104 protein-coding genes, 2 tRNA genes and 3 pseudogenes (2 of these 109 running past the window's edge) are annotated in these 115,343 nt (G+C 38.2%); 70 read left to right on the top strand and 39 right to left on the bottom strand.

Annotated elements, in window-relative coordinates:
* A protein-coding gene (prfB, locus tag HEQ36_RS03570; RefSeq protein ID WP_168637243.1) for a peptide chain release factor 2 occupies positions 1–1,040 on the bottom strand; the annotation gives its coding sequence in 2 pieces (ribosomal slippage) (positions 1–967 and positions 969–1,040; 1,113 coding nt in all); it reaches 74 nt to the left of the window's first position.
* A gap of 126 nt (positions 1,041–1,166) precedes the next feature.
* On the bottom strand, positions 1,167–3,236 hold the full coding sequence (locus tag HEQ36_RS03575) for a serine/threonine-protein kinase (RefSeq protein WP_168637244.1): 2,070 nt from the start codon (positions 3,234–3,236) through the stop codon (positions 1,167–1,169).
* Between the two features lie 119 nt (positions 3,237–3,355).
* Between HEQ36_RS03575 and HEQ36_RS03580 the strand changes: the two genes are divergently transcribed.
* From HEQ36_RS03580 to HEQ36_RS03605, 6 genes are all read left to right on the top strand, one after another.
* A complete protein-coding gene (locus HEQ36_RS03580) occupies positions 3,356–4,057 on the top strand; it encodes a rhomboid family intramembrane serine protease (protein WP_168637245.1) in 702 nt (233 codons plus the stop codon).
* A 180-nt stretch (positions 4,058–4,237) separates the two neighbouring features.
* Positions 4,238–5,152 carry a homoserine kinase gene (gene thrB, locus HEQ36_RS03585; RefSeq protein WP_168637246.1) on the top strand — a complete coding sequence of 305 codons (915 nt, stop codon included), beginning with the start codon at positions 4,238–4,240 and terminating at the stop codon, positions 5,150–5,152.
* A 225-nt stretch (positions 5,153–5,377) separates the two neighbouring features.
* Positions 5,378–5,827 (top strand): DUF29 domain-containing protein, encoded by a 450-nt coding sequence (locus HEQ36_RS03590; protein ID WP_053538169.1) that lies wholly within the window; start codon positions 5,378–5,380, stop codon positions 5,825–5,827.
* Positions 5,828–6,161: 334 nt separating this feature from the next.
* Positions 6,162–6,470 carry a DUF4357 domain-containing protein gene (locus HEQ36_RS03595; RefSeq protein ID WP_205748405.1) on the top strand — a complete coding sequence of 103 codons (309 nt, stop codon included), beginning with the start codon at positions 6,162–6,164 and terminating at the stop codon, positions 6,468–6,470.
* 125 nt (positions 6,471–6,595) lie between these two features.
* Positions 6,596–7,108, top strand: a complete 513-nt coding sequence (locus HEQ36_RS03600; protein ID WP_168466946.1) for a hypothetical protein — start codon at positions 6,596–6,598, stop codon at positions 7,106–7,108.
* Between the two features lie 258 nt (positions 7,109–7,366).
* Positions 7,367–8,971 (top strand): NAD(P)H-quinone oxidoreductase subunit 4, encoded by a 1,605-nt coding sequence (locus tag HEQ36_RS03605; RefSeq protein ID WP_053538167.1) that lies wholly within the window; start codon positions 7,367–7,369, stop codon positions 8,969–8,971.
* Between the two features lie 86 nt (positions 8,972–9,057).
* On the opposite strand, the gene HEQ36_RS03610 is transcribed toward HEQ36_RS03605, so the two are convergent.
* Positions 9,058–9,426: a 2TM domain-containing protein gene (locus HEQ36_RS03610; RefSeq protein ID WP_168635143.1), complete on the bottom strand. Its 369-nt coding sequence runs from the start codon at positions 9,424–9,426 to the stop codon at positions 9,058–9,060.
* A gap of 1,280 nt (positions 9,427–10,706) precedes the next feature.
* Here HEQ36_RS03610 and HEQ36_RS03615 point away from each other — a divergent pair.
* Both HEQ36_RS03615 and HEQ36_RS03620 read left to right on the top strand, forming a co-directional pair.
* The gene (locus HEQ36_RS03615) at positions 10,707–11,243 is read left to right on the top strand and encodes a phycobiliprotein lyase (protein ID WP_168635142.1); all 537 of its coding nucleotides are present in this window, start codon (positions 10,707–10,709) and stop codon (positions 11,241–11,243) included.
* 269 nt (positions 11,244–11,512) lie between these two features.
* Positions 11,513–11,842, top strand: coding sequence for an RNA-binding protein (locus tag HEQ36_RS03620; protein WP_168635141.1), 330 nt, complete (start codon positions 11,513–11,515; stop codon positions 11,840–11,842).
* A gap of 179 nt (positions 11,843–12,021) precedes the next feature.
* Here HEQ36_RS03620 and HEQ36_RS03625 read toward each other — a convergent pair whose 3' ends face one another.
* Positions 12,022–13,422, bottom strand: coding sequence for a DUF2079 domain-containing protein (locus tag HEQ36_RS03625; RefSeq protein ID WP_081424143.1), 1,401 nt, complete (start codon positions 13,420–13,422; stop codon positions 12,022–12,024).
* Between the two features lie 11 nt (positions 13,423–13,433).
* Positions 13,434–14,615 carry a hypothetical protein gene (locus tag HEQ36_RS03630; RefSeq protein ID WP_168635140.1) on the bottom strand — a complete coding sequence of 394 codons (1,182 nt, stop codon included), beginning with the start codon at positions 14,613–14,615 and terminating at the stop codon, positions 13,434–13,436.
* Positions 14,616–15,217: 602 nt separating this feature from the next.
* Between HEQ36_RS03630 and HEQ36_RS03635 the strand changes: the two are divergent.
* The 5 genes and pseudogenes from HEQ36_RS03635 to HEQ36_RS03655 all read left to right on the top strand — a co-directional run bounded on the left by HEQ36_RS03635 (position 15,218) and on the right by HEQ36_RS03655 (position 20,063).
* Positions 15,218–16,178, top strand: a pseudogene (locus tag HEQ36_RS03635) (IS110 family transposase).
* Positions 16,179–16,222: 44 nt separating this feature from the next.
* Positions 16,223–16,381 carry a hypothetical protein gene (locus HEQ36_RS03640; RefSeq protein ID WP_205748404.1) on the top strand — a complete coding sequence of 53 codons (159 nt, stop codon included), beginning with the start codon at positions 16,223–16,225 and terminating at the stop codon, positions 16,379–16,381.
* Positions 16,382–16,548: 167 nt separating this feature from the next.
* Positions 16,549–17,154 (top strand): Uma2 family endonuclease, encoded by a 606-nt coding sequence (locus HEQ36_RS03645; RefSeq protein WP_168635139.1) that lies wholly within the window; start codon positions 16,549–16,551, stop codon positions 17,152–17,154.
* Positions 17,155–17,324: 170 nt separating this feature from the next.
* On the top strand, positions 17,325–18,818 hold the full coding sequence (locus HEQ36_RS03650) for a mannosyltransferase (RefSeq protein WP_053538160.1): 1,494 nt from the start codon (positions 17,325–17,327) through the stop codon (positions 18,816–18,818).
* Between the two features lie 48 nt (positions 18,819–18,866).
* Positions 18,867–20,063 (top strand): 1-deoxy-D-xylulose-5-phosphate reductoisomerase, encoded by a 1,197-nt coding sequence (locus HEQ36_RS03655; RefSeq protein WP_168635138.1) that lies wholly within the window; start codon positions 18,867–18,869, stop codon positions 20,061–20,063.
* A 65-nt stretch (positions 20,064–20,128) separates the two neighbouring features.
* Here HEQ36_RS03655 and HEQ36_RS03660 read toward each other — a convergent pair whose 3' ends face one another.
* The 13 genes from HEQ36_RS03660 to pstS form a co-directional block, all read right to left on the bottom strand.
* Positions 20,129–20,743, bottom strand: coding sequence for a 2OG-Fe(II) oxygenase (locus HEQ36_RS03660; RefSeq protein ID WP_168635137.1), 615 nt, complete (start codon positions 20,741–20,743; stop codon positions 20,129–20,131).
* Between the two features lie 256 nt (positions 20,744–20,999).
* Positions 21,000–21,506, bottom strand: a complete 507-nt coding sequence (locus HEQ36_RS03665) for a hypothetical protein (RefSeq protein WP_168635136.1) — start codon at positions 21,504–21,506, stop codon at positions 21,000–21,002.
* 256 nt (positions 21,507–21,762) lie between these two features.
* A complete protein-coding gene (locus HEQ36_RS03670) occupies positions 21,763–22,059 on the bottom strand; it encodes a DUF2887 domain-containing protein (RefSeq protein ID WP_325064575.1) in 297 nt (98 codons plus the stop codon).
* A 298-nt stretch (positions 22,060–22,357) separates the two neighbouring features.
* Entirely contained in the window at positions 22,358–22,498 is a 141-nt protein-coding gene (locus HEQ36_RS03675) for a hypothetical protein (protein ID WP_290706817.1), read from the bottom strand.
* A 178-nt stretch (positions 22,499–22,676) separates the two neighbouring features.
* Positions 22,677–22,931, bottom strand: a complete 255-nt coding sequence (locus tag HEQ36_RS25975) for a CU044_2847 family protein (protein ID WP_168635515.1) — start codon at positions 22,929–22,931, stop codon at positions 22,677–22,679.
* Positions 22,858–23,445 (bottom strand): FkbM family methyltransferase, encoded by a 588-nt coding sequence (locus HEQ36_RS03685; protein ID WP_168635135.1) that lies wholly within the window; start codon positions 23,443–23,445, stop codon positions 22,858–22,860. The genes HEQ36_RS25975 and HEQ36_RS03685 overlap by 74 nt, the downstream gene beginning before the upstream one ends.
* Positions 23,446–23,530: 85 nt before the next feature.
* Positions 23,531–23,601: transfer RNA gene (locus HEQ36_RS03690), tRNA-Cys, on the bottom strand.
* Positions 23,602–23,734: 133 nt separating this feature from the next.
* Positions 23,735–24,331 carry a chromophore lyase CpcT/CpeT gene (locus HEQ36_RS03695; RefSeq protein WP_168635134.1) on the bottom strand — a complete coding sequence of 199 codons (597 nt, stop codon included), beginning with the start codon at positions 24,329–24,331 and terminating at the stop codon, positions 23,735–23,737.
* A gap of 79 nt (positions 24,332–24,410) precedes the next feature.
* Positions 24,411–25,190 (bottom strand): phosphate ABC transporter ATP-binding protein PstB, encoded by a 780-nt coding sequence (gene pstB / locus HEQ36_RS03700; protein ID WP_168635133.1) that lies wholly within the window; start codon positions 25,188–25,190, stop codon positions 24,411–24,413.
* 38 nt (positions 25,191–25,228) lie between these two features.
* On the bottom strand, positions 25,229–26,101 hold the full coding sequence (gene pstA, locus HEQ36_RS03705; RefSeq protein WP_039201098.1) for a phosphate ABC transporter permease PstA: 873 nt from the start codon (positions 26,099–26,101) through the stop codon (positions 25,229–25,231).
* A gap of 137 nt (positions 26,102–26,238) precedes the next feature.
* Positions 26,239–27,486: an RNA-guided endonuclease IscB gene (gene iscB / locus HEQ36_RS03710; RefSeq protein WP_168635132.1), complete on the bottom strand. Its 1,248-nt coding sequence runs from the start codon at positions 27,484–27,486 to the stop codon at positions 26,239–26,241.
* A 244-nt stretch (positions 27,487–27,730) separates the two neighbouring features.
* Entirely contained in the window at positions 27,731–28,720 is a 990-nt protein-coding gene (gene pstC / locus HEQ36_RS03715; RefSeq protein WP_168635131.1) for a phosphate ABC transporter permease subunit PstC, read from the bottom strand.
* A gap of 162 nt (positions 28,721–28,882) precedes the next feature.
* Complete coding sequence (pstS, locus tag HEQ36_RS03720) at positions 28,883–29,923, bottom strand: phosphate ABC transporter substrate-binding protein PstS (RefSeq protein ID WP_168635130.1); 1,041 nt, start codon at positions 29,921–29,923, stop codon at positions 28,883–28,885.
* A 734-nt stretch (positions 29,924–30,657) separates the two neighbouring features.
* Here pstS and HEQ36_RS03725 point away from each other — a divergent pair.
* A complete protein-coding gene (locus HEQ36_RS03725; protein ID WP_168635129.1) occupies positions 30,658–32,457 on the top strand; it encodes an aspartate kinase in 1,800 nt (599 codons plus the stop codon).
* Entirely contained in the window at positions 32,454–32,783 is a 330-nt protein-coding gene (locus HEQ36_RS03730; protein WP_234413306.1) for a YnfA family protein, read from the top strand. Before HEQ36_RS03725 ends, HEQ36_RS03730 begins: the two co-directional genes overlap by 4 nt.
* 373 nt (positions 32,784–33,156) lie before the next feature.
* Here HEQ36_RS03730 and HEQ36_RS03735 read toward each other — a convergent pair whose 3' ends face one another.
* From HEQ36_RS03735 to HEQ36_RS03745, 3 genes are all read right to left on the bottom strand, one after another.
* Complete coding sequence (locus HEQ36_RS03735; RefSeq protein WP_053538146.1) at positions 33,157–33,555, bottom strand: nuclear transport factor 2 family protein; 399 nt, start codon at positions 33,553–33,555, stop codon at positions 33,157–33,159.
* Between the two features lie 72 nt (positions 33,556–33,627).
* Complete coding sequence (gene hisS, locus HEQ36_RS03740; protein ID WP_053538145.1) at positions 33,628–35,016, bottom strand: histidine--tRNA ligase; 1,389 nt, start codon at positions 35,014–35,016, stop codon at positions 33,628–33,630.
* A 687-nt stretch (positions 35,017–35,703) separates the two neighbouring features.
* Complete coding sequence (locus HEQ36_RS03745; protein WP_168635128.1) at positions 35,704–37,125, bottom strand: aldehyde dehydrogenase family protein; 1,422 nt, start codon at positions 37,123–37,125, stop codon at positions 35,704–35,706.
* A gap of 128 nt (positions 37,126–37,253) precedes the next feature.
* Here HEQ36_RS03745 and HEQ36_RS03750 point away from each other — a divergent pair, with 128 nt between their 5' ends.
* The gene (locus HEQ36_RS03750) at positions 37,254–38,117 is read left to right on the top strand and encodes an oxaloacetate decarboxylase (RefSeq protein ID WP_053538143.1); all 864 of its coding nucleotides are present in this window, start codon (positions 37,254–37,256) and stop codon (positions 38,115–38,117) included.
* 36 nt (positions 38,118–38,153) lie between these two features.
* A complete protein-coding gene (locus HEQ36_RS03755) occupies positions 38,154–38,855 on the top strand; it encodes a hypothetical protein (RefSeq protein ID WP_053538142.1) in 702 nt (233 codons plus the stop codon).
* Between the two features lie 21 nt (positions 38,856–38,876).
* Here the strand turns inward: HEQ36_RS03755 and HEQ36_RS03760 are convergent, their stop codons facing one another.
* The 7 genes from HEQ36_RS03760 to HEQ36_RS03790 form a co-directional block, all read right to left on the bottom strand.
* Positions 38,877–39,245 carry an AAA family ATPase gene (locus HEQ36_RS03760; RefSeq protein WP_168635127.1) on the bottom strand — a complete coding sequence of 123 codons (369 nt, stop codon included), beginning with the start codon at positions 39,243–39,245 and terminating at the stop codon, positions 38,877–38,879.
* Positions 39,242–40,363, bottom strand: coding sequence for a DUF262 domain-containing protein (locus HEQ36_RS03765; RefSeq protein ID WP_053538140.1), 1,122 nt, complete (start codon positions 40,361–40,363; stop codon positions 39,242–39,244). The genes HEQ36_RS03760 and HEQ36_RS03765 overlap by 4 nt, the downstream gene beginning before the upstream one ends.
* Before the next feature lie 107 nt (positions 40,364–40,470).
* Positions 40,471–41,193, bottom strand: a complete 723-nt coding sequence (locus tag HEQ36_RS03770) for a Uma2 family endonuclease (RefSeq protein WP_039203791.1) — start codon at positions 41,191–41,193, stop codon at positions 40,471–40,473.
* 154 nt (positions 41,194–41,347) lie between these two features.
* The gene (locus tag HEQ36_RS03775) at positions 41,348–42,262 is read right to left on the bottom strand and encodes a methylenetetrahydrofolate reductase (RefSeq protein WP_168635126.1); all 915 of its coding nucleotides are present in this window, start codon (positions 42,260–42,262) and stop codon (positions 41,348–41,350) included.
* 719 nt (positions 42,263–42,981) lie between these two features.
* Positions 42,982–43,989 carry a tryptophan--tRNA ligase gene (gene trpS / locus HEQ36_RS03780; RefSeq protein WP_053538137.1) on the bottom strand — a complete coding sequence of 336 codons (1,008 nt, stop codon included), beginning with the start codon at positions 43,987–43,989 and terminating at the stop codon, positions 42,982–42,984.
* A gap of 176 nt (positions 43,990–44,165) precedes the next feature.
* On the bottom strand, positions 44,166–44,573 hold the full coding sequence (locus HEQ36_RS03785; protein WP_053538136.1) for a type II toxin-antitoxin system HigA family antitoxin: 408 nt from the start codon (positions 44,571–44,573) through the stop codon (positions 44,166–44,168).
* Positions 44,548–44,856 (bottom strand): type II toxin-antitoxin system HigB family toxin, encoded by a 309-nt coding sequence (locus HEQ36_RS03790; protein ID WP_053538135.1) that lies wholly within the window; start codon positions 44,854–44,856, stop codon positions 44,548–44,550. Before HEQ36_RS03790 ends, HEQ36_RS03785 begins: the two co-directional genes overlap by 26 nt.
* A gap of 243 nt (positions 44,857–45,099) precedes the next feature.
* Between HEQ36_RS03790 and HEQ36_RS03795 the strand changes: the two genes are divergently transcribed.
* Both HEQ36_RS03795 and HEQ36_RS03800 read left to right on the top strand, forming a co-directional pair.
* On the top strand, positions 45,100–46,680 hold the full coding sequence (locus HEQ36_RS03795) for a B12-binding domain-containing radical SAM protein (RefSeq protein WP_053538134.1): 1,581 nt from the start codon (positions 45,100–45,102) through the stop codon (positions 46,678–46,680).
* 148 nt (positions 46,681–46,828) lie between these two features.
* On the top strand, positions 46,829–47,011 hold the full coding sequence (locus HEQ36_RS03800) for a hypothetical protein (RefSeq protein ID WP_039201592.1): 183 nt from the start codon (positions 46,829–46,831) through the stop codon (positions 47,009–47,011).
* Between the two features lie 444 nt (positions 47,012–47,455).
* Here HEQ36_RS03800 and HEQ36_RS03805 read toward each other — a convergent pair whose 3' ends face one another.
* Positions 47,456–48,706, bottom strand: coding sequence for a competence/damage-inducible protein A (locus tag HEQ36_RS03805; RefSeq protein WP_053538133.1), 1,251 nt, complete (start codon positions 48,704–48,706; stop codon positions 47,456–47,458).
* 158 nt (positions 48,707–48,864) lie between these two features.
* Here HEQ36_RS03805 and HEQ36_RS03810 point away from each other — a divergent pair, with 158 nt between their 5' ends.
* The 6 genes from HEQ36_RS03810 to HEQ36_RS03835 all read left to right on the top strand — a co-directional run bounded on the left by HEQ36_RS03810 (position 48,865) and on the right by HEQ36_RS03835 (position 56,316).
* The gene (locus HEQ36_RS03810) at positions 48,865–49,071 is read left to right on the top strand and encodes a hypothetical protein (RefSeq protein ID WP_053538132.1); all 207 of its coding nucleotides are present in this window, start codon (positions 48,865–48,867) and stop codon (positions 49,069–49,071) included.
* A 255-nt stretch (positions 49,072–49,326) separates the two neighbouring features.
* Positions 49,327–50,007 carry a uracil-DNA glycosylase gene (locus tag HEQ36_RS03815; protein ID WP_053538130.1) on the top strand — a complete coding sequence of 227 codons (681 nt, stop codon included), beginning with the start codon at positions 49,327–49,329 and terminating at the stop codon, positions 50,005–50,007.
* A gap of 383 nt (positions 50,008–50,390) precedes the next feature.
* Entirely contained in the window at positions 50,391–50,609 is a 219-nt protein-coding gene (locus HEQ36_RS03820) for a hypothetical protein (RefSeq protein WP_168635125.1), read from the top strand.
* A 156-nt stretch (positions 50,610–50,765) separates the two neighbouring features.
* The gene (locus HEQ36_RS03825; protein WP_053538129.1) at positions 50,766–51,641 is read left to right on the top strand and encodes a Tab2/Atab2 family RNA-binding protein; all 876 of its coding nucleotides are present in this window, start codon (positions 50,766–50,768) and stop codon (positions 51,639–51,641) included.
* A gap of 169 nt (positions 51,642–51,810) precedes the next feature.
* Positions 51,811–53,124 carry a TldD/PmbA family protein gene (locus HEQ36_RS03830; RefSeq protein WP_053538128.1) on the top strand — a complete coding sequence of 438 codons (1,314 nt, stop codon included), beginning with the start codon at positions 51,811–51,813 and terminating at the stop codon, positions 53,122–53,124.
* A 582-nt stretch (positions 53,125–53,706) separates the two neighbouring features.
* The gene (locus tag HEQ36_RS03835) at positions 53,707–56,316 is read left to right on the top strand and encodes a chloride channel protein (RefSeq protein WP_168635124.1); all 2,610 of its coding nucleotides are present in this window, start codon (positions 53,707–53,709) and stop codon (positions 56,314–56,316) included.
* Positions 56,317–56,430: 114 nt separating this feature from the next.
* On the opposite strand, the gene HEQ36_RS03840 is transcribed toward HEQ36_RS03835, so the two are convergent.
* On the bottom strand, positions 56,431–57,681 hold the full coding sequence (locus HEQ36_RS03840) for a hypothetical protein (RefSeq protein WP_168635123.1): 1,251 nt from the start codon (positions 57,679–57,681) through the stop codon (positions 56,431–56,433).
* Between the two features lie 1,356 nt (positions 57,682–59,037).
* On the opposite strand from HEQ36_RS03840, the gene fmt reads away from it, so the two are divergent.
* Positions 59,038–60,039 carry a methionyl-tRNA formyltransferase gene (gene fmt, locus HEQ36_RS03845; RefSeq protein WP_168635122.1) on the top strand — a complete coding sequence of 334 codons (1,002 nt, stop codon included), beginning with the start codon at positions 59,038–59,040 and terminating at the stop codon, positions 60,037–60,039.
* A 106-nt stretch (positions 60,040–60,145) separates the two neighbouring features.
* Here fmt and HEQ36_RS03850 read toward each other — a convergent pair whose 3' ends face one another.
* Entirely contained in the window at positions 60,146–60,496 is a 351-nt protein-coding gene (locus HEQ36_RS03850) for a DUF6464 family protein (protein WP_053538122.1), read from the bottom strand.
* A gap of 464 nt (positions 60,497–60,960) precedes the next feature.
* On the opposite strand from HEQ36_RS03850, the gene psaC reads away from it, so the two are divergent.
* Complete coding sequence (gene psaC / locus HEQ36_RS03855) at positions 60,961–61,206, top strand: photosystem I iron-sulfur center protein PsaC (protein WP_015080270.1); 246 nt, start codon at positions 60,961–60,963, stop codon at positions 61,204–61,206.
* A gap of 72 nt (positions 61,207–61,278) precedes the next feature.
* Here psaC and HEQ36_RS03860 read toward each other — a convergent pair whose 3' ends face one another.
* A complete protein-coding gene (locus HEQ36_RS03860; protein ID WP_205748403.1) occupies positions 61,279–61,425 on the bottom strand; it encodes a hypothetical protein in 147 nt (48 codons plus the stop codon).
* 89 nt (positions 61,426–61,514) lie between these two features.
* Here HEQ36_RS03860 and glmS point away from each other — a divergent pair, with 89 nt between their 5' ends.
* From glmS to HEQ36_RS04005, 30 genes are all read left to right on the top strand, one after another.
* A complete protein-coding gene (glmS, locus tag HEQ36_RS03865) occupies positions 61,515–63,410 on the top strand; it encodes a glutamine--fructose-6-phosphate transaminase (isomerizing) (RefSeq protein ID WP_168635121.1) in 1,896 nt (631 codons plus the stop codon).
* Between the two features lie 1,346 nt (positions 63,411–64,756).
* Positions 64,757–66,064 carry a glycosyltransferase family 4 protein gene (locus HEQ36_RS03870; protein ID WP_053538120.1) on the top strand — a complete coding sequence of 436 codons (1,308 nt, stop codon included), beginning with the start codon at positions 64,757–64,759 and terminating at the stop codon, positions 66,062–66,064.
* 423 nt (positions 66,065–66,487) lie between these two features.
* A complete protein-coding gene (locus HEQ36_RS03875; RefSeq protein WP_053538119.1) occupies positions 66,488–66,913 on the top strand; it encodes a hypothetical protein in 426 nt (141 codons plus the stop codon).
* A gap of 1 nt (position 66,914) precedes the next feature.
* Complete coding sequence (locus HEQ36_RS03880) at positions 66,915–67,880, top strand: GDP-mannose 4,6-dehydratase (RefSeq protein WP_053538118.1); 966 nt, start codon at positions 66,915–66,917, stop codon at positions 67,878–67,880.
* Between the two features lie 1,567 nt (positions 67,881–69,447).
* Positions 69,448–69,618 carry a type II toxin-antitoxin system VapC family toxin gene (locus HEQ36_RS25980; RefSeq protein WP_367142428.1) on the top strand — a complete coding sequence of 57 codons (171 nt, stop codon included), beginning with the start codon at positions 69,448–69,450 and terminating at the stop codon, positions 69,616–69,618.
* A gap of 115 nt (positions 69,619–69,733) precedes the next feature.
* Positions 69,734–70,519 (top strand): NAD-dependent epimerase/dehydratase family protein, encoded by a 786-nt coding sequence (locus HEQ36_RS03885; RefSeq protein WP_168635514.1) that lies wholly within the window; start codon positions 69,734–69,736, stop codon positions 70,517–70,519.
* A gap of 2 nt (positions 70,520–70,521) precedes the next feature.
* Positions 70,522–70,716: a hypothetical protein gene (locus HEQ36_RS03890; protein ID WP_053538116.1), complete on the top strand. Its 195-nt coding sequence runs from the start codon at positions 70,522–70,524 to the stop codon at positions 70,714–70,716.
* A gap of 53 nt (positions 70,717–70,769) precedes the next feature.
* Complete coding sequence (locus HEQ36_RS03895; RefSeq protein WP_053541184.1) at positions 70,770–71,234, top strand: DUF29 domain-containing protein; 465 nt, start codon at positions 70,770–70,772, stop codon at positions 71,232–71,234.
* A gap of 105 nt (positions 71,235–71,339) precedes the next feature.
* Complete coding sequence (locus tag HEQ36_RS03900) at positions 71,340–71,552, top strand: hypothetical protein (RefSeq protein WP_053538115.1); 213 nt, start codon at positions 71,340–71,342, stop codon at positions 71,550–71,552.
* A 1,094-nt stretch (positions 71,553–72,646) separates the two neighbouring features.
* On the top strand, positions 72,647–73,432 hold the full coding sequence (locus HEQ36_RS03905) for a Uma2 family endonuclease (RefSeq protein WP_168635120.1): 786 nt from the start codon (positions 72,647–72,649) through the stop codon (positions 73,430–73,432).
* Positions 73,433–74,401: 969 nt separating this feature from the next.
* Entirely contained in the window at positions 74,402–75,412 is a 1,011-nt protein-coding gene (pseB, locus tag HEQ36_RS03910; protein ID WP_168635119.1) for a UDP-N-acetylglucosamine 4,6-dehydratase (inverting), read from the top strand.
* Positions 75,413–75,808: 396 nt separating this feature from the next.
* Entirely contained in the window at positions 75,809–77,668 is a 1,860-nt protein-coding gene (locus HEQ36_RS03915; protein WP_168635118.1) for an ABC transporter ATP-binding protein, read from the top strand.
* A 223-nt stretch (positions 77,669–77,891) separates the two neighbouring features.
* A complete protein-coding gene (gene pseC / locus HEQ36_RS03920; protein ID WP_168635117.1) occupies positions 77,892–79,100 on the top strand; it encodes a UDP-4-amino-4,6-dideoxy-N-acetyl-beta-L-altrosamine transaminase in 1,209 nt (402 codons plus the stop codon).
* A gap of 522 nt (positions 79,101–79,622) precedes the next feature.
* Positions 79,623–80,060 carry a DUF29 domain-containing protein gene (locus tag HEQ36_RS03925; RefSeq protein ID WP_168635116.1) on the top strand — a complete coding sequence of 146 codons (438 nt, stop codon included), beginning with the start codon at positions 79,623–79,625 and terminating at the stop codon, positions 80,058–80,060.
* A 58-nt stretch (positions 80,061–80,118) separates the two neighbouring features.
* Positions 80,119–81,003: an aldo/keto reductase gene (locus HEQ36_RS03930; RefSeq protein ID WP_168635115.1), complete on the top strand. Its 885-nt coding sequence runs from the start codon at positions 80,119–80,121 to the stop codon at positions 81,001–81,003.
* On the top strand, positions 81,000–81,692 hold the full coding sequence (locus tag HEQ36_RS03935) for a class I SAM-dependent methyltransferase (protein ID WP_168635114.1): 693 nt from the start codon (positions 81,000–81,002) through the stop codon (positions 81,690–81,692). Before HEQ36_RS03930 ends, HEQ36_RS03935 begins: the two co-directional genes overlap by 4 nt.
* An 18-nt stretch (positions 81,693–81,710) precedes the next feature.
* A complete protein-coding gene (locus HEQ36_RS03940) occupies positions 81,711–82,481 on the top strand; it encodes a glycosyltransferase family protein (RefSeq protein ID WP_168635113.1) in 771 nt (256 codons plus the stop codon).
* Between the two features lie 6 nt (positions 82,482–82,487).
* Positions 82,488–83,789 (top strand): aminotransferase class III-fold pyridoxal phosphate-dependent enzyme, encoded by a 1,302-nt coding sequence (locus tag HEQ36_RS03945; RefSeq protein ID WP_205748402.1) that lies wholly within the window; start codon positions 82,488–82,490, stop codon positions 83,787–83,789.
* The gene (gene pseG, locus HEQ36_RS03950; RefSeq protein ID WP_168635112.1) at positions 83,786–84,853 is read left to right on the top strand and encodes a UDP-2,4-diacetamido-2,4,6-trideoxy-beta-L-altropyranose hydrolase; all 1,068 of its coding nucleotides are present in this window, start codon (positions 83,786–83,788) and stop codon (positions 84,851–84,853) included. The genes HEQ36_RS03945 and pseG overlap by 4 nt, the downstream gene beginning before the upstream one ends.
* Positions 84,854–84,944: 91 nt before the next feature.
* A complete protein-coding gene (locus tag HEQ36_RS03955; protein ID WP_168635111.1) occupies positions 84,945–85,892 on the top strand; it encodes a DUF2887 domain-containing protein in 948 nt (315 codons plus the stop codon).
* A gap of 508 nt (positions 85,893–86,400) precedes the next feature.
* Complete coding sequence (gene pseH, locus HEQ36_RS03960; RefSeq protein WP_168635110.1) at positions 86,401–86,955, top strand: UDP-4-amino-4,6-dideoxy-N-acetyl-beta-L-altrosamine N-acetyltransferase; 555 nt, start codon at positions 86,401–86,403, stop codon at positions 86,953–86,955.
* A 120-nt stretch (positions 86,956–87,075) separates the two neighbouring features.
* On the top strand, positions 87,076–87,921 hold the full coding sequence (locus tag HEQ36_RS03965; protein ID WP_168635109.1) for a GNAT family N-acetyltransferase: 846 nt from the start codon (positions 87,076–87,078) through the stop codon (positions 87,919–87,921).
* Positions 87,911–88,630 (top strand): PIG-L deacetylase family protein, encoded by a 720-nt coding sequence (locus HEQ36_RS03970; protein ID WP_168635512.1) that lies wholly within the window; start codon positions 87,911–87,913, stop codon positions 88,628–88,630. The genes HEQ36_RS03965 and HEQ36_RS03970 overlap by 11 nt, the downstream gene beginning before the upstream one ends.
* Positions 88,631–88,756: 126 nt before the next feature.
* Entirely contained in the window at positions 88,757–89,812 is a 1,056-nt protein-coding gene (gene pseI / locus HEQ36_RS03975; protein WP_168635108.1) for a pseudaminic acid synthase, read from the top strand.
* A gap of 450 nt (positions 89,813–90,262) precedes the next feature.
* Positions 90,263–91,801, top strand: a complete 1,539-nt coding sequence (locus HEQ36_RS03980; protein WP_168635107.1) for a hypothetical protein — start codon at positions 90,263–90,265, stop codon at positions 91,799–91,801.
* A 210-nt stretch (positions 91,802–92,011) separates the two neighbouring features.
* Entirely contained in the window at positions 92,012–92,917 is a 906-nt protein-coding gene (locus tag HEQ36_RS03985) for a glycosyltransferase family 2 protein (RefSeq protein WP_168635106.1), read from the top strand.
* A 150-nt stretch (positions 92,918–93,067) separates the two neighbouring features.
* Entirely contained in the window at positions 93,068–93,832 is a 765-nt protein-coding gene (locus HEQ36_RS03990; RefSeq protein ID WP_168635105.1) for an FkbM family methyltransferase, read from the top strand.
* A gap of 255 nt (positions 93,833–94,087) precedes the next feature.
* Positions 94,088–95,461, top strand: coding sequence for an EpsG family protein (locus HEQ36_RS03995; RefSeq protein WP_205748401.1), 1,374 nt, complete (start codon positions 94,088–94,090; stop codon positions 95,459–95,461).
* A 337-nt stretch (positions 95,462–95,798) separates the two neighbouring features.
* Positions 95,799–96,668 (top strand): glycosyltransferase family 2 protein, encoded by an 870-nt coding sequence (locus HEQ36_RS04000; RefSeq protein ID WP_053538098.1) that lies wholly within the window; start codon positions 95,799–95,801, stop codon positions 96,666–96,668.
* Positions 96,669–97,166: 498 nt separating this feature from the next.
* Positions 97,167–98,393 carry a glycosyltransferase gene (locus HEQ36_RS04005; RefSeq protein ID WP_168635511.1) on the top strand — a complete coding sequence of 409 codons (1,227 nt, stop codon included), beginning with the start codon at positions 97,167–97,169 and terminating at the stop codon, positions 98,391–98,393.
* 344 nt (positions 98,394–98,737) lie between these two features.
* On the opposite strand, the gene HEQ36_RS04010 is transcribed toward HEQ36_RS04005, so the two are convergent.
* Positions 98,738–98,869, bottom strand: coding sequence for a hypothetical protein (locus tag HEQ36_RS04010; RefSeq protein ID WP_267902161.1), 132 nt, complete (start codon positions 98,867–98,869; stop codon positions 98,738–98,740).
* Positions 98,870–99,158: 289 nt separating this feature from the next.
* Here HEQ36_RS04010 and HEQ36_RS04015 point away from each other — a divergent pair, with 289 nt between their 5' ends.
* The 12 genes and pseudogenes from HEQ36_RS04015 to HEQ36_RS04070 all read left to right on the top strand — a co-directional run bounded on the left by HEQ36_RS04015 (position 99,159) and on the right by HEQ36_RS04070 (position 109,833).
* Positions 99,159–99,848 carry a Uma2 family endonuclease gene (locus HEQ36_RS04015; protein ID WP_053538097.1) on the top strand — a complete coding sequence of 230 codons (690 nt, stop codon included), beginning with the start codon at positions 99,159–99,161 and terminating at the stop codon, positions 99,846–99,848.
* A 518-nt stretch (positions 99,849–100,366) separates the two neighbouring features.
* Positions 100,367–101,179, top strand: a complete 813-nt coding sequence (locus tag HEQ36_RS04020) for a Uma2 family endonuclease (RefSeq protein ID WP_053538096.1) — start codon at positions 100,367–100,369, stop codon at positions 101,177–101,179.
* Between the two features lie 476 nt (positions 101,180–101,655).
* A complete protein-coding gene (locus tag HEQ36_RS04025) occupies positions 101,656–101,994 on the top strand; it encodes a hypothetical protein (RefSeq protein ID WP_367272393.1) in 339 nt (112 codons plus the stop codon).
* A gap of 501 nt (positions 101,995–102,495) precedes the next feature.
* Complete coding sequence (locus HEQ36_RS04030) at positions 102,496–103,263, top strand: Uma2 family endonuclease (RefSeq protein ID WP_053538094.1); 768 nt, start codon at positions 102,496–102,498, stop codon at positions 103,261–103,263.
* Between the two features lie 90 nt (positions 103,264–103,353).
* Positions 103,354–104,004 carry a bifunctional 2-polyprenyl-6-hydroxyphenol methylase/3-demethylubiquinol 3-O-methyltransferase UbiG gene (locus HEQ36_RS04035; RefSeq protein WP_168635103.1) on the top strand — a complete coding sequence of 217 codons (651 nt, stop codon included), beginning with the start codon at positions 103,354–103,356 and terminating at the stop codon, positions 104,002–104,004.
* Between the two features lie 23 nt (positions 104,005–104,027).
* Positions 104,028–104,795, top strand: coding sequence for a glycosyltransferase family 2 protein (locus HEQ36_RS04040; RefSeq protein WP_168635102.1), 768 nt, complete (start codon positions 104,028–104,030; stop codon positions 104,793–104,795).
* A gap of 311 nt (positions 104,796–105,106) precedes the next feature.
* Positions 105,107–105,673, top strand: coding sequence for a 2OG-Fe(II) oxygenase (locus HEQ36_RS04045; RefSeq protein WP_233455421.1), 567 nt, complete (start codon positions 105,107–105,109; stop codon positions 105,671–105,673).
* Positions 105,669–105,845, top strand: a pseudogene (locus HEQ36_RS04050) (glycosyltransferase family 2 protein); the annotation flags it as partial. The gene HEQ36_RS04045 and the pseudogene HEQ36_RS04050, both read left to right, overlap by 5 nt.
* 42 nt (positions 105,846–105,887) lie before the next feature.
* The gene (locus HEQ36_RS04055; protein WP_053538091.1) at positions 105,888–106,112 is read left to right on the top strand and encodes a type II toxin-antitoxin system HicB family antitoxin; all 225 of its coding nucleotides are present in this window, start codon (positions 105,888–105,890) and stop codon (positions 106,110–106,112) included.
* 497 nt (positions 106,113–106,609) lie between these two features.
* Positions 106,610–106,780, top strand: a pseudogene (locus HEQ36_RS04060) (glycosyltransferase family 2 protein); the annotation flags it as partial.
* Between the two features lie 11 nt (positions 106,781–106,791).
* Complete coding sequence (locus tag HEQ36_RS04065; RefSeq protein ID WP_053538090.1) at positions 106,792–107,364, top strand: WcaF family extracellular polysaccharide biosynthesis acetyltransferase; 573 nt, start codon at positions 106,792–106,794, stop codon at positions 107,362–107,364.
* A 246-nt stretch (positions 107,365–107,610) separates the two neighbouring features.
* Positions 107,611–109,833, top strand: coding sequence for a polysaccharide biosynthesis tyrosine autokinase (locus HEQ36_RS04070; protein ID WP_168635100.1), 2,223 nt, complete (start codon positions 107,611–107,613; stop codon positions 109,831–109,833).
* 610 nt (positions 109,834–110,443) lie between these two features.
* On the opposite strand, the gene HEQ36_RS04075 is transcribed toward HEQ36_RS04070, so the two are convergent.
* The 4 genes from HEQ36_RS04075 to lipB all read right to left on the bottom strand — a co-directional run bounded on the left by HEQ36_RS04075 (position 110,444) and on the right by lipB (position 113,273).
* Positions 110,444–110,527: transfer RNA gene (locus HEQ36_RS04075), tRNA-Leu, on the bottom strand.
* Positions 110,528–110,635: 108 nt separating this feature from the next.
* Positions 110,636–111,511, bottom strand: a complete 876-nt coding sequence (locus tag HEQ36_RS04080) for a M48 family metallopeptidase (RefSeq protein ID WP_053538088.1) — start codon at positions 111,509–111,511, stop codon at positions 110,636–110,638.
* A gap of 149 nt (positions 111,512–111,660) precedes the next feature.
* Positions 111,661–112,326, bottom strand: coding sequence for a peptide-methionine (S)-S-oxide reductase MsrA (gene msrA / locus HEQ36_RS04085; protein ID WP_168635099.1), 666 nt, complete (start codon positions 112,324–112,326; stop codon positions 111,661–111,663).
* A 272-nt stretch (positions 112,327–112,598) separates the two neighbouring features.
* Positions 112,599–113,273: a lipoyl(octanoyl) transferase LipB gene (gene lipB, locus HEQ36_RS04090; protein ID WP_168635098.1), complete on the bottom strand. Its 675-nt coding sequence runs from the start codon at positions 113,271–113,273 to the stop codon at positions 112,599–112,601.
* A gap of 608 nt (positions 113,274–113,881) precedes the next feature.
* On the opposite strand from lipB, the gene raiA reads away from it, so the two are divergent.
* Complete coding sequence (gene raiA, locus HEQ36_RS04095) at positions 113,882–114,526, top strand: ribosome-associated translation inhibitor RaiA (RefSeq protein ID WP_053538084.1); 645 nt, start codon at positions 113,882–113,884, stop codon at positions 114,524–114,526.
* Between the two features lie 319 nt (positions 114,527–114,845).
* On the opposite strand, the gene HEQ36_RS04100 is transcribed toward raiA, so the two are convergent.
* Positions 114,846–115,304, bottom strand: a complete 459-nt coding sequence (locus HEQ36_RS04100) for a peroxiredoxin (RefSeq protein WP_053538083.1) — start codon at positions 115,302–115,304, stop codon at positions 114,846–114,848.
* 24 nt (positions 115,305–115,328) lie between these two features.
* A protein-coding gene (locus HEQ36_RS04105; RefSeq protein WP_168635097.1) for a PEP-CTERM sorting domain-containing protein crosses the window boundary here: on the bottom strand, positions 115,329–115,343 show its 3' portion. It continues 549 nt past the right edge of the window; only the last 15 of its 564 coding nucleotides appear in the window; its start codon lies off the right edge, out of view; its stop codon occupies positions 115,329–115,331.

Genomic DNA, 115,343 nt, shown 5'->3' on the forward strand with positions numbered 1-115,343 from the left:
CTGTAATGGCTGTGGTTTCGATGTTGGTGCGGAGGTCTTTCACCATTTGATAAGGATGAAATACATAGTTGCGGATTTGATTACCCCAGGAAGCTTCGACCATATCGCCGCGAATTTCGGCAATTTCTTGGGCGCGTTGTTCTTTGGCAATAACTAACAACTTGGCTTTGAGACGGGCGAGCGCTTTTTCTTTGTTTTGCAGTTGGGAACGTTCTTCTGTACACCGGACTGCTAGACCGGTGGGGAGGTGAACTATGCGGACTGCGGTTTCTACTTTGTTGACGTTTTGCCCACCTTTCCCGCCAGAACGGGTGGTGCTAATGTCTAAATCTTTCTCTGGTATGTCTAATTTGACGGTGTTATCTATTTGCGGCATAACTTCGATGCCGGCAAAGCTGGTTTGCCGTTTGCCGTTAGCGTTGAAGGGGGAAATTCTCACGAGACGGTGAGTCCCCATTTCGGAACGCAAGTAACCATAGGCATAACGTCCGGTAATTTCTAGGGTGGCGGATTTAATGCCGGCTTCGTCACCTTCTGATTCTTCCGCTAGGGTGACTTTATAACCATGATCTTCTGCCCACCGGGTATACATCCGCATGAGCATAAATGCCCAGTCTTGTGCGTCTGTGCCACCAGCACCGGCGTTAATTGTCAGGACTGCACCTTTGTCGTCGTAAGTGCCGGAAAGGAGTTGTTGTAGTTCCCATTGGTCTAGTTCATGATTGAGTTTGGTAATGGTAGATTCCGCTTCTTGCAATAATGCTGTATCGGTTTCTAGTTCCAATAACTCAACAACTGCCCTGGTATCGTCTAAGTTGGTGTGCCACTTGTAATATTGATCTAAATGGGATTTTAGATCATTAAGTTCTTGTAGGGTATTTTGTGCCTGGTTTTGGTCTTCCCAAAATTCTGTTTGGGCGGAAATTTGCTCTAAGTCGTGAATTTTGGCTTTGAGTGCGGGTACGTCAAAGATAGTCCTGGGTTTTACCCAGGCGGCTAGACAATGTTTCGATTTCGCGTTTTAGTTCTAATACGTCCATAAGTGGTGTTGCTGATTAATTAAGATAATTTTTTCAGGCTTCGCCCCGCTTCGCTAACACGCAGAGGCGCAGAGGGGCAAAGAGAAGGAGTTTTCGGAATGGAATCATTTTATCCGAAATCAGGGATCAGAAGTTGATGGGGAATTTTGGGGTGTTTTGGGCTTTGGTGCGAGCTTCTATGGCTTGTTGGTAGTCTGGTTTATATTCTATGGCTTTGTCGTAGGAGGCGATCGCTTGTTGGTATTGTTGCAAATTTAACCAAGCGTTGCCTTTACTGTACCAACTTTCATAATGATTGGGTTTATAGCGAATAGCTTTATTATAGGAGGCGATCGCTTCTTGATATTTTTGTAAATTATATTGTGTATTTCCTAGATTATACCATACTAAATAATCATTTCCTTTTAAACTAATAGCTTTTTTATAAGATTCTATTGCTTCTGGATAGCGTTTAACTTGATGTAATGCCCAACCTCGATTATACCATGCTTGATATTGTTGAGGATTGATTTTAATCACTTGGCTAAAGGAATCAATTGCTTCTGGATACCTACGTAATGTCATTAATATATTACTTCTGGATAACCAAGCTGCGGAGTTATTTGGATTATACTGGACTGCTTGATCATAAGCCTGGAAAGCAAATTCATAACGATTTAAATTAACTAAGCAATTACCCAAATTGTACCAAGCTAATTCATGATCAGATTTTAATTCCACAGTTTTTTTATAGGAGGTAATTGCCTCTTCATATTGTTTAAGGTTTTGGAATGCTAATCCTTTTTTGTACCATAATTCAGGATTATCAGCTTGGAAATTAATCGCTTGTTCATAAGCTTTAATTGCATCATTATATTGGCTAATCTTTATAAAGATATCACCTTTGAGTTGCCACACTCTGGGGTCATCATTCTTTAGTTGTAAAACTTTATCAACAGTGGCAATTGCTTCTGGATAACGTTTGAGTCTGACTAAAACAAAACCTCGATTAGTCCAAGCTTCTAAATAATTTGGTTGAATTTGAATAGCTTGATCATAAGCTATTAAAGATTCTTGGTATTTCTTTAATTGAAATAATGCTTTACCTTTACCATATAAAGCTTGAGGATAATCAGATTTGATATCTATGGCTTTTTCATAAGTTGCTAAGGCTTCTTCATAGCGTTGTAATTGAATGAGAGTATTACCCTGATTATATAATTCTATAGCGTTTTTACTATTCAGGCGATTGAGCATAAATATTGCCCCGAAACTACCAATACCTAAAATAAATATTCCTAATAGCAATTTCCAGAATATCCCTGGGGTATTTTGGGGATTTTTTACTCGGTTTGGTAAGGTAGCAGGGGAAATAATTATTGTTGCCGATGAGTTTTTATTTAATTCTTGTAAAGCTTGTAATGCTATTGTTGCTGAAGCATAACGTTGGCGAAAATCATAACAGATCATTTGATTTAGAAATTGGGCAAATTCTGGAGATACAGTGGCGAAATTTTGCCAAATAATTTCATTAGTTTCAACATCTTTCTCTAATTGATCTGGTGATAATCCTGTTAAAGCTTGAATAGCAATAATTCCCAAAGCATAGATATCACTGCTAAATTTTGGTGTTCCTTGTGCTTGTTCTCCAGGAGTATAACCGGGTGTACCAATAGCAACAGTAGATTTGGTAATGTCTGGAGAATTTACTAATTTGGTCGTAATTTGTTTGACTGCACCAAAATCAATTAAAATTAATTTATTATCTTGTTCTCGTCTGAGAATATTCCGAGGATTGACATCACGATGAATTACCTTTTGTTGATGGACAAAGTCCAAAATTTCTAAAATTTCTTGTAATAAAGACATTACCTGATTTTGAGTAAAGATGACACCAGATTTTAATTCTTGACTGAGATCATTACCAATAATTAGTTCCTGAACCAGATAAAATTCGGCATTTTCTTCAAAGTAGGCTAAAAGTTGGGGAATGCGATCATGATTTCCTAATTTATATAAAACTTGGGCTTCTGTGTCAAATAACCTCCGAGCTATTTCTAAAGTGGTAATATCAGTAGATTGAGGTTTGAGTTTCTTGACTACACACTGGGGTGAGCCTGGTAATTGAGTATCATTAGCAACATAAGTTTCACCAAATCCGCCACCTCCCAGGTAATTGGTGATTTGGTATCTGCCTACAAGGGTGTTTCCTAGCATTTCCTGAGCCTATTTGAATATTGTGTTACATTATGATAATCTTGCCACACAAAAATGAGGAGATGGGAAAAAATATTAATTAGTAGTTAAAAATTAGTAATTCAAATGTTAAAATCAAGATGATTCCTATAGATGATAATATTCGCAGTTGGCAAAAGCCTATTATTAATTATTGGTTAATTGGGATTAATATAGTCATATTTTTCTGGGAAATCAAATTAGAATGGAGTAATGAATTAGGAGATTTAATTAATAATTGGGGAATTATTCCATCTCAAATAAATATTGCAATTGCTAACGCTTTTTTTTACAATTCTGCGGCGTGGGTAATTGTATTTTGGCGGTTACTTTCTTTACCTGTATCGCTGTTTCTGCATGGTAGTTTTAGCCAACTCTTAGGAAATATGCTGTTTTTATGGGTATTTGGGAAAACGGTAGAAAGTATTTTAGGACATAAACAATATTTACTACTTTATTTAACTTCTGGCTTTTTTTCTGGTATAGTCCAAATTATTTTATCCTCCGATTTAACAATGCCAATTATTGGCGCGAATGGAGCGATCGCATCTATTTTGGGTGCATATCTGATCAAATTTCCCCAGGCAAAAATATATTCAGTTTTGACTTTATTAGTTTTATATATTCCTGTTGAAGTACCAGTTATTTTGTATTTATTTTGGTGGTTTATACAGCAATCATTTTATGGCATAGGGAGTTTAAATATGGCGGGTAGTAGTTCCTTCTCTAGCGTCAGTTATTGGGGACAATTTGCGGCTTTAGTGACGGGTGCGGCTTTTATGAAAATTAGACAAAGACTTTAGGTTATTGTGATTTTTATGTGAAGCTGCACAGAATCATCAAATCCATCAATTCATCCGAATTTATCTGCGTTTATTTGCGTTCATCTGCGTTTAATAATTCTTGATATCTTATTCCATATCTTAATTTGGTATAAGGAAGTAAAATGGGGTAGTTCATATTGGAATTTTAAATTAACTTCAATGTCTGTAGTTTCTAGCATTACTGTTAAAGTTCCCGCGACGACGGCGAATTTGGGTCCGGGGTTTGATTGTATAGGTGCAGCTTTAAAGCTGTATAACGAATTTAAGTTTACTATTCTTGATGCAGGTGAGTTAATTATTCAAGTCTCTGGTTCGGAAGCCGCAAAGGTACAAACTGATGAGAGTAATCTTTTATACCAGGCGTTTGTCAAGTTATACCAATATATAGAAAAAACACCACCAGCGGTGAAAATAGAAATTAAGTTGGGTGTACCTTTAGCACGAGGTTTGGGTAGTTCTGCGACTGCTATTGTCGGGGGGTTAGTTGCTGCCAATGAGTTGGCTGGTTCACCGTTGTCTGAGTTACAGGTAATGGAATTAGCGATCGCCATGGAAGGACATCCTGATAATGTAGTACCAGCGTTATTAGGTGGTTGTCGTCTGGCTGCTACCAGCAAAAAAGGTTGGGAAATTTGTGATATTCTCTGGCATCGAGATATAGTTCCAGTCGTAGCAATTCCTAATTTTGAATTATCAACCGCCGAAGCACGAAAGGTTGTACCCACAGAAGTCAGTCGTGCTGATGCAATTTTCAATATTTCTCATTTAGGTTTATTATTACGCGGTTTAGCAACTAATCGGCAGGAATGGTTAACAGCAGCTTTGCAAGATAAATTACATCAACCTTATCGCCAATCCTTGATTCCTGGTTATGATGCTGTGAATGCGGCGGCTGTTGCTGCTGGTGCTTATGGCATGGTAATTAGTGGCGCAGGTCCCACACTTTTAGCTTTAGTTAATACAAGTCATACCAAATTCGTAGAAACGGCGATGGCAAATACCTGGACGGCAATGGGTATGGACTCAATTGTGCGATCGCTTCCCCTCGATATGCAAGGGGCGGTTATTTTGTAATAGATAATTACAAATGCAGCAACACCAAACATCTATAGCAATCCTATTTGAGTTGAGAACGTATCGGTGATAACGTAGTGTGACTTAAGTCATGGGAAGGGAACAGAAGTGTTCCCCTACTTTAAACATTTCATTTTGTTGATTAACATTAAATTATCGAGTCCGATACACCTTACAATATATATTGATTGTATGTGTAATTTGTAAATAACAAAAGGTAAAGTTATGACAGTTATTACTAATTTGCAGCAGATCTATGAAACAGATGACCATTTATGGTTATTAGAAACTATTAAATTATTAAAACAAAGTCGTTTTGATGAGTTAGATTTAGAAAATTTAATTGAGGAGTTGGAATCATTGGCAAAAAGAGATAAGCATCAAGTTAAAAGCCTACTAGAACAAGTAATTAGACATCTTTTATTATTGCAGTTTTGGACACAAGAATATGACAGAAATAAAAATCATTGGCGTTCAGAAATTAGAAGTTTTCGAGTACAGTTAAAAGATAGATTAACATCTAATTTGTATAATTATTTGAATTCTATTTTTACAACTATTTATGAGGACGCTTTGGGTTATGTTCAAGAAAAAACAGGTTTTACTGTAAATTTTCCCGCAGAATGTCCTTATTCTTTGGAGGAAGTTCTTGATATTCATTATTTACCTAATTGATTAAGTCATTGTTTGTGTGATGTCTATGAGGATGTTTGAAAAGTATCAGAATTAATCGAGATCCCCCCAACCCCCCTTACAAAGGGGGGCTAAATTCCTCAAAGTCCCCCTTTTTAAGGGGGATTTAGGGGGATCTGCGGGTGTCAGATCCCACACGAAAAAGTTTTCAAACAACCTCTATGGAGTGTGAAGCGATTGTCACACACAACTAATTGACAAGTAATTAATGTATAAAATATCATGAGAGCGGATAAAACCGTGATATTATTAGATGCAATAGTGCCAGCACTTCGTAAGAATCGCTTATCGCTTAATTTAACTAAGTAGGTTGGTGTTGAAAATTGTCGTTATGGCAAGGCAAAAGGCTAAAGTATACATTGGTGAGGCTGAAAATGCTTATTCTAGACTTGTTGACCATGTATCAAAAAAAGAATTTTGGAATGAAATTATTGTTCAAGTAGATGACAAACTTGTTTTTAAATCCGATTGGTTGTTTAGTAGCCCATCAGCAGCAGCAAATGTAATAATGGGGCGTAGTGCAAACGGATTGAAGGAATGGAAAGATTCTTCCGGCAAAAAGTTACATGAAATTGAGAAGCAAGAAATATCAAAAGCTAACAAACAAATTCAGCCAACAACTTAATGCGATCGCGTAGCACTGCTGCAAGCAGAGTGCTGTTCTTGCCGTGACTATTTTGATTGTCAAGCGATCGCCCAGAAGAAGTAACAGCTTTTTCACTTACCCCCAATCATCATATATATATGGATATGGAAAAAATCCAGTCAGAAATAGCAGCACTGAAATCTCAAATTCAAGCACTCCAACAAGAACGCGCTGCACTGACTAATCATCATGTAGAATCGGGCGAAAACGACTCACCCCTAGCGATAGTTGAAGCTTACCGTCGTCAAGCCAGAGAAAACGTCCAACTGTCCGCCGAACTTAAAGGCATAGACGATGCCCTATATTACCTAGAAAAGCAAATACAACAAAGGAAAGCTCATCTCAATCGGTATTTGCCCATGTCTATCCGCATCTCCCAACAACAAGAACAGCTAGAAGAAGCCAAAAAAATTGCTCAAGTTCATGCCGAACGAGTTAATGAACTAGCTGGAGAACTGGCAAAAGAAATTAAACTCCTCAAAACCTGCGCCGATGAACTTAGTCCCATGTATTGGCAAGTTTACTACAAACCTTTCATCACAGGCTTTAAGACAATTTCTGTCCCTTTCGTAAGATCAGATGGAGAAGTGTGGATGATTGTCAACCGTATTGTCTAAGAAACAGAGATAACTTTGATAAAAATTCAATTTATCCTCAAGCTGTTCATTATAACTAAAGACAGCGATATTAGTCGCTGTTTTTTTGTTGACGTTGCAAAAATTTACATTTAGAATGGACTCGCGGCATAATTTAGTAAGTATTTATTACTATCTGTCCTCCAAATTGGAAATCTTCATAAGAAATCGTTTACAGACGTAACGATTCCTTAATATAATGTAAACAAAAGCAAAACCAAAAACATATTGTCAACAGTGATGAATGCCATAGAAATTCCTTGGTTATCAGCCATAATTTTCCTGCCTTTAGTGGCAGCCCTCGCAATTCCCCTTATTCCCGATAAAGAGGGTAAAACCGTCCGCTGGTACGGCTTGGGAGTGGCATTATTAGACTTTGTACTCATGATTTTTGCCCTTTGGCAGAATTACGACTTTCAAAGTTCCGCCCTGCAAATGACAGAAAGCTATCCTTGGATACCCCAAATTGGCTTTAACTGGTCTCTAGGCATTGATGGTTTATCAATGCCCCTGATACTTCTCACAGGCTTCATTAACACACTCGCAGTATTCGCGGCTTGGAAAGTAACCAACAAGCCGCGTTTATTTTATGCGTTGATGTTGATTATGTACAGCGCTCAATTAGGAGTATTTCTCGCCCAAGACTTATTAATGTTCTTCTTGATGTGGGAAATTGAGCTAGTACCTGTTTACCTACTAATTTCCATCTGGGGAGGCACAAACCGCCGTTACGCAGCTACCAAGTTTATTATCTATACCGCCGCAGCATCCATATTTATACTGGTAGCTGGTTTTGCAATGGCTTTCTATGGTGATAACTTCACCTTCAACATGACCGAATTGGGAATGAAAGAATATCCCAAAACCTTAGAATTAGCCCTCTATGCAGGTTTCTTAATCGCTTATGGTGTCAAATTACCCATTTTTCCCTTACATACATGGTTGCCTGATGCTCATGGTGAAGCATCCGCACCCGGTTCAATGATCTTGGCAGGTGTATTGTTAAAAATGGGTGGTTATGCCTTAATTCGCTTTAACGTAGAAATGTTAACTGATGCTCATGTTACCTTTGCTCCAGTTTTAGCGATTTTAGGTGTAGTTAATATTGTTTATGGTGCTTGTTGCGCCTTTGCTCAAACCAATCTCAAACGCCGTCTGGCTTACTCTTCAATTGCCCACATGGGGTTTGTGTTAATTGGCATTGCATCTTATACAGAAATCGGTATCAGCGGTGCTGTATTACAAATGGTTTCTCACGGTTTAATTGCTGCTAGTTTATTCTTCCTTTCCGGTGTAACTTACGAACGTACTCACACCTTAGTGATGGATAAAATGGGCGGTATGGGTAAAGTAATGCCCAAAACTTTCGCTCTCTTTACTATCGGTTCAATGGCTTCTCTGGCTTTACCCGGAATGAGTGGTTTCGTCGGTGAATTGATGGTATTCTTAGGTCTTGCTACCAGTGATGTTTACAGTTCCAGCTTCAAAATTGTAGTCATCTTTCTATCAGCAGTTAGCGTGATTTTGACACCCATTTATTTACTGTCCATGCTACGTCAAGTTTTCTACGGCAACCAACATCAAGACTTACATTTAGATGCTGTAGTTCTTGATATTAAGCCCCGTGAATTATTTATCACCGCTTGCTTATTAGTTCCCATCATCGGTATTGGTTTTTATCCTAAGATGATTACACAAACCTATGATGTAAAAACAGTGGCAGTTACGGCTCATGCTCGTCAAGTTCTACCAGTTGTTGCTAGTCAACAACCTACAAACTTATACTCGCAAATTTTCACCACACCAACATTAGCTAGTTCCCAAATAGTGAATATAGTTGAGTAATTATCAAACCCAAAAGAGCGCTCTAGTAAATCTTAAATTAAAAGGGGATAAGATCCCCGACTTCTCCAAGAAGTCGGGGATCTATTTTAGACATTACTAATATAAACCTTCATTCCATGCAGTAATAAACCTAATCCCCATCCTAGTATGGGATAAATTGCCCAGAAATATCCAGGGCTTACCACTAGATTTAACAGCACCAAAAAACCATTAATTGCCAAAAAAGCAAATAGATGAGATTTGAAATCTTTCCGTTGTTGACTATTAGACATTTGCTCTTTTTTTACTTCTACGTTATTTTTTAACCATTCTTGTTCCGCAGCTTGTAGCGACTCTGAAGAAACACCTAATTCTGAGGCTATTTCTATAATTTGTTCTCTTGTATATTCTCCCTTTTGTTTTTGTCTAAAAGCTACTTCAAGAATCTGCTGCATTTCCTCTGCGTTGTAAGTCATTATCAATACCTAAAATGGCAAAAAATACTTTTGAGAGTTATTTTTGAAACGGTAGCTACACAATCATTTAAAATATATGTACCTACGAATTGCTTAGAAACACATTTTATAGTTGAAAAATAATTGATGTCGTAATTAACAGCACAAATTTATTAATAGATTTCAATTCCCCAATTATTAATCACAGCTACATTTCCCTAGCTTTGTCTTTGCCAATTTATATGGATGAGCTTTTATATAAGTAGGTTAGCATTGAAAATCGTCGTTATGGCAAGGCAAGAGTGAAGAGGGTTTAGGCGATTTTACTTTTCGTTACATAGATTGGTTTTATTGTGTTCACCTACTTAGTCAGCAAATCCTTAAGTCTGTAGGGGCGTAGGGTCTACGCCCTATATTGTATTGCATCCTAGCAATAAACCCTGTATTAGCCCTTGTACATTAATCCGTTCTATCTGTACTAGTAGTACAGGTATCTCATCTACTCGTTGGTTTGTAATTATGGATTTTGTTGCCGTAACGTCGAACATATCCTTACTTAGCTTATTTTATGCAAATAGCTCCAAGTACAGGCTATCGTGTACACACAAGTTATCGAATCACCATTATTCCTCAAATTACCCCACCCTAACCCTCCCCTTGTGAAGGGGAGGGAACTGGATTTTCTTGTTACCCCCTTTCCCCTTAGAAAAGGGGATAACAATGTGATGAAAATTACGGGATGCCACTTTTAAAACATCCTCTAAGCAAAAGCTCAATTTATTCCCTTGCGGAGTATAAATGCCCAAAAAATGGATGAACCGGGAGTTATTAAGTAATTGGACAAAAATATTTACAGTCATTGCGAGGGAAGGGAAGCAATCACAACCCTGGCGAACTGCTTGCAGCAGCGCTTCGCTATCGCTTGATTTCACTTCGTTCCATATGGCTAACGCCATGCAACGCTTACGCAATGACATTGTGTAATTAATTCTGTCTCACTACTTATCTGAATTTCCCCCTGGCATTTTCTATGATTCACTTCTATATTAAGAATAGTAAATAATAATTGCCTTTTATACCTATATCCGGTAAAGCCAGATGTATTACCATAGCCTAGCAGTTCGTCAAATTTATTTTGACGGGTAATGCTTCTGTTCTTCCCTCCCCTGCCCCCCTGCCTCTCTTCTCCCCCTGCTTGCCTTCACCCGTCATTTTCGGCTTGACAGACTACTAGTAGCAGATGGCACAGAAAGATATAGAAAATCAAGCAAGAATTTATGGATAAATGAGGAAAGTAAACAGTGAAAGCATCCCTCAAACTGGTTAAAACCGCTGATGACAGGCAGATTGCCGCATTCTTTGAGGAATCGGTAGGTGAATGGCACTCAGAACGACGTTACTACACCCTACCCCAGGGAGAAACCAAGGAAATGGAGAGTATAATCACCATCCGATTTTTAGAACAGGGGTGTGAGGAATTGGAAAAACTAGCCCAACTCCATGATTTAGTAGATTTGCAAAGTTTGACCTGTGGCGCTGAAGTATCTTGGCAAAGCACTGATATAATTAAGGTCAGACGAGAATCTCAGGGTTTAACCCTGTTTGGGGCTTTGGGAAACATTTTGTACAGAGATCGTGGTTTTGCCACATCTAAACCAGTTACAGCAGATTATTATTTATCAAATCCTCAAACTCTGTGTTTGCGAACTGAATATAATAATTCAGTATTTGAGGAAGAGATTAAACTCATTGGTAGTAAATATCGTACCCGACAAAGCATCATTTCCCGTGCCAGTGAACAATTAATGATTGGTCAATACCTGGAGAAGCGAATATAATCGAGCGGTTCATGGCTGAAATGCAGGGGATAGGGTTAATTAACGGGCATAACTTACAGGTGGGACTGATCATAAGCAACAAATATGACTTTTTACAACATTTTTTAAACTTCTTCCCACAATTATGATTTTTTGTGTAATCATTAGAAGGTGGGAATTAATTCGGCGGTAATGTTTGTGGTTAGTATTGACAGGCTTTCCCTTTTGGTATTTACAGACTTTTCTCCGAAATCTAAATCTCTACACTCTTATGATTTTGGAAATATTCTATGTCAATTTACGTGGGTAACCTCTCTTATGAAGTTACACAAGATGCGCTGAGTCAAGTTTTTGCGGAATATGGTGCTGTGAAACGTGTTCAGCTTCCCACTGACCGTGAGACAGGTCGCTTGCGCGGCTTCGGTTTTGTGGAAATGGGTACTGATGCTGAAGAACAGGCTGCTATTGATGCCCTTGATGGTGCTGAATGGATGGGTCGTGATTTGAAAGTAAACAAAGCAAAACCCAAAGAAGACAGAGGTCCTTCAGGTGGTGGACGTGGTGGCTACGGCGGTGGCGGTGGCAACCGTGGCGGCGGCGGCGGCGGCGGTCGCTATTAAGTCTAAGCCAAATATAACTAAAGTTTTTTAGTTATTAAATTCTTGAAAATTGCCTATTCCGTCAGCGGGGTGGGTAATTTTTTTGGCGTTGCTGAAACCAAGTATGAATTTAGCTGTAGAGACGTTCCATGGAACGTCTCTACAAGGGTTGTAAAATCATCAAAAATTATCTTCATACCTCAAATCGGCAATGCCATTTTTTTATATACAAAGAGATATACATCATCACGTTGATATTTTAAATTAAAATCAGAACGCTTTTTTAATTCCTTAGTCAAATTATTATAATCTTCTACTGTTGCGCCCCAGCCAGGATGGCGGGTATTAAGTAATATATAATGAAAATTATTCAACTCATGGAGTTTATATTTAAAACTAATCTGTTGCCTATGGGTTAAATGTGGAGTAATTACATCTGTAGTCAACACACTGTCTTGAGTTTTCACTAAAGATATTGCTTCTTTAGTAGCTTGCCAATTATCTACAGAATTAAGATATTTGGAAATAAAGAAACCCCATTTACCTAAAATCAAAAACCAAATTAAAGACCATAAAAAAATTACTCTTTTTTGTTTTAGCCATGCTTTATCTGCCGCAATACTAGCAATTAATGCTAACATTATGAAGGGAATTGCTGGTAAAGAATAATGTAAAATTACGTTTTTTTGTGAAGGATGATCAGCAAGTATATTTAATGCTAAACAAGGAATCGCACCTATTAATGGTGTCATGTATTTAGGTATTAAACCCCAGATTACAGGTGCTAATAGAAAAGACAAATATTCTAAATTTATAGACGATAAAATGTTGCTAATAATAATTTTTGGTTGAAATAAGATAATTTGTAATGTTTCCGAAAATGAATTTCCTAAATAGCTATAACGATAAAAATGCCGACTGACTAATGCTGCTTCGCTACCGAAAAAAGGAATAATGATTTTGTTAGCAATTACAAACCATGCTAAACCACTAATAATAGCTATGAAACCGTACAAACGCCGTTTTTCAAATAGTAGTAACCAAACACCCATAGCTGCTACTGTCAAGGAAAGTACAGCTTTACATCCCAATACTACTAAAACATTTATACAAAACCAAAATACTTTTTTGCTTCTTGCATTTAAAACTGCTGTCAAAAGTGCAGGAACAGCAAGAGTATCTGGATGAAAATCACACAAATTACTGTTATATAGGACTGGATATAGTAGGTAAACAACTACCATTGCTATTGCTTGATTGTCTTTCAACCCTGCTTGTAATGCGAGTAAATATGTAGGAAAAGCACCTAAAGACAAAGCAACAGACTGAACTACAAACAACCAATAGACATGAGGATATATTTTATATAGTAAGGCGATAGGATACAAAATCCAAGCAGCATGATCAGCTAAAACATGAAAACCAAGTACAGAGGAAGTTGGCAATTTTCCCTGACTAATTAAGTAAACTGTTTGATCAAAAAATGCTAAATCTCCAGATGAATTAAATAACTCATGCCGAATAATACTAGCTGCTAATAAAATTAAGGCACTAATACTAATAATTACAGAAATATTATTTTTAGGTATTAATTTTTCCACATTAGAATTTATTATTTATTGATGTTTAAGGAAAAATCAGGCTTTGATTTCTGGTAGATCATATCACAATTTCGCACAATAAACCAAAGAGTAAAACCTAAAGGAATAGAAAACAATTGAATATATATAGGAGTTCCCAAGTAACTAATAAATGATGCCAGTTGCACCGATATTGCTACCCAACGATATTGAGGAAAGTAAAAAGCAAAGATAATAGACAAAATATCTGTAGGATAAAAATATCTTTCGTGCATTTTTGGCAAAAGATATGGCATAAAAAATACTGACATTGTAGCTAAATATATCAGTCTATCTTGAGTAATTTCTAATTTATTTCTATAAACAAGATATACTAATAAAAGTATGGCAGTTACAGTTAACATTAACCCTATAGGCACAACAATGTTATAAAACTCATTAGGAATCCATTGATAAAGATTAGGGACATTTTTAGCTAGTTCTTTATATTTATTAGACTGTTCAAAATATACCAATAGTAATTCTGTAATTGATCTACCAGCAATCCAAGCTGGCAACATTGCTACTAAATATGCTAAAGGAATTATTGGTAAATAGAACCAAGATATTCTTTTTTTAACCAATAAAGTTAATAACAAAGGTACTAAAAACATTGCTTGTAATTTAAATGAAAGTGCCACACCAAAACTGATTAATGCAGGAACTTGTTTGTAAATAGATAAAAAGTAAACACAAGCAATTAATCCCGTGGTATAGATAACATCACATTGTCCCCAAAGAGAACTATTGTAAATTACAGTGGGACTTAAGATAACGGCTAAAAAAGCCCAATTTGCCATTTTACCCACAGGATATTTAAGCTTAACAATTTTATAAGTAAAAAATGCACAAATAAAGTCAACACTCATGGCAAAAAGTTTAATTGCCAGAATTTTTGGTAATCCAGAAAGCAGAGTAGAGGCAATCAAAAGCCAGTAAAGATAGGAAGGTGTATAATCAGCGAAGCCATATTTTAAGGCACTAAAACCACCATGAGATGCGATAAAATCGTACCAAGGATCTAGAAAATATTTGTAATCTACTGATTGATTGGGAACACAAACTAATCTGATTGTTACAGCAAATATAATACCAATTGCCAAATATCTGGGAATTAATATATGATCAAACTTATCTTTTATTGACTTCAATAATGTTTTGTGTGAATTATTCATGATTATTAATTATGATACTTTTATCTTTGTAAATTTTACTTTAAGAAAAATAGGAAATACCGTACTAAGTAGTGAGACAGAATTAGTTGCACAATGTCATTGCAAATGGAACGAAGTGAAATGAAGCAATCGCAAGGGTTGTGATTGCTTCCCTTCGCTCGCAATGACTGTAAATATTTTTGTCCAATTACTTATTATTGACAATACCTTGTCCATTTTTTGTAGGTCGGGTTAAGCGACAGCGCAACCCGACGTATTTGTTGGGTTATGGCTATGGCTCCTACGTCGCCACGCAAGCTATCGCCACACTTCGTGAACGTGCCATTGCTCCGCGAACGTTCACGTTCCACAACCCAACCTTGTATCTTAGAGGTATGTTAGAAGAAGTGGTAGACCGTCCCAACCTGGGTCAGAAAAGACCGCTTTGTAGCAAGGATCACCACAACAATCTCCATGACAGAACTCGAACAGTCGCCTGGGGTAAAAACTATGAACAAAGACATAGATAATATAGCCCGTATCGTGCAAGGATGAGTGAAATCAAGGGGATGAATAAAAACAAAACAAATTAAAAAGAAGTAATTGAAATTGGAGAGTTAAAAATGGATTATATCTCCCAATGGGTAGGCATTGACGTAAGTAAAGCAACACTTGATGTTTATATCCGTCCAATGGGTAAAGCATTTCAATTTGCTAATACTGAAACAGAAATAGCTAATCTAGTTAAGCAACTTCAATCTAACGATTTAAACCTAATCGTACTGGAAGCAACAGGAGGACTAGAAACAGAATTAATCATTCAATTGCAAGCGGCTCTTTTACCAGTAGCATTAATCAATCCTCGTCAGGGAAGAGACTTTGCTAAAGCTACAGGTAAGTTAGCCAAAACCGATGCCATTGATGCACAGATTTTGGCGCATTTCGGTGAAGCAATGAAACCGGAGGTGTTAGCATTTTGATTGTGAAATGTCACGTCAATTAGGCGAATTAATTAGTCGCCGAAGACAATTAGTAGAAATGTCTACAGCGGAAAAGAATCGCCGTGACCGCGCTCGTGGTAAAGCTTTGACAGATATTGAATCCCATATTGATTATCTTGAGCAACATCTTCAACAACTCAATCAAGAAATTGAGACGTTGACCCAAAATAATCAACAATGGATTGATAAAGTCAATCTACTCAAAACTACTCCTGGCATTGGTCAAGTAATTTCTACCACTTTAGTTTCTGACTTACCAGAATTAGGTCAATTAACTGCCAAACAAATCTCTCGCTTAGTTGGTGTTGCACCAATTAATCATGATAGTGGTCAGCACAAAGGTAAGCGCATGATTAATGGTGGTCGCGCCCATGTTCGTGCCATTCTTTATATGGGTGCTGTTGTTGCCATGCGTCATAATCCTGTTATCAAAACTTTTTATGAGCGCTTGGTTGAACGTGGTAAACCCAAAAAATTGGCCATTACTGCTTGCGTTCATAAAATGTTAGTTATTTTAAATGCGATGATTCGAGATCATCTTCCTTGGTCTATTTCTCAAGACTCACAACCAATTTCTGCATAAAGTTCTACTGTCGTTTTTATACCTCCAATCTAGTTTGGTAATTTATGGCAATCTATAATTTACCTGTTTTGTTCTGTTCTGTTTTTCTCCTCTATTTTCTGACTTTTTTCCTAGACTTTAAATTTTTCCTTAACGATCGCTTGACAATCAAGACAGTCGCTACAAATCAAGACTTTTTTCAATTTGGACAAGGTATTGATTGATCTACTTAGTAAAAAGTTTACTATTACTAACGTATTACAATTTACCATACTTTGGTTGAATCTCTAATGCAACAGATGAAAAGTATTAGAAACTTAATAGATAAAAACTTAATCAATAATTATTACTGATATGTTAAACTAACGAACATCGCTTTCTGATCAAAAATATGCAATTAATAGCAAAGCAATATTACACCCCAGAAGAATATCTGGAATTAGAAGCCACTGCTGAGTATAAAAGCGAATACATTGACGGACAAATAATTCCTATGGCTGGTGCATCTATAAATCATAACCGGATTACAGGTAATTTTTACGCTACGCTGAATTTTGCCTTTAGACAACAAGGCAAATATGAGGTTTTTAACAGTGATATGCGTCTATGGATACCTCAAAAACTAATATACACTTATCCAGATGTGATCATTATTGCAGATGAGCCGGAATTTTTCAATAATCGGACAGATACAATCACAAATCCCCAGGTAATTATTGAAGTTTTATCCAAATCTACCAAAAGTTATGATAGAGAAGATAAATTTGCAGCTTACAGAACAATTCCCACTTTTCAAGAATATCTATTAATTGATCAAAACCGCATTCATGTAGAACAATTTTTCAAAACTGGGAAAAAAAGATGGACTTTGTGTGAGTATGATGCAGAAGATGGAAACATATCTCTGGAAACCATACCTTTTGAAATTTCTTTACAAGATTTATACAATAAAGTAAAGTTTGAACTTGTGCAAGCAGAAACAGAAAAAAATGGGTAAATGTTGTCTGTTTATAATATTCTGGAAATATTACCAAATTAAGATGAAACTGCATGGAATAGGATTTTAATAATTATTGACCGCAGATAAATTCGGATGAATTCATGGATTTCATGATTCTGTGCAGCCTCTGATAAAATTGGTATAACTTCTTTTAGTTAGAATAACAGATGAATCGCAAATTTAACTTAGATAATCTATTATTAAGCCTCCTAATTCTCCTAGCATTAATATTGCGCGTTGGTGTTGCTTTAAGATTTCCTAATATATTTTGGCCAGATGAAATTTTCCAAACCCTAGAACCTGCACACCGACTTGCTTTTGGTAATGGTATTGTTACCTGGGAATTTCGAGACGGGATTCGCTCTTGGGTATTACCAGTCATTCTGGCAGGTATTATGCGTCTAACCGCGTGCTTGGGAGAAGGTTCTACTGGATATTTAATGGGAATTAATATATTTTTGTCTCTACTTTCCTTGAGTAATATCTTGGTAGCATATCTATGGGGAAAAAAAGTAGGCGGAACAATTACAGCTTTGACTTGTGCTGGTATTTGTGCTATCTGGTTTGAATTTATTTACTTTTCTCCTAAAGCTTTCACCGAAGTGATAGCTACACATTTTCTGTTACCAGGAATATATTTAGGACTGCACAAAAATTCATTCCAACTCAGAAATCGGCTATTTTTATCAGGATGTTTGCTAGGAATATCTTTGGCATTAAGAATACATTTATTACCTTGCATTGCTTTTGTTTTAATTTACATTTGTAGAAAAGATTGGCAGCAAAAATGGTTGCCCATGATAGCAGGAATTTTTGCTCCTATACTTGTATTTGGAACTGTTGATGCTTTTACTTGGTCTTATCCTTTTCAATCTTTTTGGTTAAATATTTGGGTGAACCTTGTGGAAGGTAAAAGTAAGCTATATGGGGTTTCTCCTTGGTATGAATATTTAATTTTATTGCTAAAAAGTTGGTCTTGGCTATTTCTGCCGATTATGATTCTTGTGCTGATAGGTTCACGTCGTCTGCCTATTTTGGCATGGTCGGCGTTAATTATTATCTTGTCTCATAGTTTCTTAGCTCATAAAGAATATCGGTTTATTTATCCAGCATTATCAATGCTCATGATATTAGCAGGAATAGGCACAGCAGAATTAGTTTTAAATTTGTCCCGCAAATGGAATTCATTTCCAAAAATAGTTATAGCAATATTACTTTGTTTTGCTCTTTGGACTGCAACTTCTGTTGCTTTGGTAAGCAGATTTAATATTTATAATAATTTGACTTTTTCTACTTTTGGTACTGATTTAGAAAATACACATTTATATGCTACAACTAATAATTTATTGGCTTTACAAAGCTTAAGTAAAGAAAATACTGTTTGCGGACTTGGTCTTTGGGGTATTAATTGGGCTTTATCAGGAGGGTATACATATTTTCATCATCATGTTCCTATATTTCCAGTGGAGAAGATAGCAGATTTTGCAGCACTAAAAGCAGGTTTTAATTACGTTGTTGGTGATATATCTATACCATCTCAATATAAGAATTATACTTTACAAAAATGTTGGCAAGGAACTTGTGTTTATAAGCGTCCAGGTTCCTGTACTCAGATTATAGATCGTGAGATCAATTCTGTTCTCAAAAAATCGGGAAATTAGTAGCCTAAGCAATTTATATTTAAAATTAGCGTTAATTATTAAATAATTGTGAAAGCTATTACTCTGCTTGGTTCTACTGGTTCGATTGGTACGCAAACCTTAGATATCGTCTCTGAACACCCGGATAAATTCCGCATTGTGGGATTGGCTGCTGGACGGAATGTGGAGCTATTCGCGGCGCAAATTCGCCAGTTTCGTCCCCAAATCGCGGCTATTTCTGCTGCTGAGAAATTACCGGAACTTAAAGAAGCCATTAAAGACTTAAATCCTCAACCCATTTTACTGGCTGGGGAGGCGGGAGTGATAGAAGTTGCTCGTTATGGCGATTCTCAGACGGTTGTTACTGGTATTGTTGGTTGTGCGGGGTTACTTCCAACCATTGCAGCTATTGAAGCGGGCAAAGATATTGCTTTAGCAAATAAAGAAACTATCATTGCTGGCGCTCCTGTGGTGCTACCTTTGGTGGAAAAACACGGAGTGAAACTATTACCAGCCGATTCCGAACATTCCGCTATTTTTCAATGTTTGCAAGGTGTTCCTAAAGATGGTTTAAAAAAGATATTGCTGACTGCTTCTGGGGGTGCTTTTCGAGATTGGCCTGTGGAAAAATTACCAGAGGTAAAGGTTGCTGATGCTATTAAACATCCTAACTGGTCAATGGGGCGAAAAATTACGGTAGATTCGGCAACTTTGATGAATAAGGGTTTGGAGGTAATTGAGGCTCATTATTTATTTGGGGTAGATTATGACAATATCGAAATTGTTATTCATCCTCAAAGTATTATTCACTCGTTAATAGAATTACAAGATACTTCTGTTTTGGCTCAACTTGGTTGGCCGGATATGCGTTTACCTTTACTTTATGCTTTATCTTGGCCGGAGCGAGTTTACACTAATTGGGAAAGATTGAATTTAGTGAAATCTGGTGATTTAACTTTCCGTGAACCAGATCATCAAAAATATCCTTGTATGGGTTTAGCTTATGCTGCGGGTAGGGCTGGTGGTTCTATGCCGGCGGTGTTGAATGCGGCAAATGAACAAGCTGTGGCGTTATTTTTAGATGAGAAAATTCACTATTTGGATATTGCTCGGTGTATTGAATTTGTGTGCGATCGCCATCAAAATGATAACAAACAAAATCCCTCTTTAGATGACATTTTAGCAGCAGATAAATGGGCTAGACAAGAAGTTTTCACAGCTATGGAAAAGGTAGCAACTCAACCACAGATAATTTCTGTAGGGTAACAATAAATAGAATAAATAGATCCCCGACTTCTTGAAGAAGTCGGGGATCTTGTGGACATTTTAGCTTACTTTCTTTGTTTTTTCCCATTCCCTTGATTAGCCCTGGACTCTAATGTAAACTGGGGTATTTCCTCAAGTTCATCTTCACTCAAACTATACTGTTCACACACAAGACTTAAGCGATTTCCCACAGTTGTCACTGCATTCACAGAATGAGTTAAATCACCCTGAAAGTAAATTAAAGAGTTGGTTTGGGGTTTAATTTGTCCAACTTGGCGTTTTTGCGATTTTAGCACCAATTCCCCCCCCTCCATATCCTCTGGTACGCGCACATAAAGCACGCTGACAAATGCAGGAGGTTCAACGGTTTTACAATAGGAACGCAAAGACCGATCAATATGGGGGTCAACGCGAGAACCTGCTTTGAGTAGTAAAGGATTCAGATAAAAAGCATTACAACTAGGTAAAAGCGCCAAATCTAAATAAGGCTTAAAATAGGGGAATTTTTGGACAACTTCTGCTAAACCCTGACGCTGAAATACCACAGAAAAGCCTTTAGTATTAATAAAATCTCGGTTGAGGTTATTAATAGCGAAATAGGGACAAGCTTGGATTTCTCCCCACAAGTCCTGGAGATATTGAACAGGAAAGGCGTTAGGATGTTGTTGATAGTATTTCACGGTCTTAAATTAATGGATCTTGAGTTTAATTTTTGTCTGAATCAGGATATCCAGGATTAGAGGATTAACAGGATACTTGATTTAACATTTCTATAGTATTTCATAGTCTTAAACTTCAATCCTGGACATCCTGATTCAGACAATGATATTTCCAGAGAATACCTTAATAAAACAACCAATAAAAATCATGATCAAAAAACCCATCAACAAAACCATCAAACCATCCTGTACATCCCTAAATCCTGGACATCCTGATTCAGACAATGATATTTCCAGGGAATACCGGGAATACCTTAATAAAACAATCAATAAAAATCATGATTAAAAAACCCATCAACAAAACCATCAAACTATCCTGGACATCCTGATTCAGACAAAAAAATCGTCTGCGGTTGATTTGCGTTTTTTTAGAAACTTGATTTTTATATTTAATAAAAATGACGATAATTAATTCTTTTTGTATTATATTTTCATTAAATACTGTGCGATCGCATAAATGTGGTAAAAGTGAAGGAATTGGTTTTTTAGTAAAATCTCTATTAGTATTGGTAGAGGGAGTAGAGGATTTTAATATTTCTACTTCTTGATCAATCTTTTCCAGTTCTTCATAAAGGCGGTTTATTTGTCGCTCTAATTGATTTTTATTTTCCGCATTTTGCGTTTCATTTAGTTGGTTAGAAACAGATTCAATATCCTTTTTCTTCTCCTGGTATCTCTTTGCTAATTGCTTAAGTTTGATATCGTCAGGTTTTTCCTTTTCCATATTATAAAAAATTCCCAGAATTTATACTCAAATCGTTTAATCATTTGATTCCATAGATAGGGGTAAAGCAAGAGCTTCATTGGTGTCAACTTAACGTAAAACCTCTATCCCGCAAAGAACTTAAGTCATCTCATTCCCAGTCTCTGACTGGGAATAAATTCTAGAAGGCTCTGTCTTCAATGATATTTAGAGGCAGAGCCTCATCAACTGCATTCCTAGTCAGAGACTAGGAACGAGATGTGGTAGGGATTTGAGTTTAAGTTGACACCAATGATTTTTCAGGTTTATACTGGTTTAAATAAACAAACGCTTCTGTAATTAATCTCCAGTATAAATTATCATCGCTCTGAAATTGCACTTCTACAAAATAAATCGGGTCTTGTGGGTACTCTGATTTGGGCAAAAACAAGCCATCTATCCGCCGGGCTAACTCTTTGATTTCTACAGAAGAAAATTCGTAGTGTAAAGCCAGTGTAGGTGACTTTTCTAGAACTTCAAATAAAACGCTGGGAAGATTTTGGAGAAGGGTGTAAAATATCGTATCTGTCTTCATTTTATAAAGTTGAAAATGGCTTAATTAAAGGGGGCGGTTAGAAACCGCGTCTACACAGGCAAAACCCACCTGCGTGGGTTTCCGAATTTTATTCGCTAAACCCCTAAGAGGGTGTTTGAAAAGTCATGGTTGCTGTATCAAATGTTTTACCCCTCCCTAACCCTCCCCTTATAAAGGGGAGGGAACTGGATTTTCTTGTTTCCTCCCTTGATAAGGGGACACTAAGGGGGGTAACAATGTGATGAAAATTACGGGATACCACTTTTAAAACATCCTCTAAACTCGAAAGTGGTTATTACTAGATCATTTTTAGTTGTTCCTCAACATCATTCATATCCTGTTCAATCCTGTTTAATTGTCGTTGCAAGTTATTACGACTTTCGGCATTTTCTGTGTAATTCAATTGGTTATAAACTGCTTCATAATCACATTCTAAAATTACTGTGTATTAGTGACAATACCCAAAGCTGCTGTAATTACATGAGCGCAGGTAAGAAGATGATACTGACGCACTAAAAAACCAGCACCAACAACTTTACCCTGTTTATTATAAATGCGAGCGATCGCTCATTTAAAGACCTGAAAATAATTTTCAGTTGACATAAAACCTAGAAATCCTAGTCCTTACTCCACTTCACCGTAATCTCAAAATTAACTTCCCCACCCACCGAAGTTATAATAGCTCCAGCATCAGCACTGAGTTTGATGCCAAACTTAACTTCCATTTCCTTGGGTCCCAAGTCTTTAAATTTGTTAGTAATGCTGGCAACTACGGGCTTAATATTATCTATAGCTTCTTCAAAAGTCTTTTGTGCTTTTGCAATTTCTCGGCCAGATGGTAAAGCGATTAACTTCTTTTCCTTGAAAAGCAGCGGTTAATTTCCAATTGATAAGACGTGAAAATAAAGACTCTGGCAAATATCGTAACCAGGAAAGAGGAGCAGGAAAATGTTTAAAATTAGCTATAGATATTGATTGAAGTTTATCTATTTCCGCTTGTTGTGTAATGGGATAGGCTGTAGAACCTAATGTCATATTTGGATAATAAGTAAATTTTACATTTCCAGCTTTTTGAGAAAGTCCACAAGCATAGGATTTAACATTTTTTAACCTAAAACGTTGAATGTTTTTATTTAAAACTTCAAAAATATCAGGGATAGGTTCAAAAGCATAAATATTTATTTTCTGATTAAATTTATGTGATAAATAAAGTGCAAATAATCCAATATTTGCACCAACATCAAAAACTGTATCTCCTTGATTTAACCCAATACCATATTTTAAATAATTCTGAACTTCCTGATACATTAATTGTGCTTCATCTTTTCGTAAACACAATATTTTCATCCCATTAGAAAGACGAGTTTCTCGAATTACACTTGACATAAAACTTCTAAACTTAAATAATGCCTGCAAAAACACTATAACACTATCTATACCGGGCATTAATTATTTTCTTATTTTTTTCCAAAGGCGACACCCGGATTTGAACCGGGGGTGAAGGTTTTGCAGACCCTTGCCTTACCACTTGGCTATGTCGCCGCGCCTACGATTACTCATGATAGCACCATTTTTTTCAATTTGCACTATTTAGGAGAAATTTTTTTAATTATGCTTTTGATTATTAATTTTTTTCACAGACTGGACAGACTGAAAGCCTGTCCTGTATTGGATTTTAGGGACTTAATTTGACTTCTTGGGCAAAATTCCCCCAACGCAGGAAGTAAAAAGGACCAGCGACAGAACCCCAAATATGCTCATCTGTTTCAGGATTTCGCCCTCTGTCGCGGCTGATGAACTTTTCACCATCAATTTCAAAATCACTATCCAAATAGGTTCTTTGCCCGTCACGGATGACAATGCAGCCCTTTCCAGGTTCGACTGTGCCTTTAAACTTGGTGCCAGTCCACTCTACAATCATGTTACAACCAGAAAGCCTTTCCAAGCGATCGCTTGTCAAAGTCTGCAACCTTGGTAAATCGCGGGAAGCGCCGTAAAAATCCTTTTCTTCTTTGACAGTATAGTTTTCAATATGGATTTTATCCCCCACAGTTGTCAGATGTAATACCCGCACCCGATAAGGCTTATTCAGCATATAGTCATAAGCTTGTTCCACAAACAAACTTACACCTGATAACACCCCCCAATGGAGGGGACGCATACATACACGAATATGGGCAAAAAAAGCCGGATTCTCAAAAACTTGGGCTTGATTACTGAAATCAGCCGCCATCCACCTTGCTAAAGTGGCAATATCTGGAGAATGAGTCATATCAATTTGGGATTTAGGAATAGGAATGCTATTGATTTTAAATCCTGATGACGCTCAAACTACGCATTCGGTGTTGTAGTTAACCAAATCGTCCAGATACATAGTCATGAGTCCGAGTATCTAGAGGACTACGAAAGATTTGACTAGTCTCCCCGAATTCCACCATTTGACCAATGCGACTTTCATCGGTACTAAAAAAGGCAGTAAAATCAGAAACACGAGTTGCTTGCTGCATATTATGGGTAACAATCACAATTGTGAATTCTGTTCGCAATTGGTGAATTAATTCTTCCACTTTTATTGTAGCAATTGGATCAAGGGCTGAACAGGGTTCATCCATTAGCAATACCTTGGGTTTAACAGCCAAAGCCCTAGCAATACAGAGACGTTGTTGTTGTCCACCGGAAAGACCTGTGGCAGACTGATGAAGTTTATCTTTGACTTCATCCCACAAAGCCGCACCTTTAAGGGCAGATTCGACAATTTCATCTAATACTACTTTTGGAGATTTACCAGCAATTCTCACACCATAAGCCACATTTTCATAAATGCTCATGGGAAAAGGATTGGGTTTTTGGAATACCATGCCAATTTCTCGACGCAGACGATTGATATTAATGCGAGGATCATGGATATTTTGACCAAAAAACTCTATCCGACCTTCAACTTTGACTTTTCCTTCTAATTCACTAATCCGATTAATGGTTTTAATGAATGTGGATTTACCGCAACCGCTAGGACCAATTAATGCAGTAACTTGATTTTTATAGATATCTAATGATATCCCTTCAATAGCTTTATAGTTTCCGTAGTAAAAGCTAAGATTCTTGACTTGGATGGCAGTAGTTAAGTTACTCATGATTGACTAAAGTAGGAAAGAAAATTTTTTAGTTGACCTTATCTTTTCTTAGCAATTACGCGAGACAGCAAGCTGAAAAACAAAACTAAAGTCAGGAGAATGATGGAGGTTGTCCATACTAGTTGATTTACGGCTGGATCAGGATTGTTATAAAGGTTAAAAATCAATACTGGTAAGGAAGCAGTAGGACTTAATAAACCATCTGACCAATTTTGACTAAATAAAGCGGTAAAAAGTAGTGGTGCTGTTTCACCAGATGCACGAGCTATAGCTAGGGAAATCCCCGTAGTAATCCCTGGGATAGCCGAACTAACAATAACACGAAAAGTAGTTTGAAAGCGAGTTCCTCCTAATGCTGCGGATGCAAGACGTTGGGGGACGGGAATTAGCTTTAAAGCCTCTTCTGTTGTTAATACTATCACTGGTAGCATAATTACAGCTAGAGCAAAACCACCAGCAATGGCACTAAATCCCTTAGTTAATAAAACAATCACACCATAAGCAAATATGCCGACAACAATGGAGGGAACACCTGTAAGAATGCTAGTAATAAACCGCACATACCGCGTAAGTGGGTTGGTTTGACTAAATTCTGCTAAGAAAATTCCTGTAATTACCCCGACAGGAATACTGAGTAATGCACCGATACCTACCATAAGTATAGTACCAAGAATAGCATTAGCAAACCCATTTTCAATTAATGGATGAAATAACATCTCTAGTCTGAAGCCAGAAAGCCCCCGTGACATGATTTCCCACAATATGGATAACAATGGCAACAGTGCTAAACCACTCAGACCAAAAGCAATCCCGGTCATTGAGTATGTAAATAATTGTCTATCTGTGGATAGGGGCTGACATAATGAAGCCGCAGCGGCTTGATCTGTTTCTGAATTTGTATAAGCACTCATGTTAATTTTGGATTTTGGATTTTGAATGAGTAATATGTAACCAAAAGTAAAATTTCCCTGTTCCCTCTTGCCTCTTGCCTCTTGCCTCTTGCCTCTTGCCTTACGTCCTAATCCCAGAATAATGTAGTGTTTCGTAGTCAAAAGTAGGAATAAGCATCTTTGCTGTGGAGTTTTTTGAAATCAGTAAGTTTACCGCCAATTCTTTTCCCGTCTACCCTTATCTCTAGCCTAGTCGCAGATTGCACTACAACTCGACCTGAGACACCTTGACAACAGGCGATATCACCTGTGTTCCATTTGTGTTCATACTTTTGTCGGGGGTTAGAGCAAGGGAAACCGAACTTGTTTATACGGCACAATCTTCTTGTTCCCTGTCCAGTAGATTTCACTTTTAATATATTTGTTGTTAATATATTTAAGTTTTCTACTACTCCAACACAAGCCGCATCTATCCAGTGTTCCTTGGGGAGATTTAATTTTCTCCTATTAAATTTTGTCCTTCCACCAGAAGCTGTCGTAATTGGTAATCCAGTTTCTTTTAAAGTGTGGAATAAATCCCATCTTGTAGAGTTAACAGCAGCCGCATCCTTTAAAGGTCTTTTTGACTGAAACTTAATTTTTGTTAAGAGTTCTGGTTTTTTAGCCAAAAACTTTTCAATGTCCTGTGTTCCTTTTTTTTGATTGCATTTTTCACAGGATAAGCATAAATTACTTATTCTGTTACTTCCTTCTTTCGCTTTAGGTTGAATATGTTCTATTTGAAGCGGGATATCTTTTGCATCACAGTAGCTACATTTTCTCTCCCATTTCTCTAGTAAATACTCTCTAACTTCGTAACCTTGTAACTCCCCTTGCTGATACTCTATTCCCGATATCTCAGGGTTCTCTAATTGTTGTAAATCAAATCTAACTAACTCTTGAGTAATAGCTGCAATTGGGGCATATTTTATTAATCTTTTGACCCAAGTGTTAGTAGTCAATACCCGATGTTTTAAACTTGGAGCTAACCAACTTCTTGTGCGGGTTCTATTCAAAAACCGTGGCTTTCTATAGCGAGTATGGCGGTTTCTTCTACTACGCCTAATTCCTCTGCGTGTTTCCAACTCACCTTTGATTACAGCACCACGATGCTGTAATTCCATTCCCCAAATAACCTCATCTCGGTTATTTACCAAGGAAATACCTGTAAATTTAGAGCCGGGATCTATCTTTAAATCAATGGGACAAGTAACGATATTTTCGACTACACGATTCATGATTAAGACAAACGGGAAGCGGCGAAATACTGCTGCTTTACCGCTATTCAAAAGCTTTTTAGCTTGTGCTGGATGAATAGGATTCATCGGCGTTTTGTTAGCATCAATTAGAAAAACGAAATTTGACATTGTTAAATTTGGTCTGTTTGACCAATCCTTATTTCTAAGTAAAGTTTGCTTCAACCTGGTTATCTAAGCTTGTTAAAGTAAAGACACTTTCCTTTCGGAATGTTTAATCAGTACCGACAGAGCATGGAACTAGCGAATCCCAAGGTGTCTTGACTTAAATAACAGTTACCCTTTGATTACGCTCAGGGTGGTCTGGTTCACATCTAATCCGTATTACTACGTTTTAGAATGATCCCTCTCCTACTTATCTATTTTTTTTGCCAACCCATTCGACTATTAATACAGCCGCAATATTTATAGCTAGTGTTAAGGCAAATAAAATTAGACCTAAATAGCTTAATGCCCCAATATGTAAGCCCGGTTCAGCTTCGGCAAATTCATTGGCTAAGACTGCGGGAATATTATATGCTGGATCTAGAAGGGATATACTGATTTGGGCGGAGTTACCAATTAGCATTGTGACAGCCATTGTTTCTCCTAATGCCCTGCCCAGGGATAGCATTGTTGCGCTGACCATCCCAGAAAATCCTGCTGGTAATAAAACTCGAAAAATTGTTTCCCAACGAGTTCCGCCTAGAGCCATAGATGAGCTACGTAACTCTTTAGGAATAACCATTAAAACATCACGAGAAATAGCTGCCATTGCGGGTAAGGTCATAATGGCGAGAACAATGCCGGCTGTTAACATATTGTTGCCGGCGGGGTCTTGTGTGTTAAATAGGGGGATAAACCCGAAGGTGCTACCTAACCATTTCTCTATGGGTGTGATGACGGGAATAAATACGAAAATGCCCCATAAACCAATAATTACGCTGGGGATAGCGGCAATTAATTCAATGACGAAAGCTATAGTGGTTTTGACTGGATTCGGTAAAAAATCTTCACTGGTGACTAGGGCTATGGATATGCCTACCGGTATAGTTAATAAAACAGCGATCGCACTACTGACCAAAGTTCCATAGATGTAAGGTAATGCCCCGAAAATCTGATTCCCTGTATCCCAATCTTGACCCCATAAAAAGCCCAGTCCAAATTTACCAATAGCTGGTTCTGCTTGCTTGAAAATCACCCAGGTCATGACAAAGAGGATGGCTATAGTAATCCCAGCGAAAAGATACACTAGCCATGTAAATCCTTTATCAAACCAGAAATTAACGCCACCTGTGGATGTTAAATCAATATTGCCATCACTTAAACTTAGTGAATTATTCTGAGATTCAGATGAATTAGCCATGTTCAATAAAAAGTTTATGAAATCAGGTAAATTAGATGTAAGCGCACAGCCGTCATAAACCAGCTAAAACAATGAAATGGTCAAGTAAATAAAAGTAGGTTTCAATTACCTACATTTCAACATTGAAAGCTGATACATAACGGCTGAATGCTTATGTAAAAATTACTTAACGTTGCTATTTACTGTTTGTAAAACACGGTTCACAACATCACCAGGAATTTTGGTGTAGTTGAGGTCATCATTATACTGTTGACCGTCTTTAAGTACCCAGTTAATCCATTTTTTCATGGCTTCAGCTTTAGCAGGAGTGGGATACTTTTTGTAAACCATCATCCAAGTTAAACCAACAATGGGATAACCTTGTCCTGGATCGCCAATAAATACGCGGTAGTTATCAGGGAATTTCACTGTTGATAAAGCTGAGTTCGCAGCTGCTAAAGAAGGAGCGACAAATTCTCCTTTCTTATTTTGTATTTCTGCTGAATTTAGTTTGTTTTTAGTAGCGTAGTCATATTCAACATAACCAATAGATCCAGGGGTGCTTCTCACTAAAGCAGCTACACCAGGATTACCTTTACCTTTGAGAACGTTTGGTAAAGTCCATTTGGGAGCAGTATTAGCGCCAATTCTACCTTTGAAATAACCATTAATAGCACTTAAATGGTTGGTGAAAATAAATGTTGTGCCACTACCATCAGCGCGAACTACAAATTTAATTGGACTGTTTGGTAGGTTTACACCGGGGTTATCCGCTTTAATTTTCGCGTCATCCCATTTAGTAATTTTTCCAGAAAAAATATCTGGTAATGTGGTACGAGATAATCTCAGTTTGTTGACACCAGGTAAATTATAAACAACGGAAACAGCACCACCAGCAGTGGGTACTAAGATCACACCATTCTTAACTTTAGCGATTTCATCATCTTTCATCGCTGCGTCACTACCACCAAAGTCAACTGTTCCTGCAATAGTTTGACGAATACCACCACCACTACCAATTGCTTGGTAGTTAACTTTTAAGTCTGGGTACTTTTTCTTAACTTCACGAGCATATTTTTCATACAGAGGAGCAGGAAATGTTGCTCCAGCACCGTTTAAAGTTTCAGCTTGAGCGATCGCACTCAACATTGGACTCAATGCAACAGCCCCAGTTATGACTGAAGTGGCAACAACACGATTCAAAATGGTGGATAAAAAAGTCATACTGCCTCTTAAGTTTTCAGAAATACTTACTTAGGGAATTACATCCTGGTATTAATTTGATATTAAATGGTTAAGAAAAAATTAAGAACACGGCAAAAGCTGTTTAAGTTTAATTTAAACATTTAATTTTAAGTAGTGGGGGGAGTGGGGGAGTGGGGGAGTGGGGGGAGTTGGGGGAGTTGGGGGAGTTGGGGAGTTGGGGGAGTGGGGGGAGTTGGGGAGTTGGGGGAGTGGGGGGAGTTGGGGGAGTAGGGGAGTAGGGGGAGTTGGGGGAGTGGGGGGGGTTGGGGAGAAATTTCTTCTTTCTGAACTCCTGATAGCGAAGCGTGGCGTTAGCCATACTTTTGAATGGGCGCAGGCCCTGCGCCCCTACCTCCTGATAGCGTAGCGTGGCGTTAGCTATACTCCTGTTCAATACTCCTGTTCAATAAAATATCCTAGCAGTGTGTTATGTAAATAAACAGTCTGCTAGGAATAAGTAATATTGCTTGCCATGTTTGAGCGGATTAGTATTTATTTGCATAAAAATACTGTCCTACGGCTAACTACAATAAACAAAAAAGGTGTATAAATTGGTTAAGATAATTCATGGAAATGGTTAATTTGTGATTAAAATCAAAGTCCGAGATTGCTAACGGGTGTATTTTTTTTGGTAATCTAAACTGGCACTTTTAGGGTTTTTCATAGTCGTGACAACCCTGACTGTGGCAAAACAAGTGATTAAAGAGAATTTTATGGCGCTTATAGTTCAAAAATACGGTGGTACATCTGTTGGTTCAGTCGAACGGATTCAAGCTGTAGCAATGCGGGTTGAAAAAACTGTCAAAGCTGGAAATTCTGTTGTAGTAGTGGTTTCTGCAATGGGTAAAACCACTGACGGGTTAGTTAAACTAGCTAATGACATCTCTAAAACTCCTAGTCGTCGGGAAATGGATATGCTGCTTTCCACAGGGGAGCAAGTTACCATTGCTTTACTAAGTATGGCATTGCAGGAAATTGGCCAACCAGCAATTTCGATGACTGGCGCTCAGGTGGGCATTGTTACCGAAGCAGAACACTCTCGCGCTCGGATTTTACATATTGAAACTGAACGCTTAATGCGGCAAATTAATGGCGGCAAAGTGGTTGTGGTTGCCGGATTTCAAGGAATTAGCAGTACAGAACAATTAGAAATTACTACTTTGGGACGTGGTGGTTCTGACACTTCCGCAGTGGCGATCGCCGCCGCTATCGGGGCAGATTTTTGTGAAATTTATACAGATGTTCCGGGAATTTTAACTACAGATCCGCGTCTTGTTCCTGAAGCCCAATTATTGACAGAAATCACGAGTGATGAAATGCTGGAATTGGCTAGTTTAGGGGCGAAGGTATTACATCCCAGGGCTGTGGAAATTGCCCGCAATTATGGCGTTCCCCTGGTGGTACGGTCAAGTTGGACAGATCAGCCCGGAACTTGGGTAACAACGCCTCCAAGGCAAGATCGGGCGTTAGTGAATTTAGAATTAGCTCGACCTGTGGATGCTGTGGAGTTTGATATTCAACAGGCTAAGGTGGCTTTATTGCGTGTTCCTGATAGACCAGGGATAGCAGCCCAGTTATTTGGGCAAATTTCCCAGGAAAATGTTGATGTGGATTTAATTATTCAGTCTATTCATGAAGGTAATACTAATGACATTGCTTTTACAGTAAATACTTCAATATTAAAACGGGCGGAAGCAGTATCATCGGCTATAGCACCGATATTTAAAAATCAGCATAGTTCAGATGAAGCGGAAGTAATAGTAGAAAAAGATACTGCTAAAGTGAGTATTGTCGGGGCGGGAATGATTGGTCGTCCGGGGGTAGCAGCGCAGATGTTTACAACTTTGGCGGAAGCTGGTGTGAATATTCAGATGATTTCTACCAGTGAAGTTAAGGTGAGTTGTGTTGTTGATGCGGTAGATTGCGATCGCGCTATAGCTGCTTTGTGTCATACTTTTGAAATCAACTCTTCTTCTGCTTCTCTCTCCTGTGCTGCGACTAAATCCCCTGCTGTGCGTGGTGTCGCTTTAGACATGAACCAAGCCCGAATTGCGATTCGGCAAGTACCAAATCATCCGGGTATGGCTGCCAAATTGTTTGGATTTTTAGCGCAACATAACATCAGTGTGGATATGATTATTCAATCCCAACGTTGTCGAATAGTAAATGGTGTTCCCGGAAGGGATATTGCCTTTACTGTGGCGAGAATGGATGCAGAAAACGCTCAACAGAGATTAAAAGCAGTTGCCAAAGAGTTTGATTGGGGTGAGGTAGTATTAGATCAGGCGATCGCTAAAGTTAGTATCGTTGGTTCTGGGATGGTAGGACAACCGGGCATAGCCGCTAAAATGTTTACAGCCTTAGCTAAAAATCACATCAACATTCAAATGATAGCCACTTCAGAAATTAAAATTAGTTGTGTTGTCGGACAGGATGAAGGTGTCAAAGCATTACAAGTTATTCACTCAGCTTTTGATTTAGCTGGAAGTGAAAAATTTGTAGTTCCAGCGTGAAAATACCCAACCTGATTTTTCTCCTAATTGCAGCATTTGCAGAAATCTCCGGTTGCTACAGTTTTTGGGCATGGTTAAGATTAGGAAAAAGCGTCCTTTGGGTTATTCCTGGAATTTTTGCTTTGATCATCTTTGCTGTGTCCCTAACTAAAGTAGATGCCGATAATGCTGGCAGAGTTTATGCTGCCTATGGAGGAATTTATATCCTTTCATCCTTGCTGTGGTTATGGCTATTTGAAGGAGTAAAACCGAATAGATGGGATTTATCAGGTGTGATAATTTCCGTTTTGGGAACGGTAATTATTTTATTCGGTTCACATAGATAATTAAAATCTCACGCAAAGGAAGACAAAAACATTTTCTTAATTATACTAAACACGGGTGAGATTTAAACTTTTGCCAAATGACAAATAACCTAACTCGTCTCGTTCCCAGTCTCTGACTGGGAATGAATTCTAGAAGGCTCTGCCTTCAATGATATTAGAGCATCAACTGCATTCCTAGTCAGAGACTAGGAACGAGATGTGGTAGGGATTTGAGCTTAAGTTGACACATATCAGCTTTTGCTTTACCCCTAGGTTTAGAATCAAACAATCAAGCCGTTTTGAGTATATATCGAGTATATTATAGCCTCCTCCTCGCCTGCGAGGGTGCTGGGGTTCTTATAGCTGACTGAATAAAAAAACGCTGTATCTCTCATTAATAAGATTTACCATCACTACCAAAGTATTCTCGATAGGCACAAACTTGATTATCTCGAATATCAAAAGCAATTGCAACCCGATTTTTATAAGCATTACCAAATGAGTTACCTTCATCCCGAAATTCAAAAATCACTGTTTTTTCATTGCTAGTAATACTGTCTAAAGAGGTAATCTTAATTCCTAGTTGGAAGGACTCAGAAACATATTCAAAAAACTCCTTTGCTCGTTTTTTACCTACATTTAAACCGTGAAATTTTCCCATAGGAAACCAAAAGGTAAAATCATCTGTCAGCATATCTAAAAATGCTTGCCAATTACCAGTTTCTAAACCTTGTACAAAATACCCAAATGCCTGATTAGCGACATTTAAGGTGCGTTCTGATTGTGTAGTCATCTATCTATTCCTAATTTTTGATTTTTTGATAAATTACCAAGCTGTTGGCGTGGTAATTAAAATGATGCCAAATTATGCAAGTCTGCGTTTAACTTCCTCTACCAAATCTGCCAAATTCACTTCTATTTGTTCACCACTTTGTAAATCCTTCAATGATGATTTTTGCGCTGCTGCTTCTTCCCCACCAATAATTACACAAAACCTAATTCCTTGCTTATCTGCCGCTTGAAATTGTTTACCTAAAGGGCGTTTTTCAAAGTTAGTCACAACATTAATTCCCCCTTGACGTAACTGTTGCGATACTTGTAAATAAACAGGCATTAAATCCTCTTGCATATTTACTACTACAACTTGGGCAGGTGTGGCGGATAAAGTAGTCAGAATACCCGCTTTTAATAACCGGCTAATTAACCGAGTTAAACCAATAGAAATACCCACACCAGGCATTTTTTCACCAATGAATGTTCCCACTAATTCTTCGTACCTACCACCAGAACAAATACTCCCCAAAGCCCCATGACCTAATAAGGTAGTTTCATAAACAGTGCCAGTATAATAATTTAAACCACGAGCAATAGATAAATCAATACAGAAACGTTTATCAGCAACTCCTAAATTTCTCACTCCATTAATTACAGTTTCTAATTCCGTAACTCCTAAATTAAATCGTTCTGCATCTGGCAAACTTTCAGCCAGGTGTTTGAGTTTATCTAAAATATCATCAATACTGCCATCAATTTTCACAAACTCAATAATTTTTTCCGTTTGTTCTGAGGAAATACCTTCTGTCTCTAATTCTTGTTTAACTTTAGCTTCGCCAATTTTTTCCAAATTATCAATAATACTAATACAGGTTTTAATTTGGTTTTCAGCAACTCCTACTGATTGAAAAAAACCTGTGAGGATTTTGCGGTTATTAATACGAATGACAAAATCACCAATATTAATTTTTTCAAATATTTCCGTGATAATTGCCGGCATTTGGGCATCATAAAGTAAACTCAGTTTACCACGAGCAACCACATCAATATCACATTGTCGAAACTGCCGAAACCGTCCATCTTTTGCCCGTTCACCCCGAAATACCATATCCATTTGATAACGAGCAAAAGGAAAAGTTAATTCATTTAAGTGACGGGCAATATACGCAGCAAGAGGAACAGTTTGATCAAATTTTAAAGCCCTGGCTTCTGAACCAGTTTCTCCAGATTTATCCTTTTCTGCTTGGCGATTTGGTGGTAAAATTGGCTCAATACCATAAATAATATTGTCACCTTGATTACCTTTAGCTTGCAGGACTTCTAACCTTTCCACTGCTGGAGTTTCAATAGGTGTAAAACCATAACTTTCAAAAACCTGACGAATAATATCTAGTAAATATACTTCTAGACGCTTTTCGCTAGGTAAAAATTCGGGAAAACCGCTAGGAGTAGAAAAGTTAATTTTGTCACTTTTAGTCATTTTTTTACCTTAATAAATGGGAAATTAATTACAAAAAAAGGGAACAGGGAACAGATAAGAAACTAAAGTTTCACCAGTTTAGAGCTTCAGTCAAGAAAAAGATGTTTTTAAAAGATGCGTAGCACGAAAAAAAACAGTGTCATTATTTCAATCTCATGTTTTTAAACATGAGTTTTTTCTGTTCCCTGTTGCTTCTTCCTCTGAAAGACTATTATCCAATAAGTAAGTGGGCGTTAAAAAGTATAATATAAACCTAAACCCCCAACCCCCTTCCCTGGTAGGAAAGGGGGAGTCAAAGCCTCTCCCCTGGTAGGGGAGAGGTTTGGAGAGAGGTTTTATATTTAATTGTGCCAAGCTACTTAGGGTTTGCTGAAAAAGTTGTCTGTGAGGGCTAGAAGTATGGCTAACGCCACGCTACGCTATCAGGAGGTAGGGGCGCAGGCCCTGCGCCCATTCGGGAGTATGGCTAACGCCACGCTACGTTATCAAGAGGTAGGGGCGCATGGCCTGCGCCCATTCGGGAGTATGTCCCTGCGCCACGCTGCGTTATCAAGAGGATTTAGAAGAAGTTAGAAGTAATATCAAGTCTGGAAAATTGAGCGATCTTTTCTTTGATAATAAACAGAATTGACTTTTTGTCTGTATTCGATTTTATTTTGTTCACTTACTTACCCAGTTTCTATATCCCTACTCTTCATTATTAAACCACCAAGGGTCTTTATCAAAGTTAGTTTTAATCAAAAAGGCTTTTTTTCGCATAAAGCGTTTAAAGGCAGCTTTACCCATGCGTGAACCTCCCAAACCAGAAAATTTAAAGGAATTTTTCTCTCCTTCGTGCATCATAGCTGTTAAACCTGCATCATTAATACTAATAGCACCTACATCTATTTGCATACCAATTTCTAATGCTAACTCTTCTGATTCAGAAAATATAGCAGCACTTAATCCATAAATAGAATCATTAGCTAAATTTATCGCTGCTTCTATATTAGCAAAAGGCATAATCGGCATAATTGGACCAAATGTTTCTTCAGTCATGACTTTCATAGAATGATCAACTTCAGTCATAACCGTAGGACGACACCACCAACCTCCACCTAATTCTTCTACTTTACCACCAGAGTGAATTACTGCACCTTTGGCAACAGCATCTAACAGATGATCATTAATAATAGCCGCTTGTTTTTCACAAATAATTGGACCAATTTCACCGCTTTCAATAGTTGGATATGCCAATTTCAATTCATGAGCTTTAGTGACTAATTGATGATAAAATTCTTCAAAGATAGATTCAGCAACATAAATTCTTTCAATTGATAAACAGGACTGTCCAGAGTTCACAACAGAACCCCATAAAATTGCTGAGGTTGCTAAATCTAAATCTGCTGATTCTAAAACAATAGCTGGGTCTTTTCCACCTAATTCTAAGAAAGCAGGAATAAATTTTTGGGCTGCCGATTCTGCCACTAACCGCCCAGTTTCTACACTACCTGTAAAACAAATTAAATCTACATCTTCTATTAAATCTGCTCCTGTTTGTCCTGCTCCTTCAACAAAGTTTAAGATATCACGCAATTGAGGAATTGTATTGATTGTAGTCATCAAGGGAGCAACAAATCGGGGAGTAATTTCACTAGGTTTAACTATTACGGCACAACCCGCTAGTAAAGCCGGAATCGTATCAATTGTAGATAACAATAGGGGGAAATTCCAAGGACTAATTACGCCAACTAGAGGATAAGGAACAGCCATTTGTTGTAAAGCAATAAAAGGAATAGATGTATTTTTTGCTGTCCCTTGTATTAATTGTGGAGCTAAATTACACCATTTATCAATACTAGAAATAAATGAATCCACCTCTGTCACTGATGTTGATAATCTTCCAGTATCACTGACTAAAGCTTCTATTAATTGTGTTCGGTCTGATAATATAGCTTGTTTCCATGCTTTTAAAGCGGCAATTCTGCCTTCAATTCCTAATTTTTGCCAGATAATTTGTCCTCTTCGCAAACGGTGACATTGCTGAGAAAGTAATTTTGGTGGCGGAGGAACAATGACATAATCAAATTTACCTGTGCGGGGGTTGCGGACTTCTATTGGTTTACTCATTTGTGATTAATTTAAATTTTATCTCTCGCAAAGGCGCAAAGGCGCAAAGGAAGAAATACCGTAAGCTTCCGAAAACGTTTTTACAGTATTTATTGTATTCTCAAAATAGTCCATTTAGAGTTATTTGTATGTCTGCTGCTCAAAAACTGCGCGAATTACTGGCACGTCCTGAAATTATCGTTATTCCTGGTGTTTATGACTGTTTGAGTGCAAAATTGGTAGAAAAGGCGGGTTTTGATGTCGCTGCTACCAGTGGTTTTGGGATTGCTGCTTCTACCTTGGGTTTACCTGACTATGGTTTTCTCACTGCTACGGAAAATTTATCCACTGTCGGGAGAATAGCTCAGTCAATTAATATACCCTTGATTGCTGATTGTGATACGGGTTACGGTAATGCTTTAAATGTGATGCGAACTGTAAAAGATGCGGTGCAGTTGGGTTTAGCTGGGATTATTTTAGAAGACCAAGAATGGCCGAAGAAATGCGGACATTTTGCAGGTAAACGGGTGATTTCGATGACGGAACACGCGGGGAAAATCCGGGCTGCGGTGGAAGCACGTGGTGATAGCGGTTTGGTCATTATAGCCCGAACTGATGCCCGTGCGCCTTTGGGGTTGGAGGAAGCCATTGCTCGTGGTCAATCATACATCAATGCTGGTGCAGATGTCTTGTTTGTGGAAGCTCCCCAATCTGTGACAGAGTTGGAAATTATAGGTGCTGCTTTTCCTAATGTGCCATTGGTAGCAAATATTGTTGAAGGTGGGAAAACTCCCGCTATTTCCCCCGCAGAATTGCAAAATTTGGGGTTTAAAATTGTCTTTTTCCCTCTGACTGCATTGATGGCTGTAACTGAGGTAATGAGTGGTTGTTTTCGTCATTTAAAGGAACAGGGAAGGACTGATAATTTATCTGGTTTGATGAATTTTCAGGATTTTCAAGAATTGATGAATGTGCCGCAATATTTATCTGTGGAGAAGGAGTATAAGGAATGAATAATATCCAAAGATAATTATGATGCGGATATTTTAATGAAGGTTTTATTTGAGATACTTAGCGAAATAGAACCTGTTAGAAATCAAAAACCTATTTTTACTCACAGTAGCTTTTCTGAGCGTCCTATATCACCAGCATTTACAATTCGTGACTGGTTATACCTAAAATCTAAATCCTCTCAAGGAGAAGATCAAGAAATTAGTCGAATTTTGTTAATTAAGTTAATGAATAACGGACTTCATATAGATGAAATATTAGATGCTGAGGTAGCTTACCATGAATGCCATTTTAATCATCAAGATGTTTCTGGTAGTTCTTTAGCAGGATCAGTTTATTTAAAAGGGATTTTAATTAGCTTAGAGAATGCACCAGATTTTATATGTGAATATATTCACTTAAAATGCAGTGAGGATGGCAAACTTTATAAAGAAGTAGATATTCTTAATTTAACTAATTCAATTCATGCTAAAAAATTACGTCCGCGTTATGTGGCTAGTGATAAACATACACCTGAAGGTAAAGGTATTTATCGTGGTAGAAGGGGATCTCATATGGATTTAAGTGATGAAGAAGCTCAATCAGTTCTAGATCAAGCTATTCCCAATGGTAGACAATACTATGGTTATTATCAGGGCAAATTTTATGAATTTCAGTCAGATAATGTTGGTGGGTTTCATGGTTATCTTGTAGAAGAAAAAGAAGTACCTTATAAAATAATTGAACATTTTAGACAATGATGAAAATCGCCACTGGTAATCCTATATAATTGATATTATTGATTCTATATTATTTAATTTTATAATTTTTGCTTCTTTTTTTTGTATATCATATTCAAAATTCCATAGACCTTTACTACCATTTTCCCAACCTATTTCAAACCCAATATAGTTAGCTTTTGCTCTTTCACAAAAAGCATCTTTAGCAGTACCAATATCAACCAAGATATCTTTAAGCGTTAAACCTCTATCTAATATCTTGTTTAAATAAGATTTGCGTAGAAGTAGTAATGATTGTAAAACTGAAGATTTACCTGTACTGTTTAAACCAGAAAGTAGAGTTAGAGGCCTGAATTCTAATAACTGATTTTCAAAAGCCTTGAAATTTATTAAGCGCAGAGAACTAATCATAACAATACTTCCTGAATAATTTTACCGATAGTTTCAAATCTATACTCTACTTTTTTAGCAGTTTGGGATATGGATGCAAGAAACTCTTTATCATTGTCTGTATATTCAATAAACTTGTCAATTAGTTTTTGCTTGTATTTTTTTAATTTTTCTATATCTTCATCACTCAGTTGGCTAAGATGAAATGACCAAGCTTCAAAGAGGGGCTTATTAGGTGGAAAAGTTTTATTATCTTTATGAGAAATCTTGCGAAAAGCATTCTTTCCAAGAATATCATAAGCCGCCAACATTGACTTTTTAAATTTTTCCTTAATATTTGTTAATTCTGAATTAGTGAGATTATTTATTTTAGATAAAGCTTCACTTAAAAATAAATCTCTGGAATTGTCTTTATAATCTTTATAAGATGTTAGAATAAAAGCCAGATAACCAAGTATAAATTCTCGATCATCCATACGCTTTTTTCTTTCTTCACGAAGATTAAGAACCTGCGTAAATTCATCTGAATTTGCAAGTTCTCGTAATAATTCATTGGCTTTTCCTGGGTTTAGTGCATGACGTAGTTCTTGGTTTGAAAGAGGTACACCCCCTGTTTTAATTCTTTTAAAGATATTATATTTTACTTCTGTAGGAGTACCTTTTTCAAGTAAATAAACTACGGGCTGAGTTTCCAGAATTCGTCGTTGATATCTTGGTTCTAATTCATCATAAGTTTTACCATTAAGATTTGTAAGGTATTCTAGTCCACTTAGGGTGAGTTTTTTTTCACTTTTATCACTAACAAAGTGACTCAAAGCATATAATCTTTGTAACCCATCTATAACTACCCATTTATCATCATTAGTAGCATCTATATAAAAAGCTGGTAGGGGAATGCGAATCAGAATAGACTCAATTAGTCGGCTTTGAGCATCTAGCTTCCATATATTTGCCTGACGCTGAAAATCAGGTGCTAAATCAAGTGCTTCTTTCCCAATTCGTCTTAATAATTGTTCAATTGTTGGTTGTCTCGTGGCAATATTAATTTTATCAGGATCATATTCAAAAGTAACTTTTTCATATTCTTCATCATCACTATCTTCTAAATCTAAATCTTCATTATCATTTAAATCTGTCACGGCATTGACTCCTTAATAATTCTATTCATATCCCCTCCCATCCCCATCAAATCCAAAATTTATCTTATCGCATTTTTAACCCAAAATCCCAATAATATTACATAATATTACGCTTCCGGTTCAACTCCCAAAGCCCGTAATTGTGCAGTCAAACGATTCGCTCTTTCTTCACCGGTTAATAATAAATTACCTTGCAAATCCCACCACCGCAACCAAGGTAAATCCATAGCCAGATATTCACTTTGCCATAAACCCAACTCAACACCCATAGATGTAATCGGATAATGTCCCCGTTCATTTGCTGCTAATAACTGATATTGTCCACCAATTAATTCATAAACTTCTATACTGGCTTTATTTACTTCATAAATGCCGTAAAAAGGAGTACGAATTACCTGCTCATAAATCCAAAATTTACCTTTCCAAGGAGTTTTATCTCGTTCTTCTGCACCATTCCCCGAAACAAATTCTAAAACAATTGATGGAGCAATAAATTCTTGCCAAAGGACATAGGAGCGTCGGGTTTTACCATTTAAAGAAGGTGGTACATTGGGAACATAAAACCAGTCTGGTGCTTCTGCACCTTTTTCCGGTGGTTCAGTAATACGCCAATAAATACCCAAATCCTGTCCAATAAAATATTGACCATCAGGATGAAGTTTCTTTAATACTGGTTGAATGGAGTCCGTGAGGAGAATGCTTTGTGGATGTTCTTGCCAATTTTTCACAAAAGTACCGTCCGACTCTGGTAGTTGGGTATGATCTGGAAGAGAGGTTTCTGGGTAAGGGCGTAAGTCTGAATCTTCCTGGACATCAGTTGTAAAAGTCATATATCCTCCTGCTGGTGTGAGGTTTGTTCTAGTTTAGCAAAATTAGCAATATTTAGAGACAACGACTGAATTTAAATATACGTGATCTCAAAACCCTTGTAGAGACGTTCCATGGAACGTCTCTACTAAATTCATAATTTAAGCTGTTTTCTTCCTAATTAACTTTCTCCACCCCCGCTAAATCCAAAATTGGTGCAATCAAATCTTCCCGTTTCACCGCCATAATATGCACACCCTGACATAATCCCCGCGCAGTTTGCACTTGTTCGGCGGCAATTTTCATGCCTTCTTCGAGGGGATGTTTCGCTTTTGCTAATCTCTCAATAATGTGTTCAGGAATATTCACACCGGGAACAGCCTTATTAATAAACTGGGCATTTTTTGCCGATTTCAAGAGAAAAATTCCTGCCAAAATTGGTTTATTGTAACCACAGGCAATTTTATTCATGAACTTTTCTAGTATTTCAAAATCAGTAATTAATTGACTTTGAAAAAATTGCGCCCCGGCTGCTATCTTCTTTTCAAACCGACTTTGTAAACCTGACCAACTTTTCGATTGAGGATCTACTGCTGCACCTGCAAATAAATCTAATGCACCATCAGTGAGGGGTTTTTCATTAAAATCAAAACCCTGATTCATGTTTCTAATTAACTGCAATAGTCGCACAGCTTCCAAATCAAAAACGGCTTTTGCTTGAGGATGATCACCGGCTTTTACAGGGTCGCCAGTTAAAGCTAAGATGTTGCGGATACCCAAAGCATGAGCGCCCATTAAATCTGCTTGTAATCCAATTCTATTGCGATCGCGGCAAGCAAACTGACAAATCGGTTCAATGCCATTTTGCAATAAAATCACCGAGGCTACCAAGGAAGACATCCGCATTACGGCACGGCTACCATCAGTAATATTGACAGCATGAACCCTTCCCTTAAGAGTCGCCGCCATTTCGATGGTATGGATAGGATCTCCGCCCTTGGGAGGTGCAACTTCGGCGGTAATTAAAAAGTCACCCTTTTGGGCGGCTGTGCGGAAGTTGTTAAAAGCACTAAAGCTATAAGTATCCGGCATAGTTCAAATTTATCTTGAGGTTTTCTTAAAGAGTAAAACGAATTACACATTAAAGACTAAACCTTAGTTATAGAAATATCCGGTAAACGTAAAACTCAGCGGTTTTAGCCCTGAGATAAGTAGTGAGACAGAATTAATTACACAATGTCATTGCGTAAGCGTTGCGTGGCGTTAGCCATATGGAACGAAGTGAAATGAAGCAATCGCCAGGGTTGTGATTGCTTCCCTTCGCTCGCAATGACTGTAAATATTTTTGTCCAATTACTTATAAGTGACACGGGCGGTTTTAACAGCAGTGGTATTTTATGCTAAAATGAGATTGTGAGTAAGAATAACTATCTACGTGTTGAAACATCCTAGTATCGGAGAAATCCCGGCTCCCGTGAAACAACGGTTAGGTTTAAGTCCTAACGGCAGTATTGACAAGAAAGAGCGATTAATGGCAGGTTGTGGAGCGTACCGGATCTTGGCCCAGTGATGGACTCTGAAAGCACCAAAATGATCAAAGTAGCTAGAAACCTAAGCTGGACTTAGAGTAACTAAGTAGGCGTTGTTTGACGAACGCAGCGAGAATTAGACTTTGGGTACTCCCTAATCTAAATCTGTCAGCAGAATCTCAGCGGCTTTAGCCAGTGAGAGTGTCAAATATTACTCACTCAGATATCTTTTTCAGATCCCCGACTTCTCAAAGAAGTCGGGGATCTGAACCCTGTAAAAAATTACAACGGAACAGTGAAACCCAAAGCCGCTTTCACATCTGCTAGAGTAGAGTTAGCGATCGCTCTGGCTTTCTCCCCACCATCCCGCAACACTGACTCTAAATAACCCTTATCCGCCATTACCTCCTGATATTTGTCCTGAATCGGCTTTAAAGCATGAATCGCCGTTTCTGTCAATAAAGGTTTGAACTGTCCCCAACCCATATCTGCACATTCAATCGCTACCTCTTCCTTAGTTTTTCCAGCCAGCAGCGTATACAGTGTCAATAAATTATGGCATTCTGGGCGTTCTGAATCATCAAAGGTTAAACCCTTCACCAAATCAGTTTTACAGCGTTTAATCTTCTTAGTAATCTCCTCTGGAGAGTCTAAAATATTAATTCGGCTCAATTCTGAAGGATCTGATTTTGACATTTTCCTTGTCCCATCTGTCAAACTCATCACCCTTGCACCTTCCTTTCTAATCAAAGGATCTGGTAATTTTAATACAGGTGCTTTTTTGGCAAATTGGTGATTAAACCTATTAACAATATCCCTTGTTAGTTCTAAATGTTGCTTTTGGTCTTCACCCACTGGCACTTTATCAGCTTGATAAAGGAGAATATCTGCCGCCATGAGTACAGGATAATCTAATAAACCAACACCGACATTTTCCCCTTGTTTAACAGCTTTTTCCTTAAACTGAATCATATCTTGCAACCAGTTCAGGGGGGTAATGCAATTTAGCAACCAAGTGAGTTCACTGTGTGCGGAAACGTGGGACTGAACAAAGATATGAGAGTGTTGTAAATCAATACCACAAGCTAAATATAAAGCAGCAATCTTGTAAGTATCAGCCGCTAAAGTGGCGGGATTATGCGGTACAGTGATAGCGTGTAAATCTACCACACAAAAGAAATTTTCATACTGGTCTTGAATTTCTACCCAGTTGCGAATCGCACCTAAATAGTTACCTAAGTGTAAGTTACCAGTTGGTTGAACTCCCGACAAAACGCGCTGTTTACCCATAATTATCCGTTATTTATCTCCTCTTCCCCGCTTTGTAAATGGGGCGGTTACAAGACTCATTTTAGTAGTCATTGGGAGTGATTGGGGATTAGTGATGAGGTTATTAAGAGCATCTTTCCTCTTTTTCTGACTTTTGCCAGAAGTTTCTGGAGTTACCAGGTAAGGGGAAAACTCAGTTATGCAACTAAATAAGTAGGATCAATCTGAAAAAACACAGCTAAATCTTGAATTTGTTTTTCTGTTAATTGGCGTTTACCATTAAGAATATCTAAAACTATTAACTCACTTTCTAAGATAGAAACTAAATCTTTTGGTTGCAGATTAGATTCTTCTAACAAAGCTTGAAGGAGTGCTATACCTGTTAAGGTAGGTATTATTTCATGTTGTTGTTCATAATCATAAACAAGAGTAGCAAGAACCTTCAGATAGTCTCGATCATCTTGTGTAATATTTCCTTGATCCAAAATAGAATTAATTTGATTTTGAGTAGCAATTAATTCATCTTCATTGGTAATTGGTCGAGGAGGAAATGTGGTAATTAGTTTTATATAGTAGTTACTAGGAATTTTTAAACCACTCGTCATTTTTCCAATTCTCCTTATCGTATTCAGCATGAGTGAGTACAGCACGTATAAATAAGAGTTGATACTCATAATCTATATAGGTTATCAAACGATAATGATTACCTTTGATATTAAAAACAGTAAAGTTACCAACTAAATCTGCTGATGGAAAAATTTGTCTGACATCATTAAACTTTTCCAATTGAGAATCAGATATACGTTGATACCATAGTAAAAGTCCTGATTCTGCTAGGGAGTGCTTTTCCCAAAAGTCCCTAAGTATTTTTTTGCTAATAACACGCATCAATTTAAGAAAATAATATTATAACCATTTTTAAGTAAATTTACCAAATATTTTATCTCAGATTTGAGACGTAAATAAATTTTGTTTGCTGAACTGTAATTTATCTTTACCTTATCTATTTCTTTTCTTAAATATAAAACTAAAAGAATCTGTACCTCCAGAGAGATAAAAACTAACTCATCTAACTTTTATAGTTCAAATTAAATAGGTTTTGATCAAAAACAACTCAGGGAAATATACTTAATGAAAGCTTTATTAATCTGGCCGATAATGCCTAATTCTTTTTGGTCTTATCAGGAAACCATTGATTTAGCTGGGTTACGATCTACCAATCCCCCATTAGGGTTAATCACGGTGGCAGCAATGTTACCGAGTGATTGGGAATTCAGATTAAGCGATCGCAATGTCCGTCTAGAAACAGATGCAGATTGGGAATGGTGCGATATAGTCATAATTTCTGCAATGATCATTCAGCAACAGGATTTTGGTGAATTAATTAGAAAAGGTAAGGCGTTAGGTAAAAAAGTGGCAGTGGGTGGACCATTTGCCACATCTGTACCAGAATTTGTTCTTGAAGCCGGCGCAGATTATTTAATTTTAGATGAAGGGGAAATTACTATTCCCATGTTTGTAGAGGCTTTAGAAAAGGGAGAAGAAAAAGGGATTTTTCGCGCTACAGAAAAACCCGATGTCACCACAACCCCCTTACCTCGATTTGATTTATTAGACTTAAATGCTTATATAGCCATGACGGTGCAATTTTCCCGGGGTTGTCCATTCCAATGTGAATTTTGCGATATTATTACCCTTTTCGGTCGCAAACCCCGGACAAAAACCCCAGAACAAATCCTCGCCGAATTAGATGCTTTGTATCAGATGGGTTGGTGGCGTTATGTATTTATAGTTGATGATAACTTTATTGGCAATAAACGCAATGCTAAGGTCTTTCTAAGAGCATTAATTCCCTGGATGGAAGAACGTAATTATCCTTTTGCATTATTAACAGAAGCTTCTTTAAATTTAGCAGAAGATGACGAATTACTAGAACTAATGGTAAAAGCTGGTTTTGTGCAGGTGTTTATGGGAATTGAAACCCCTGATGTAGATAGTTTAGTCGGAATTAATAAACCACAAAATACCCGCAATTCCTTAGTTGAATCCTGCCATAAAATTACTAAAGCCGGATTACAAATTATGTCTGGTTTTATCTTAGGATTTGATGGTGAAAAACCAGGTGCAGGTAAACGGATTCAAGAGTTTGTAGAAGCAACTTGTATTCCCCAAGCCCATCTTAACTTATTGCAAGCATTACCCAATACAGCCATGTGGACTCGCTTGCAAAAAGAAGGACGGTTAAGGGATGGTTTAGGTGAATTTGTGGGTTCTCAAAAAGCCTTAATGAATTTTGTTCCCACTCGGCCAATGTCGGAAATTGCCGAGGAGTTTGTTGATGCTTTTTGGAATTTATATGAACCCATGCCCTACCTAAAACGGACTTTTCGGCATTTTATGATGATGGAAGGTTGGCGGGCTAAATATGAAAGAAATTTAACAAAACCAGAGTTCCAATTTTTAATGTCTATTTGTTGGCGACAGGGATTTTTGCGTTCTACACGGTTTGTTTTTTGGCAGCAATTAATAACAATGGCACGGCAAAAACCTCATCTATTATATGATTATTTAATTGCTTTGGGTACAGGTGAACATTTTTTCAAGTTCCGTCATGAAGTCAAGGCAGAAATAGAATCAGAATTGACAGAATTTCAGCAACAAGAACAAGAACAAAAAGTAATAAGTCTACAATTAGAACCTGTAAGTAAGTAATCAATACCTTGTCCATTTTTGCTAGGTTGGGTTGCGCTGTCGCTTAACCCAACCTCGTTCAACTCGTTCCCAGTCTCTGACTGGGAATGAGTTCTAGAACCCACATTCCGCAGGTGTTTTTTGAATTTTCGGAATTATCCATAACCCAATGATAACAAGGCTTTCAGACAATGACACGCAATTCTATATTAGAGCGATCGCCGATATATTTAAAGCTCGAATCAAGTTTATTGAGAATAATGTCAATAAATTAGTTGGTTTGAGATTAAATTCATTGAATACCGACCTAGATAGCAAAAAGCATGAACTGGTTATTATGATTGGGTTTTAGCTGTTTTATGAAATTCTTTTTTTGACAAAATAACCTGCTGGGAAAAATATTTTGAGTATATTTACTCATGCTGAATGTGGGCTAGAAGGCTCTGACTTCAATGATATTAGAGGCAGAGCCTCATTAACTGCATTCCTAGTCAGAGACTAGGAACGAGATGTGGTAAAGAACTCAAGTCATCTCATTCCCAGTCTCTGACTGGGAATGAGTTTTAGAAGGCTCTGACTTCAATGATATTAGAGGCAGAGCCTCATTAACTGCATTCCTAGTCAGAGACTAGGAAATGATCGGAAAAAACCTCTGTTCTTCCCTCCCCTACTCCCCCTACATCCCCTACTCCCTCTACATCCCCTACATCCCCTACTCCCCCTACATCCCCTACATCTCCTACCCCCCTAACCCCCCCTACTTGCCTTCACCCGTCATTTTCGGGTTAACAGACCACTAGCTTGTGAGCAGATGTCGCCGCAGATGATCTAAGGCTGTATTTGCACTTACATAACGAATTAAAGACCGTCCCCGAATTGTTCCGAAGCGATGTTCAAAACTGATTACTTCATTACCAGGACCAGCTAAACCAATATAGACTAAACCCACTGGTTTGGTTTGGGTTCCCCCAGTTGGTCCAGCAATGCCTGTAATACTTAATCCCCAAGTGGTTGAGAGCCGATTTTTAACGCCAATAGCCATTTGTTCAGCTACTGTCGCACTTACCGCCCCAAATTCCTCTAAATCCTCTGGGTTGACTCCTAATAGTCCAACTTTGACAGAATTATCGTAGGCAATTACCCCACCCCAAAAGTAATCAGAACTACCGGAAATTTCCGTTAACATTTGCCCCAGTCCCCCACCGGTGCAAGATTCGGCTACAGATAGGGTTGCTCCCGCAGACTTTAAGAAATTACCAACGACAGCAGCAAGGGTGTCATTGTCAATGCCATAATAATCTAAGCCAGCGATTTCTCTTAGTTGTTTTTCAATGGGTGCAATTAAAGCTTCTGCGGTTGTTGCGTCTGTGGCTTTAGCAGAGATTCGCAGTCTGACCTCTCCCTTGCCTGCATAGGGGGCTACTGTGGGATTAGTTAAATTAAAGTAGGGGGCTACTTTTTCGGCTAAAGCAGATTCTCCAATTCCCCAAAATCTTAAACTGCGACTATAAATAATTTCCTTTCCCCAACCTTGACTTTTCAGAAAAGGTACGGCGGTTTCGGTCCACATTCGATACATTTCGCTGGGAACACCAGGGAAAGTAAAAATAGTTAATCCTGGACGGGGTTGCCAAATAATACCCGGTGCTGTTCCTGTGGGGTTGGGTAAAATTTCTGCACCTTGGGGAATTAAGGCTTGTTTGCGATTATTAGCGGACATTATTCGTCCCCGTTGGGCAAATTTTTCGGCTATATCTTCGACAATATCGGCTCGTTCTATTAAGGGAACGCCAAAAAAATCAGCGATAGTTTCGCAGGTGAGATCATCGGGTGTGGGTCCTAAACCACCTGTGAAAATGAGAATTTGTACTCTGGAAGCAGCAATTTCTATAACTTCTTTGAGTCGGTCTGGATTATCGCCGACGACGGTTTGATAGTAGTGAGGAATGCCTAACTGTGCTAATTGTTGAGCAAGATATTGGGCATTGCTGTTAAGGATATCTCCTAGCAGCATTTCTGTACCAACGCAAATAATTTCTGCACTCATGGGGGTTAAAAAGGAATTAGGAATAGGAATCTGGGAAGAACTGGTGATATTAAATACTCGCTTGAATTTTGCTTATTTCTGTACATAAATTTAATAAGTATTATAAAATTAAAGATGACGGTTTTAATCCGACTATTTGCAAAATATAAACATAAACTATGAATATTTGGGTAAATGAACAAATTGATCCTTCTGGACTGATTCACGCCTGTATTGCCTCTTGTGATGAATCTCAGGCTAGAGATTGTCATGAGTCGTTTAAGACTAATCTCACGAACTCTCAAAAGGCAGAGGGCTGGATTGCAAAATTACGAACAGTCAAATCTTGGGATGATGTGCCAGTTAATGCTTTAAAACTTGATTAATTAGAGTGTGCTGTCTGGAAAAAAGGGCGATACTTGTGATGAGGTAGACAAAGCCCCAATCTCATTCTGTCTATTAATTGATAGGATGGGTGGTAATAAGTAGGTGAACGGAAAAAACCGAAATATGTAACGAAAAGTAAAATCGCCCAAATCCTCTTCACTCTTGCCTCTTGCCTTGCCATAACGACGATTTTCAATGCTAACCTACTTATTTGCGTTAATATTCTGAAGTTTCCAGTTACCATTCTAAATTCCATGCAGCATGAGACTCAACTTAGTTTATTTGATAACTCCAGCTTAAACCAAAGAGAGCTAATTACTACAAGTAATAAAATTCCCATTCCGCCGGGAACTTATGAGAATGTAGAGGAATTGACAAAACATTGCAATGGCTGTCAGCGTTGTGCGTTAGCCCAAAACCGTACTCATGCTGTGGTTGGGCGTGGTAATCTCCAAGCCGATATTATGATTATTGGAGAAGCACCGGGGAAAAATGAGGATGAAACAGGTTTACCATTTGTGGGTAGATCAGGACAATTACTAGAAAGTATCTTAGCTTCAGTAAATTTAAGTACAGAAAGAGATATATATATTGCCAATATTTGTAAGTGTAGACCACCGGAAAACCGTGTACCGACTAATGAAGAGGCTGCTGCTTGTAAACCATATTTATTTGAGCAGATTCGCCTGGTTGACCCAAAAATTATCTTATTAACAGGTGCAACTTCTGTGAAGGGTGTGATTGGTGATAACCGTCCGATTACTAAAATTCGTGGTCAATGGTTGGAGTGGGAAGGGCGCTTATGTATGCCTATTTTTCATCCCTCTTACTTGTTGCGTAATCCTTCACGGGAAAAAGGAAAGCCTAAATGGCTCATGTGGCAAGATATACAGGTGGTTCGTGCCAAGTTTGATGAGTTGACAAACTCTATTTAGGGTTTGCTGGAAAAGTTATCTGTGAGGGCAGGGAACTCTTAACTGGGAACTCTTAACTGGGAACAGTTTTAATTTGTGTGTACACGATAGCTCCTAAAAGGCTACTCTGTACACATAAGTTATCGAATCACCATTATTCCTCAAATTACCCCACCCTAACCCTCCCCGATGCTTTGGGGAGGGAACTAATTTTTCCGGTTTCCCCCCTCGCTCACTTACATATTAGAGACTTCCAATTAAAAAAATATCCTAAAATTTCTTGTGGTGCGGGCATCTTGCCCGCTAATAATACAAGGACGGGCAAGATGCCCATCCCACATCCCACAAGATTGGATCATCTTTTTTGTGGATTTCTCTTAGAGTAAACAAATCCAAATCACCAAATGGTGATAACAAATATACAGTTAGATCCAAAAATGCGATCGCTCTTTACAAATATACGCCTTATGCGAGTTAAAAATATTGTGGTTCTATCAGGGTTTCCAGAGTTCTCTAGAACGATAATTCCAGAATCATCAACGGTATTACAAGGGTTTCAGCATTTAATTCACATAAGCCGTAATATATATCAAGCTCAAGCCCAACGCTACTGTCAAGGATAGAGACTGGATCTTCCTTTTTGGTACATTATATTGCATCTATTTTTTGTAAAAGCGTATATTGTTATTCTCCAAAATTAGTAAATATCAATGCTCCTGTAAATTGGTAAAGTTAGGAAATCACAAATATTTAAGTCATCAGATTTTTACCGCTAAAACATGGGCAGCCAGAGAAAAATGTACTGGGAACTCGATTTTTACTCCCGTCCGATTTTGGACGAAAATCAGAAAAAAGTGTGGGAAATGTTGGTGTGCGAAAGTCCTGTAGATATTGGTACACCAACGGATTCTCTGTTTCGCTATGCTAAATATTGCCCAAGTACCCAGGTAAATTCGGGTTGGCTACGGACAGCAATCCAGGAAGCGATAGAAGAAGCTGGTACAGCACCTACCAAAATCCGCTTTTTCCGCCGCCAAATGAATAACATGATCACCAAATCCTGTGAAGACGTGGGAGTACCCGCCGTACCAAGTCGGCGGACGTTGGTTCTCAACCAGTGGATACAGCAGCGAATGAAGGAAGTTTATCCCCAAGAACCAGGATATCAGGGGGTAGTTAATCCTTCGGTGCGTTTAGATAGACCCTTGCCCCAGCGATTACCAGATGCGTTGGAAGGAAAACAATGGGCTTTTGTGACTTTAGAGGCTAGTGATTTGGCGGAAATGCCGGATTGGGAAATTGGCTTTGGTGAAGCTTTTCCCCTAGAGTTGGCGCAATTATCTCCAGAAACTCGGATTCCAGGAATTTTGATTTTCTCCCCCAGGGCTTTACCCATAGCGGGTTGGATGTCTGGTTTAGAAATGGCTTATTTGCACTTTGACACCAAGCAAGGCAACAGGTTGATTTTAGAAACGGGGGCTACGGAAAGTTGGGTGGTGGCTAATATCCGCACTCCTGAACTTTTGGCAGAAGCACAGGGCTTTGCGGTAGCTAAGGAACAAGCCAATGGCGTACATTTTATTGGTGTCCAGTCCGATTCTCAATCCCAAGATTTTGCGGGCTTTTGGCTGTTACAAGAAATCAATTTGCCATGAGGGTACAAGCAGGGATAAGCTCTAAACTGGTGCAAATGAGTGTTTCTTATCTGTTCCCTGTTCCCTGTTCCCTGTTCCCTTTTTTGTAACTGTTGATGACACGCTAATGGGATAATGATGTACGTCTATTAAGCGATTTATATCCAAAATCCATAATTCATAAAGGGACATGGGTTCTGCAAATTTGTTACAAGATACACTGGCGGAACAACTGCTAGAACTTGCCCTCAAATCTGGTGCTGAGGCTGCGGAAGTATATCAGTCACGATCGCTTTCTCGACCAGTTTTTTTTGAGGCTAACCGTCTCAAACAACTAGAAACCAGTCAATCTGAGGGTACAGCCCTACGGCTATGGCGGAATGGTTGTCCCGGTTTGACGGTGGCTTATGGCGATGTTGATCCCCAAGCTATGGTGGAGAAATCTTTGGCACTGAGTCAATTAAATCCACCGGAAACAGTAGAATTAGGGACTTATGGCGAGGATTCTTACTCAGATTTAGGCACATCTGTATCCGTAGAGATGTTGATTAACTGGGGCAAAGAAGCGATCGCCTTAATTCGTGATGTCTATCCAGATATTCTTTGCCATAGTGACTGGGAATGCGATATAGAAAACACTAGACTGATCAACAGCAAAGGTTTAGATTCTCACTACACCGACACCACACTTAGCTGCTATATGTCAGCGGAATGGGTGAGAGGTGATGATTTTCTCAGTGTTGCTGATGGTCAAACTCAACGCGATAAACTCAACCCAGAGAAAGTAGCCAGCCAAATTTTACAGCGATTAAATTGGGCTAAAGAAAACATTCCTAGTCCCAGTGGTCGTAGTCCTGTATTGTTCACTTCCAAAGCAGCAGATATGCTGTGGGGAACTGTGCAATCAGCTTTGAATGGTAAACACATCTTGGAAAAAGCTTCCCCCTGGGCAGATAGATTGGGTAAACCAGTTATTGCCCCCACCCTGACCCTTTACCAAAACCCAAAAGCTGGTCCCTATAGTTGTCCCTTTGATGATGAAGGTCAACCTACCCAGTCATTGATATTTATCGAAAATGGGATTTTACGGAATTTTTATAGCGATCGCACTACTGGACAACAATTAAACAGCGGTAGCACTGGTAATGGTTTTCGCCCTGGCTTAGGTAGTTATCCCACTCCTGGATTATTTAACTTCCTGATTCAACCTGGTGATCTTTCCCTATTAGACTTGATTAAAAAGATGGATGATGGCTTAATTATCGATCAAATGTTAGGTAGTTGTAGCGGACTATCAGGTGATTTTTCCATCAATGTTGATTTGGGATATCGGGTCAAAAACGGGCAAATAATTGGCAGAGTCAAAGATACAATGGTAGCAGGTAACGTCTACACAGCCCTAAAACAAGTGGTGCAACTAGGTGGAGATGCGGATTGGAATGGTTCTTGTTATACACCATCGCTGATAGTAGAAGGACTATCCATTACTGGGAAAAATAGTTAATATTATACATCTCAGATCCCCGACTTCTTCAAGAAGTCGGGGATCTAACACAACGCAATGATATAGACGTTTGGGAAGGGTGGGGTATGAGGGGTATTGGGGGGATGGGACGAACAGGGGAAGTTGTCTCTTCTCTCGCGTCGAGACTTGTAAGTTTTAACATTTAAGAGTTACAGAAAAATATTCTGAATCAGGATAACCAGGATTAAAGGATTTACAGGATGGTAATTTATAGATGGTTTAAATGGTTTAAATTATTCAAAAACAATCATTCAAAAACATCCTAAAAAAACCAACTCCTTACCAAAAATCATCCAACAACATCCTGAAAATCCTCAAATCCTGGACATCCTGATTTAGACAGTCTAATATATATGGGCGCACAGATTTCCACTATATTTAAACGATAACTGAAACTCAAAAACTTGTCAAGAGTATTTTCAATAATTTTACCGTCTTTTCTCATCCAATCTCCTCAGTAAAAATATTTAATATTACTAAATAAGATACCCATCTAAAAAACTCAAGAAAGAGTTAGTTTTAAATTAAAATTTAAAGATTAAAAATTTAAACTTAAAATTTATGATTTCCCTGACAATGCTAACCCAGCAGTTTCGGAACTTTTGGCAACCTAGAAAGGGACTAGCCATAGCAGAAGCTTCTATAATTGGGATAGTAGCCGCTTTATCTGCGGTATTACTCAAACAAGGTTCAGGGTGGTTGGGAACATGGCGAGTGCATACAACTCACATTTTCCCAGCCTGGATATCTCTACCATTTATTGGCCTAAGTTTGGGGTTTCTTTCCGGTTGGTTAGTCCAACGATTAGCACCAGAAGCCTCTGGTAGTGGGATTCCCCAAGTCAAAGCCGCTCTGGCGAATGTGCCAATCAAGTTATCATGGAGAGTAGCTTTTGTCAAGTTAATCTCAGCAATTATCGCCTTGGGTTCAGGATTAACCTTGGGTAGACAGGGACCGACAGTCCAAGTGGGTGCGGGTTTAGCTGCGGGAATGAGTCGCTTAGTTCCCACTTCTCCAGATCATCGCCGCCAAATGATTGCCGCGGGGGCGGGGGCTGGTTTAGCAGCGGCTTTTAATGCGCCTCTAGCCGGGGTCTTATTTATTATTGAAGAATTATTACAAGATTTATCAGGTTTAACTTTAGGAACGGCAATTATCGCTTCTTTTATTGGTGGCGTGATTTCCCGTTGGTTAGGTGGTGGGAGTTTTCAACTAGACTTAAAACTGATTAATCACTCTAGCAGTTTTTCCCTATTAGAAATTCCGACTTTATTAATTTTAGGAATTTTAGCGGGTTTATTAGCAGCTTTATTTAATCAGGGATTAATTTTTAGTATTCAAGCTTATCGCCGTTTACATATTAGTTTACCTTTGCGGGTAGCAATAGCTGGTTTGGCTTCGGGTTTAATTATGTCTTTGCTACCAGAAACTTTTCGGGATAATACAGGTTTGCGGGAGTTTATGATTGCCAGTGAACCAAATATTCCTTTAGCGGGAATTGCCTTTATTGCCCAATTTATCTTAACATTAATTGCTTTTGGTTCGGGCGCACCTGGGGGATTATTTGCACCCAGTTTAATTTTAGGTTCTTGTTTAGGACATATTATTGGCGTATGTGAATTGCAAGTATTTGGATTTGGTTCACCGACTACCTACGCATTAGCCGGAATGGGGGGATTTTTTAGCGCGGTTTCTAAAGTTCCCATTACTGCAATTGTGATTGTTTTTGAAATGACGACAGACTTTAATTTAGTCTTACCTTTAATGGTGGTATCTGTGGTATCTTATCTGGTAGCGGAGAAGGTTGTTCCTGGTTCACTCTATGACAAACTTTTAAAATTAAATGGAGTTGTTATTCAAAAAAATAGTCCGACCCAAGGGATATTAACTCAGTTAACTGCTAAGGATGTGATGCAGTGCTTGGTGGAAACTTTGGAAGCAGAAATGACGGGAGATGAAGTGATTAAGGCTTTTTCTCGTTCCCATCATCGCGGTTTTCCTGTAGTAGAAAATAATAAATTAGTCGGCTTAGTTTCCCAAACTGATTTACAGAAGATTCGGAATCATCTTTTGCCCCATGAAACTCTTTTAAAAGAAATTATGACACCTAAGCCGGTGACGGTGACACCAGCAGATAGATTAAGTCATGTTCTCTATTTATTAGATAGATATCAAATTAGTCGTTTACCTGTGGTAGATGGTAAAAAATTAATTGGGATTATTACTCGCGCTGATATTATTCGTGCTGAAGCAGATCATTTGAATGGCGAAAATGGGGTGACAGGTCCCCAAGCAGAACCTTCTTATTTAGTTTACCAAACTCGATCGCCTAGTATTGGGAGAGGGAGATTATTAGTTACCATTGCTAACCCGGAAACCGCCCCCGTATTACTAGAAATGGCTGCCGCTATTGCCCGCGATCGCCATTATGAAATAGAATGTTTACAAATCATCTTAGTATCCCGTCACATTTCCCCAGCGGAAACCCCAGTCAACACCGCAAAAAGTCGCCGCTTACTCCGACAAGCCGAAAGTTTAGCCAAAAAACTGCACATTCCCATTCATACCCAAATTCGGGTCGCCCATGATGTTGCCCAAGCAATTTTAGAAACAACTAAGGAACGATACATAGATCTAATTTTCATGGGTTGGAAGGGAAATACATCTACCCCCGGCAGGATTTTTGGCAATGTTGTAGATACGGTAATTCGTCAAGCAAATTGTGATGTTGTTTTAGTAAAATTAGGCAATAATTGCCATTCATATCAACAATTTAAACGATGGTTAGTCCCTATGGCTGGGGGACCAAATGCACCCATAGCCATCAAATTATTACCAGCTTTAGTCACTTTGAAAAATGAGATAGAAATTCGCTTAACCCAAGTAGTTAAACCTGGGGAAACAGCACCTGATATGACAGTTTTAGAAGCATCTACCCGGCAATTAATGCGTCACCGTAATTTACAAGGCAATGTTGTTGCTGCATCTTTACAAGCTGAATCTGTCACCACTGGAGTAATTGAGTTGGTGAAAACTGAAGGTTTCGATGTTGTAGTCTTGGGTGCTTCCCGTGAGGGACTATTACAACAAGCCATTCAAGGAAACATCCCCGAAGCGATCGCCTCTGGTGTTGATATTACGGTAATTTTAGTCAGCAGCGCAATGTCTTAACTATGATTTATGTGATTTTAATGAGTTATTGACCATCTTTGTTCTGACAAAAAATATGCATCAAATTACATCATAAAAATCATAAAAACCATAAAAATCATAGTTTAGACACCATTATCGAGAAGCAAGCTGTGGATCTGCCCAAATGCTACCTCTTTCACCGAAAGTTACTGCCTGATCCCCTTCTGCTGAAATATCTACAGTTCTACCATCATTAGTCACTTGCAATAAAGGCCAATTTTCCTCCCCTAATTCACCAGCACGGAATAACACATTATTAGGTTGCTTTTTACTCCAACCTAACAAAATAGCTATTTTTTCGTGATCATCTTCGGATTGCACAGGACTAACTACATTGAGATGATTTTGTTGACGATTCCAAATTACAGCCTGATCTGTGGCATCTGCGGTATTAAAAATAGCCACAAATTTACGGGCTAAAAAGCGATCGCCTTTTTCAGACCAACTCACAGGCACTAATACACCCATATTTCCATCACGATCCGTTTCTACTGACAAACTAGCCTGTCTCTTTAACAGCGGATCAATTACCAAGCTAGTTGATGTCATCACCCGTAACCGCTTGGTTTGTCTATCTTCCACAAACAACACACTATTAACTCGGCTATTGTGCATTTCCGGTTTTACTTGCATTTGCACCCGACTATAAATCGCATACCTGCCATCAGGAGAAACTACAGGAATACTCCGATAGTAGCGGACACCAGAACCACCTTTCCCCCCAACCGCTTCTTGAGTAGCCAAAATCCATTGCCAAGGGATGGGGTGGGGACTACCTATAGGATCAGTTTGTGCCGTCTCTGACTCATTTTGCTGTTCACTAACAGGGATTTCTCCAGTTTTAGGTATAACTGTTGATGTTGCCAATTCCTTAGATACAGCATTCTCACTGACTGGAGAATTTAAATCAGCTTCTGCTTTTGCGTCTTGTGATTTTTGAATTAAATTAACTTGATTAACCGATGTTGGGTTTGGAAATTGTGCCACATTAACTGATGTTACAGTTTCACTAACAACATTATTCCCCACTTGATAACTTTCTCTTTCTACCCCTGAAGTCACGCCATCTTTCGGTAATGAATGTATCCCTTCACCAACGGATATTTTTCCTGTTTGAGAGTTAACTTGAGCAAATTGTAAATTTAACTGCTTAGTAGCAGAATTTTCTGTCAATTTTGGATGAGATTTGCTAATTCCCGAACTCACAATTGCTGCTTCTAATTGTTTCGCTAAGGTAGCATTAATAGATATTCCCACGAAAGGTGAAATTATAATAACTATGGCAATGTACTTGAGAAATGGTTGAACACGGAACCATCCTGACACCAAAAGGGGTTTAAGCATGATGAGACTCTCTAGGGGGCAGTTGCTAAGTGCGGGCAGTATTTATACGGAAATGGAAAAAAGCTATGACTATATGTATATCAACAAACCAAAAGCTTTTACGAGATAATTTAGAGACTTCCAAGAAATAAATTATCCCAAGAAACGAACCACAGAGGCACAGAGTACACAGAGAGAGAATTTTTGCATCAGTTTTGGGACATTTTTTTATTTGGAAGTCTCTTATTCAAATGTTGCATTGCTTTACAAAAGTTTTATTATCACCATTTACCCCCTCATAATCTTTACATAATATACAATCATGACGGGATAGAAGTTAACAGTAAATTACATCTGTTAATAAATACCATCATTATTGTCAGTTCAAGCAACATCCATATTTAATACCAGTAGAATACAGGTATGTTTATCAGGAGTGTAAATTCAAGCATTCAGCCGTCAGCACTTGATTAAGAATCGAATTGATCAGCATTCTGAATGTTAATTTACTGATGTCAGTCTCCCCCATTCAAAACCCCTAAAATCCGGTTTTGGCTGAACACCTACGTAGCCAAAATCTAGAGATGATATTAAAACTTGTCTTAGAGGTTGTTTTAAGTAGTGAGACAGAATTAATTACACAATTTTATTGCGTAAGCGTTGCGTGGCGTTAGCCATATGGAACGAAGTGAAATCAAGCAATTCCAAGGGTTGTGATTGCTTCCCTTCGCTCGCAATGACTGTAAATATTTTTTCCAATTACTTAAAAGTCTAAATTCATACTAACTGAGGCGAATATAATTCGTCAAAAAGTTTTCAAACATCCTTTTAAATCAAGTAATTTCCCAATAATATGCTTTGTTTCTGGCTGGATATAATAGCGCAGGACTTACCCGATCAGAACCTATATATTGGCAAATTCAGATTAACTGATGCACGATCAATAGTAAACAAAAACATTAAATTCATACACCAGAACAACAAACTGTAATTTACACTCGTAACCGCTGCGATTAAGCAAACACAGTCTACTTTGAACTTGGGCAATTATCGAATAATTTTGATTTAGTAGAGAAATGACCAACTCTAAAACACAGCCAGACGCACAAAATCCGTCAACAGTAGATGCAAATAATGATAGGCTTCCGAACCGAAAGCATCGCCGAACTAACTACCTGGACTATTGATAGTTTATCGAAGCTGTTTTTACTCAACTAATAGTAAACACTATACCATCAAACCATGAAAATTTATTTCCCATAATCAAAAATGCTCAACATAATTTTACTAATATTCAGATGTCGCAGTTGTCAGTGATGAGGAACACACTTACCATTAATTAATGACTCATGACTCGTAATTAATGATTAATAACTAATGAAAATAGTATTTTTTGGCACTCCAGATTTTGCGATTCCCACCTTTAAAAAACTCTTGGAAAACAGTGATTTTCAGGTACTTGCTGTAATTACCCAACCAGATAAACGCCGAGAACGTGGGAATAAACTGACACCTTCCCCCGTGAAAACCTTAGCTACAGATCATCATATTCCAGTATGGCAACCGGAAAGACTCAAAAAAGATGTTGAAACCTTAACACGACTCAAGCAAATGGAAGCTGATGTGTTTGTAGTCATTGCCTATGGACAAATATTGTCTAAAAAGATATTAGATATGCCAAAGCTGGGTTGTGTCAACGTACATGGATCAATTCTCCCTCAATATCGGGGGGCTGCGCCAATTCAGTGGAGTATCTACAATGGCGAGAAAGAAACCGGGATCACAACTATGCTGATGGATAAAGGCATGGATACAGGTGATATGCTCCTAAAAGCAAATACACCGATTGATTTACTAGATAATGCTCAGATTGTAGCAGAAAAGTTAGCGATCGCTGGTGCAGATTTACTCATAGAAACCCTATATAAACTAGAACGTCAGGAAATTACACCAACTCCTCAAGATCATGCCACAGCCACTTACGCATCTTTGATTCAAAAACCAGACTATGACTTAGACTGGGCAAAAAGTGCCATCCAATTACACAATCAAATTCGCGGCTTTTATCCTAACTGTATTGCCAGCTTCCGCAATCAACCATTGAAAATCATTGCTACTGTTCCCATAGAGTCAGCGTACATTCAAGAATTACCAGAGCAGTTACAGGAAAAAATTAACAAAATACCTAACTTATCAACTATATCAGGTCAACCTGGAGAAGTAGTAAATATTACTAAAGGACTAGGAGCAATTGTCCAAACAGGGGCAGGTTTATTACTGCTGCGGGAAGTGCAATTAACAGGTAAACGTCCCCAATCAGGATGGGATTTTGTCAATGGGACTCGATTAACTGTTGGTGAGGTAATTGGTAATGGGTAATTGGTAATGGGTAATTGGTAATGGGTAATTGGTAATTGGTGATTGGTGATTGGGTAACATCGTCTCTCCATCTGTTTCCTGTTCCCTGTTCCCTGTTCCCTGTTCCCTAATTTTCATAGAACCGACAGGATTTACATGGTCCTTCTGGGTTAACAGCACAACGGATAATTTCTGAAAGAGCATTATAATGACAAGTAGCATCACCGATAACCCAACGTCCCTCTACTAAACTTTTTTCTTCCGGTCTTTGGGCTTTTTGGACATAAATAGCGATATTGTGTAAACTATAGCGTCCTCCTCTAAGCTGATATCTATGGCAACGCTCTAAAACTGCGTAGGTTTTACCTTCAAAATCAAGATAGTTTCCCGGTTGGGGTGTCCAATCAAGTTGTAACTTACCAAGAGACTGACGCGGATGTGTCAAAATTACCTCAGTGGGTAAAGAATTTAGCTCCATGATCAGTTTATGTGATGTGATTTACATACATATAGAGTATCGCAATATTTTGGCGATATTTTTGCTTCGTTCCCCATTTTTGTAGCAACGTTTGATGAAACGTCTTTACAGGATTATAAAGTCATTTAAAAGTTAATATTCCATTACAACTTAACCAGGGCTGATCAATCTATAGAGTATAGATCACAGGTATGATAGATGACCTCCAGAAAACGACTGTTAATTTACACATCTTTACAAATTGCCATGTTTGACAGGGAGTAAGTTGGGTAAACACTAAATGGCGATGTTGCTGATTACAGCTATATAACAGCAATTTTGGGGGATAAATTAGTTAAGGTGTCTATTACATTGTTTAAAGTTATGTAGCCTTTTGCTTACAAGCTATCAAGCCCTGGGGTAAACTATGCCTTGATTATGATTATTTCACCTCAGAAGAACACCCGAAAGGAGCAGTTTTTTCAATGTCTCATACCGTAAAAATCTACGACACCTGCATTGGCTGTACACAATGCGTCCGCGCTTGTCCTACTGACGTACTAGAAATGGTTCCTTGGGATGGCTGTAAGGCTGCTCAAGTGGCTGCTTCTCCCCGCACTGAAGACTGTGTAGGTTGTAAGCGTTGTGAAACTGCTTGCCCCACCGACTTTTTGAGTATTCGCGTTTATTTAGGCGCTGAAACAACTCGCAGCATGGGCTTGGCTTACTAAGAATTTCATTTCTAAATTCTTGGTCTTTTAGCGCTGAGGAGTGAGAGCGGGAGAAACATTTAGATTCTTTCCTCATTCCTCAGCATTTTTGTTGTCAGTTGTCCGTTGTCCGTTGTTCGTTGTCAGTTGTCCGTTGTCCATTGTCCGTTGTCCATTGTCCGTTGTTATATCTATTTGTTTCCTGTTTCCTATTCCTAATAACCAATGACCAATGACCAATGACCAATAACCAATTTGCTAAAGTGGCTTATTCATTCCAGCAACTATACTTAAAATTTAATTATCCTAAAACCGGAGTGGTTTAAGCAATGTGTGGAATAGTTGGATATATAGGCACTCAGGCAGCGACAGATATTTTACTGGCTGGATTAGAGAAATTAGAATATAGAGGTTACGATTCGGCAGGAATTGCCACTATTTTGGAAGGTGACGTGCATTGTGTGCGGGCTAAGGGTAAATTACTCAATTTGCGTTCTAAACTGGAACAAATCGAAAATCCTGCCCAAATAGGGATTGGTCACACGCGCTGGGCAACTCATGGTAAACCGGAAGAGTACAATGCCCATCCTCATTTAGATACGGCACTGCGGATAGCTGTGGTACAAAATGGGATTATTGAGAATTATCGAGAGTTGCGGGAACACCTGAAGGCACTAGGACATGAATTTCGCTCAGAAACAGATACAGAGGTAATTCCTCATTTGATTGCTGAGTGTTTAAAGCATACTCCTGAAAATCCTAATTCCCCTTCGGTGTTTTTAGACGCGGTGCGAGAAGCTGTAAGTAAATTAGAGGGGGCTTATGCTGTTGCGGCTATTTCTGCTGATTACCCTGATGAGTTGATTGTAGTTCGTCAACAAGCGCCTTTAGTGATTGGGTTTGGACAGGGTGAGTTTTTCTGTGCTTCCGATACGCCGGCGATTGTTCCTTATACCCGCGCTGTGTTGTCCCTAGAGAACGGCGAAATTGCCCGGTTGACTCCTTTAGGAGTGGAAGTCTATAACTTTGCGGGAAATCGTTTGAAAAAGCATCCTCGGACTCTGAACTGGAATCCCATTATGGTGGAAAAACAGGGATTCAAACATTTTATGCTCAAGGAAATCTATGAGCAACCGGGGGTGGTGCGGGATTGTTTAGAGGCTTATTTCTCAACAGTGGAGAATGGAGAAATTACTGCGGAATCACCGGTGAAATTGGATTTACCAGCGGAATTCTACGCAGATTTAGAACAAATTCAAATTGTTGCCTGTGGTACAAGTTGGCACGCGGCATTGGTGGGTAAATATTTATTAGAACAGTTGGCAGGAATTCCAACTCAGGTACAATATGCTTCAGAGTTTCGATACGCGCCTTCACCTTTAACTGCTAATACTCTGACTGTTGGGGTGACACAATCTGGGGAAACTGCTGATACATTGGCGGCTTTGGCGATGGAAAAAGAACGCCGACAGGGGAAAGAATCTAAGTATCAAGCGCGACTTTTGGGGATTACTAATCGCCCAGAAAGTAGTTTAGGGAATATGGTGGCGAATATTATCAATACTCATGGGGGAATTGAAATTGGTGTAGCGGCGACGAAAACTTTCATAGCGCAATTGATGGCGTTTTATGCTTTGGCGCTAGATTTGGCTTATCGTCGTCAGGAGATTAGTGATTCGAGATTTGAGGAAATTCTCACGGGTTTACGGCAGTTACCAGGGGAAATTGAAGCGATTTTGGAAACTCAAGAACGTTATATTGAACATTTGGTACATGATTTTTCAGAAACAAAAGATTTTATCTTTATTGGGAGAGGAATTAATTTTCCGATTGCGTTAGAAGGGGCTTTAAAATTAAAGGAAATTAGCTATATTCACGCCGAAGGTTATCCAGCGGGAGAAATGAAACATGGACCAATTGCGTTGTTAGATGCAAAAGTTCCAGTGGTGGCGATCGCTGTTCCTGGTAATGTATATGAAAAGGTAATTTCTAATGCCCAAGAAGCAAAAGCCAGAGATTCCCGTTTAATTGGTGTAACTTCTGTAAAAGATGGAGAAGCGGCGGAAATCTTTAATGATTTAATTCCGGTTTCGGAGGTTGAGGAAATTCTTTCGCCAATTCTCACAGTAATTCCATTACAGTTGTTAGCTTATCACATTGCGGCGCGGCGTGGTTTGGATGTGGATCAGCCGAGAAATTTGGCGAAGTCGGTGACTGTGGAATAAATTTTAACATCTGGTATCCTTTAGGCAAACCACGTTGTAGAGACATTTCCTGAAAAATCTCTACATCAGCATTAAACCATCCTGTAATTGATGAGATATGTAAGGGTAAAGCAAGAGCTTCATTGGTGTCAAATTAAGCTCAAATCCCTACCACATCTCGTTCCTAGTCTCTGACTAGGAATGCAGTTGATGAGGCTCTGCCTCTAATATTATTGAAGGCAGAGCCTTCTAGAATTCATTCCCAGTCAGAGACTGGGAATGAGATGACTTGAGTTCTTTGCGGGATAGAGGTTTTACGTTAAGTTGACACCAATGTTACCCCTACGATATATCGAAGTCAAGGTAATTCATGTTGATTTAATATCAAGACTTACGCAAAATATTCCTCAAACCCTCATTTCTCCGTGTTCTCTGTGTTCTCTGTGGTTCGTTATTCCGTGACTCGTGCATAAGTCCTAAATATCACTAAAATTAATAACATTGACAGGTTGGCTACCACTTTTTTGTTAATTTGTCAATAGGGAATTTTTGCGATCGCTCAAATTAGATCATTTCTGAGCAAATTCATGGCTAAAATTGTTGAGGGAATAGTTATTAATTTTGTAAAGTTTTGTATTAGCCTGGGAAATTAATTTCTGAACCTACTGTCAATAAAGAGTTTGAGACTAACATCTTCTGAAAGATCTAAAATTGACAATAATAACCCAATTATGAAATTCTCTGAAATTATAGCAAATCGCTGAAAGTATAGCAACCTCGTTGATAAATAGAAAAGATTCTCAATTAATTATTAAGGAAATATAAAGGCAAATTGCTAAAAGTTATAAATATCAAAAGTATTATTGATTTTCTATAATTTAAACTTATCATATGATTCTGACTCCTGGCTACTGACTCCTTCTTCAATGTGTTCACCTACTTATAGGAATCCGGTTTGATTCCTGATAGCGTTCACGTAGTGTGCCGTTCGCGGTAGCGTGCCGGAGGCATCAGGCATAGCGTGGCGTTAGCCATATTTTCCGTTGATTTAGGGAACAGGGAAGAAGGATTTCAGTATGTACTGAGTTCTGTATGGCTACGCCACGCAAGCTATCAAAAATCAAATAGGAGTCCTATAGGATAAATCTAATGATATAATTCTGCCATACTTGACGATAAGTGTGGAAGATGCTTGAATATCATTTAAGGAAAAAATTTTGACTACGTGAGTCACTTTTATCTAGTTTGGTTGTCTCTAAATTTCCTTAACGGTTTTATATAAGCAATAAAACTAAATAAAAGGCGGAAAAATTCAAATTTTTATACTCATAATAAGTCAAGATTAATATTTAACAAAAATTGACACCATGTCCAATCAGAAGGGTTACATCATACCTAGTTTGCATTCCATAGAGGCTGAACAGCCTTCTAAAATTAGTGATATTTTGTGTCGTAAACTAACTACTTTGTCTGTGATCACTGAGTTTTTTCCTCCAGACTATGCGGCGACAGGACAGTTGATTGAAGAGCTAGTCAAACAGTTGGAGAAACAAGGAATTAAGATTAGAGTATTCACTGGACAACCAGGATATGCTTTTACTACCGCTCAAGCCCCAGCCTTAGAACAATTAGGCAATGTTCGCGTTCAAAGATCCCGATCTACTCAGGTATGGTCTAATAGGATTCGCGGAAAAGCTGTTAATGGTGTTTTATTTACATTGCGGGTTTTTTTGCATATTATCAGAAATGCTGGTAAAAATGATGTATTTTTATTAACTTCAGCACCTCCTTTTTTATCAATAGCCGGATACTTAACTCATTTATTTTTAAAATTCCCCTATGTATGTTTAATATATGATTTGTATCCAGATATTGCGATCGCTTTAGGAGTAGTTTCTCATAAGCACTGGTTAGCCAAGTTTTGGTGGGCAATCAATCGCCAGATTTGGCAAAAATCAACAGGAATTATTGTCCTGAGTCCTGCTATGAAGGAGAGAGTCCTAGCAATCTGTCCAGAAGTGGCTGATAAGGTCTCTGTAATTCATAGTTGGGGAGATCCTGAGTTAATTGTCCCGATTGCCAAAGAAAAAAATTGGTTTGCTAAACAACATAACTTGGATAGCATATTTACAATTCTTTATTCTGGTAATATGGGTAGGTGTCATGATACAGACACCATTTTGGCAACTGCTAAACAATTGCAAAATGAAGAAATTCAGTTTGTTTGTATTGGTGGTGGACCCAAACGGGAAAGTTTTATTCAAGATGTCAAGCGGTTAGGATTAAAAAACTTTCTTTTTCTCCCCTATCAAGAAAAAAGTGTGCTACCGTATTCCCTGACAGCTTGTGATTTATCATTAGTTAGCGTAGAATTAGGTCTCGAAAGTTTAGTTGCACCTAGCAAACTCTATCCAGCCTTAGCTGCGGGAAGACCCATAGCAGCTATTTGCCCAAAAGATTCCTACCTGCGACAGCTAATAACAGATGGTCAGTTTGGTATCAGCATTGACAATGGAGATAGTGATAGTTTATCTAAATTTATTCTTAACTTAAAGAGCGATCGCCAACTTGCAGAAAAAATGGGTAATGCCTCCCGCGAATATTTGCAGTCAAACTTTACGCCAGAAATCATCGCTAAACAATACATCAATGTCCTAGAAAAATCTATAACTTGAAACGTCACTCCAGCCTAATCAGCATCAGTGTGTGAACAAATTCATTCAGAGGAAGAAGCAACAGGGAACAGAAAAAACTCATGTTTAAAAACATGAGATTGAAATAATGACACTGTTTTTTTCGGGCTACGCATCTTTTAAAAACATCTTTTTCTTGACTGAGCTTTAAACTGGTGCAAATGAGTGTTTCTTATCTGTTCCCTGTTCCCAGTTAAGAGTTCCCTTTTTTTGTAACTTTTGTTTCTTATCTGTTACTTGTTAAGAGTTCCCTTTTTTTGTAAATTTCAGACAACTCAGTTAACAAAATTTAATACCTCAGACAACGTTGAATCAGGAGTTGGGCTTTGATGGTCTTTTTGATCTAAGTCCCTCCCTTACAACCTTCTTACGATCTATTGTTTAGTTGGTGATCAGGAGGCCTAAGTGCAGAAAAGGTGTGAGCGAAATCGGAAACGTTCCCAACGGAGAGCCATTTATTGTCCCATACATAGTTGTTACATAGATAGTGTTAGCCAAAAACACAGACTATTTACCGAACAAGCCGGACAACTACAAGAACGCGGTATAGCCCGACGAGAAGCAATGATGTTAGTAGCAGCTAAAACTACAGTTTCTTTACAGGGTGAGTGGTTAGAGGCTTTTTGGTGCGAAGAGTGCCAAGAAACAAAATGGTATCATGTGCGTAAGCATGAATCCAAGTATGAGATATCTCTTGCCCCAGCCGAACTTTGGCAACAAGCAACAGGTGTCATTCATCCCCATCGCAATCCTTCTGTGGGAGAATTTACCTATAGGCAATCCCGAATGCTTGGGGGTAACAGTGTTAAAGACTTTTGGATAATGAACTGACATGAAAAAAGCTCTCATTTGTGGAGTATCTGGACAAGACGGATCTTATTTAGCACAATTGCTGCTCAATCGAGGCTATACAGTTTGTGGAACATCCAGAGATGCCCAAATATCACCTTTCCAGAACTTAGTTCACTTGGGTATTAAAGATCAAGTAAAGCTGGAGTCAATGTCCTTAACTGACTTCCGCAGCGTCTTACAGGTACTCACAAAAATCCAACCAGATGAAGTCTATAATTTAGCAGGACAAACTTCCGTAGGTTTATCTTTTGGACAACCTGTAGAAACTTTAGAAAGTATCGCTACAGGGACACTAAATTTATTAGAAGCCATTCGCTTTTTAGGCGCAACCATTAAAGTTTACAATGCAGGTTCGAGTGAATGCTTTGGTGATACTGGCAATGTAGCAGCAGAAGAAAATACTGCATTTCGCCCCAGAAGTCCTTATGCTGTAGCTAAATCTGCTGCTTTTTGGGAAGTAGCTAACTACCGAGAAGCTTACGGTTTATTTGCCTGTTCAGGAATATTATTTAATCATGAATCTCCCCTGCGTCCAGAAAGATTTGTCACTCAAAAAATTATTGCTACTGCCTGTCGGATTGCCCAAGGTAGTCAAGAAAAATTATATTTAGGTAATATGTCAATTCAGCGGGACTGGGGTTGGGCGCAGGAATATGTGGAAGCCATGTATTTAATGTTGCAGCAAGATCAACCTGATGATTATGTAATTGCAACGGGAGAAAGCACTTCCTTAGAAGATTTTGTCGCAGCAGCATTTACATCTGTAAATTTAGAGTGGCGTGATCATGTGGTGGTTGATAGTAGCCTATTCAGACCTACAGATTTGGCGATCGGTAAAGGTAATCCCCGCAAAGCCAAAATCCAATTAGGATGGGAAGCTAAATATAAGATGGCAGATGTGGTGCAAATGATGGTAAATACAAAGCCAACCAAGCAATTCAAATAGCAAAACAAGAATCCCAAAGGGCTGAACAAGAATCTCAAAGGGCTGAACAAGCTAATAGGGAGTTGTATGAATTAAAGCAAAAAATGCGATCGCTTGGTATTTCTCTTGACTAAGCCTTGATCAATAGACATCGCCAAAAAAGAAGCCTTCACTCTATAAAATAAAATAAGAAAATCAGATCCCCGACTTCTCTCAGAAGTCGGGGATCTGAAACTCTAGTAGTTCGTCAAATTTATTTTGACGGGTAATGATCGGAAAAAACTTCTGTTTTTCCCTCCACTACCTCCCCTACCTCCCCTACCCCCTACCTCCCCTACCCCCCCTACCTCCCCTACCCCCCCTACCTCCCCTACCCCCCTGCTTCCCTTCACCCGTCATTTTCGGGTTGACAGACTACTAGGGTGGCGGTAATTGAGATATGCTTTGTTGATCTTGAAAGCGATCGCTAATTTATGAAATCTCAAATTAGTCCTTGGGGAAATTCTTTAGCCTTCACTCTATAAATAAAATAAGAAAATCAGATCCCCGACTTCTTTAAGAAGTCGGGGATCTGAAACTGTTGATCTTGAAGGCGATAGCGAAGCGCTGCTGCAAGCAGTTCGCTTGGTTACATGAAACTCTTTAGCAGGTATCAATTATTCAGATGAGTCAACCAAAATATACTGATAATAAAGATGACATTTGAATCAGAATCTCTGAACTTAACGAACTACTAATTAAATCTGTGTTATTCTATTATCCATCCATTAGGGACTTCCAATTAAAAAAATACCCAAAAATTTCTTGTGGTGCGGGACGAATTGCCCGCTAATAATCAAGGACGGGCAGGATGCCCATCCCACAAAATTGGGTAATTTATTTTTTGGTGTTCCCTTAGAGAACGGCGATCGCAAACCTGTATAAAATCAGAGTTACAAAAGATAGATTCGATTATTGTTGTCCGAGAGTGACAGAACCGGGATAGTATTGAACAGTGAGTTGGGCTTTGATGGTCTTTTTGATCTCAGTCCCTCCATGCAACCTTTTGAGGATCTCTATTAAGATCTTGATCAAGAGGCCAAAGTACAGAAAAGATCTGACCAAAATTTGGAACTTTTTCTACAAGACATCTAATATTGTCAGCAATTAGGCGATTAAAGAAATAAATATAATCACTGAGCGGATCTACGAGAACGAATTTGTTGAGCCAGTGAACTTCTTGCCAGTGCGTTTTAGAACAGTCAAAAAACAAGTAAATAAAATAATTAGATATTAAAATTATGACTAGTACCGCAAGGCGGAAGTCAAAAGTCAAAAGTCAAAAGTCAAAATGAAGACAGTATAGGCTTTTGGAGGATTTAGAATGGTTGGTTTATTTACGCCGTTTTGTACTAGCACAGCTTGACGTAAATAAGATGACTATTAAAAGCTCCGAAAATTTGATTGCTTAGAAGGCTTGAAAATGATTCATTCACTTACGCCGCACGGTACTAGTGTGTGGGAAATGCAAATCAAAATTTCAATGGGTAAATTAACACTTAATTTACCTTTACCTGAGTGAATAGACAGCCAAATCACAATTAATAATATCCAAATTTTACCCATTGAACTAGCTCATATTTGGGCTTTAGAGCAACTCCCTTATCATCATAAAGATCCTTTTGATAGGTTGATCATTGGTCAGTCTATAACTGAAAATATTACTATTCTCAGCATTGATACTATTTTTGATGCTTATTCAGTTAAGAGAGTATGGTAATGTTACAATGTAATACTTGAAATATATTTAAACACTAATGTCTGATACAGTTATTCGCACGATTTTCAATGCTAACCTACTTATACTATTCAAAGACTTTAACCAAGAAAATTTGATGAAAAGATTACTTGTAACAGGCTCATCAGGTCTAATCGGTTCGGAAGTATGTTTATACTTTGCTTCTATTGGGTGGGAAATTCATGGTGTTGACAATAACCAAAGAGCAGTTTTCTTTGGATCTCAAGGAGATACGCGCTGGAATCAACAACGACTGCAAAACTCCATTAAAGGGTTTGTTCATCATGAAGTAGATATCCGCGATCGCCAAGGGGTACTCAATTTAATTGAAAGTCTCCAACCAGATGCTATCGTGCATACAGCAGCCCAACCTAGTCATGATCGGGCAGCAGCCATTCTTTTTGATGATTTTGATACAAATGCAGTAGGAACTCTGAATTTATTAGAGGCTGTGAGGCAATTTTGCCCAAAATCGCCCTTTGTGCATATGTCCACAAATAAAGTTTATGGCGATCGCCCGAACACAATTAAACTCAAAGAATTAGATACCAGATGGGATTATGATGATCCTATTTATGAGCATGGTATTCCAGAAACTTTTATTAAAAATCCTCGCATAGCAGAAGTATATAATCTTGGAGGAGGTAAGCAAAATAGCTGCTCAATTCTAGAAGCATTTAATTTAACTGAAAAATATAGTAATAAAGCCATGCTTTCTACTTACGTACTAGAAAATCGTATTGGTGATCACATTTGCTATTATTCCGATTTAACAAAAATGCGTGAACATTATCCTCACTGGGATATTACAATTTCCTTAGAAGAGACAATTAAACAGATAGTTGAATCTTGGCAACAGCAATTAAATACAGGAGATAATTAACAATGTATCAAAGTGATGTGTATAGCAAACCTAGCTATGAGCCATTACCTCCTCAACAAACACTGCCAACGATGTATGATTTACCTAGCGAAGATCCAGAGGAGCCAGGTTTGCCAGACGAATTTCACCTGTTACAACCAGAATTATTGCGTAGCACCTTTCGTCCACCTTCTTATGCAAGGTATCAGCTTACCTAATGATCAATAGGGTTGAGAAATTGTCCAGTCTGAAAGTCATTATTACTAATTTTATGTCTAAATCACCTCTCTACGAAACAGATTTCATGGATTGGTTAACTCAACAAAAATTAGCCTTAGCTAGTCGAGATATCACAGCTTTGGATTGGGAGAATTTGGCAGAAGAGTTAGATGCTATGGGTATTAGTGAAAAAAATGAGTTAAAAAATCGGTTAATAATTTTATTAACTCATTTGCTAAAATGGCAATACCAATCTTCTAAACGTTCTATTAGTTGGTTTACCACCATTGCTAACCAAAGAGATGATTTACAAGATCTACTCAATGAAAAACCAAGTTTAAAACAATATATTCCTGATATTTTACCCAAAGCTTATCGAAATGCGAGAAGAGAAGCATCAGCAGAAACAGGTTTAGCATTAAGTACGTTTTCAGAAATTTGTCCTTATGATATACAAGAAATATTAAGTCCTGAATTCTTGTGTAACACGACAGATGATTTTGAAAAAGCTATGTAGTGAGCTAATCAATCATGTATCAGATAAATCCACCATTATCTTTCCCTGAAACTTGTCCTTATTCTTTAAGAGAAATTCTCAATTGATAGTTTTTTTATCAAATATTTGCAAAATAACATTCCCCTGGCAGTGGAATTAATTGCTTTATCTGAAATCATAGATCAAGATATATTGTATGGTGCTGTGACTACTGGGAATTTGTGGCAATTTGGTAAATTAGATAAAATTGAAAAAACTATCTATCAAGATTTAAACCTTTTTAAGATTCCTGATGATTTGCTATATTTAGGTAAAATTTTATTAGGTATTTTAGCGTAATATTGGGAAGCAAGTATTCAGAAACTTTCTTGAAACTTATGAAGTATGAGTTAAAGAAAAGCAAAAATTGCACCATTGATTATAATGAAATTATGTTACTATTAGAGGATGTTTTAAAAGTTTTTAATGTATAAATAAACCCCTCTCCAAACCTCTCCCCGACGCGGGGAGAGGCTTTGAAACCCATCCTCGAATATTCATTTAGTCTATCAAATACCCTTTTGTCGTCTAGGGTGGCGGTAATTGAGATATGCTTTGTTGATCTTGAAAGCGATCGCTAATTGATGAAATCTCAAATTAGTCACTTGGGAAATTCTTTAACCTTCACTCTATAAATAAAATAAGAAAATAAGATCCCCGACTTCTCTAAGAAGTCGGGGATCTGAAACTGTTGATTTTGAAAGCGATAGCGAAGCGCTGCTGCAAGCAGTTCGCTTGGTTAAATGAAACTCTTTAGCAGGTATCAATTGTTAAGATGAGTTAAGCAAAATATACTGACAACAAAGATGACATTTGAATCAAACACTAATCAACTCTGTGTTATTCTATTATCCATCCATTAGAGAATGGCGATCGCAAACCTGTATAAAATCAGAGTTACAAAAAATAGATTCGATTATTGTGGTGCGAGAGTGACAGAACCGTGATAGTATTGAACAGCGAGTTGGGCTTTGATGGTCTTTTTGATCTCAGTCTCTCCATGCAACCTTTTGAGGATCTCTATTAAGATATTGATCAAGAGGCAAAAGTACAGAAAAGATCTGACCAAAATCTGGAACTAAGAAAATCAGATCTCCGACTTCTCTAAGAAGTCGGAGATCTGAAACTGTTGATCTTGAAGGCGATCGCTAATTTATGAAATCTCAAATTGGTCGTTGTTTATGATAAAATAAATAATTCAGGGGAAAAAATGAGTGAAAATTGTCGAGCGAACTGCTTGCAGCAGCGTTTGGCTATCGCCCTTAAAGAATATAGACTATTAATTTTTATTTAGTCCACGTAAGTAGACTTAATTTGTGTATTAGCGATTTATAATCGCCGATAGCGTAGCTAAACTCATAGATAATCATCCAAAGCATCAGGAGAACAAATCCATGGCAGCAATTACAGCCCGCGAACTAGAGTTGCAAATGCCCGATGCCAGTAAACTTTTAAGTGATGAACCAGAGATAGAAAGCTCCCTGCACTATATGCAACTGTTATTGCTAGTCACCTGCCTCGAATGGGCATGGCAAGAGCAGGATGATTTTTTCATTGGTGCAAACCTGAGCATTTACTTCAGTCGCCAACAACTCAAAAATCGTGACTTTCGAGGTCCAGATTTTTTCCTAGTCAAAAACACCACCAGAGAACCACGCAACTCATGGGTGGTCTGGGAAGAAGACGGACGTTATCCCGACCTGATTATTGAATTACTGTCCGACTCCACCGCCAATGTAGATCGCACCACCAAACTAGACTTATACGCAGAGAGATTTCATACCCCTGAATACTTTTATTTTTCACCAGAAACCTTAGAATTTGCAGGCTTTAGACTAGAGTTTAATAAATATCGCCCCATCACGCCCAACGCCCAAGGATGGCTATGGAGTGAAGCCCTGGGCTTTTTCCTGGGTATTCACAATGGCCAGTTGCGTTACTTCTCCTTAGAAGGCACTATCATCCCTACCCCCCAAGAAGCCGCCAAAGATGAAATACTCAAAGCCAACCAAGCAATTCAAATAGCAAAACAAGAATCCCAAAGGGCTGAACGGGAATCTCAAAGGGCTGAACAAGAATCTCAAAGGGCTGAACAAGAATCTCAAAGGGCTGAACAAGCTAACACGGAATTGTATGAATTAAAGCAAAAAATGCGATCGCTTGGTATTTCTCTTGACTAAGCCTTGATCAATAGACATCGCCAAAAAAAAGCCTTCACTCTATAAATAAAATAAGAAAATCAGATCCCCGACTTCTTAGAGAAGTCGGGGATCTGAATCTCTAGAGTGGCGGTAATTGAGATATGCTTTGTTGATCTTGAAAGCGATCGCTAATTTATGAAATCTCAAATTGGTCCTTGGGGAAATTCTTTAACCTTCACTCTATAAATAAAATAAGAAGATCAGATCCCCGACTTCTCTAAGAAGTCGGGGATCTGAAACTGTTGATCTTGAAGGAGATAGCGAAGCGCTGCTGCAAGCAGTTCGCTTGGTTACATGAAACTCTTTAGTAGGTATCAATTATTCAGAGGAGTCAACCAAAATATACTGATAATAAAGATGACATTTAAATCAGAATCTCTGAACTTAACGAACTATACTAAACACGGTGAGATTTAAACTTTTGCCAAATGACAAAGAACCCAGATGTGTAGGGGTTTAGCTCATGCTTTACCCCTACGTTTAGAATCAAACAATCAAGCCGTTTTGAGTATACTAATTAAATCTGTGTTATTCTATTGTTCATCCATGAGAGAACGGCGATCGCAAACCTGTATAAAATAAGAGTTACAAAAAATAGATTCGATTATTGTTGTCCGAGAGTGACAGAACCGGGATAGTATTGAACAGTGAGTTGGGCTTTGATGGTCTTTTTGATCTCAGTCCCTCCATACAACCTTTTGAGGATCTCTATTAAGATATTGATCAAGAGGCCAAAGTACAGAAAAGATCTGACCAAAATCTGGAACTTTTTCCACAAGACATCTAATATTGTCAGCAATTAGGCGATTAAAGAAATAAATATAATTGGAAGATTTTCAGGTGAGAAAACCAAGTACATTGTCTAAGAAAGTTTTGTTCACCTACTTAGTGAAGACTCCTTCAGTCAAGAATTTAAAAAATTTAGTTGAGATAGATCATTAAAATTTTATGCTAGAAAATAAAACAATTTTAATTACGGGTGGAACAGGGTCTTTTGGCAAAGCATTTGTCAGAAATATCCTAGAACGTTATCCCAATATCCCTCGTTTGGTTATTTTTAGTCGGGATGAACTCAAGCAGTTTGAAATGGCTCAAGAATTTCGAGATCAAGACTTTCCAGGGCTGCGCTATTTTTTGGGTGATGTCCGGGATCAAAATCGCCTAAGAAGGGCTTTAGAAGGAATTGATATTGTCGTTCATGCAGCCGCATTGAAGCAAGTTCCAGCAGCGGAATACAACCCCATGGAATTTATTCATACAAATGTCCTTGGTGCAGAGAATGTAATTCAGGCTTGCTTGGATACTGATGTCAAGCGAGTGGTGGCTTTGTCTACCGATAAAGCAGCAGCGCCAATTAATTTGTACGGGGCAACTAAACTATGTTCAGATAAATTATTTATTGCAGCAAATAATATTAAGGGTAAACGAGAACTGAGTTTAAGTGCGGTGCGATATGGCAACGTTATGGGTTCTCGTGGTTCAGTAATTCCTTTTTTCCTCAACAAGCGCCATGAAGGGGTGATTCCAATTACTGATCCAAACATGACACGGTTTAATATCATGCTGCAAGAGGGAGTGGAAATGGTGCTGTGGACGATTGAGAATGGTGTGGGAGGGGAGATATTTGTGCCAAAGATTCCTTCCTACCGAATTACTGATGTAGCCAAGGCTATTGCCCCAAATTGTGAACATCGGATTGTTGGTATCCGTCCTGGGGAGAAAGTCCATGAAGAAATGATTACCAGTGCTGATTCCTTGACAACGGTAGATTTGGGTAAGTATTATGCAATTTTGCCCATAACTAACAGTTATAACGTGGAATCATATTGCGATCGCATGAACGCCACCCCAGTAAAACCAGGATTTAATTATAATTCCGGTGAAAACAGTCAGTTTCTGACCGTAGAAGAGATTCGGGAGTTAATTCAAACTCATGTAGATCCAAATTTTCGGGTTTGAGTAATATTAAGTAGTGAGACAGAATTAATTACACAATACCAGTGCGTAAGCGTTGCGTGGCGTTAGCCATATGGAACGAAGTGAAATGAAGCAATTCCAAGGGTTGTGATTGCTTCCCTTCCCTCGCAATGACTGTAAATATTTTTGTCCAATTACTTATCAACACCGGGCTTGTTTAAAAAATTTAATTTTATTAGCTAAGTAGTGAAACAAAATTAATTACACAATATCATTGCGTAAGCGTTGCGTGGCGTTAGCCATATGGAACGAAGTGAAATGAGGCAATTCCAAGGGTTGTGATTGCTTCCCTTCCCTCGCAATGACTGTAAATATTTTTGTCCAATTACTTATCAACACCGGGCTTGTTTAAAAAATTTAATTTTATTGTGGTTTATTGTGGCATTTATCAATCTCCTGAGAAAAACTCAAACAAAATGGTTAACCCCATTTAAAATCTTCAGTACCCCGTCCTATCAGCAAATTGGGTTAACAATAAACCGGAACAAAAAGTTACTACTTTTGTCCTTTACCAGTAACCTACTAGCTGCTTCTTTAGAAACCGCCACCTTGGGGGTAATTTTTTTAGCGCTAGGGGTTCTAGAGTCTCATAAACTCCCTCACTTACCCAACCAAATAGCGTCCACATTTCCCTGGTTAGCTCAAAAATGGACTGGGGACAGCCAAACAATTTTTTTAGTCCTCATTGCCTTAGCAGTAGGGTTGCAATTAACACGCAGCCTCATGGACTATGTGAGTAAAGTAGCTACTGGAGATTTGACAGCCCGGATTCAAGCCCAGATGACAGAAACAATCTTTGCCCGGATTATTAGTCTCAGCTTTCCCTGTGCTAGTCGCTATAAAGTGGGAGACTTAAGTACCCATGTTAGTGAAGGAGGTAGCACAATTGACCTACAAATGAGAAATTGGAATCTGCTGCTGACTGGAGTGTTTTTAGTCCTAGCCTACTCAGTCACAGTCCTAGCAATTTCCGTGCCTCTGTCCGCAGTTGCAGTGTTATTGTTTATAGTTTTGATGTTTGTTCAACGCTGGTTACTGCCCCGCATTCGTGCCACTTCAGTTAAACTTTCCCATGCCCAGGTAGATGTTTCTAAAGACATGGTGGAAAATATCCAAGCCCTGCGAGTGGTGCATACCTTTGGTCGTCAAGCCCAGACAATTGAACGAGTAAGATCCCTACAGCAAGAAGTTCTAGGCTTTTTACAGCGCCAAGTGCGGTTAATGTCCATTACCAGCCCCCTGAATAATAGCTTAACGATTTTAGTGGTTGCTGTTTTATTAACAGCCGGTTCACTGCTCCTGCGGCGAGAGCAGTCGGCAGTGTTGCCATCTCTAGCTACCTTTATTTTGGCACTAAATCGTCTGTCCATGCAGATGCAGGGAATAGCTGGAACAATGCAGCAGTTGGCGGAATACTCAGGACGGATGTTACGCATAGATGAAATTTTATATACAAAAGATAAAGAGTTTACTCGTTCGGGCGGCACAGAATTCACCGGACTTAAATCCGCTATCAGCTTTACTGAAGTATCCCTCCACTATGATGGAACTACCACCCCATCTCTGGTCAATGTGTCATTTAAATTACCAAGAAATTCAGTCACAGCCTTAGTGGGGGAGTCTGGGGCTGGTAAGTCCTCCATCGCAGATTTGCTGATTGGCCTATATGAACCCACATCAGGGCAAGTCTTAGTAGACGGATTGGCTTTACAATCCTATAGCTTAGAAAGCTGGCGCAAGGGGCTGGGAGTGGTTAGTCAGGACACCTTTATTTTTAACCAGAGTATCTTAGAAAATATCCGCTACGGATTGCCCCAAGCAACGGCAGATGAAGTGCGAGATGCTGCTCATTTAGCTCAAGCTGATGGGTTTATCTCCTCTCTCCCCCAGGGTTATGATACGGTAGTAGGGGAGCGAGGTTATCGGCTTTCGGGTGGACAAAGACAACGGGTGGCACTGGCACGGGCAATATTAATGCAGCCGGAGATATTGATTTTAGATGAGGCTACCAGTGCTTTAGATAGTCAGTCAGAGCGCTTGGTACAGGAAGCATTAAATCAGTTTGAGCGCGATCGCACCGTGTTAGTTATTGCCCACCGTCTTTCTACTATTGTCCGTGCCGACCAAATTATAGTCCTAGAAAAAGGACAAGTGGTGGAACAGGGCAATCACCAGGAGTTATTGGAACTAGATGGGAAATATGCCCACTATTGGGCGCTGCAATCAAGAGAGAAATAAAGCAATACTATTCACTACTTTTAGTAACAGTAAAATCACTTATGAATAGCACAAAACGTCAATACTACTCCTTAGTCGCGCCAGCTAGGGAAATTTACAAAAACTCAGGTAATGTTTCCTCTTTTTTGAGAAATTCATGAGGTATAAATTAAGTATGAGTCCGAACTCAAAACCATTTAGTTTCTAGGGTTGATTTTTAACACCTTTTTAAGTTTTCAGTTTTATGAACTATATTCCCTACGGACGGCAAAATATTAATCAGCAAGATATTGATGCAGTAGTCAGCGTTTTACAGTCAGACTGGTTAACCCAAGGACCAGCGATCGCTCGATTTGAAAACTTAGTAGCTGAATACTGTGGGGTAAAATATGCAGTGGCGGTGGCTAGTGCTACAGCGGGGTTACATATTGCCTGTTTAGCTGCGGGACTAAGTTCTGGTGATAGACTGTGGACTGTACCTAATACCTTTGTAGCTTCTGCTAACTGTGGTTTGTACTGTGGTGCGGAAGTGGATTTTGTGGATATTGATCCTCAAACCTATAATCTCAGTATTCCCGCCCTAGCTGACAAATTAGCCCTAGCAGCAGAACGGGGGAAATTACCTCAAGTTGTCGTTCCAGTCCATTTTGCTGGGCAATCCTGCGACATGAAAGCGATCGCTGAGTTGTCACAAAAGTATGGCTTTCAGGTGATTGAAGACGCAGCCCATGGTATAGGTGGACGTTATGGCGATCGCCCCATTGGTTGTTGTCAGTTTTCCGATTTGACTGTATTTAGTTTCCACCCAGTTAAAATCATTACCACTGCCGAAGGAGGCATGATTTTAACCAATCGTCAAGACCTCTATGAACAGTTGATCCGGCTGCGGAGTCATGGTATTACCCGCGATCCTCGCTTTATTCAGGGAGATTCCCCAGGACCTTGGTACTATCAGCAGTTGGAGTTGGGTTATCATTACCGGATGACTGATTTACAAGCCGCTTTGGGTGCAAGTCAGATGGAAAGGTTGGATACCTTCGTCAAGGGTCGTCATGAGTTGGTAGCAAGATATAATATTGGCTTGCAAGATTTACCTGTGACTAGGCCCTATCAACATCCTGATACCTATTCCAGTTGGCATTTATACGTAATTCGGTTACAACGCCATTCCATCAATCGCTCCCATCGAGAAGTATTTGAGGCACTCAGAACCGCAGGAATTGGAGTCAATGTACATTATATTCCTGTTCACACCCAGCCCTATTATCAGCAATTGGGATTTAAGCAGGGTGATTTTCCTGAGTCTGAATCTTATTATCAGGAGGCGATTAGTTTGCCGCTTTATTATGATTTGACTGAAGACAATCAAAATTATGTTATTAAGACGTTAGGGGAGATTTTACAAGATTACCCGGTAAGCGTAAAGCTCAGTGTCTTTAGACCTGAGATATAAGCGACACGGGCGAATTTATTCGCCTGATTCATTGACTTGTAACAGCAGATGTGATATGATCTCGACGACCTTAGAATTTAAGTATAACTAAACGACGTAAAAACTTAACTTATTTGGTTGAGTGCGTAGTCATACCTAACGGTATTGCAGTTTAGGAAAGCTAAATTTGGTGAAAAATGAAATGCAAAAATCGAGTACGGTAGGGATACGGTCATTAACGCTTTAGGAGAATCGACCTCTGTTTTTGTTGGAGTAATCCAGCAATTGTAAGTTGGCTCATTGATTAAAGAATCTCAGTGTCTTTAGACCTGAGAGTGTCAAAATAGGAAGATAATAATAAGTAATTGGACAAAAATATTTACAGTCATTGCGAGCGAAGGGAAGCAATCACAACCCTCGGAATTGCTTCATTTCACTTCGTTCCATATGGCTAACGCCACGCAACGCTTACGCAATGACATTGTGTAATTAATTCTGTCTCACTACTTATCAACAGACATCTTGACCTGATGGAGAGTCAACATGAGTGACACATTGTATGAATCTGACTTTTATAGCTGGGCGCATCAACAATCAGATTTACTGCGTCAGGAGAAATTTGAGCAGTTAGATTTATCTCATCTGATCGAGGAGCTAACAGATTTGGGTAATCGTCATTACGATCAGTTAGAGTCAAGGTTGATGCAATTAGTGGCGCATCTGCTCAAATGGCAAGTGCAACACTGGCGACGTTCTAACAGTTGGCGAGCGACAATTCGCGTACAGCGAACATCAATTGACAAGTTGCTGCGTCGTAATCCTGGGTTAAAGTCCCGTCTCAATGAAGCCTTAGTAGAAAGTTGGTCTGAAGCTAGAGATTTAGCGATCGCAGAAACTGATTTACCCGATGAAAATTTCCCTGAAACTTGTCCTTTTGAACTAGATGATATTATCAATCCAGATTTCTGGCCAACACCCTAATACCGAAAAATAGAGACAATCAAAATTATCTTATTAAGACGTTAGGGGAGATTGCCTAATGAAGTTGGGTTTAGGAACGGTACAATTTGGCACAGATTACGGAATTTCTAACAAGTTAGGACAAACGAGTGCTGATGAAGTTAGGAAAATTTTAGAATTTGCTGCTGGTCATGGTATTCGTTATCTTGATACTGCACCCGCTTATGGTACTAGTGAAGCTGTATTGGGAGAACATTTAAGTCCCTCTCACCAGTTTCGGATTGTTACCAAAACTAGTAAAATAACTAAATCTCAAATTACTGCCGATGATGTCCAATCCGTTTTGGATACATTTAGGCGATCGCTCGAACAATTAAAGCAAACATCAGTTTATGGATTGCTAGTCCATCATCCTGATGACTTATTAAATGATGGTGGCGATCGCTTGATGTTGGAGTTAGAATCACTCAAGGCGCAAGGTTTAGTAAAAAAAATTGGTGTATCAATTTATGGTCAGGAAGAAATAGATAAGTTATTTAAGAAATATTCCCTCGATCTAATTCAGATTCCTCTAAATGTTTTTGATCAAAGGTTACTCAGAAATGGCTGCTTGCGATCGCTCAAAAACCAAGGAATAGAAATTCATGTACGTTCAGTATTTTTACAGGGCATTTTATTAATGTCAGAGGAAGAATTACCACCTTATTTATCAGGATTTATACCCTATTTACGGCGATACCGTGAAGTTAATGAAAAATTGGGGATATCACCTTTGCAAGCAGCAATTGGTTTTGTAGATCAACTTTTAGAAGTAGATACTATCTTGATTGGGGTAAACAATTTAGATCAATTGGTCGAAATAGTTACAGCGACAGATAGGATATTTGATTCTAAGTGTTTACGAGAATTTGTTATTGAAGATACTTCGTTAATTAACCCGTCATTATGGAGAAAAATGGTATGAAACAAGATAATATTTTTTTTAGAGGTGAGGGAGATAATTGGTTCTATCGTAATACCAAAGATTTGGGAAAAAAAGCAGAATTTGATTTTCCGACTTACATAATAAATTTGCTTAAAGACAAGAGTGGAATTAAGAAAATTGCTGAATTAGGTTGTAGCAACGGATGGAGGCTGAACGATCTGGGAGAAACCCTTCCTAACATTGAATTGACTGGCATTGATGCCAGTTTAGCAGCGATTCAAGACGGACAAAAAAAATATCCACACATCAAACTTTCTCAGGGTTTGTTGTCTAATATCCCACTTGATGAAGAGTATGATGTTGTAATTATCTATTTCGTCTTACACTGGGTAGACCGCTCGTCCTTGGTTAAATCTATCGCTGAAATTGATCGTTGCGTTCGGGATGGAGGAATATTAATTATTGGTGATTTTTATCCCGATTTTCCCCAGCGCAGACATTATCATCACTTGCCAGAATCAAGTGTATTTACTTATAAACAAGATTATCCTAGTATATTTGAACAACTTGGTATATATAAAGAAATCACTAGGTTCACTGGCAACCACAATCACAAACAAGATTTAAGTATTTTGTCCTGTGATTCTGATAGCAGGTGGATCTGTAGTGTTCTACATAAAAGCTTGAATAACTATTACCACGAACGAATCTTAGAAAAAGAACCATAATTTCACCAGATAAACATAATGATTATTGCTGTTCTCCAGGCAAGATTATCCTCCTCTCGTCTTCCAGGAAAAGTCCTCAAGCCGATTTTAGATCAGCCAATGCTGGCATTACAGATTGAGCGGATTAAGAGGTCACAATTAATCGATCAATTAGTTGTAGCGACGAGTACTTCTCCAGAAGATGAGCAAATTAGTAAATTGTGTCAAGAAATTGAAGTTGTCTCTTTTCGTGGCTCTTTAGATGATGTCTTAGAACGAGTTTATCAAGCAGCAAAACCATATTCTCCAACCTATTTAGTAAGACTAACAGGTGATTGTCCTCTGTGCGATCCAGAATTAATTGATCAAGTGATCCAATTTCATGTTGATGGAAACTATGATTATTCCAGCAATTGTTTAATCCCCACGTATCCAGATGGTTTAGATGTAGAAATATGTCGCTTTCAATGCTTAGAAATAGCTGAAAAAGAAGCCACATTACCATCTCATCGAGAACACGTGACACCTTTTATTAACCAGCAACCAGATCGCTTTAAATTAGGCAATTATCAACATGATCAAGATTTATCATATCTCCGCTGGACAGTAGATGAACCAGCAGACTTTGAATTAGTTAGACAAATATACACGAATCTCTATCCACAAAATCCAAGTTTTAATATGAGGGATATTTTAGATTGGCTCTATCAACATCCCGAATGGCAAACCCATAACAGTAAGTATGAGCGCAACGAAGGTTTCACAAAATCGCTCCTTGCTGACCAAGAGTTTCTAGTCCAAACTAACTAATTAACCATGGACTCAATTATGTGCGATCGCTATCAAAAGTCGGAACATTTGTTACAGCGCGCCCTCAAAACTATTCCCTTGGGTACGCAAACCTTTAGTAAAAGCAAAACCCAGTATCCTTTTGGTGTGTCTCCTTATTTCATCGAACGCGCTCAAGGCAGTCATGCTTGGGATGTAGATGGGAATGAATATATTGATTTTATTAACAGTTTAGCAGCAGTGACATTAGGCTATAACGATCCCGATGTTACTAAAGCGGTGCAAGCTCAACTTCAGCAAGGAACTATTTTTTCTCTCCCCCATCCCATTGAGGTACTCGTAGCCGAAAAGATTGTTGAAGTCGTTCCTTGCGCCGAAATGGTACGTTTTGGCAAAAATGGTTCTGATGCTACATCAGGAGCAATTCGAGTAGCAAGAGCTTATACAAGACGTGATAGAGTTGCAGTGTGTGGCTATCATGGTTGGCACGACTGGTATATTGGTTCAACAGCTAGGGATTTGGGTATACCCGCCGCAACTAAGGCTCTGACTCACAAATTTCTCTATAACGATATTGAATCCCTGCACCAACTATTTCAGGAGTATCCTGGGGAAATTGCGGCGGTAATTTTAGAACCGATGAATGTCTTCTTTCCAAAAGATGATTTTTTAGGCAAAGTTAAAGAACTGACTCATCAAAATGGTTCTCTCTTAGTTTTCGATGAAACGATTACAGGGTTCCGTTATGCCATTGGTGGGTCTCAGGAATATTTTGGCATTACTCCAGATCTAGCAACTTTTGGAAAAGGTTTAGCCAATGGTTATCCAGTTTCTGCCCTCACGGGTAAGGCTGAGATTATGCGAGTAGTTGAGGATATATTTTTCTCCTTTACTTTTGGTGGTGAAACCCTGTCTCTATCTGCTGCTTTAGCAACAATTAATAAACTTCAGCGAGAACCTGTAATTCAAACTATGACTGCAAGAGGAGAAGCGATACTTACCGATGTACAAGCGTTAATTGATCGTTATGACATCGGACACATTTTCAGCCTCAGTGGTCATCCTACTTGGTCTTTTCTGTTGATAAAAGATATTGCTCCCTACAGTCAGTGGCAGATTAAAACCCTGTTCTTGCAAGAAATGTTTGCTCGTGGCATTCTTACTTTAGGCACTCATAATCTCAGCTACGGTCACGCTGAAACTGATGTTCATAGTCTATTAGCTGTGTATGAAGAAGTGTTACCGCTAGTTGGTGCATTGGTAGATAACAAAGAATTAGAATCTTATTTGCGTTGTCAACCTTTAGAACCTTTATTTAAAGTGCGATGAAAAAAAGTCAGACGCTAATTATCCGTGCTGACGCATCTACCCAAATGGGTACGGGTCATGTCATGCGGTGTTTAGCACTTGCCCAGGCTTGGCAAACTGATGGTGGACAAGTGTACTTCTGTACCCACAAAGATTTCCCCGTCACCCTCGCCCAAAGACTGGCAACTGAGGGCATAAATAGGCTGGAAATCGCACCATTACCCGGATCTTTGGCAGATGCACTGGAGACCATTACCTGTTGTCAAAATTATCACAGCCCTTGGTTAGTTCTCGATGGTTATCACTTTGATGCTAGTTATCAACAAACAATTAAAGCGGCTGGATTACAATTATTGGTAATAGACGATTATGGACACGCTGATAGTTATTGTGCTGACTTCATATTAAATCAAAATATTGATGCTGATGCCAGTCTCTATCCCCGCATCAACCCAAAAACCCAATTTCTGTTAGGGTGTGAATACACTTTGTTGCGGCGTGAATTTTGGTCATGGCGCGATCATGCTAGATATCAACTACGGAAATCGCCTCCTGGTTCATTCTTGCGAATCTTAGTTACTCTAGGTGGTAGCGATCCTGATAATGTCACACTTAAAGTCATTCAAGCTTTACAACTAGTAAACAGTGATAATTTAGAAGTTATTGTTGTTGTCGGTGGTAGCAACCCGCACCATGAGAAATTACAGACTGAAGTTGCAAAATCCAGAATATTAATTACTTTACAACAAAATGTCACTAATATGCCTGAGTTGATGGCTTGGGCAGACATAGCGATCGCCGCAGGTGGCTCAACTAATTGGGAATTAGCATTTATGGGCTTGCCTAGTCTTGTAATCACAGTAGCAGATAATCAAAAAGACATTACGGCAAAATTAGATCGACAAGGTGTAATTATTAATCTGGGTTGGCATCAGAATGTAACTATTGAGGGTTTGAGTTTAGCAATACAAGACTTAATTAGTGATCGCCGCCATCGGGAAACCATGAGTAAAAAAGGACAGCAGTTAGTAGATGGCAATGGTGCAAAGCGCGTTGTCTCAGCGATGGTCAGTATGTTAGCTTAGTGAGTCAAACTAGCGATCGCAAAACATATATGTTCTTGCTTTACCCCCACCCAGAGCATCAAATAATTAAGTCGTGTTAAATATAATTACTATGAAAACCGATAAATGGTTTTACGAATTATTTTTGTCGCAACCAGGGATGCTGGCAGAGTTGATGCCAGGAATTGAAGAAAACTGGGAGTTCATTTATAATGCTCCTGTTGTTAAGGAGAAAGAGTTTCGACTGGATGGAGTCTTTACGCCAGTATCAAATAACCCGATGATACCGATGGTGTTTGCTGAGGCACAAATGCAGTCCGACGCAGGATTCTATGGACGGTATTTTTCCCAATTGTTTGTCTATATTAATCAATATACAGTTAAACAAGACTGGCGGGGACTGTTGATTTTACGCGATCGCAGTCAAGGATTAGGCTGGGAAGTTCCCTACACAGAATTATTGGAAAGACGGGTAACTCAGCTATATTTGAGTGATCTGCGGGACCAGCAAGAACTAACCCCGAATTTGATGCTCTTACAGTTGTTGGTGACAGAAAAAGACAAAAGTGCCGTAATTGGTAGAAAGCTATTGCAGGAAGCCGACACAACAGGCGAGTTTCAAAGGCGATTGAGTTTAATCGAGACTATACTGGCTAATAAGTTCCCTGAGTTAACCAAGGAAGTCATTATGAATATGCTAGAGTTAGAGACTGTGGATATTACCCAATCCCGTTTTTACCAAGAGATTATTGTCGAAGGTCTTCAGGAAGGTCGCCAAAAGGGTCTTCAGGAAGGTCTTCAGGAAGGTCTTCAGGAAGGTCGCCAAAAGGGTCTTCAGGAAGGTCTTCAGGAAGGTCGCCAAAAGGGTCTTCAGGAAGGTGAGGCTAATTTAGTTATTCGTCAATTAAGACGACGACTGGGGGAATTACCAGAGAGCCAATGTTCACAAATCAAGAGTTTTCCTGTATCACAGTTGGAGGCTTTAGGAGAAGCGCTGTTGGATTTTCAGGGTATTGACGATTTGGATGACTGGCTACAAAAATATACTGAATTAAGTTAATTTATAAGTATCTGCCTTAACGATACAGAGATCCCCGACTTCTTCGAGAAGTCGGGGATCTGAAACCCTCACGGTCCGCAAATCAAATATGGTTGCTATATACATGGAACAACTCAATTGAATTCACAATCATTACGCTAGAGGGTGGTTGAAAAATTCTGATTAAGACAATTACAACATTAACCAACAAACAAATGAGCAATTACATCCTGTACATCTAGAGTTTTTTTGTCAGAATCAGGATAACCAGGATTAAAGGATTTACAGGATGTTATTTAATAATTGTTGGTGGAAATTTGGGGATTATTTTGTTTATTCTGATTAAGACAATTACAACATTAACCACCAACAAACAAATGAGCAATTACATCCTGTACATCCTCAAATCCTGGATATCCTGATTCTGACAAAAATTATCCGCGTTCATCTGCGTTTATCTGCGTTCACCTCTTAGATGATTTGGGCAGAAGTGTTAAATCAGGAAATATAATCAAAGGGATTATTTAATATGGCTAAACGTGAAGACTATCAACTAAGACCTTTACAAGAATCTGATTTGGAAATGGTATTAAGTTGGCGTAATTCAGAGAGAGTCAGAGCTAATATGTATACAGATCATATTATCAGTCTTGAAGAACATCAAACTTGGTTTAAAAAAATAAAAGATGAGCCAACCGTTGACTATTTAATCTGTGAATTTCAAAATCATCCTATTGGGTTGGTTTACTTTACAAATATAGATAAAAATAATAATAAGTGTTACTGGGGATTTTATTTGGGGGAAACTACAACTCCTTTAGGTGGTGGAGGTGCTTTAGGTTTTATTAGTATGGAATATATTTTTGAACTTGTTGATTTTAGAAAAGTTTGTAGTGAAGTTTTAAGTTTTAATAATAAATCTTTAAAACTCCATAAAAGACTCTCCTTCCAAGAAGAAGGATGTTTTAAAAAACACATCTATAAGAATGCTGAATATCAAGATGTTATTTGTTTAGCCTTATTTCAAGAAGATTGGTTACAGAATAAAAATGATATAGCTAAAATCGTATTTAGGAATAAATAATGTGATTAATAATTATGTTGTAGCTGGTAGTAAGTCTTGGAATCGTCAAGTTTTTGACAAGACAATCGTTAAATATCCCAGCCAATGGTTTTTTATAAATTCTACTTTTCTATAATGCAAATGAATTATCCAGTATTATATGATACTCAAAGAATTAAGTTTGATAAACTAAGATCAAATGAAGACATTCTTTATTTATTCAAACAAATTTTTAACAGAGATTTTGACGATAACTTGCTAAACTGGTTATCATCTTGTCCAACAGGATCTAACAAGTGGTATGCAGCATTCGATATTGATATTCCAATTGGAATATATGGTTTATTGCCAATTAATATTAGACTTGGTAATAATATTTACAATGCTGCACTTTGTAATAATGTTGGTGTAGTGAAAAATTTTCAGGGAAAGGGATTATTTCAGTCGTTAGGTGAGTATGCTTTAAAAGACAGTAACTTCCCCATTGTGGTAGGTGTTCCTAATTCTAAGGCAGTAAAAGGGCATAAACGTATCGGCTGGAAGACTTATGGAAATATTGAGCTTTTACAAGGTGTTACCAGTGATATATCACCTGAATACATTACAAATTCTTATTTTCAGTATTTCCCGAAGGAGGAAAACAAATATTTCAGTGTTGTAAAAGGACTAGACTTTATTAAATGGAGATACTCACGTCCTTATTACTCATATTTTCAAAGTGTATTTGAAAATCAAAAATATGTTATTTGGAAAGTATATGAAGGTAGGAAACAAATACTCGAAACCAATGATTTCAGACTTGCTATCAAACTTGGAGGAACGGTAGACATTTGGCAGTTTAATGGTAGTTCCGAATCGTCTTATTTAAAAGAGAGAGGATTTGTTCCATTAATGTCTAATGAATTTATTTTATATACAAACTTACCTATTTCACTGAATTCACCAGATCAATTTTGCTTTGAACTAGGAGATAATGATGTTTTCTAGAGAAAATTTTGATAAACAGCAGACAACCGTATTAGTTGTTGCTGCTCATCCTGATGATGAGGTATTGGGGTGCGGTGGTGCGATCGCAAAACACGCACAGCAAGGTGACAATGTTCATATCCTCATTCTGGCAGAAGGAGCAACCAGTCGGGATGAAAAGCGAGATAGAAGTCATTTTCAACGGGAACTTTCTGCTCTTGCAAGTGCAGCTAAACAAGCAAGTGAAATACTAGGATCTACATCAGTTTCCCTTAAAGACTTCCCTGATAACCGAATGGATGGCTGCGAACTGTTAGATATAGTCAAGGTAATAGAAGACGCTGTAACCCACATACATCCGCAAATTGTCTACACTCACCATAATGGGGATGTCAATATTGATCACCGCCGCGTTCATGAAGCTGTGATTACAGCTTGCAGACCAAAACCTGGTAGTTCAATCAAGACCTTGCTTTTCTTTGAAGTACCATCTAGCACCGAATGGCGACCACCAGGATCTGCACCAAGCTTTGCACCTAACTGGTTTGTAGACATTTCAGAAACACTAACTCTGAAACTCAAAGCACTAGAAGCTTATAGCTTAGAAATGTGTCCCTATCCCCACCCTCGTTCCATAGAATCCGTTGAATATTTAGCCAGATGGCGGGGATCTACTGTAGGGGTTGAAGCTGCTGAAGCTTTCATGTTAGGAAGGAATTTATGCCTCTAAACTAGGTAAAATTATCAGCAATTTCAATTTAAAAAGAAAAAAGAACGGACTAAGGGGAGTAATTTAAATCTTGTAGTCCGATGTAAACTAATATATCAGTAACTTATCTCAGATAGCAGGGTGATAATGAAAACGATAGAGATTCAAGATAGAAAAATTGGTAACAATCATCCCCCATTTATCATTGCCGAAATGTCAGGGAATCATAACCAATCCTTAGAAAGAGCCTTGGAAATTGTGGAAGCTGCATATGAAACAGGCGTTTGCGCTTTAAAAATTCAAACAGCCAAGCCAAATACAATGACGCTAGATAGACATGATGGAGAGTTTGTAATTAACGATCCTAAAAGCTTGTGGTATGGTAAATCCTTATTTGAACTTTATCAACAAGCATATACCCCTTGGGAATGGCATAAACCAATATTTGATCGCTGTCGGGAATTAGGTATCATCGGGTTTAGCACACCCTTTGACTTTACCGCAGTAGATTTCCTAGAATCCCTAGATGTTCCCTTTTACAAAATAGCCTCCTTTGAAAACACCGATTTACCACTAATTCGCAAAGTTGCCAGTACAGGAAAGCCTATCATCATTTCCACCGGGATGGCAGCGATCGCCGAATTAGATGAAACAATAACCACCGCCAAACAAGCAGGTTGTCAAAACCTAATTTTACTTAAATGTACCAGCAGTTACCCATCAACACCCAAAGACACAAACTTACTCACCATTCCCCACCTCAGAGATTTATTCGATGATATCCAGGTTGGCTTATCCGATCATACCCTGGGAATTGGTGTAGCTGTTGCCAGTGTAGCATTAGGTGCTACAGTCATCGAAAAACATTTCACACTTAACCGCGCTGATGGTGGTGTAGATGCGGCTTTTTCCATGGAACCGCAAGAAATGAAACAATTAGTTATAGAAACAGAAAGAGCATGGCAAGCTATGGGTAAAATTAGCTATGGAGTAACCGCAGCCGAACAGAAATCTTTAATATTTAGGCGCAGTCTTTACATAGCCCAAAATATGCAATCAGGTGATATACTAACTCCAGACAATTTAAGAGCTATTCGTCCCGGACAAGGTTTACCCCCCAAATACTACAATCTTTTATTAGGGAAAAAAATCAAAGCAGATGTTCAAGCGGGAACACCAGTAAAGTGGGAATTGTTAATGTGATAATGTAAGTTGCTAGTTAGGTAAATTGTCAGAATCAGGATGCCCAGGATTAAAGGATGAACAGGATGAAACCAGAGCTTTTATGGTTATCGAAAGCAATGATGATGGTTACTTAGCAATGATAAGTAGTGAGACAGAATTAATTACACAATGTCATTGCGTAAGCGTTGCGTGGCGTTAGCCATATGGAACGAAGTGAAATGAAGTGAAATGAAGCAATCGCCAGGGTTGTGATTGCTTCCCTTCCCTCTCAATGACTGTAAATATTTTTGTCCAATTACTTACCGGGTATTCAAGGCACATCGCCCTAGAGTTGGTCATTCGTGCCTTAGAATTAAAAGGGGAAGTGATTATTCCTTCCTTTACCTTTTTAATACTCCCTATAGTGCGTCCTTTAACTACGCAAACTGCTGTATCACCAGATTTTTACTCGATTAACTCTTTAATGCTATGAACAAAAAAATTCTCTTTTTTAGTCCTTACGCTATTTGGCCTTTTCATTTTGAAAATGACTTAGAAATTATCAAGCAGCATATTGACCAAGGAGATGAAGTAACTTTTTTAACTTGTGATGGTGACTTATCTTCATGCGAGCCAAACAGTAACCATAATCTGTCAACCTGCCAAAGTTGTATACAAAGAAGAAATAAAGGATTTCAATTGCTTGAGATATCAAACAAAGTTAAATTTTTAAATTTTGTAAATCTTTCCAACAGTGACAGACAAACAATTAAAAATTTTCCTAAATATTTTAAAAATCTTCGTACACTGAAATTATTAACTTTAGAAAATTTTGATATAGGTCTATCAGTAGCATCATCACTTATTAGCTATTTAAGAGAACCATATCCCAATCCAAATAATTACAAAGATTATGTTAAAAGAAATATTGAATCAGCATTAATTGTATATTTATCTGTGAAAAATCACATTCAAGCAATTAAACCTGACAAAATGTATATTTTTAATGGTAGACTTGCATCTTTAAGAGCGGCAATGAGAGCAGCGCAACAGATGTCAACAAGCTTTGACATTCATGAAAGAGCAGGAGTAGCAGGCAAGTATTCATTAACAGCTAATACATATCCTCATGATCTAGAATGGAATAAAGCAGAAATTGAATCAGTATGGACTAACTCTAGCCTTCCAGAAGCAGAAAAATTTGGGATAGGTTCACAATGGTTTATTGACAGAAGAATGGGGAAAGATCAAGGCTGGTCTTCTTTCACTAGTGATCAGAATAAAGCACCTAATTTCATAGATAAAAGTAAAACTAATATAGTTATTTATAATTCGTCAGAAGACGAATTTGCAGCTATTACAGGATGGGAAAATCATATTTATAAAAGCCAAAGTGAGGAACTCTTTAGGTTGGCTCAATCTCTAAAAAATGATCAAAATATAGATATTTATCTTAGGGTGCATCCCAACCTAAAAAATATAAGTAACAGTCAAACAAAAGCTCTGACGAAACTTAAAGGACGCTATGCAAACTTTCATATTATAAGTGCTGAAGACACTATTAATTCTTATGAATTAATGGATATTGCAGATTGTATTATTACATTTGGTTCAACAATGGGAGTTGAATCTGCATTTTATTATAAACATTCATTCCTAGTTGGTGCTTCTTTCTATGAAGATTTAGAAGTATGTTCCACAATAAGCTCTCACAATGAATTGGTCAATATAATCAAAGACAGACAATTCGATTTATCTTTGTTGGTCAAGGAGGAGAGGAAAAAAAATGCAATTAAATATGGTTTTTATATGGCCACTTATGGAATTGAATTCACACATTTTCAACAAGAGAGCATATTTGTAATGACATTATCGCATAACGGTAAAACTATTAATGATTCGCTGATTTACAGTCGCATACTTGCCAAGTTTAAAAGAATTATGGTTCTTGGGTTATTTTCATGGAAAACCTGGTTCAAAATCATTGAAAGACTTATTGCGTGGGCAGTTAAAGCTCCGAAAATTTGATTGATTACAAGGTTTGAAAATGTTTCATTCCCTTACGCCTCAGTGTACTATTCTGATTTTAAAATCCAAACAAAGATTTTAAATCTTAATCAATACCTTTGCCAAAACCTTGAAATCCTATTGATATTGTAACGAGTTTATTGGGTTTCAGACCTATATTTGGGAAATTGGCATAGGTATTGTTAATAAGAGCAAATTTAGATTACTTATATGTCACTATCAACACCAATAGCCTTTATTATTTTCAATCGCCCAGATTTAACGCAAATTGTATTTGATGCTATCCGTCAAGCACAACCTAAGCAATTATTCGTAGTTGCTGATGGTGCTAGATTCCCAGAAGAAGCCGAAAAATGTCAAAGAGCCAAGGATATTATTAAACAAGTAGATTGGGATTGTCAGGTTCTCACCAATTATGCTGATCATAATTTAGGATGCCGTCAAAGAGTATCAAGCGGAATAAGTTGGGTTTTTGAGCAAGTTGAAGAAGCAATTATTTTAGAAGATGATTGTTTACCAGATCTAACTTTTTTCCAATTTTGTGAGGATATGTTAGTTCGCTATCGTGACGATACTCGGGTTATGTCTATTGCAGGAACTAATATTCAAGGAAATTTCTCACTAGACTTTAGTTATTTTTTCTCAAGATTTGCTTTAATGTGGGGATGGGCAACCTGGCGAAGGGCTTGGAACTTATATGATCCTAGTATGTTAGATTGGCCAAGCCTTAGAAAAACTAGATGGCTTTATAGTATAGGTGTTGGCAAAGAAATATTTCGCTGGCGTTGGAATAGAAATTTTGATATAGTATATTCCGGTGAGCTTGATACTTGGGATTATCAATGGATTTACACATGTTGGCGCGAACATGGACTGACCATAATTCCATTGATAAATCTTGTGAAAAATATAGGTTATGGGAATGATGCAACTCATACTACAGGTGACCATCCTATTTTAGCCAAGCTCATAGAAAAACAAATGAATTGGCCTCTCAAACATCCAAATCAAGTGGAAATTATTTACGAGGCAGATGAGTTTATTTCAAAAAATTGGTTTGGCGTTTCCAGATTAGCCTACTTAAAATTTTTACTCAAATCAATGATAAAGAAATAAGTATGAGGTTATTCAATAACCACGAGGATCTCTCTGCTGATATCCTTAGGACTACTCGTTGAGGGTAAGAATAATTTGATAAATGGTTTGACAACGCGCTACCTCATGGATATCCAAATGTTTATAATTACGTTCTATTAAACAACTAGTATGCTAGAAATCTTAAAAAGAACCGTTAAGTCATCAATACGGGCAATAGGACTTGATCTACATCGCCTTTCGCCCAGTCAAAATCCATTTTTCCAACTCCGTCAGGGTCTGGAGAAATTTAGTGTAGATTTAGTATTTGATATTGGTGCTAATACAGGACAATTCGCCACTGAGTTACGCTCTATAGGCTATACAGGCCGGATCGTCAGCTTTGAACCGCTCTCAGATGCCCACAAAAAACTAAACCAAGAGGCTGCTCGCGTCTCCTCGTGGCAAGTTCACCCCAAAATTGCTATTGGAGATTTTGACGGAGAAATCGAGATTAACGTCGCAGGTAATTCGGTATCCTCTTCAGTTTTACCTATGTTAGAAGCTCATGCAACGGCTGCGGTAAACTCTGCATATATCAGTACTGATAAAGTAGCGATCGCTCGTTTGGATTCTATTGCGTCCAATTATCTTAGTGGTAAAGAGAATTACTTTATCAAAATAGATACACAGGGCTTTGAATGGCAGGTTTTAGATGGTGCTCAGGAAACACTCGCCAATGCCCAAGGTGTACTATGTGAACTATCCCTTGTACCTCTTTATGAAGGACAGCGATTATGGTTAGAAATGATAGAACGACTTAATTCACAAGGTTTTAGTCTCTGGGCAATTCAAAAAGGTTTTACAGATCCACGAGATGGTCGTACCCTTCAGATTGATGCCATATTCTTCCGATTAAACATATTTGGCATAACAGGTACGGAAGAACCAACATAATTGAAAATAAACATGACAATTGGCTAAATAAATAAAAGGTAAGTATTCAATAGCACTCGTTCATACCCAGATCCCCGACTTCTTTTATTAATTGTGTCCATAAATGATAAATTGATCACAGAAGTCGGGGATCTTTTTACCTCACCTGAATTCTTACAATAAAATTATGAAATCTATCCCCATAAAGCATGAATTTGTTATTTTCTAATAAATAGACTTGATACCAAAAATTACATCAAAGGTTAATAAAAATCCATGAGTATTCTTCTGAAAAGTGATGTGAATAACTATAACAAACCAAATATTTTCCATCAAGTATTTAGTCTTTTTTCTAATTTTCGCTATTCTATTTTATTATTTGGATTAAGTATTTGGACATTATCGCCAATACTAGGTATAATACCTTTATTACTATTTTCGCAAATACATATTTCTCGGTTAGTTACTACAAACAAACCGAAACAAAATATTTTGAGTCTAAACTCTTTTTCCCTTTTTCTCGTACTCTTTACAATTACAATTATTGCATCTACATATCAGGTGATCAGTGATTTAGAAGCGTATGTGGAAATCTACAAAGGACTGGGAAATCAGCCTTTTTTTGAGTATATGACTGCTAGGAGTATGGAACCAGTGACATTCATAATCCCAAATTTTATAAAATTGCTGTTCAATTCTAATGCATATTCCTTTATTTTAGTTCAAGCTTTGACAATGAATTTAGCATTCATGCTCATTGCTATAAGATTTATGCCATCATACTATCCTACAATTATTTTGCTTAATATTACCTCCGGAAATTATTTTATCCAAATGTTTTTAATGAGACAGTTTTACGGTCTCATATTTTTAGTTTTTTTCATTTATACTTTCTCTTTGTGGCAAAAAGTTATCCTGCTATCATTAGCAATGTTTACCCATAGTAGCTTATTTCTATTTATTGCCCCGGCAATGATTGCTCTGCCCTTAAGTGATAATTTTACTCAAGTAAAGTTTAAGTTCAAAACAATGAGAATCTTAAAAAGATTTTTTAATAATTTAATCCGCAACAATTTTTTCTTTTATGGAAGTTTGATATTTATTATAATCGGACTACCTACTTTTTTAGTGTTGGTTGGAAATAATAGTAATTTGCAAGCTATATTTCCATATCTGATTGTGAAGATAGACCGCTACAAAGATTCATATAACTATTTACTAGGACTCAGTAAAGACCTATGGAAATCAGTTATTGTTGATATATGTTTTTTGCTCACATCACTTTTAATGATCAAATTCAAAGATGAAGATGTTTATTGTTACTCATGGTCTATTATGTTTTTAGTAAACCTTGTTGCTTTATTTTCGTTTTACTATTTTCTACCTGCTTTTGGAAGGTCGGTATATTTCTTAGCCGGGTTATCTGGTTTCTTTTACACCATTGTATTTAATTCTAAAAAACTAACTCATGAATTAAACCTTTTTTCGTCCATTATGTTCATGGCAATTATTACTAAAGTTCTCTACTTTTCCTACCGTATAGTTGCAGGATCTCTTGCAGGTCAAAGTCAGATATGGAGTGGCAATCCTCTTAATGCAAATATGTTTGACTATATCCAATATTTGTATAGAGGACTTACAGCAGTTTGAGATCAAAACCACAACAAAAATGTAAGAATTCAGGTGAGGTAAAAAGATCCCCGACTTCTGTGATCAATTTATCATTTATGGACACAATTAATAAAAGAAGTCGGGGATCTGGGTATGAACGAGCGCTATAGCTGAATACTTACACAAAAATTAATCGCAGAATGAAGTTTGGTACTGGTTTTCACCATTTTTATTTGTGGCATGGTTGATTACAATTTGCTGTAATTGATTGTTGCAAAATAAATAAAATAATCAGTTCAATGGCAATTTTTAACATTATTTTGATAATATGATATTAGTATCTGTAGGCTCAGGGTAAAACTTTTTAGTAAAATTTATGTTAGAAGTTGCAGCAATTTTGACCTGTTACAATCGGCGACAAAAAACCCTTAACTGCTTAAGTTCCTTATATACCTCATTATCCAGCACTCAAGACGTTAATCTTACTGTCTATCTGGTAGATGATGGCAGTACAGATCAAACAAGTGAAGTAGTATCTAGGCAGTTCCCTGAAGTTAAAATTATTCAAGGTTCCGGGAATTTATATTGGTCAGGGGGAATGCGTTTAGGCTTTGGGCAGGCTATGAAAACAGGCTATGATTTTTACCTGTGGCTCAATGATGACGTAATTCTGAATCCTAGTGCCATAAAAGAACTTTTGAACTCTTATCAAAAAAACTTCTCCCTTTTTGGGAGAGAGTGTATAGTTGTTGGTCCATTATCCAATCCCCATGATGGCCAGGTCATTTATAGTGGTTATCGCTCAGTTGGCTCAAAATTTGTACCCAAAGGTCAGATTGTTTACTCGCCAGATGAAGATTTAGAATGCCATTATTTTAATGGAAACTGTGTACTAATTCCCAAAGCTGCTGCATTTAAAGTAGGCAATCTTAATCCAATTTTTATTCATGCAATGGGTGATTCTGATTATGGCTATCGGTGTTTCTTGCACGGATTTAAAATATTCGTCTGTAAAGATATAGTAGGCTGCTGTGAGCAAGATGAGGGAGATTACAAACTGTATTCTGGTCTTAATCAAGGAAATTGGAAATCATTACCCCTTTTACAAAGGCTCAAGCTTATCACTAGCCCGAAAAATTTCCCAGTCAAACCATGGTTAGTTTATTCCTATAAATATTTGGGTTGGCTATGGATATTAAGGTTTTTAAGACCTTATGTGTTGGCAATATTTCCCCAGTTTATTTGAGTATATTATTCATGAAAAAAAGTTCTTTTTTGCTGGTCTGATATTTCTGGTTACATGACCGCTTGCTATTTAATTTGTCTTTTCAAATTCGTCCTCTAATTTTCAATAAAAATGCAAGGATTTTGAGACTCTAAATACCACATCACCTTTTTGTGATAAAAATTCGTAAAACTCTTATTAATAAAAAGTTTTATCTTTATTCAGCAAACCCTAATTAAGCGTGAGTCTGTCGTTGTTTTTGAAGAGCAGGAAGAGGTATTTGTTATCTTGTCAGCAAAAAATTAAAAACATAAAGGCTAATTAACATCCATGCAAGCTAAAATCAAAAAAGTCCTAAGATCCCCGACTTCTTTGATTGATTGTATTCGGAAAGGATAAATCTATCTTAGAAGTCGGGGATCTGGAAACAAGTGCTATAGCTGAATACTTACACATGAAGGCTAATGAATATCCATGCAAGCTAAAATTAAAAAAGTCTTAAATAAATCAGGTGACAAGATCAAAGTTCTCCATATAGTTCCCTCTGTCGCAGCCGTTCGCGGCGGTCCGAGTCAGGCTATTTTAGAAATGGTCAAAGCTTTAAGAAAAAATGATATTGATGCAGAAATTGTCACCACTAACGATAATGGTGAAGATATATTAGACGTACCTTTAGGAAAATTTATAAATTATCAACAAGTTCCTGTCCAGTTCTTTCCTCGGTTTTCTCCTTCTATTCACGCTTTGAGAGAATTTGCTTTTTCCAGAGAATTAACAATATGGTTATGGCAAAATATCCGTAATTATGACTTGTTACATATTCATGCTATTTTCTCCTATAGTTCTACAATAGCAATGGCGATCGCCCGCTGTCAAAAAATTCCCTATATTGTTCGTCCTCTAGGACAACTATGCACATGGTCTTTACAGCAAAGTGCTAGAAAAAAGCAAATATATCTGAAAATTATTGAAAAAGCTAATCTTAATCACAGTCAATCAATCCATTTTACCTCTATTGCAGAACAACAAGAAGCTGCACTATTAAATTTAACCTCTCCAAATTTTATCATCCCTCACGGACTTGCAATTCCCGATAGAATTCCTCATGCTTATCAACGTCTACGACAACATTTTAATTTACCCATAGATGAACCAATTATCTTATTTTTATCTCGCTTACATCCTAAAAAAGGTTTAGATTACTTAATTCCAGCATTAAGCAAGTTATCTCATCACCGCTTCACATTCATTGTCGCAGGTAGCGGCGATTCAGATTATGAAACTGAGGTAAAAACTTTAGTCACAACTCATGGAATTGCAGAAAAAACACATTTTGCCGGATTTGTCAAGGGTGAAACCAAGGATTTATTAATGCAAGGAGCAGATATATTTGCCCTAACTTCCTATTCCGAAAACTTTGGTATATCAGTTCTAGAATCCCTAGCTGCTGGTGTTCCTGTTATTGTTACCCCTGGTGTAGCTCTTAGTGATATAGTCCAGCAACAACATCTGGGATATGTTACAGAACTTAATATTAATGATATTGCTACTACAATTGAAAACTTCTTAGATCATCCTCAAGAATCGAAGGAAATGGGCGATCGCGCACGTGAGTTTATATTAGATAATTATACATGGGATCATATTGCCTCAAAAATGATATCTGTTTATGAACATACAGCACTTCCCGGTGTTATGAGGTACATATCTAGCGGGCAAGATGCCCGCACCACAAGAGTTTCATGATTCAACTTTGTACCTCATCAGAGCGGAAAAGGCTGTATCATTCACGCCATTAAATGCAGTACAGCTTAAAAAGCGATCGCTCTGGTTTCTCGACTATTGAAAAAAGGGGCGTTGCTAATTAAGGGGATGAATTTTAGTCTCACGCAAAGGCGCAAAGACGCAAAGGTAAGATTTTTAAAGGTTCAATTTGGAAATTTCATACCTCGATTCAGCAACGCCGAATTCAGAAAGTAGGGGCGCAGGGCCTGCGCCCTTCCAATGATTGATCAACAACACTATGAAATTTATTTACCCCAACCCGGAATAGCTATTAAGAATGGTTGCTTTACTTACGCCATGCTGTACTAATAGATTCTGACCATAAAAAATTCAGGGCGTTGCTGATCTTTTTCCTGAAAGTTGTCCGTTTTCTGCCGATGATCTACTTGATCCAGAATTTCTTCCCGATTAAAATTAGTAATGTACTTGTACCACACTTTTGTTTTATATTCCTTTCTTCCTTTGCGACTTTGCGCCTACCCTTCGGGATCTCTAAGAGAGATTGCGTGAGACTTTAAAATGTGGTTTATTTACCTAAAAATCGCTGTAATGTAAATTGCTGGTTAGGTAAATTGTCAGAAATGGCTAACGCCACGCTTCGCTATCAGGATGTCCAGGATTAAAAGATGAACAGGATGAAACCAGAGTTTTTATTACCAATTACCTAGTATATGGAAGGAATTGAATATTAATAACTTAACTATTAAGTAGAGGGAAGCAAAAACAATGACTGTAGCTCTAGATAAAACCATAATCTATCCCGACAGTGATGGTCAGCCCATGGCAGATAACACCAAGCAATTTCGCTGGATTGTCCTGATTAAAGAAAATCTCGACTCCCTCTTTGCCAATGACGAGACCGTTTTTGTGGACGGAGATCTGCTGTGGTATCCCGTTGAAGGTCGTCCCGATATTCGTGTCGCTCCCGATGTCCTCGTGGCCTTTGGCCGACCCAAAGGCGATCGGGGGTCATACCGGCAATGGCAAGAAGATAATATTCCTCCTCAAGTAGTGTTTGAGATTTTGTCTCCAGGCAATACCCTCAAAGAAATGAGCCGTAAATTGTTATTCTATAACCGCTATGATGTGGAAGAATACTATATATATAACCCAGACTCTAATGAATTGATGGGTTTTACCAGAGCCAACGAAGAACTCATATCCATTGAAAACATGGATCATTGGCTGAGTCCTCGTTTGGGTATTCGGTTTGAACTAACAGCGTCAACTCTAAATATTTATGATCATCAAGGCAATCTCTTCTTATCTCCGTTAGAACTACGCAAAAGCCTTGAACAGGAGAAAGCGAGGGCAGAACAGGAAAAATCCAGAGCAGAACAGGAAAAATTCAGGGCTGATTGTCTAGCCGCCAAGCTGAAAGAATCAGGTATAAATCCTGACACTCTAATACCGTAGGAGCAATTCATAAAACCTCGCGGTAAGTGGGAAACTCAGAAGAAGCCAGGGAATTAATTCCCTGTCTAATAGCTGAAGTCGGTTTTAACCGACTGGTTTGGGTAATATTAACAATACCTTGTCCATTTTTTGTAGGTCGGGTTAAGCGACAGCGCAACCCGACGCATTTGTTGGGTTATGGCTTCGCCTGCTCATTGGTGTCAACTTAGGCTACAGATGGCTTATTTGTCGACTTCCACACCCACCCAGAAATGAATTTCCGGGCTAATAAGTAAAGTTTACTAAAGTAAACTGGGGATTTTTAGTCATCAAAGGACAACTTTTGCTATTAGACTGGGAATTGATTCCCAGGCGGGCTATGGGTTTTACGTTAAGTTGACACCATTAAGCTTTTGCTTTACCCCTACCTTTAGAATCAAACAATCAAGCCGTTTTGAGTATACACCGTAGCCAAAGCATCGGGGGGATTAAGGGGGGTAATTCTGGCAACGGCAATGAAACACAGGAGATCATTAATCATGTATCAAGGTGAAGCACCTCCGCAGAAAAACCTGCCCACCATGTATGATTTACCCAGTGAGGATATTGATGAAGAATTAGACTCCACAATTCATCCTCGTCCACCCTGGGAAACCATGCCCACAATGTATGATTTACCTAGTGAAAATCCAGAGGAGCCAGGTTTGCCAGACGAATTTCATGACTTTCAACCGCAATTATTACGGGAAACCTGTCAATCTCCCGTTTATCCCAAGGAGGAAATGTTCATTGGTACGGATTTAAACTTATACTATGATGTGCGCCATTTTGCATGGTATAAAAGACCAGATTGGTTTTTAGTCTTAGGTGTGGCTGCTTCCGAAAAACAAGAAGATATGCGGTTGAGTTATGTAATTTGGCAAGAAGGATTAGCTCCATTTTTAATAGTAGAATTATTATCACCAGGTACGGAAGCAGAAGATTTAGGACAAACATTAAGAAGCGCGAATAAACCGCCGACAAAATGGCAAGCCTATGAACAGTATTTGCGATCGCCCTATTATGTTATCTTTGATAGATATGAAAATCGCCTCCGAGTATTTCAATTACGTGGGACAAAATATCAAGCAGTGGAACTGGTAGAACCAAAATTCTGGTTTCCTGAATTGGAATTAGGAGTAGGAGTTTGGTCAGGAAAATATCAGGATACAGAAGGTTTGTGGCTACGTTGGTATAATCAAGATGGTGATTGGATTCCTACTTTTGCTGAACGAGCAGAACAGGAAAAACAACGAGCAGACAAATTAGCTGAAAAATTGCGGGCTTTGGGGGTGAATTTAGATGATATTTAAAGAAAATTATTCTTAGATCATCCTCAAGAATCGAAGGAAATAGGCGATTCCTAGGTCGCGCTAGTTCCCTCCGGGACGCTTTGCGAACGCTATCGCGCCCGCTATCGCGCCCGGCAGTTTATATTAGATAATTATACATGGGATAGGATACCATTAAAATGGTTTCCGTCTACCAAGAAATTACCCCCCTTAGTCCCCCCGATACTTTGGGGGGAAACAAAAATCTGATCCCCTCTCCTTGATAAGGAGAGGGTTAGGGTGAGGTTAAATATGCAACTTTACAAATAATTAGGGCTTGCTAGTAGCGTAGCGTTAGCCATACTTCAGGATGGGCGCAGTCCCTGCGCCCCCTACCTCCTGATAGCGCAGCGTGGCGTTAGCCATACTTTTAGCTCTCACAGACAACTTTTTCAACTGCTTTAGAACAAAGTGATAATGTCCCAGAAATCTTTATCACTCCCACATTATCCAGTTATATTTGTGATTTTTACACAGCTTGTGAGCGAATTAGCGAAAGAGTTGCTGTGACTTTAGATGGTGGAATACCAAAAGCGGAAAATTGGCACGAACAACTATTGTTACAAATGGCAGAAATTGGTGGAGAAAATCGTCCGCCTTTATGGCCAGGTTCACTATTATTACAGTTAAATGATTATCGCAAGTTTAGACATTTAGCACAGCACAATTATAATCTGCAATTGCGAAAAGAAAGAGTATTAGAATTAGCCCAACAAACAGAAGTAATTATAGCAAAAATTCAACAGGCGATCGCTCTTTTTAATCAATGGTTAGAATCTCAAGTAAAAGACTTGTAAATTACTCCCCTTAGTCCCCGATGCTTTGAAGGGAAACAAGAATTTAGTCCACTTCAGGGGACTGAAAATTAATCTTGAGTCTACTTCAGTAGACTTGAGCTATTAGACAGGGAATTAATTCCCTGGCGGATTATGGGTTTAATCAATGGTTAGAATCTCAAGTAAAAGACTTGTAAATTACTCCCCTTAGTCCCCGATGCTTTGGGGGGAAACAAGAATTTAGTCCACTTCAGGGGACTGAAAATTAATCTTGAGTCTACTTCAGTAGACTTGAGCTATTAGACAGGGAATTAATTCCCTGGCGGATTATGGGATAATCAGAAAGATGTGAATAAAAGACAAACATAAACCATTATAGCAAAAATTCAACAGGCGATCGCTCTTTTTAACCAATGGCTAGAATCTCAAGCACAAGACACATAAATTCACAATTATTTAACTATCTAAATGCAATCAATAAACAATATAATAAATTAACACTGTTAGCGATCGCTCCTCACTATGACAGTTCTACAACTCCATCCCCCCAATACTCTACCTCGAATCACCTGGGAAAAACTACCAGCAGATTTTCCTCTACCAGATGAACCAGTGGAAAATAACCTCCAACCCCTTCTCGCTGCTGCTCTAAGAGAGTCCCTAGAATTAGCAGGTCTAATTATAGAATCAATGCTGATTGCCTCCAATTTTGGTCTATGTGCCACAGTGGATGATAAAAGCATTGTTAAAGCACCTGATTGGGTTTACGTTCCTTCTGTCCATCCTCTACCTCCAGGAGAAATCCGTCGTAGTTACACTCCTCATAGCGAAGGAGAAAACCCAGCCATTGTCATGGAATTTATATCCGCAACAGAAGGAACAGAATATTCCATTAATCCCCATTTTCCCTATGGAAAGTGGCACTTTTATGAACAAATTTTAAAAATTCCCACTTACGTGATTTTCCATCCCCAAATTGGAATTTTAGAAGTTCATAATTTAGTTAACGGTAAATACCAGCAAGAATCTCCAGATGAAAATCAGCGCTTTTGGATAGAAGCTTTAGACCTATTCTTGGGTGTATGGATAGGAAAAAAAGCCGAATTTGAGGGTTATTGGTTACGATGGTGGGATAAATCTGGAAATTTATTACTCTGGGGAAGTGAGTTAGTTAATCAAGAACGACAAATAGCAGAAAAAGAACGACAAAGAGCAGAACAAGCAGAACAAAAAGCTGTTAAACTAGCTGAAAGACTGCAAGCAATGGGGTTTAGTTCAGAAGATATTTAAGCGTTATTTTTAGTTTTGATAAACTATCAGTCTTGAATAAGATTTTGCCAAAACCAGTACCACAATAATACAACTACCCTTTCAGAACAAATGACATATCCAAATACAAAGTACGAATATTTGTACAACAGTAATCAACTTGGACACCATCATGGTTATTTGCTAAAACCACTTATAGAAATGATGTCAGAAATGCTACCCCCCCCCAATAACAACCAAAAACCTCGGATTTTAGATATTGGTTGTGGTAATGGTAGCTTGAGCAATTTCCTAGCACAGCAAGGTTATGAGGTTGTTGGTGTTGAAGAGTCTGAATCAGGTGTAAAATTGGCTAATCAAAATTTTCCCAATTGTCGCTTTATTCAAGGTAGTATTTACGATTTACCATACTCCGAACTAGGAGACAACTTTGATATTGTAATTTCTATTGAGGTAATTGAGCATTTATTTTATCCTAAAGAACTAGTCAGAAACGCTAAAAAATGCCTCAAACCCAATGGTGGGTTAATACTTACCACACCCTATCATGGTTATCTAAAAAACCTAGTGATGGCTGCTACAGGGAAAATGGACAACCATTTTACCGCTCTTTGGGATGGTGGTCATATCAAATTCTTTTCCGTACCAACTATGACGGCTTTACTTAAATCAGAGAACTGTACAAATATCAAGTTTAAGTTTGCAGGTAGATTTCCCTACCTTTGGAAAAGTATGTTGTGTTCTAGTACCATAGTTCAATAACAAGAATTTATTTGAATATCCTCATGTTAGAACAAATTACCCCCCTCATCCTTACCTATAACGAGGAAAATAACATTAATCGTACCCTAGAAAAACTTAAATGGGCAAGTAAAATCATTGTCATTGACAGTTATAGCACAGATACAACATTAGAAATTTTGTCTCAATATCCTCAAGTAGAAGTATTTTCCAGAAAATTTGATACTCATGCTACTCAGTGGAACTATGGATTAGAAAAAGTTGCAACTGAGTGGGTTTTATCCTTAGATGCAGATTATATTGTCACTGATGCACTAACAACTGAAATAAAAAATCTATCTCCCAATTCTGGCATTGATGGCTATTTTGCTAAATTCAAATATTGTGTATTTGGTAAACCCTTACGAGGTACTATACTACCTCCCCGTCAAATTCTTTTCCGTAAAGACAAAGCAATATATATTGATGACGGACATACTCAACTTTTAAAGAATCAAGGTAAATCTAGTCAATTATCAGCATACATCCACCACGACGATCGCAAACCTATTGACCGATGGTTTTTATCAGAAACCAAGTATTCTGTTTTAGAGGCGGAAAAACTACTGAATACTCCTCAAAATGAATTAGATTTAGGAGATAAGATTCGGATGCAGAAACTATTAGCACCAATCATTGTCCCTCTTTATTATCTAATTCTCAAAGGTGGTATTTTAGATGGATGGCGTGGATGCTACTACGTTTTTCAAAGAATTGTTGCTGAAATTTTACTTTCTATGCGTCTAATTGCATTAGAATATAACAAAAAATAAACACGCAAAATAGAGCTTACAAATTTTTGCCTGTATTTACTAAGGAGTCAATTATGATTAACTACAGTTTGATTGAAGAAAAAATTGATGAATATAATGCTATATTTAGCAATGCACAACCTCATCCTCATTTAATTATTGATGGTTTTTTAGATCCAGAAGTAGCTTTAAAAGCTTATGAATTTTTTCCAAAAATGGAAGAAATGGACACTTTAAAAGATTTTCGGCAAAATAAAGCTCAAGACCCAGATATTAACAAATTTGATCCTATTTTCAACCAAATAATTTTTGGACATTTGCAATCTGAGCGTATGCTTGAGCTATTATCACGCATTACTAACATTCCTAATCTTCATGCAGATCCTCAACTTTATGCTTCTGGTTTAGCGCAAGGAGGCAATGGAAGTTTTCTAAATGTACATATTGATAATAGTTCTCACCCCGTAGAACCGTGGTATCGTCGTTTGAACTTACTGGTTTATTTAAATAAAGAATGGACAGAAGAAAAAGGGGGACATTTAGAATTATGGAATAAAAATATGTCTGATTCTAGAGCAATATTACCGATATTTAATCGCATGACAATCTTTGCAACTAATAAACAGTCATGGCACGGACATCGGCACGTAAATACTCCTGATGGAGATACTAGAAAATCAATTAATATTTATTACTTTACCAAAGAATCACCTGATGGTAGTGACTATTACCATGTCACATCTTTCAAAGCTCGTAAAAATGAAACCATCAAAAAAATTCTCTATCCTATAGATAATTTAGTGCGTACAACTGTCCGTACTTTAAGACCAAATAAGGATAGTCATGCAATTCTTTTGAGTAAGAAAGATGATCTCGATAAAGACAGCCAAAACGAATAATCGCCTTCGCAAACGCAAAATCCTCGCACCTTTAATCATCTTCATCTATTGTCTCATCCTCAAAGGTGCTATTCTCGATGGTTGGCATGGATGGTACTATACATTTCAGAGAGTTTTAGCAGAAATATTGCTGGGTATACATATAATAGAAGCAGAGAAAATAGATAATTAATTGGCTCAAATAACCTGCTCTTTATGACTAGGAGTTAGTCTGATGGTAAATACACTGGTTTTTGAAGTTTCCCAAGAAGAAGATGGGGGATTTGTTACTGAATGTCTCACCGAGGACATTTTTACCCAAGGAGATTCTTGGGAAGAACTCAAAGCCAATATTCGAGAAGCTGTTAAAGCTTTTTACTTTGAAGAATCAATTTTCCCAATTATACACTTATACTCAAAACGGCTTGATTGGTGTCAACTTAACGTGAAAGCCTTGTAAAATATCAGTTTCACCCTTTCTCGTTCCCATACTCTGTATGGGAATGAATTCTAGAAGGCTCTGCCTTCTATGAAAACAGAGGCAGAGCCTCTGTAATAGCATTCCCAGTCAGAGACTGGGAACGAGATATCATCAGGATTTGAGCTTAAGTTGACACCAATGAAGCTCTTGCTTTACCCCTACATATCTTGGTTATTTGTCATTTGGCAAAAGTTTAAATCTCACCCGTGTTTAGTATATATTGCCTTATCTTTGTAAATCAAAGCTATTTTATAGCAGCAATTCTCATTTTAAGGTTTCATGACATTTTAATCCTTACATTCTTATGGTTTTACAATTCTTAACGAATCCGGCGATGTGCCTCCGACAAAGTCAGAATCGCGGATTATAGGGATTAAAAGATTGAGCGGATTAGGTTGTTTGCTATGATAAAAGTTACTAAAATCCGTGAAATTAGCGCAATCCGTCTAATCCGTGATTCAGACCTTTTTCCCCGCGATCGCCTTCGCAAAGGCAAAATCCTCGCCCCTTTAATAATCTTCATCTATTGTCTCATCCTCAAAGGCGGTATTCTTGAAGGTTAGCATAGATGGTATTATACATTTCAGAGAGTTTTAACAGAAATATTGCTGAGTACACATATAATAGAAGCAAATAAAATATACTGAAACAGTTATTTATGCGTTTAGATAATTACACACTTGGAAACTATACACCCGGAGCGCCATACAGTCAACAAATTTTATGGTACTTCATTGGCTCACCCTTAGTGGAGAGTTACTGGCTGCCTATATCATCTATAAAAGTTTCGATACTGAGGCTGTTTGGTGCTACTATAGGTAAGAGTGTACGCATTAAGACACGAGTAAAAATTAAATTTCCCTGGCGCTTGACCATTGGTAATCACGTTTGGATTGGAGAAGATACCTGGATTGATAATCTAGCTAATGTTACCATCGAAAATCATGTGTGTTTGTCTCAGGGAGTTTATCTCTGTACTGGTAATCATAACTGGAATCACCCCAACTTTGAACTAATTCCTGGAGCTATTCATATTCAAGAGGGTAGTTGGATAGCGGCAAAATCAGTCATCGGACCTGGTGTTACTATTGGACGAGGAGCAGTTTTAGGGTTGGGTAGTGTCACAGGAAGATCCTTAGAAGCGAATATCGTCTACTCAGGAAATCCGGCTAAACCAATCAAAAAAAGGACAGAATGGGAAAATTTGGCATCAGACACCACCAAAAATTAGCGGAGTGCGGGTTTCAAGTCATACTTGTTAGGGTATTGTATATCGCTATAATCAATAAATTTTAGTAGTTAGTGTTTATCGGCGTTTAAAATTGCTAAACTATGACTCATCCAGGTAAAAAAAAACAGTTAGGGATCACCAAAAAATAAATTACCCAATTTTGTGGGATGGGCATCCTGCCTTCACAGGCAACTTATTAAGCAAACCCTACTTACACATCCTTGGTTATTCACCGCAAAAGAACCTATGCTTGACCAACTTACAAACGATAAAAACGCTCAGAATAATACCACTCCTGTTTCTACATTATTTCCCAATCCCACATTTTCCCAATTTTCAGAAGAGGCTAATGATTTTAACCTCAAGTCCTTTTTTGGTGTTTTACAGCGCCGAGCAATTATCATCATAGGAGTTGCTTCCGTTGCTATGGGTGGTGTTATTTATACAACTTTTAAACAAGTACCAATTTATGAAGGCAACTTCAAAATATTAGTTGAACCTGTTAATAGTGACTCTGAACTAGGGAAAATCGACGTGGGACTCGCCAATGCCTTTAAACCATCTGGACTAGATTATGAGAGCCAAATTCAAGTTCTCCAAAGTCCAGAACTGCTGAGAGATTTTATTAAAGAAATACAAAAATCTCATCCTGATATTGATTATAAGACCATTTTGGAAGATTTAACTATTCGTCGTTTGGGGCAATCAAAAATAATCCAAGTTAACTATAAAAGTGATAATAGTCAAAAAATTAAACTTATATTAGATCCTCTGGCTGATTTTTATTTAAAATATAGCCTCAACAAGCGACAAACAAAGCTCCGTCAGGGAGTTCAATTTGTGGATGCAAAACTACCTGAAATCCGAATTAGGCTAGGACAGTTACAAAAAGAAATGCAAATGTTCCGCCAAAGATACAATTTTATTGATCCAGAAAACCAATCTGAAGTAATTTCTTCGCAAATTCAATCGTTGACACAACAAAGACTAACTATAAATCAACAGCTAACCGCTGCCAGAGCTACTTATGACAGGCTACAGAGACGTGAAGAACAGTTAGCAATTCTCAATACTGCCCCTCTTTATCAAACCCTAATTGGTCAACAACGCCAATTAGACACCCAGCTATCTGGAGAATTAACTCGGTTTCAACCAGACAACCCAGTTATCCGCACCTTACAAGAAAAAAGATCCAACCTTTTACCTATTATTGAGGCAGAAGCAGCACGCACTATTAATATCAGAATATCTGAAGTTACGGATCTAATTAAGAAAATAGAAGTAGACAATCAGTATATAGTACAAGCAGAAAAACAACTGCAATTGAAATTAGACCAGTTGCCAGTTTTGTCTCGGCAATATACTGAAATCCTACGGAATTTAGAAATAGCCAATGAAAGTTTAAATCGCTTATTAGCTGCTCGTGAGCAATTGCAAATACAAGTAGCCCAAACAGAACTACCTTGGGAATTAATCCAAGCACCTAATCAGCCTCTATATCCAATTTCTCCAAATATTCCCCTCAATTTAATATTGGGATTTGTGGCTAGTTCTTTATTAGGACTAGGTGCTGCTTCTCTGAGAGAACAGACTGATAATACCTATCACAGTGTTGAAAATGTCCAGGATAAGATAGGACTGCCTTTATTAGGATCTCTTCCCTTTAATAAAAACTTAGTTCAGAATCGATCTTTAAACTTGACAAACAAAAATCAACAACCAGAAGTAGTTGTAGACCCTCTTCTCGTAAATGATGAACCAGCTAAAACTTCTGCTCGTAGACCTTCCCGATCAAGCTATTATTATGGACAGGGATCATTTTGGGAATCTTTACAAGTTTTATATAGTAATATTCAACTGCTTAATTCTGATAAACCAATTAGGTCTTTAGTTGTTTCTTCTGCTACCCCTGGAGATGGTAAAAGTACGGTGGGATTTAGTCTGGCAAAAACAGCCGCGATTATGGGGAAAAAAGTATTACTTGTAGATTGTGACCTCCGCAAACCCAAGATTCACAAACTCTCAAAATTAAATAATCTCTGGGGACTAAGTAGTCTAATTTCTTCAGATATAGATGTCAAGCAAGTAATTCAAGAAATGCCCGAACTTAAGGGTTTATCTGTGATTACGGCAGGTCCTGTACCACCTGATCCGGCGCGGTTACTCTCATCAGATAAAATGATTCAACTGATGGACTATTTCTCTGATAATTTTGATTTAGTGATTTATGATACTCCTCCTTTGTCAGGATTAGTAGATGCTAGGCTAGTAGCAATTAATACTGATGGTGTTATGTTAGTTATCAGAATTGATAAAACAGATAAATCAGTCGTCAAGCAAGTTGTTGATATGCTAAAAGCATCTCCCATCAATTTACTAGGAACGGTAGTCAACGGCGAGAAATTCCGAGGACTGGGATATAATTACAATTACAGATATAGTTCATATTACTATACTAAACACGGGTGAGATTTAAACTTTTGCCAAAAACCCACAATCCAACTGGGAATGAATTCCCAGTCTCATAGCAAAAGTCATCTGAAGATGACTAAAAGAACTAGAAATTTTTGAACTTTTTCTCGTTCCCATACTCTGTATGGGAATGAATTCTAGAAGGCTCTGCCTTCTATGAAAACAGAGGCAGAGCCTCTGTAATAGCATTCCCAGTCAGAGACTGGGAACGAGATAACTAGAAATTTTTCTCGTTCCCATACTCTGTATGGGAATGGATTCTAGAAGGCTCTGCCTTCTATGAAAACGGAGGCAGAGCCTCTGTAATAGCATTCCCAGTCGGAGACTGGGAACGAGATAACGAGATAAAAATAAATTACCCAATTTTGTGGGATGGGCAAGATGCCCGTCCTCGATGATTAGCAGGCAAGACTTGTACTGAGCTTGTCGAAGTATGCCCGCACCACAAGAAACTTTTGGGTATTTTTTTAAGATGCTTCGTTTCGCTACACTCAGCACAACAAAACAGGATCATTTATTTTGCGGCTTACTTTTAGTAAACTTTAGCCATTAGACCGGAAATTCATGGGTGGGTCTGTCGGCCAAACAAATAAAGCCTTGACAAATATGGGCAGGAGGAGAATCGAACTCCTATGACCTCACGGCCGCCGCATTTTGAGTGCGGTGCGTCTACCAATTCCGCCACCCGCCCTTGGGTGTGATTTTACTATTATAGCCTATTTTTTTAGTTTGGCAATAGGTAATTAGATTTAATTTAGAAACTTTTTGGGAAATTTCCAGAAACGGATTCCTGTAAAATCTACCAATTCCGCCATCCGCCTGGGGATGGAGATTCACCTTGGTAATTAATCCCCTGATTTTGCACTAACTTTTGGTACTCCTGACTACTTGCCCAACGGTCAATTTCCCTGGCTCGTAGTACGGGGACAGGATGGCTTAATTGGGCTGTGCGGGCGGATTTGACCATTTCCCCCAATTCAGTTTTGCTAATGTCATCATAGGCGCGAGCTTGGTCTACAAAGGCATCTAAATTGAGTTGAGGCGCTAAACTGGGAGAACCACCTGCTAACTTCATTAATACTGACATGACAACTTTTGGGTTTTGAGTAGCTAACAAAGCGGCGCGATCGCAGGTAAACTCAGCACAGCGGACCCATTCTAATAATTGTGACTGGATAGCTTGAGCCAAGACAGCGCCGACATTTGGGACAATGGCAGCGGCTAAAATCAATAAATTCACAGGTGTTAAATACACACTATGATCACACTTGAGATGACCTAATTCATGGGCAATTACAGCCTGTATTTCTTCAGGTGTAAGAATCTCAATCAAGGATGTGTGAATGACCACAAAAGGCTGCTTACCTCGCATGGCAAAGGTGTAAGCGTTGGGGGCTGGGTGTTGACGCACATATAACTGAGGTGGATCAATATCCAGAATTTGACAAGCTTCCAATAGTAACTTGTGTAAATCAGGAAGTTGTTTTTCTCCCACCAAAATACTAGAAGCGATATTTTCCACATAAAAAACCTGTTCAGCCATTGGACCTAGCAAATTCCGCACCATCATATCTAAACCGGGAATTTGTTTGAGGGTTTTGGTGGCTTCCAAGTCCAGAGGATGACGGAATGAATCTGCTTTTAAGCCTGTAAGCGAGGTTTTGAGTAAGGACATAGTATTTAAATTAAGCAAAAATGTGAATTCCAATGTTTATAACATAACAAGTTTGGGTTGAGAGATAGCAAAACCCAAGATGATCGAGGATTTTGTTGGGTTTCCTTGCGTCAACCCAACCTTACGATATGATGTTTATTTCTATGGTTCTAACTAACTTGTGCTTCAGCAACACCTACGGGACAAGCCACGTTAGTACCACCTAAACCACAATAACCACCGGGGTTTTTGGCTAAATATTGCTGATGGTATTCTTCAGCATAATAAAATTCAGGTGCATCTAAGATTTCTGTGGTAATTTTACCATACCCAGCGCCGCTGAGGGCTGCTTGATAAGCGTTCTTTGATGCTTCCGCTAGTTGTTTTTGCTCTTGTGAATAAACGTAAATTCCTGAACGGTATTGAGTACCAGCATCATTACCTTGACGCATTCCTTGGGTGGGGTTGTGACTTTCCCAGAAAACTTTCAACAGTTGGGAATAAGTAATGATTTTGGGGTCAAACACTACTAATATTACTTCATTGTGACCGGTCATGCCACTACAGACTTCTTGATAGGTGGGGTTGGATGTGTAACCAGCCCCATAACCTACCGCAGTGGTGTAAACTCCTTCTTGTTGCCAAAATTTGCGTTCTGCTCCCCAAAAACAGCCTAAACCAAATATGGCGGTTTCTAAGCCTGGGGGAAAAGGCGCTTTTAGAGGATTTTTATTAACGTAATGTTGTGCGGGTACTCGCATTACTTCTGCCCGTCCTGGTAAGGCTTGCTCTGGTGTAGGTATAGTTGACTTTTTACCAAATCCGAATATTCCCATTGTTTTTAATTTGTATTATGTATGATTGCTATTCTTCTTCATTGTAAAGATTTTTGTAGCTATTCCGGGTTGGGGTGAATAAATTTCATGCTGTTATTGATGAATCATTGGCAGGGCGCAGGCCCTGCGCCCCTACTTTCTGAATTTGGCGTTGCTGAATCGAGGTATGAAATTTCCAAATTGAACCTTTAAAGATCTTACCTTTGCGTCTACTCTTCGAGATCACGAAGCGTGATTGCGCCTTTGCGTGAGACTAAAATTCATCCCCTTAATCAGCAACGCCCTGAATTTTTTATGGTCACGTCAAATACTTCTGCAAAACATTGATTTATAGAATGTCGGACTTGGTTACAGGTAATGTCGGGAATCCATGCGGCTAAACTGCTGACTGGTTTATCAACAAGGCCACAAGGAATAATTTGCTTGAATCCTGTCATGTCTGGACATACATTTAAGGAAAAGCCGTGCATAGTAATCCATTTACTCACTTTTATGCCGATGGCGGCAATTTTGTATCCTTCTAGCCAAACTCCGGTAAAACCAGGAATCCGTTCTCCCTTTAAGTCGTAAGTTGCTAAAACGCGAATTAATACTTCCTCAAGTTGACGCAAGTACCAATGGAGGTCTTGACGGTAATGACGCAAGTTTAAAATGGGATAACCTACCAATTGTCCTGGACAATGATATGTGACTTCGCCACCTCTTTCAATGCGATGCACGTCATAAGCACTTTTGTCAAGATTAAATTTTATAAATTCTGGGTTTGCTCCTGTCCCCAAGGTGTAAACGGGGGGATGTTCTAGTAAAATTAGGACATCATCTAGTTCTGGGTTGTGAATACGCTCTGCAACTAGCGATCGCTGCCACTGATGAGCGGTTTCATAAGGCATTACGCCAACATTATATAGTAAACAACGGTACGGGGTTAATTGAGTGCTAGGAATCATCAGTGCATAAGTAAGGGGGAAGAGGCAAGAGGTAAGACACCCGATCTCTCTCAATTCCCAAAAATATAGCGAACAAATGTCAAGCTATGCAAAGGATCTTAAAGGAACATCAAGGAAATATACTTTAGAACTCACAAAATGCTAATTTAAATATATAACCTGAATAGGTGTTAGACGAGGAGAGCATTCAGCTAAGACAATACCAACTAATTTACTGACTGGCGGCAACTTAAAAATTTATTTATATCAATCAGGATCAAATTTCCCAAAAGGGTTGTATTCTCTATACAATAGTGAAAAAGACTGGGGGACGAAAAAAGGCGGGGACTCCTATTTTGGTAAAGTTCCATAGAAGTAGGCGTTTAAAAGGACTATATCTCAAGCAGCCTAATTCAATAGTTTTGCTTAAATAGCCAATTGCTTAACAACCAGTTGGGAAACAAGAGGATAAATAAGCGCCAACTTGAAGATGCAAGAAGTGTTAAAAATGCTAAAAAACAATGTCTTAGGGATAGGTAACAATTTGTGTCGGTGGCAGTGATAGGCCTGACCGCAATTTCTATTCCTAACTGAAAACATCACATATAATATTGAGCGGGAGAGTTTACATGAAGCTTGTCATCCACGGTAAAAATATTGAAATCACTGATGCAATTCGTGAATATGTGCATCAAAAGATTGAAAAAGCAGTTAGTCACTTCCAGAACATCACCAATGAAGTGGATGTCCATTTAAGCGTAGCTCGCAATCCCCGAATAAGTACGAAGCAAGCAGCAGAAGTAACTATTTATGCTAATGGTAGTGTTATCCGTGCGGAGGAAAGCAGCGAAAGCTTATATGCAAGTATTGACCTAGTTGCAGATAAAATTGCTCGGCAATTGCGGAAATATAAGGAAAAAAGGCAGGATCATAAAACTCAACCTATATCAACTAACGAAGTAGTAGCACCAGAAACTGTTGCAGCGGATTTAATAGGCGATCGCACCGCTGAATTACCCGAAGAGGTTGTTCGTACCAAATACTTCTCTATGCCGCCAATGACATTAGCTGAAGCGCAGGAACAACTGCAACTGGTGGGTCATGACTTTTATATGTTTCATAATGCCGAAACAGGTGAGATTAACGTCATTTATGAACGTAATCACGGCGGTTATGGAGTGATTCAACCCCGCAATAACGGTTATTCCAACAACAGAAATGGCAAATCTGCTAATGTTAATGTTGCTGTAGCAGAAAAATCTCACTCCAAATAAAGTCTGATTAAATTCTTTATATGTAGAGACGTTTCATGAAACGTCTCTACTAGTCTGTCAACCCGAAAATGACGGGTGAAGGCAAGCAGGGGGAGAAGAGAGGCAGGGGGTAAAGCACTGCTGATATGTGTCAACTTAAGCTCAAATCCTTACCACATCTCGTTCCTAGTCTCTGACTAGGAATGCAGTTGATGAGGCTCTGCCTCTAATATCATTGAAGGCAGAGCCTTCTAGAATTCATTCCCAGTCAGAGACTGGGAACGAGATGAAAGAGAGTTAGATCCCCGACTTCTCTAAGAAGTCGGGGATCTTATTTTATTTATGCTGCTAGTTGTTGCAGGGTTTTTAATGCTTCTTCAACGTGGCCTTTAAAGTTCAACATAGAATCAAATACATATTGAACAATACCATTTTGGTCAATTAGGTATGTAACTCGACCGGGAATAAAACCAAAAACGGCAGTTGCGCCATATTGTTTTCGGACTTTATCACCTTGATCACTTAAAAGTGTAAAAGGTAAATTGTATTTATTTGCAAACCTTTGATGAGATTCCCTAGAGTCACCACTCACACCAATAACTTCAGCACCAGCGGATTGAAACACTTCATATTGATCTCGAAAAGCGCAAGATTCTACAGTGCATCCTGGTGTATCATCCTTGGGATAAAAATAGAGGACAACGGATTTTTGACCCCGAAAATCTCCCAAACTGACATTTTTGCCATTTTGGGCAGGTAGACTAAAATTAGGAGCGGTATCTCCAACTTTGATAGACATATTAAAATTATTAATTAGAGAGTGTCAAGATTTGGAATT

It is taken from the genome of Anabaena sp. 54 (genome assembly GCF_017355725.1).
GTDB lineage: Bacteria > Cyanobacteriota > Cyanobacteriia > Cyanobacteriales > Nostocaceae > Dolichospermum > Dolichospermum heterosporum.

Bases quoted from the DNA above. Each gene is read 5' to 3' on its own strand.
- HEQ36_RS03575 (WP_168637244.1), bottom strand. From the start codon at position 3,236: ATGCTAGGAAACACCCTTGTAGGCAGATACCAAATCACCAATTACCTG.
- HEQ36_RS03580 (WP_168637245.1), top strand. From the start codon at position 3,356: ATGATTCCTATAGATGATAATATTCGCAGTTGGCAAAAGCCTATTATT.
- thrB (WP_168637246.1), top strand. From the start codon at position 4,238: ATGTCTGTAGTTTCTAGCATTACTGTTAAAGTTCCCGCGACGACGGCG.
- HEQ36_RS03590 (WP_053538169.1), top strand. From the start codon at position 5,378: ATGACAGTTATTACTAATTTGCAGCAGATCTATGAAACAGATGACCAT.
- HEQ36_RS03600 (WP_168466946.1), top strand. From the start codon at position 6,596: ATGGAAAAAATCCAGTCAGAAATAGCAGCACTGAAATCTCAAATTCAA.
- HEQ36_RS03605 (WP_053538167.1), top strand. From the start codon at position 7,367: ATGAATGCCATAGAAATTCCTTGGTTATCAGCCATAATTTTCCTGCCT.
- HEQ36_RS03610 (WP_168635143.1), bottom strand. From the start codon at position 9,426: ATGACTTACAACGCAGAGGAAATGCAGCAGATTCTTGAAGTAGCTTTT.
- HEQ36_RS03620 (WP_168635141.1), top strand. From the start codon at position 11,513: ATGTCAATTTACGTGGGTAACCTCTCTTATGAAGTTACACAAGATGCG.
- HEQ36_RS03630 (WP_168635140.1), bottom strand. From the start codon at position 14,615: ATGAATAATTCACACAAAACATTATTGAAGTCAATAAAAGATAAGTTT.
- HEQ36_RS03640 (WP_205748404.1), top strand. From the start codon at position 16,223: ATGGCAATCTATAATTTACCTGTTTTGTTCTGTTCTGTTTTTCTCCTC.
- HEQ36_RS03645 (WP_168635139.1), top strand. From the start codon at position 16,549: ATGCAATTAATAGCAAAGCAATATTACACCCCAGAAGAATATCTGGAA.
- HEQ36_RS03650 (WP_053538160.1), top strand. From the start codon at position 17,325: ATGAATCGCAAATTTAACTTAGATAATCTATTATTAAGCCTCCTAATT.
- HEQ36_RS03665 (WP_168635136.1), bottom strand. From the start codon at position 21,506: ATGGAAAAGGAAAAACCTGACGATATCAAACTTAAGCAATTAGCAAAG.
- HEQ36_RS03670 (WP_325064575.1), bottom strand. From the start codon at position 22,059: ATGAAGACAGATACGATATTTTACACCCTTCTCCAAAATCTTCCCAGC.
- HEQ36_RS03685 (WP_168635135.1), bottom strand. From the start codon at position 23,445: ATGTCAAGTGTAATTCGAGAAACTCGTCTTTCTAATGGGATGAAAATA.
- HEQ36_RS03695 (WP_168635134.1), bottom strand. From the start codon at position 24,331: ATGACTCATTCTCCAGATATTGCCACTTTAGCAAGGTGGATGGCGGCT.
- pstB (WP_168635133.1), bottom strand. From the start codon at position 25,190: ATGAGTAACTTAACTACTGCCATCCAAGTCAAGAATCTTAGCTTTTAC.
- pstA (WP_039201098.1), bottom strand. From the start codon at position 26,101: ATGAGTGCTTATACAAATTCAGAAACAGATCAAGCCGCTGCGGCTTCA.
- iscB (WP_168635132.1), bottom strand. From the start codon at position 27,486: ATGTCAAATTTCGTTTTTCTAATTGATGCTAACAAAACGCCGATGAAT.
- pstC (WP_168635131.1), bottom strand. From the start codon at position 28,720: ATGGCTAATTCATCTGAATCTCAGAATAATTCACTAAGTTTAAGTGAT.
- pstS (WP_168635130.1), bottom strand. From the start codon at position 29,923: ATGACTTTTTTATCCACCATTTTGAATCGTGTTGTTGCCACTTCAGTC.
- HEQ36_RS03725 (WP_168635129.1), top strand. From the start codon at position 30,658: ATGGCGCTTATAGTTCAAAAATACGGTGGTACATCTGTTGGTTCAGTC.
- HEQ36_RS03735 (WP_053538146.1), bottom strand. From the start codon at position 33,555: ATGACTACACAATCAGAACGCACCTTAAATGTCGCTAATCAGGCATTT.
- hisS (WP_053538145.1), bottom strand. From the start codon at position 35,016: ATGACTAAAAGTGACAAAATTAACTTTTCTACTCCTAGCGGTTTTCCC.
- HEQ36_RS03745 (WP_168635128.1), bottom strand. From the start codon at position 37,125: ATGAGTAAACCAATAGAAGTCCGCAACCCCCGCACAGGTAAATTTGAT.
- HEQ36_RS03750 (WP_053538143.1), top strand. From the start codon at position 37,254: ATGTCTGCTGCTCAAAAACTGCGCGAATTACTGGCACGTCCTGAAATT.
- HEQ36_RS03755 (WP_053538142.1), top strand. From the start codon at position 38,154: ATGAAGGTTTTATTTGAGATACTTAGCGAAATAGAACCTGTTAGAAAT.
- HEQ36_RS03760 (WP_168635127.1), bottom strand. From the start codon at position 39,245: ATGATTAGTTCTCTGCGCTTAATAAATTTCAAGGCTTTTGAAAATCAG.
- HEQ36_RS03770 (WP_039203791.1), bottom strand. From the start codon at position 41,193: ATGACTTTTACAACTGATGTCCAGGAAGATTCAGACTTACGCCCTTAC.
- HEQ36_RS03775 (WP_168635126.1), bottom strand. From the start codon at position 42,262: ATGCCGGATACTTATAGCTTTAGTGCTTTTAACAACTTCCGCACAGCC.
- trpS (WP_053538137.1), bottom strand. From the start codon at position 43,989: ATGGGTAAACAGCGCGTTTTGTCGGGAGTTCAACCAACTGGTAACTTA.
- HEQ36_RS03785 (WP_053538136.1), bottom strand. From the start codon at position 44,573: ATGACGAGTGGTTTAAAAATTCCTAGTAACTACTATATAAAACTAATT.
- HEQ36_RS03790 (WP_053538135.1), bottom strand. From the start codon at position 44,856: ATGCGTGTTATTAGCAAAAAAATACTTAGGGACTTTTGGGAAAAGCAC.
- HEQ36_RS03795 (WP_053538134.1), top strand. From the start codon at position 45,100: ATGAAAGCTTTATTAATCTGGCCGATAATGCCTAATTCTTTTTGGTCT.
- HEQ36_RS03800 (WP_039201592.1), top strand. From the start codon at position 46,829: ATGATAACAAGGCTTTCAGACAATGACACGCAATTCTATATTAGAGCG.
- HEQ36_RS03805 (WP_053538133.1), bottom strand. From the start codon at position 48,706: ATGAGTGCAGAAATTATTTGCGTTGGTACAGAAATGCTGCTAGGAGAT.
- HEQ36_RS03810 (WP_053538132.1), top strand. From the start codon at position 48,865: ATGAATATTTGGGTAAATGAACAAATTGATCCTTCTGGACTGATTCAC.
- HEQ36_RS03815 (WP_053538130.1), top strand. From the start codon at position 49,327: ATGCAGCATGAGACTCAACTTAGTTTATTTGATAACTCCAGCTTAAAC.
- HEQ36_RS03820 (WP_168635125.1), top strand. From the start codon at position 50,391: ATGGTGATAACAAATATACAGTTAGATCCAAAAATGCGATCGCTCTTT.
- HEQ36_RS03825 (WP_053538129.1), top strand. From the start codon at position 50,766: ATGGGCAGCCAGAGAAAAATGTACTGGGAACTCGATTTTTACTCCCGT.
- HEQ36_RS03830 (WP_053538128.1), top strand. From the start codon at position 51,811: ATGGGTTCTGCAAATTTGTTACAAGATACACTGGCGGAACAACTGCTA.
- HEQ36_RS03835 (WP_168635124.1), top strand. From the start codon at position 53,707: ATGATTTCCCTGACAATGCTAACCCAGCAGTTTCGGAACTTTTGGCAA.
- HEQ36_RS03840 (WP_168635123.1), bottom strand. From the start codon at position 57,681: ATGCTTAAACCCCTTTTGGTGTCAGGATGGTTCCGTGTTCAACCATTT.
- fmt (WP_168635122.1), top strand. From the start codon at position 59,038: ATGAAAATAGTATTTTTTGGCACTCCAGATTTTGCGATTCCCACCTTT.
- HEQ36_RS03850 (WP_053538122.1), bottom strand. From the start codon at position 60,496: ATGGAGCTAAATTCTTTACCCACTGAGGTAATTTTGACACATCCGCGT.
- psaC (WP_015080270.1), top strand. From the start codon at position 60,961: ATGTCTCATACCGTAAAAATCTACGACACCTGCATTGGCTGTACACAA.
- glmS (WP_168635121.1), top strand. From the start codon at position 61,515: ATGTGTGGAATAGTTGGATATATAGGCACTCAGGCAGCGACAGATATT.
- HEQ36_RS03870 (WP_053538120.1), top strand. From the start codon at position 64,757: ATGTCCAATCAGAAGGGTTACATCATACCTAGTTTGCATTCCATAGAG.
- HEQ36_RS03880 (WP_053538118.1), top strand. From the start codon at position 66,915: ATGAAAAAAGCTCTCATTTGTGGAGTATCTGGACAAGACGGATCTTAT.
- HEQ36_RS03885 (WP_168635514.1), top strand. From the start codon at position 69,734: ATGAAAAGATTACTTGTAACAGGCTCATCAGGTCTAATCGGTTCGGAA.
- HEQ36_RS03890 (WP_053538116.1), top strand. From the start codon at position 70,522: ATGTATCAAAGTGATGTGTATAGCAAACCTAGCTATGAGCCATTACCT.
- HEQ36_RS03895 (WP_053541184.1), top strand. From the start codon at position 70,770: ATGTCTAAATCACCTCTCTACGAAACAGATTTCATGGATTGGTTAACT.
- HEQ36_RS03905 (WP_168635120.1), top strand. From the start codon at position 72,647: ATGGCAGCAATTACAGCCCGCGAACTAGAGTTGCAAATGCCCGATGCC.
- pseB (WP_168635119.1), top strand. From the start codon at position 74,402: ATGCTAGAAAATAAAACAATTTTAATTACGGGTGGAACAGGGTCTTTT.
- pseC (WP_168635117.1), top strand. From the start codon at position 77,892: ATGAACTATATTCCCTACGGACGGCAAAATATTAATCAGCAAGATATT.
- HEQ36_RS03925 (WP_168635116.1), top strand. From the start codon at position 79,623: ATGAGTGACACATTGTATGAATCTGACTTTTATAGCTGGGCGCATCAA.
- HEQ36_RS03930 (WP_168635115.1), top strand. From the start codon at position 80,119: ATGAAGTTGGGTTTAGGAACGGTACAATTTGGCACAGATTACGGAATT.
- HEQ36_RS03935 (WP_168635114.1), top strand. From the start codon at position 81,000: ATGAAACAAGATAATATTTTTTTTAGAGGTGAGGGAGATAATTGGTTC.
- HEQ36_RS03940 (WP_168635113.1), top strand. From the start codon at position 81,711: ATGATTATTGCTGTTCTCCAGGCAAGATTATCCTCCTCTCGTCTTCCA.
- HEQ36_RS03945 (WP_205748402.1), top strand. From the start codon at position 82,488: ATGGACTCAATTATGTGCGATCGCTATCAAAAGTCGGAACATTTGTTA.
- pseG (WP_168635112.1), top strand. From the start codon at position 83,786: ATGAAAAAAAGTCAGACGCTAATTATCCGTGCTGACGCATCTACCCAA.
- HEQ36_RS03955 (WP_168635111.1), top strand. From the start codon at position 84,945: ATGAAAACCGATAAATGGTTTTACGAATTATTTTTGTCGCAACCAGGG.
- pseH (WP_168635110.1), top strand. From the start codon at position 86,401: ATGGCTAAACGTGAAGACTATCAACTAAGACCTTTACAAGAATCTGAT.
- HEQ36_RS03965 (WP_168635109.1), top strand. From the start codon at position 87,076: ATGAATTATCCAGTATTATATGATACTCAAAGAATTAAGTTTGATAAA.
- HEQ36_RS03970 (WP_168635512.1), top strand. From the start codon at position 87,911: ATGTTTTCTAGAGAAAATTTTGATAAACAGCAGACAACCGTATTAGTT.
- pseI (WP_168635108.1), top strand. From the start codon at position 88,757: ATGAAAACGATAGAGATTCAAGATAGAAAAATTGGTAACAATCATCCC.
- HEQ36_RS03980 (WP_168635107.1), top strand. From the start codon at position 90,263: ATGAACAAAAAAATTCTCTTTTTTAGTCCTTACGCTATTTGGCCTTTT.
- HEQ36_RS03985 (WP_168635106.1), top strand. From the start codon at position 92,012: ATGTCACTATCAACACCAATAGCCTTTATTATTTTCAATCGCCCAGAT.
- HEQ36_RS03990 (WP_168635105.1), top strand. From the start codon at position 93,068: ATGCTAGAAATCTTAAAAAGAACCGTTAAGTCATCAATACGGGCAATA.
- HEQ36_RS03995 (WP_205748401.1), top strand. From the start codon at position 94,088: ATGAGTATTCTTCTGAAAAGTGATGTGAATAACTATAACAAACCAAAT.
- HEQ36_RS04000 (WP_053538098.1), top strand. From the start codon at position 95,799: ATGTTAGAAGTTGCAGCAATTTTGACCTGTTACAATCGGCGACAAAAA.
- HEQ36_RS04015 (WP_053538097.1), top strand. From the start codon at position 99,159: ATGACTGTAGCTCTAGATAAAACCATAATCTATCCCGACAGTGATGGT.
- HEQ36_RS04020 (WP_053538096.1), top strand. From the start codon at position 100,367: ATGTATCAAGGTGAAGCACCTCCGCAGAAAAACCTGCCCACCATGTAT.
- HEQ36_RS04030 (WP_053538094.1), top strand. From the start codon at position 102,496: ATGACAGTTCTACAACTCCATCCCCCCAATACTCTACCTCGAATCACC.
- HEQ36_RS04035 (WP_168635103.1), top strand. From the start codon at position 103,354: ATGACATATCCAAATACAAAGTACGAATATTTGTACAACAGTAATCAA.
- HEQ36_RS04040 (WP_168635102.1), top strand. From the start codon at position 104,028: ATGTTAGAACAAATTACCCCCCTCATCCTTACCTATAACGAGGAAAAT.
- HEQ36_RS04045 (WP_233455421.1), top strand. From the start codon at position 105,107: ATGCTTGAGCTATTATCACGCATTACTAACATTCCTAATCTTCATGCA.
- HEQ36_RS04055 (WP_053538091.1), top strand. From the start codon at position 105,888: ATGGTAAATACACTGGTTTTTGAAGTTTCCCAAGAAGAAGATGGGGGA.
- HEQ36_RS04065 (WP_053538090.1), top strand. From the start codon at position 106,792: ATGCGTTTAGATAATTACACACTTGGAAACTATACACCCGGAGCGCCA.
- HEQ36_RS04070 (WP_168635100.1), top strand. From the start codon at position 107,611: ATGCTTGACCAACTTACAAACGATAAAAACGCTCAGAATAATACCACT.
- HEQ36_RS04080 (WP_053538088.1), bottom strand. From the start codon at position 111,511: ATGTCCTTACTCAAAACCTCGCTTACAGGCTTAAAAGCAGATTCATTC.
- msrA (WP_168635099.1), bottom strand. From the start codon at position 112,326: ATGGGAATATTCGGATTTGGTAAAAAGTCAACTATACCTACACCAGAG.
- lipB (WP_168635098.1), bottom strand. From the start codon at position 113,273: ATGATTCCTAGCACTCAATTAACCCCGTACCGTTGTTTACTATATAAT.
- raiA (WP_053538084.1), top strand. From the start codon at position 113,882: ATGAAGCTTGTCATCCACGGTAAAAATATTGAAATCACTGATGCAATT.
- HEQ36_RS04100 (WP_053538083.1), bottom strand. From the start codon at position 115,304: ATGTCTATCAAAGTTGGAGATACCGCTCCTAATTTTAGTCTACCTGCC.